The sequence below is a fragment of the Aromatoleum toluolicum genome (genome assembly GCF_012911005.2).
In the GTDB taxonomy this organism is placed as follows: domain Bacteria; phylum Pseudomonadota; class Gammaproteobacteria; order Burkholderiales; family Rhodocyclaceae; genus Aromatoleum; species Aromatoleum toluolicum.
Genome location: NZ_WTVS01000015.1, coordinates 1 through 96,573, shown reverse-complemented (window position 1 = coordinate 96,573; position 96,573 = coordinate 1). Strand labels below are relative to the sequence as shown.

Below are 96,573 nucleotides of genomic sequence, written 5' to 3'. Positions count from 1 at the left end.
CCCGTGCACCGAGCGGCAATCTGCCGAAGGTCGACTGGAGCGCGGAACGGACGCGGATTACGCGTTCCTTGAGCGGCGCCAGCGATCTCTCGGTGATCACGCGCAGCGACGGCAGCCTGCAGCTGTTGATTCCGGGCGCCGAGGCCTTCGCCCGCGACGGCGTCGAACCTCGCCCCAGCCTCAAGGCGACGCTCGACCGCATCTCGACGGCGTTGAACGAGGCCTCAGGAACCGAGATCCTGGTCATCGGCCACACCGACGCCGCCGGTAGCGAACTGCACAACATGCAGCTGTCGATCCGCCGCGCCGAGGCGGTGGTCGAATACCTGCGCGTGAGCGGCATCGCCCTGACACGCCTGCAGGCCGACGGCCGCGGCGAGACCGAGCCGTTCGCCGACAACGGCACCGAAGCCGGACGCGCCAAGAACCGCCGCGTGGAAATGATCGTCCGCCCCTTTGCCAGATAGCCCCCCGGTCGCGCCCTGACCGAGCAATATGGCGGGGCGCGTTTGTTACACTTCCGTTTTCGATTCCTGACTCCGCACATGTCCCGCAAGATCCTCGTCACGAACGCCCTGCCCTACGCCAACGGCGACATCCACCTCGGCCATCTGGTCGGATACATCCAGGGCGACATCTGGGTGCGCTATCAGCGCATGCGGGGAAGCACCGTGCATTACGTGTGCGCGGACGACACGCACGGCACGCCGATCATGTTGCGCGCGGAGAAGGAGGGGATCACCCCCGAAATGCTGATCGGGCGCGTGCATGGCGAACACCTGCGCGATTTCACCGAGTTCGGGGTTGCGTTCGACAACTACCACAGCACGCACAGCCCGGAGAACCGCGCGTACGCCGAGGACGTGTACAAGCGGCTCACGGCAGCAAAGCTGATCGAGACGCGCTCGATCGAACAGTTCTACGACCCGGTGAAGGAGATGTTCCTGCCGGACCGCTTCATCAAGGGCGAATGCCCGAAGTGCGGCGCGGCCGACCAGTATGGGGACAACTGCGAGGTGTGCGGCGCGGCGTATGCGCCGACCGAACTGAAGAATCCGTACTCGGCCGTGTCCGGCGCGAAGCCGGTGCTCAAGACTTCGGAACACTACTTCTTCCGCCTGTCGGATCCGCGCGCGGTCGCCTTCCTGCGCGAATGGACGCGCGGGACCAACGCCGCCGGCACCCGCCGCCTGCAGGCGGAGGCCGCGAACAAGATGAAGGAATGGCTCGGCGAGGAGGGTCAGGAGGGCGAGAACACCCTGTCCGACTGGGACATCTCGCGTGACGCCCCCTACTTCGGCTTCGAGATCCCGGGGGCGCCGGGCAAGTATTTCTACGTCTGGCTGGACGCGCCGATCGGCTACCTGGCGAGCTTCCGGAACCTCGCGGACAAGCGCGGCGACATCGTCGTCGATGACTTCGTCGACGCCGCGCGTGCGGACGCAGCGGGCACCGAGATGGTGCACTTCATCGGCAAGGACATCCTCTACTTCCACGCGCTGTTCTGGCCGGCGATGTTGCAGTTCGCGGGCCTGCGCACGCCCTCGCAACTGTGCGTGAACGGTTTCCTGACCGTCGACGGCGCGAAGATGAGCAAGAGCCGCGGCACCTTCATCACCGCGCACTCCTACGTGACCCAGGGCCTGAACCCGGAATGGCTGCGCTATTACTTCGCGACGAAGTCGAACGGGACGATGGAAGACGTCGACCTGAACCTCGACGACCTGATCGCGAAGGTCAATTCGGACCTCGTCGGCAAGTACGTGAACATCGCCAGCCGCTGCGCGGGTTTCATCACGAAACGCTTCGAGGGCAAGCTCGCGGCGACCGACGCTGCAGCGACGGCTGCGTTCAAGGAGGCCTACGCGGCCGGCACGATTGCACAGGCCTACGAGGAACGTGACTACGGCCGCGCGTTGCGCGAGATCATGCATCTCGCGGACCTCGCGAACCAGTACGTGAATGACCGGAAGCCGTGGGAACTTGCGAAGCAGGAAGGCCGCGAAGGTGAGTTGCATGTCGTGTGCAGCACAGCGCTGACGCTGTTCCGCGACCTCACCCTGTACCTGAAGCCGGTATTGCCGGCATTGGCAGCCAAGGTCGAGATCTTCCTGGCGATCGCCCCGCTAGGGTGGCAGGGCGAATGGCAGCCCCTGCCGGCGGGACACGTTGTTAACGTGTACGCCCACCTGATGACCCGCGTCGAACGCAAGCAGATCGATGCCCTGCTCGAAGCCAATCGCGACTCGCTCGCCCCGGCAGCACCCGCTGCGGCCCCCGATACGAAGGCGGCATCGTCTCAGCAGCGCCACGCGGAGAAGCAGCAGCACGCGGCCCAGACCGCTGAAACGGCCTCGCCACATATTTCGATCGACGACTTCACGAAAGTCGACCTGCGCATCGCGAAGATCGTCGCCGCCGAGCATGTCGAAGGTGCCGACAAGCTGATCCGCCTGCAACTCGACATCGGCGAGGACAAGCCGCGCCAGGTGTTCGCCGGCATCAAGTCGGCCTACGATCCGGCATCGCTGGTCGGTCGGATGACGGTGATGGTCGCCAACCTCGCGCCGCGCAAGATGAAGTTCGGCATGAGCGAGGGCATGGTGCTCGCCGCGTCCGATCCGGATGGCAAGACCGGCGGGCTTTACATCCTTTCGCCGGATGCCGGCGCCACTGCGGGGATGCGCGTCAAGTAAGCGACAGGGCCGCAGCCCGATGCCCCTCACTCCCTCGAAACGCTGGATCGTGTGGCAACGCACGGCACCCGGATGCTGGTACTGCACCAGCATCACGGGTCAGCAACGGCATACAGAGGAATCGAGGAGGTATCGTGATCAGTTTTCGCCCCAAACTGTTTGACACCCTGCCCGGCTACGGGCGGGGTCATTTCGGCCAGGATCTTTCCGCCGGCATCACCGTCGGTGTGCTCGCCCTCCCGCTGGCGATGGCCTTCGCAATCGCCAGCGGGATGAGTCCCACGGCCGGCATCTGGACCGCCATCGTGGCCGGCTTCCTGATTTCGGCGCTCGGCGGCTCGAAAGTCCAGATCGGCGGTCCGACCGGGGCCTTCATCCCGATCATCTACGCCATCGTCGTCGATTACGGCGTACAGAACCTGCTCATCGCCACGATGATGTCGGGCGTCATGCTGTTCGCCATGGGCGCGTTCCGCCTCGGCAATATGATCCGCTTCATCCCGGTGTCGGTCGTGATCGGCTTCACCAACGGCATCGCGGTCGTCATCTTCATCTCGCAGATCAAGGACTTCCTCGGGCTGTCGATCGAGAAGATGCCCGGCGAATTCTTCGGCAAGATGGAGGCGCTGCTCGGCGCCGCCCACACCATCCAGCTGCCGACGCTCGCCGTGTCCGTGGTCTCGCTCACGGTGCTGTTGACCTGGAACCGCGCGGCGACTCGTGTGGCGTGGATGCGGCGGCTGCCGGGGCCGCTCGCGGTTCTGCTGATCGCCACCGCGATCAATGCAATCATCCAGCTTCCCGTCGATACCATCGGCAGCCGCTTCGGCGGCATCCCGCAGCAGGTGCCCGATTTCGGCCTGCCGGCGCTGTCACTGGGCACGCTCGGAAAGCTCATCGCACCGGCCCTGACGATCGCCCTGCTCGGTGCGATCGAGTCGCTGTTGTCGGCCCGCGTCGCGGACAACCAGATCGACGACCGGCACGACCCGAACCAGGAACTGATGGCGCAGGGCATCGCAAACGTAGCCGCCCCGCTCGTCGGCGGTTTTGCCGCTACCGGTGCGATCGCGCGTACGGCGACGAATATCCGGTCCGGCGGACACACTCCGGTCGCCGGCATTATCCACGCGCTCGTGCTGCTCGCCGTGGTGCTGGCGCTCGCCCCGCTCGCGAGCCATATTCCGCTGGCGACGCTTTCCGCGATCGTGGTTGTCGTGTCGGTGAACATGGGCGAATGGCACGCGTTCGCATGGAAAGACCTCACGCGCTACTCGCGGCAGTACCGCGTCATCCTGCTCGGCACCTTTTTCGTGACGGTCGTATTCGACCTCACGCTGGCAGTGGAGCTCGGGATGGTGCTGGCGAGCCTGTTCTTCATCTACCGCATGTCGGACCTCACGCGTGTCGAGCGCATCGCGCTGGAGGACTATTACGGCGTCGAGGCCCTTTCGCGACCCGACGGCACCCCCCGCATCCTCGCCTACCGGGTGTTCGGCAGCCTGTTCTTCGGCGCGGCGAACAAGCTCGAGAATCTGATGCTGCTGCAGGACGGACATCCTGACGCGTTGATCCTCGACATGGAGAAGGTCATCAACATCGACACCACCGGCCTGGACATGCTGCAGGCGTTGCACCGTGCGCTGGACAAGCGCGGCACGCAACTGATCCTGTGCGACCTGAACGCGCAGCCGGCCTCGATCGTCCAACGATCGGGGTTCGGCGAAACAATCGGAAGCGAAAATCTCGCCGGCAACATCACCGACGCGCTGCTGCGCGCGCAGCGCTGCGGGAGCCGGAACGCGGAGGTGTCCTATGCATGAAACCGATTATGTCGTGCGTCACCTGATGATTCAGGGGCTCGTTCAGGGCGTTGCCTTCCGCGCAAGCGCCCGCGCGGAGGCCGAACGTCTGGGCCTGTGCGGCTGGGTGAGGAATCGCGCAGACGGCCGCGTCGAGGCGGTGGTGGCGGGCTCTGCCGTTGCGGTCGAGCACTTTGTACGATGGGCTCACCGCGGCCCGTCCCAGGCCCGGGTGGAAAGCATCGCCGTGGGTCCGGCGGAGCGACCGGAGCAGACCGGATTCCTGATGCTGCCGACCCTGTAAGGGGCCGTTAAAAAAAGGAAAGCCCACCCGATCTTGCGACCGGATGGGCTCCGCACTCAGTCAGGTGCGCTTAACGCCACTTGTAACGCATCGTCACACCCACGAAGGTCGTTTCCTGCGTCTCGTCCTGCGACAGTGTCGTACCGTCGCTGGGTGCCGCCGACGTATAGATGAAGTTCGCCCATTGCCAGTCGTTCGTGCTCCACTGGTCATGCACCGCGTCGAAGCGCAGCGACAGATCCTTACGCATTTCGTACTCGGCAAACAGCTTGAGCGTCGTAACCGTGAACTTCACGTCGTCGATGGCCATTGCCGGCGTGATGCTGGCGCCCTGCAGCCCATACTTGTTCAGGTTGTGCGAGTAGGAGACGTCCCCACCGAGCTTCCAGCGGGTTCCGACCTTGCCTTGCACTCCGACACCAAACGCCTCGGTCTGGACCTGCAGATTGGCTAGCCAATCGGCGTTGCCGGCGCCACGAGTCTGATTGACCTGACGCGAGTATTCGCGCGATGCCCAGCCGTGCACATCCCAATCCGTGGCGAAGACCCAAGTTCCGTCAACCGACCAGAAACTTCCCCGCCCCTTGTCGATCCCGTAACCACCGTCCTTGTAGTCATCCTCGAACGCGTCGGCCGTAAGCTGGAACGACAAGACCTCAGCCGGCATCCAGTCGAGACGCAGCCGAACCTTCTCGCGATCACGATCCGCAAGGTGATATGGCACGGCGTAGTACGAGGTTGCCGTGGAGGTTTCCTGAAGAATCTGCGATCCCGAACGTTCGCTCTGGATCACGCTGACGGATCCGTTCACGGTAGCGGACAGGGAGCGCGATACTTCGACGCGATAGCCGAGTTCCTCGGTGCGCTTGCGGGCCGAGGCGAGGCGCACGTCATAGACATCGCGCGTCTTCTCATCGTAGTCGATACCGCCGGTCAGCTTGAAACCGGCCGGCAACATGTACCGAGCCTCGAGCTTGCCGGTGTTGACCTCGTAATCGCGCGTTTCGTTGAACCCGTTGAAGGTTCTCGAGGCAGCCGGGTCGAAATAGCGCCGTTGCGTCGTTCGGTCGTCGCGTTTTTCGTAACGCCAGTCCGCGACGAGCGAGAGCTTCTGCAGCGGACGTGCGCTGAGGCCAAACTGGACCAGCGTGGTCTCGAGTTTTCCATCGAGGCTATTCACGCGCGGCTGCCGCACCGAACGTTCGACGAACGAATCGTCCTGATACGCGAACGACTTCGCGATCTTGAAGTTCGCACGCGTGGTCGGCGTGAAGGTGTAACCACCGTCCAGATAGAACTGGTGCGCGTAGTTGTCTGGCGCCAGGGCGAGCCGGTCGAAACGCGCGGTGCCGAGGTTCGTGATCTGCGTACCTGCTGGATTCGTCGCCAGGCGCAGGGCCGAGTCGCCGTTCTCGAAGAAGGAACCGTAGTAGCCGGCCGAAAGCTGAAGGCGTGGGTCGGCGTAACCAAGCACGAGATCAATCTGGCGCATCGTATGGTCGATCGGCTCGGCCAGGAAGATATGCTTCTGGTTCACCGGGTAACCGCCATACAGGCGATCGCCGTGCTTCGTATCCTGCTTGAGCTTCAGTCGCACATCCCAGCCGGTGCCCAACGCATACTGGCCACCGAAGCTGATCGCCTCGCGGTCGGTGTGCAGGCGCTTCTCGCGCATCGGAACGCCATTCACCCTCTGGAAATCGTGACCGATTCCCTGCAGGCCGGTCCTGACCTCGTACTGCGAATAGCGCGGCGTCTGGTCGTAGTCGAGGAAATACCTCCACGCTCCCTGCACGGAATGCTCGAAGCGCAGGCTGCGATTGTCGAGGCCAAGATTGCGTCCGTCGAAGCGCAGCCAGCGCCCGGTCGCATCATCGCGGTTGATCAAGTGGACGTCGGCGATGGCGTAGGCGCCGGTATCGCGCAGACCGGAGTATTGACCAAAACGGGCAGCATCCTCGGTCAGATAGCCGAGCCCGACGCTTACCGAGCTTTCCGGCCGAATCAGGCGCTGGACGACGTCGTTCTCCGCATGTGCGGAGCCAAAGGCCGCCGTGAGCGATGCGGCGATGACGCTCAGGCTGATGGCACGAACTTTATTGATGTTTCGCATGTTCATTCCCTCCCCATCAGCGCTGCAAGGCACGGCCATTGCTGGTGTCGTCGAGCGGATTGTTCGAGCCGTGGATGTTGGTGTGGCAATTCAGGCAACCACGACCCAGCGTGTAGCGGTTATCCGCTGCGACCCGGCCGGTATTCGCGATCTTGCCCTGGTGGCTCACGCCGCTCGGCTCATGACACTGCTGACACAGGAATGGCGCACGCTGCTTGAGCAGGTTGTCATTCACGCTGCCATGCGGCGTGTGGCAGATCGTGCAGTCTTCCGTCACCGGCTGGTGGCTGCGCACGAAGGGACCGCGCTTTTCCATGTGGCACGTGTAGCAGGTGGCGACGACGCTGTCGCGCTGCATCAGCTTCGGACCGGCCGAACCGTGCGGGTTGTGACAATCGACGCACACGACCTTGCGCTCGGGGATCGGATGGTGGTTCGGGCGCATCACCTGCGCGCGCTGCTCCTTGTGGCAACTGAAGCAGACATCGGGCTGGGTCTGGCGATCGCGGACCGGATCCTCCTGCGAGTGGATCTTGTGGCAGGACGTGCACTCCATGTTCGCAGCTGCATGCGCACCGGTCTGCCAATGCGTGCGCTGGCCGCCCTGGTGGCAGTTCAGACAGACCTGATTGCGCTCCTCGATCGGCGTCGAGGACTTCGGCCCGAAATTGACGGTGGGTTTCGGGCGCTCCGTCACGTCGGACGGCTTGCTCACGTGCGTCGGGCTCTCGCCGTGGCACGCGGTACAGGTTCCGGCACTCTTGTCCGCCATGGTGCCGTGGCGGGTCTGTCCGATCGACAGGACCGGCTTGGCCTCCCCTTCGTCGTGACAGCGCGTACACACCGCGTCGCCAACCTGGACAATGTCCTTTGCGGCATATGCATGACCGATCAATGCTGCACCGGCCAGCAACGCCAGCATCCACTTGCGGATGCCTCCTGCTTGCTTGCTCATCAACTTCTCCCCTTTGGTACTGCATGCACCGAGGCGACGACACCCTGTCCTCGCCCCAGCATCAAACGGCGCAAAGCGAACCGCGGCCGCGGGTACCGCTTTCCGGGCCTGCCAGTGAGCAGCGCCGGAAAAAGTCCCGCCTCCTGTTGTAATCAGCCGGGAGCCGCTTCGCGCCGGATTCGTTTCAAAGCGAAAGGATCCATTCGACGACGTTCTTGACCGCCGCCGGATCCTCGGTCTTCAGCGTCTCGTGGTCTTCTTCCTTGCCCTCGACCTTGACCTTGCTCGGCACCGTGACGTGCTTGGTGAGCTTCTCCATCGCCTCGGGCTTGCCCTTGTACTTGCCGGCAGTTTCCTTGAACGAGGGGCCGTCCTTCTTCTTATCGACGGCGTGACAGGTCAGGCACTTGCTCTTGCGAACCAGCGCATCGGCGGCGGCGGCATCGAGCGCGGCAGCCGGCAGGCTCGCTGCACTCGCCGCGAGGGCCATGGCGACAACAAAAAGACGCTTCATTTCAACTCCTTGGCGAGGCTCCGGATTTGGCTCGCCTCATTTGTAGCAGAATGTTTCTTATACCTTTCGGACTATGTACCGGCAACCACCCGTGTGGCGCGGAAACTACAAGCGAGACGGGCTAAATGCGGAACCGGCGGATCTCGTCGCGCAACTGCGCCGACAACGCTTCCAGGCTGACCGTCGCGCACGCGACGCCATCGAGCGAAGAGCTCGTCTGCTGTGCGAGCCCGGCAATCATCTCGACGCTGCTGGCCGCCAGCGTGCTCGCCTTCATCTGTTCGTCGGTCGCCGTGGCGATGCTGTTCATTCCGTCGGCGACACCGCCGGCCGACTCCATGTTGCTGCGCAACGCCTCGGACACCCGCAACATCGATTCGCGGATCAGCACCAGCGCGTTCGCACCCTGCGTGATCGCTTCACGTACGCCGACCGAACCGCTGTTGAGCTTGTGCGTAACGTCGTCGATATCGCTTGCCGAGCGGGTCGACTTCTCCGCCAGTTTGCGCACTTCGTCAGCGACGACTGCAAAACCTCGGCCGTGTTCGCCGGCGCGGGCGGCTTCGATGGCGGCGTTGAGCGCCAGCAGGTTGGTCTGGTCGGCAATCTCCTTCACTTGCGCGGTCAGGCTCGAGATCGCACCGGTGTTATGGATGAAATCGCCGACGGTCTGGGTCATCTTGCTCACTGCGCTTTCGACATCGGACAGCCTGCCCGTGAGTTCGAGCACGTCGGCATTGCCGGCCTCGGCGCGCGACAGGCTGTCGCGCGCGACCTTGAGCACCTCACCGCTCGCCTGGGCAACCGACATGATGCTCGCTGCCATCTGCTCGACGGCGGACGCCGCCGAAGCGGATTTTTCGGACTGTTCGCCGGCCCCGGCGCGGATCTGGATCGTCCCGCGCTGGAGATCCGAGGCGGCGCTCGACACTTGATCGGCCGATGAGGAAATGTTGCGGATGACGCCCTGCAGTTTCTCCATCATCTTGTTGAAATAAGCCGCAGCCTTGCCCACTTCGTCAGCGGCACGCACCGGCAGACGCTGCGTGAGATCGCCCTCGCCTTCCGAAATGTCGCGCAGCCGGCTGGAGAGCTCGGCCAGCGGACGCGCGACCACCGCCTGCAGGAACACGAAGATGAGGACCATCATCAGGCCCAGTGCCGCGAGCGAACCACCGATCAGCTTGGAACGTGCCGCCGAGACCGCCGCATCCATGCGGTTGAGCGACACCTCCATCGTCACTGCTCCCAGCACGGTTCCTTCGGGGTACTCGTCATGACACTCGGTGCAGTCCTTGCCGAGATAGTCGGTGCGGTTGATAGCCGGGAATACCGCCTTCAGGATCTTCCCTTTCTCCGGGTCGGTGCGCAGCTCGAAGAAGGGCTTCGCGCTGTCGATCGCCGCCTTTTCGTCGGGCCCGACGTTCATTTCGTCTTCGTCGCCGTCGCCGAACTGATGGATGACCGGCTCCGCCCGAACGACCCGCATGTCCGTAAGTCCTGACGATTTCTTCACCTGGTCGAGATAGATCGCACGCTTCTTGATCGTCTTGGTGCTCTTCATGAACACCAGCGTCGCCATCGTCATCTGATTGATGGTTTCGGCGAAGTCGTGGGACTGGCTGATCGCCATGCTCTCCTGCTCCGCCGACACCCATACAACCAAGGTCGTACCGACGGCGATCAGGAGGATTCCGATCGCCATCATCAGGCGGACCCAGATCGGCGAGTTCTTCAGTCGTTGCATCATGGCTGCGTTGTCCTGGTTCTGCTTCCTGCACGTGCACGGGGTCATCCGCGGACGCGCGTCTCACTTATACGTAGGTATTACGGTAAAGCAGAAACAAAGTTTAACAATGATCGAAATCAGGGAAAAAACGCCGCCAATTCCTCGAAAGCTGCCGATAGAAAACTTCTATCGCTCGACCCTGCAAAAGGCAATTGGAACTTTCCAAATCGTGGCAACATAATCCTTGGTCATTCACCCACTCAGGAGACGACTAACATGGCAGTCCTCGTCGGCAAGAAGGCCCCGGATTTCACCGCCAGCGCGGTGCTCGGCAACAACGAAATCACGAACATCACGTTCTCGCAGGTCACGAAGGGCAAGTATGCCGTCGTGTTTTTCTACCCCCTGGACTTCACCTTCGTGTGCCCGTCGGAGCTGATCGCCTTCGATCACCGTCTGGACGAGTTCAAGAAGCGCGGCGTCGAGGTGCTGGGCGTGTCGATCGACAGCCAGTTCACCCACCTCGCGTGGAAGAACACCCCGGTCAACAACGGCGGCATCGGTCAGGTGCAATACACGCTCGTCGCCGACGTGAAGCACGAGATCTGCCGCGCCTATGACGTCGAAGCCGAAGGCGGCGTTGCCTTCCGCGGCTCCTTCCTGATCGACAAGAACGGCGTCGTGCGCCACCAGGTCGTGAACGACCTGCCGCTGGGTCGCAACATCGACGAGATGATCCGCATGGTCGATGCGCTGCAGTTCACCGAAGAGCACGGCGAAGTCTGCCCGGCCGGCTGGAACAAGGGCAAGGCCGGCATGAAGGCCAGCACCTCCGGTGTCGCCGAGTACCTGGCCGAGCACGCCAAGGAACTCTGACCGGTCTCTGCCGGATCAGCCGAAAGGCCGCGCCCTCACGGGCCGCGGCCTTTTTTCATCCTGCCTCAGTTCGGATACAGGATCTCGACCGATTCGGGTGGCAGCCACTCGCGCAGGCTGTCGAGCAGCGCGTCGTCGAGACGCACGCGCCACGCCGCACCGAGCGGGAGCTCCGCCTCGGCCTGGGCATTGCGATAGCGCAACGATATCGGACAGACCCCGTCGCGGAACGGCGCGAGCAACGTTTCGAGTTTGTCCGCCGCTGCGGCGGCCCCGCCCGCGCTCTTCACTTCGCCATTCACGCTGATCTGTAGCGCCCGGGCAAAGCGCGAACGCGCTTCGCCGAGCGACAGCAGCTTGTCTGCGACGATACGCAGCCCGCCCGTGAAGTCGTCGTTGCTGACCTTGCCTTCGACCACCAGCACTTCGTCGGTGACGATCTTGGTGCGATTCGCGTCGAAGACTTCGGAGAAGACCGACACCTCGCGCACCTGAGAGCCGTCGTCGAGCACGACAAAGGCCATCTTGCCGCGGTTCGTCATCTTCGTGCGCACGTCCATCACCACCCCCGCCAGCATCGCGAGATCGCGCGACGGCTCGAGCTGCGACAGCGGGCGCCGGATGAAGCGTCGCACCTCCTCGCGGAAGCTGTTGAAGGGATGACCCGAAAGGAAGAAGCCGATCGCGGTCTTCTCTTCCTTCAGCCGCTCGCGTTCCGTCCATGCGCGCACATTCGCGTATTGCGGTGCCGCGCCTGCCGCTTCCGGCACAAGATCGAACAGGCCGCCCTGCATCGCGTTCGCCGCAGCCTGCTCGGCGGCCTCCATCGCCAATCCGACGGTGGCGAGCAGGCGGGCGCGGTCTGCGGTGCCGCCGGGCGCGACGGTATCGAATGCGCCCGAACGGATCAGCGCCTCGATCACGCGCCGGTTGACCATGCGCCGATCTACACGCGCGCAGAAATCGAACAGATCCTTGTACGGTCCATCTTTCTTGCGCGCGTCGAGGATGGAGCGCACGGCCGGCTCGCCGACACCCTTCACCGCACCGAGACCATAGCGGATCGTCTTGCGGTCGGTCGGAACGAAACGGTAGTCCGACTGGTTCACATCGGGAGGCAGGATCGTCAGGCCGTTGGCGAGCGAGTCCTCGAAGAAGATCTTGATCGTGTCCGTGTTGTCGAGGTCCGCCGACATCGTCGCAGCCATGAAGGCCGCGCAGTGATGCGCCTTGAGCCACGCCGTGTGGTAGGTGACGACCGCGTAGGCAGCGGTGTGCGACTTGTTGAAGCCGTACTCCGCAAACTTCGTCATCAGGTCGAAAAGCTGCTCGGCAAGGGCCGGATCGTAGCCCTTCTGCTTGGCGCCGGCCGCGATGGTCTCGCGGTGCTTGGCCATCTCGTCGGCCTTCTTCTTGCCCATCGCGCGGCGCAGCATGTCGGCACCACCGAGCGTGTAGCCGCCGATGATCTGCGAGATCTGCATCACCTGTTCCTGATACACGATCACGCCGTAGGTCGGCTCGAGGCAGGGCTTGAGGTCGGGATGGAAGTAGTCGATCTCCTGCTGCCCCTTCTTGCGCAGGATGAAGTCGTCCACCATGCCCGAGCCGAGCGGGCCCGGACGGTAGAGCGCAAGCACCGCGATGATGTCCTCGAAGCGGTCGGGCGCGAGCTTCTTGAGGAGCTTCTTCATCCCGTCGGATTCGACCTGGAAGATCGCGGTGGTGTTCGCGTCTTTCAGGATCTGGTAGGCGGCGGGGTCGGTGAAGGGCAGCGCGGCCAGGTCGGGCTTGGTGCCTGTGAGGCGCTCGACGTACTCGACCGCGAGTTCGATGATGGTGAGGTTGCGCAGGCCGAGGAAGTCGAATTTCACGAGGCCGACGGCCTCCACGTCGTCCTTGTCGAATTGTGACACCGGCGTCGCATCGTCGCCGTCGGCGATGTAGAGCGGGCAGAAGTCGGTGAGCTTGCCCGGCGCGATCAGCACGCCGCCGGCATGCATGCCGACGTTTCGGCTCAAGCCTTCAAGCGGCTCGGCGAGGCTCCACAACTCCTGCACCGACTCGCCGTCGTTGCCGTCCTTCATCATCTCGCCGATCTGCGACTCCATCTCGTAGGCCTTCGCCAGCGAGACGGGCTTCGCGCCTTCGATCGGGATCAATTTCGAGAGTCGGTCGCACAGGCCGTATGGCAGGTCCAGCACGCGGCCGACGTCGCGCACGACGGCCTTCGAAGCCATCGTGCCGAAGGTTGCGATCTGGCTGACCGCATCCTTGCCGTAGCGCTCGCGCACGTATTCAATGACGCGGTAGCGGTTGTCCTGGCAGAAGTCGATGTCGAAGTCGGGCATCGACACCCGCTCGGGGTTCAGGAAGCGCTCGAACAGCAGCGCGTAGGCGAGCGGGTCGAGGTCGGTGACGCGCAGGCTGTACGCGACCAGCGAACCCGCGCCCGAGCCCCGCCCCGGGCCGACCGGCACGCCGTTCTGCTTGCCCCAGTTGATGAAGTCCGCAACGATCAGGAAGTAGCCGGGAAAACCCATCTGGATGATGGTGTCGGTCTCGAACTTGAGCCGCGCCTCGTAGGTCGGACGCTGGCGCTCGCGCTCGGCCTCGTCCGGATACAGCTCCTGCAGGCGCACTTCGAGGCCGGCCTTGGCCTCGGCGACGAGGAAGTCGTCAAGCGTCATCCCCTCGGGCGTCGGGAACTGCGGCAGGAAGTTCTTGCCCAGCTGCACCGTCAGCGAGCAGCGGCGCGCGATCTCGACGGAGTTCTCGAGTGCCTCCGGGATGTCGGCGAACAACTCGCACATCTCGTCCTGGCTCTTGAGGTACTGCTCCTCGGTGTAATCGCGCGGGCGACGCTTGTCGGCCAGCACATAACCTTGCGCGATGCATACGCGCGCCTCGTGGGCCTTGAAATCCTCGCGCTTGAGGAATTGCACGGGGTGGGTCGCCACCACCGGCAACCCCAGCCTGCCGGCCAGTTGCACGGCCTGACGCACGTACCCCTCCGCGCCAGCATGCCCTGCGCGCTGCAGCTCGATGTAGAAGGCATCCGGAAATAATGCGGCCCATTCGGCGGCGACCCGATCGGCAATTTCGACATTGCCGTTCGCCAGTGCCTGTCCCACTTCCCCCTCGCGTGCACCGGACAGGCACAGCAGGTCGGAAGCGGCGCCGTCGGCGAACCAGTCGCGGCGAATTTCGGCACGCCCGCGGTACTTGTTGTCGAGGAAGGCGCGGGTCAGCAGCTCGCACATCTGCCCGTAGCCCTTGCGGTTCTTGCAGATCAGCAGCGCGCGGAAGGGCTTGTCGCGATCGGTGTCGTTGGTGATCCAGGCATCTACGCCGATGATGGGCTTCATGCCCTTCCCGCGTGCGCCCTTGTAGAACTTGACCATGCCAAACAGGTTGGCGAGATCGGAAATCCCCAGTGCCGGCATGCTGTCGGCGGCCGCGCGGGCGATCGCCTGGTCGATCTGGACGATGCCGTCGGAGATCGAATACTCGGTATGCAGGCGGAGGTGGATGAAGCGGGGTTCGTGAGAGGCAGTCATCGGCGAATTTTACCCGATCGCCCACCTCCCCCAAGCGCCAATTCGGCCGCCGCTGCCGTCGGTCCGACAGGCAGCCGCACGCATTCAGCGCCCGCCTGCCGCCTCGCGCGCCTTCATCAGGGAGAGCTTGCGCGACTGGTCCGCTTCGAGGATCTCAGCCCGCTGCTCGGGCGTAAGCGGCGCGCCCAAATCGAGCTCCAGGGCCGAGATCAGGCGCGATGCAGCGGACGTGATGCGCCGCTCGTCAGGCATCGCCCGACGCACGCGGGCCGGCGTCGTACCCGTGATGCGCGCGACCTCGGCAACGAAGTGATCTTCGATGCGGCGACTTGCCGCCGACAGCGATGCCGTGCGCGCAGGATCCATCGCGGAGGTCGGCCCGGACTGTGCCATGACCGAGGGCGCGAGCGGCAGTGCCAGCAGGATCGAGATCGCGACGCATGCCCGCCGCAGTGAACCGGATTTGTGCGTCATGGGTCTCCCACCGCTCAGGGCAACAGGATCGTCGAACCGGTGGTGCGACGCGCCTCGAGGTCGCGGTGCGCCTGGGCGGCATCCTTCAGGGCGTAACGCTGATTGATCTCGATCCTCACCGCGCCCGAGTCGACCACGTCGAAGAGCTCGTTTGCCATCGCCACGAGATCCTCGCGCTTCGCGGTGTACGCCGCGATGCCGGGACGTGTGACGTAGAGCGAGCCCAGCGTGTTGAGCAGATTGAGATCGAACGGCGGCACCGGCCCGGACGCCGCACCGAACAGCACCATCATGCCCAGCGGGCGCAGGCAGCGCAGCGAGTCCATGAAGGTGTCCTTGCCGATCGAGTCATACACGACGGGCACGCCCGCGCCACCGGTGATCTCGCGCACGCGTTCGGTGAAGTTCTCACGCGTGTATACGATCGGATGGTCGCACCCGTGGGCGCGCGCCAGCTCGGCCTTTGCGTCGGATCCGACCGTGCCGATCACGGTCGCACCCAGCGCCTTCGCCCACTGGCACGCGATCAGGCCGACACCGCCCGCTGCGGCATGAATCAGCACCGTATCGCCCGGCTGGACCCGGTAGGTGCGGCGCAGCAGGTATTGCGCCGTGAGTCCCTGCAGCATCATCGCCGCGCCCTGCTCGAACGAAATCGCTGCGGGCAGCTTCACCACGCGATGCGCGGGCAGCTTGCGCGACTCGGCATACGCTCCGAGCGGGCCGCCCGCGTAGGCCACCCGATCCCCCGGCACGACCTCGGTGACGCCCTCGCCCACCGCCTCGACCACGCCCGCGCCTTCCAGCCCCAGGCCGGAGGGCAGCGGCACCGGATACAGGCCGCTGCGATGATAGGTATCGATATAGTTCAGACCGATGGCGTGATGACGGACGGTCACCTCGCCCGCGGCGGGCGCGCCGACATCGACAGCTTCCCACCGGAGCACTTCGGGACCACCGGTCTGATGGAAGCGAATCGCGTGAGTCATGTCAAAGTCCCTTCTTCCCGAAATGTTACGTGGATTGTAAACCCTGTTAACGCCTGAACAGCCAGATAAGCAGACTCAGGACGACCGAGACGAGCAGACCCGTCGTGATCGGGAAGAAGAAATCGAAACCGTCGCGCTGGATGTGGATGTCGCCCGGCAGACGACCGAACGGAATCCTGGCGAGCCAGGGCCAGAACAGCCCGGCGGCGGGAACGAAAAGGCCGAGGATGATCAGCAGTCTTTGCATGATCGAGTCCCCGGCCTCCCCGGAAAGTATGCGCGGTCGGGATCCGAATCCCGACTGCGCAGTTCTTGACGTCTACACCGCTGCGCCCGACTGCACGCGCTGCTCGTAGGCGTCGACCACCGACACGGCGGTAATGTTCACCAGACGACGTACTGTCGCCGAAGGCGTCAGGATGTGCACCGGCAGGCGCGCGCCCAGCAGCATCGGGCCGATCGAAACGCCGTCGCTGTTGGCCATCTTCATCATGTTGAAGGAGATGTTGGCAGCGTCGATGTTCGGCATCACGACCAGGTTGGCCTCGCCGACCAGCGTCGATTCGGCGTTGGCCTTGGCGCGGATCTCCGGCGACAGCGCCGAATCACCATGCATCTCGCCGTCGCACTCGAGGCCGGGGGCCGCTTCGCGCAGGATCGCCGCCGCTTGGCGCATCTTGCGTGCAGAGGCGGAGTTCGAACTGCCGAAGTTGGAGTGCGACACCAGCGCGACGCGCGGCTCGATGCCGAAGCGGCGCAGCTCCTCGGCGGCCATGCGCGCGATCTCGGCAACCTCCTCTGCATTCGGATTCTCGTTCACGTATGGGTCGGTGATCGCCAGCGTGCGCTTGGGCAGCAGCAGCAGGCTCATCGCCGCGAAGAGCTTCGCACCCGGCTTGAGGCCGATCACGTCCTCGACCTGCTTGAAGTGGTAGTCGTAGGAGCCGAAGGTGCCGCACACCAGCGCGTCCGCGTCGCCACGGCGCAGGACCATGCAGCCGATGAGCGTCGTGTCGCGGCGCATCTTGGCCTTCGCCAGCTCCGGCGTGACGCCATTGCGACACATCATGCGGTGGTATTCCTGCCACAGCTCCTTGTAGCGCGGGTCCGATTCCGGATTGATGATGTCGAAGTCACGGCCCGGAACGAGGTTGAGGCCGATCTTCTGGATGCGCATCTCGATGACGCTCGGGCGGCCGATGAGGATCGGACGGGCGAGGTTTTCCTCGATGACGACGCGCGCAGCGTGCAGGACACGCTCGTCCTCGCCCTCAGAGTACAGCACGCGCTTGAACTCGGCCGGCACGCGCTTCGCTGCGGCGAACACGGGTTTCATGACGATGCCGGACTGATACACGAAGTCCGACAGGCTCGCGGCGTAGGCGGCCAGGTCGTCGATCGGCTTGGTCGCGACACCCGAGTCCATCGCGGCCTTCGCAACGGCCGGCGCGATCTTGACGATCAGGCGCGGGTCGAAGGGCTTCGGGATGATGTACTCGGGGCCGAAGCGCAGGTCGGCGCCGCCATAGGCGGAGGCCACGATGTCGCTCTGCTCGGCTTGGGCAAGTTCCGCGATCGCACGCACGCAGGCGAGCTTCATCTCCTCGTTGATCGTCGTCGCGCCGACGTCGAGCGCACCGCGGAAGATGAACGGGAAGCACAGGACGTTGTTCACCTGGTTCGGGTAATCCGAACGGCCGGTGGCGATGATGCAGTCCGGACGCGCCTTCTTCGCATCTTCCGGCAGGATTTCGGGGTTCGGGTTCGCCAGCGCGAAAATCAGCGGCTTGTCGGCCATCGAAGCGACCATTTCCGGCTTCAGCACACCAGCCGTGGACAGCCCGAGGAACACGTCCGCACCGACCATGACATCGGCGAGCGTGCGCGCATCGGTCTGTTGAGCGTAGCGGGCCTTGTTGGCCTCCATGTTCTCTTCACGCCCGACGTAGATCACGCCCTTCGAGTCGCAGACGTAGACGTTCTCGCGCTTGAGACCGAGCGCAACCATCAGGTCCAGGCACGCAATCGCGGCGGCGCCGGCGCCGGAACACACGAGCTTGACCTTCGCGATGTCCTTGCCGATGACCTTCAGGCCGTTAATGAGGCCGGCCGTGGAGATGATCGCGGTACCGTGCTGGTCATCGTGGAAGACCGGAATCTTCATGCGCTCACGCAGCTTCTTCTCGATATAGAAGCACTCGGGCGCCTTGATGTCTTCGAGGTTGATGCCGCCGAGCGTGGGCTCGAGTGCGGCGATGATCTCGATCAGCTTGTCGGGGTCGTTCTCGGCCAGTTCGATGTCGAACACGTCGATGCCGGCGAATTTCTTGAACAGGCAGCCCTTGCCTTCCATGACCGGCTTCGAGGCGAGCGGACCGATGTTGCCCAGACCGAGCACCGCCGTACCGTTGGTGACGACCGCCACGAGGTTGCCGCGCGAGGTGTATTCGCGCGCGTTCGCCGGGTCCTCGACGATCGCGTCGCACGCCGCAGCGACGCCGGGCGAATAGGCCAGCGCCAGATCGCGCTGATTCGTAAGGCTCTTGGTCGGAACGACCGAAATCTTGCCGCGCGTCGGCGCACGATGATATTCGAGTGCCGCTGCGATGAAATCCTGATCCATTGTTCTCCCTCTCCGGGTCGGTGAGATGTGTTATTCCTGTGGTGTTCTTCCTGCGCGGCGATAAACCTACGCCCGTTCGGGCGTCTCGCCAATTGCGATCATCCGCAACTGCCCGGCATCTTCCGTCCGGGGCTCCCGGAGCCGGGAGCAATCGCACAGATCGGACAGCGGAGCTCTCGCGCGGGTGCGGCATCGACGCCGCACCGGCACCACGCTCGGCGAGGCGCAAGTGTAGCGCAGGTCCATGGGCTTGGGCAGTGGCCCTGTACGGGTAAACCCGATGATCGCCGAAACGCGGACAATTGGCCTGCAACGCCCCCGGAAACCGTATCCCGACCGACATTTTTTGGCACAATCTCACCCGACTCGATAAGGGAATCCAAGATGCGACGCGTGGTGTTCAATCAGAAGGGCGGTGTCGGCAAGTCGACCATTACCTGCAACCTCGCAGCGATCAGTGCCCATCAGGGCAAACGCACGCTGGTGGTGGACCTCGACCCGCAGGGGAACTCGACCCAGTACGTGCTCGGCATTTCCGGGGAAAACCTCGAGACCACGCTCGCTGACTTCTTCGACCAGACGCTCAATTTCAAGCTCAACCCGAAGAAGATCGAGGAGTTCATCGTCGCGAGCCCCTTCCCCAACCTCGACGTGATGCCATCGCACCCGGGCCTCGAAGACCTCCAGAGCAAGCTCGAGTCGCGCTACAAGATCTACAAGCTGCGCGACGCGCTCGCCGAGCTTGCCGATGACTACGACGTCATCTACATCGACACCCCGCCCGCGCTGAACTTCTACACCCGTTCGGCGCTGATTGCCGCGGACAGCTGCCTGATCCCCTTCGACTGCGACGAGTTCTCGCGGCGCGCGCTGTACGCCCTCCTCGAGAATGTCCAGGAGATCCGTGCCGATCACAACCGCGACCTGTCGGTCGAAGGTATCGTCGTGAACCAGTTCCAGGCCCGCGCCGGTCTGCCGCAGAAGGTCGTGCAGGAGCTGATCGACGAGGGCTTGCCGGTGCTGGCCCCCTATCTCTCGGCATCGGTGAAGATCAAGGAATCGCACGAACAGTCGCGCCCGATGATCCATCTCGACCCGAAGCACAAGCTCGCGCTGGAATACGTCGCCCTTCACGACCGGCTCGCGCGCGCCTACGGGGCCTGAGTCCGGCACGATCCGCGCCCCGCGTCGAGGCGGGGGGCGCGCACATCACGTCATGCGGGACTGAGCTTCGCCACCGCCAGCATCAGCCACTTGATGCCGGCCGAGCCGAAATTGATCTGCACCCGCGCATCGGCGCCACTGCCCTCGGCCGCGACGATCACCCCCTGGCCGAACTTCGCATGGCTCACCAGCTGGCCGACCCGCAGGCCGCCAAGATCCTGGCTTCGCGGAGACGCCTGCACCGACTTGGACACGAATCCCGAGCGCGCGGGCTCGACGCGCATCCCCGCACCGCTGCGCGCGCCCATGCTGCGCGGGCTGGGCGGCGAAAGCCATTTCACCAGACCTTCCGGAATTTCCTCGAGGAAGCGCGAGCGCAGGTTGTAGCGCGTCTGGCCGTGCAGCATGCGGCTCTGCGCAAAACTCAGATACAGCCGCTCGCGCGCCCGCGTCACCGCGACATACATCAGACGCCGCTCCTCCTCCAGGCCCTCGTTCTCGAGCACGCTGTTCTCGTGGGGAAATAGACCTTCTTCAAGCCCCGAGAGGAAGACCACGTCGAACTCCAGCCCCTTCGACGAATGCACCGTCATCAGCTGCACCGCGTCGCTGCCGGCGTCGGCCTGATGGTCACCCGCCTCGAGCGACGCGTGGGCGAGAAAATCGGCCAGCAGCGCATGCGGCTGCGCGAGCGCCTCGGCATCCGCGCCTGACTCGCCGAGAAAGTTCGCCGCCGCGTTGATGAGTTCGTCGAGGTTCTCCAGCCGCTCCTGCCCTTCCTTCTCGCTGCGATAGAAGTCACGCAGGCCGCTCGCGTCGAGCACGTGGTCCACGAGCTCGGGAAGCGGCAGGCGGGACGTGTCGCGGCGCAGGTCCTCGACGAGGCGCACGAACTGCGCCAGCACCGTCCCCGGCTTGCCCGAAAGGTGCGGAACCGTCGAGTACAGGCTCGCGTTCCAGGTGCGCGCCGCATCCTGCAGCGCTTCGAGGGAACGCGCACCGATGCCGCGCGTCGGAAAATTCACGACGCGGCTGAATGCCGTGTCGTCGTCCGGATTGGCGATCAGGCGCAGGTAGGCCAGCGCGTGCTTGATCTCCTGACGCTCGAAGAAGCGCAGCCCGCCATAGACGCGATAGGGAATTCCCGCCGAAAACAACTGATGCTCGAGCACGCGCGATTGCGCATTCGAACGATAGAGCAACGCGACGTCCGACCGGCTCATGCCGTCGCGCACCAGCGACTGGATCTCCTCGACGATCCAGCGCGCCTCGTCCATGTCCGCATAAGCCTCGAACACGCGAATCGGTTCGCCCGCACCGCGCTCGGTCCACAGGTTCTTGCCCAGCCGGGCGGTGTTGTGGCGGATGATCGCGTTCGCCGCGTCGAGGATGTTGCCGTGCGAGCGGTAGTTCTGTTCCAGCCGGATCACGTTGGCGACCCGGAATTCGCGCTCGAAGTCGCGCATGTTGCCGACTTCCGCGCCGCGAAAGCGGTAGATCGACTGGTCGTCGTCGCCCACGCAGAACAGGCAGGCCCCGCCTTCACGCCCGTCATCGGCGAGCAGCTTCAGCCAGCGGTACTGCAGGCGGTTCGTGTCCTGGAACTCGTCCACCAGGATGTGACGGAATCGACGCTGATAGTGACGTCGGATCGGTTCGTTGCGCTCCAGCAACTCATAGGTGCGCAGCAGCAACTCCGCAAAATCCACAACAGACTCGCGCTGGCATTGCGCCTCATACTCCGCGAAAAGCTCCACCCGGCGTCGGGTGTAGTCGTCCCAGGCTTCGACGGCATGCGGACGCAGACCGGCTTCTTTCTGGGCATTGATGAAATGTTGCAGTTCGCGCGGTGGAAACTTCTCGTCATCGACGTTGAGCGCCTTCAGCAGGCGCTTGATCGCGGCGAGCTGATCGCCGGAATCAAGGATCTGGAACAGCTGCGGCAAACCGGCGTCACGGTGGTGCGCGCGCAGCAGGCGGTTGCACAGCCCGTGAAAGGTGCCGATCCACATTCCGCGTGCGGAATGGCCGAAGGACAACGGCAGCAGCGCCGACAGGCGGGCCAGCAGCTCCTTCGCCGCCTTGTTCGTGAAGGTCACCGCGAGGACGCCCTGCGGATCGACCTGGCCGGTTTGCACCAGCCACGCGATGCGGGTTGTGAGGACGCGGGTCTTGCCCGAGCCGGCACCCGCAAGAATCAGCGCATGCTGAGGCGGGAGGGTGACGGCCTGGAGTTGTTCGGGATTGAGATTGGCGAGCAGATCGGACATGCGGGCTTCCTGGTCAGGCCGCGATTCTACCCGGGAGCGGCATCTTGTTTCGTCCCGGATCGTCGCCCGCGGACCGACCGGGACGCAGCCTGAAGTCAATCCAGTTGAACACGCAAACCGTTGCGGCAATGCAACATACAGTTGAAACCATATAGCGATCGGCGTACTTTTGAATGGTGCAGAGCAGCAATTCATTGAGAAATATCAAGGAATCGCCGCTCCGAACCGAAGAAAATTGCAACCAATTTCGATGCTGCATCGCACTAACCGCGCCCTACACGGCCGGCTCAAGAGGCCGATCCGCGCGACGCAAGAACCGGCCAACGATGGCCACCAGGAGAACCCGACCATGAAAACCCCGAAACTACTGCCCTGGTATGCCCGCAAGGCCGGCGTGACCATCGAGCGGGCCACAGTGCTCTGGCACCAGGCCGTGCGCGAGGCGACCGCGGCAACCGGGTGGGTGGGCAATTCGGAATACTGGGGCGAAGCGATGAGCGCCTTCCAGCGCCTGCTCGAAGGCGAGCGCGCCACCTTCTGCGCGCCGCGCGTGACGCCGATCGTGCGCAGCCAGAACCGCCTCTGGCGCCTGCCGCTGACAGCGATGGAAGACATGGTCTCCGTCTTCTCCGCCAACTGGCAGCGTCAGTCCGCCGCGCCGCGCAAGGCCGCCTGACCGCCCGAACCTCCGCGGCCGACGCCGCGACACCGTCTTCCTCCCTCTCCTCTGCAAAGGAGATTAAGCATCCGGCTCCCTCCGGATGCTTTTTTTTGCCCGCGCGCAGCCCATCTCGACGTGGCAGTCAGAGACGCCGCACGAGGCTCGTCGGCTTCGCGGTATACTCGCGCGTTTTCCACGTCTCCACTGCCGCCCGCAAATGCAGGACAAATACACCCCCGCCACGGTCGAATCCGCCGCCCAGCAGCACTGGGAATCCGCCCAAGCCTTCCGCGTGAACGAAGACGCAGGCAAGCCCAAGTACTACTGCCTGAGCATGTTCCCCTATCCGTCGGGCAAGCTGCACATGGGCCACGTGCGTAACTACACGATTGGCGACGTGCTCGCACGCTACCACCGCATGCGCGGCTGCAACGTCCTGCAGCCGATGGGCTGGGACGCCTTCGGCATGCCGGCCGAGAACGCCGCGATCCAAAACAACGTGCCGCCGGCGAAGTGGACCTACGCGAACATCGACTACATGAAGGCGCAGCTCAAGCGCCTCGGTTTCGCGATCGACTGGTCGCGCGAACTCGCCACCTGCAAGCCCGATTACTATCGCTGGGAACAGTGGCTGTTCACGCGCCTGTACAAGAAAGGCCTGATCTACAAGAAGCTCGGCACCGTGAACTGGGATCCGGTCGACGAAACCGTGCTCGCCAACGAGCAGGTCATCGACGGCAAGGGCTGGCGCAGCGGCGCGGTCGTCGAGAAGCGCGAAATCCCGATGTACTACATGAAGATCACCGCCTACGCGGACGAACTTCTCGACGCGCTCGACGCCCTGCCCGGCTGGCCCGAGCAGGTCAAGCTGATGCAGAAGAACTGGATCGGCCGCTCGGAAGGCGTCGAAGTGCATTTCCCCTACGACCTGTCGACGATCGGCAAGTCCGGCGTGCTGAAGGTGTTCACGACCCGTGCCGACACGCTGATGGGCGCGACCTACGTCGCCGTCGCGGCCGAGCATCCGCTCGCGCTGCAGGCGGCGGCGAACAACCCGGAACTCGCCGCATTCATCGACGAGTGCCGCCACGGCGGCGTCGCCGAGGCCGACCTCGCGACGATGGAGAAGAAGGGCATGCCCACCGGCCTGCGCGTCGTCCATCCGATCTCGGGCGAGTTCATGGACGTGTGGGTCGCGAACTACGTGCTGATGGGCTATGGCGAAGGCGCGGTCATGGCCGTCCCTGCGCACGACGAGCGTGACTTCGCGTTCGCGACGAAATACCGCCTGCCGATCCGGATGGTCGTGAGCTCGACGCGCGACGCGTATGCCGACACCATCGCGCCGTGGCAGGACGCCTACTCCGAACACGGTCGTCTCTTGAACTCCGGCAACTACGACGGCCTGCACTTCCAGGATGCCGTCGACGCCATCGCCGCCGATCTTGCGGAAAAGGGCCTCGGCGCCAAGCGCACGCAGTATCGCCTGCGCGACTGGGGCATCTCGCGCCAGCGCTACTGGGGATGCCCGATCCCGATGATCAACTGCGACGACTGTGGCAATGTGCCGGTGCCGGACGAGCAACTGCCGGTGGTGCTGCCTGAAAATGTCGAAGTGACCGGCCGCGGCTCGCCGCTCGCGAAGATGCCTGAGTTCTACCAGTGCAGCTGCCCGCAGTGCGGCAAGCCTGCGCGCCGCGAAACCGACACGATGGACACCTTCGTCGAGTCGTCGTGGTACTTCCTGCGCTATGCCTCGTCCGACAACGACACGGCGATGGTCGACGCACGCGTGAACTACTGGGCACCGGTAGACCAGTACATCGGCGGCATCGAGCACGCGATCCTGCACCTGCTCTATTCGCGCTTCTTCACCCGCGCGATGCGCGACGAAGGACTCGTAAATGTCTCGGAGCCATTTACGAACCTGCTCACCCAGGGCATGGTCGTCGCCGAGACCTACTACCGCGACGCCGACGGCGGCAAGAAGCAGTGGATCAACCCCGCCGACGTCCAGATCGAACGCGATGACAAGGGCCGCATCACCGCGGCGAAGCTCGTCGCCGACGGCCAGCCGGTCGTCATCGGCGGCACCGAGAAGATGTCGAAGTCGAAGAACAACGGCGTCGATCCGCAAGCCTTGGTCGACCAGTACGGCGCCGACACCGCGCGTCTGTTCATTATCTTCGCCGCACCGCCGGACCAGCAGCTCGAATGGTCCGATTCGGGCGTCGAGGGCGCCTACCGCTTCCTGCGGCGCGTATGGACCTTCGGCCACAGCTTCGCCAACGAATTCCGCGCTCAGCTCCCGGCCACGCGCACGCTGGCAACGGTCCAGCTGCCCGACCCCCTCGCATCCGTGCGCCGCGAGATTCACACCTGCCTCAAGCAGGCGAACTACGACTTCGGCAAGCACCAGTTCAACACCGTCGTCTCGGCGGCGATGAAGACCCTCAACGCACTCGAGAAGGCGCCGCGCGACCACGCTGCCGCCCACGCCGAGGTCGTCGAGGAAGGTCTGTCGATCCTGCTGCGCCTGCTCGCCCCGATCACGCCGCATGTCACCCACGCGCTGTGGCTGGACTGCGGCTTCGCCGGAGACATCCTCGACGCGAGCTGGCCGCAGCCGTCCGACGCCGCGCTGAAGCAGGACGAGCTCGACCTCGTGCTGCAGGTCAATGGCAAGCTGCGCGGCAACATCAAGGTCGCAGCGGACGCGAGCTCGGCACAGATCGAGGCGATCGCCCTGGCCTCCGAGGCGGCGCAGAAGTTCATGGAAGGCAAGCCGCCGCGCAAGGTCGTGGTCGTGCCGGGCCGTCTCGTCAACATCGTGGTCTGAGGACGCCAGCGGATGACTCCTTCCCGCTCCCGCCGCAGCCTGCTGCTGGCACTCGGCGCCCTCGCCGTGGCGCCGCTGGCCGGCTGCGGATTCCAGTTGCGCGGACCGCGTCCGCTCGCGTTCTCGACCATCCACGTCGGCGTCAGCGGGCAGGGCGAGTTCGGCGCGGCGCTGCGCCGGCGCATCCGCACCAGCGGCACGACGGAGATCGTCGACGACCCGGCCAAGGCCGAGGTGAATCTCGAGATCCTGCGCAATCAGCCCGAGCGCGAAATCCTGACCCTGACGGGCGCAGGCAAGGTGCGCGAATACGAGCTGCGCCATGTCCTCACCTTCCGCCTGATCGACCGCGCGGGCAACGAACGCATCCGGCCGACGACAATTTCGGCCAAGCGCGAATACACCTACGACGATTCGCAGGTGCTCGCGAAGGAACAGGAAGAAGCCCTGCTCTACCGTGACATGCAGGGCGACCTCGTCGACCAGCTCATGCGCCGACTCGCCGCCGTCAAACCGTGATCCTGCGTCCGGACCAGCTACCCGCCCTCCTCGACAAGCCGCTCGCCCCGCTATACCTGCTGCACGGCAACGAACCGCTGCTCGTGCTCGAAGCGGCCGACCTGATCCGCGCGGCGGCACGCCGCCAGGGCTTCGAGGAAAGGGAGACGCTGGTCGTCGGCCAAGGATTCCGCTGGGACAGCCTGAATGCGGCGGCCGGCAATTTCTCGCTGTTCGGCGGGTCCAAGCTCATCGACCTGCGCATCCCCAACGGTAAGCCTGGCCGCGAGGGCGGCGAGGCTCTGCAGCGGCATGCGCGCAACCCCGGCAGCGGCGTAGTTACCCTGATCACCCTGCCCGAACTCGACTGGGCTGCGCGCAAGGCCACATGGTTTACCGCCCTGTGCGATGCTGGCATCGCGGTCGAGCTCAACGCCCCCGAACGCGAGCGATTGCCCGAATGGATCGCCGGCCGCCTCGCGCGCCAGAACCAGTCGGCACCGTCCGAGGCGCTCGCCTTCATCGCCGAGCACGTCGAAGGCAACCTCCTCGCAGCGCACCAGGAAATCCTCAAGCTCGGGCTGCTCCACGGCGAAGGACGCCTGACACTGGAAGACGTGCAGGATGCGGTCCTCAACGTCGCCCGCTACGACATCGACAAGCTGCGCCAGGCAATCCTGGAAGGCGACCCCGTGCGCTGCACGCGCCTGCTCGAAGGCCTGCAGGGGGAGGGATCGGCCCCGCCTCTCGTGCTGTGGGCCCTCGCGAACGAAATCCGCACGCTCGCGAACCTCAGCTCCGGCGTCGCGTCGGGCCAGCAGTTACCGGCCCTGCTCAAGGCCGAGCGCGTCTTCGACGAACGGCGCCGCCAGGCGATCCAGCGCGCCCTGCCGCGCCTCAAGCCCGCAACGCTGCGCGCCGCGCTGCTGCACGCCGCACGCATCGACCGCATCATCAAGGGCCTCGCCCCGGGCGACGTGTGGGACGAGTTCCTCCAGCTCGCGCTCCGGCTCGTCCGCCGCTAGCTGTTTCAGGCATGCCGTTTCCGGCACTGGCCGCGCGGCACCGTTCGGTGCTTTAATGCTCTTTTGCACGGCAACACCGGAATTTCCATGAATATTCAGGATTACATGCAGACGCTGGGCCGCCAGGCCCGCGCCGCCTCGCGCCAGCTCGCCAGCGCGTCGACCGCCGACAAGAACGCGGCGCTGTGCGCTATGGCCGCCGCGATCCGCGACCGCCGCGAGGAGCTCCTCGCCGCCAATGCGCGCGACCTCGAAGAGGCTCGCGCGGCCGGACTCGAGCCGGCGATGATCGACCGCCTCACCCTCAACGCAAAGGGCATCGAGGCGATGGCCCAGGGCCTGGAACAGGTCGCGGCGCTGGCCGACCCGGTTGGCGAGATCACCGACGTCAAGCGTCGCCCCTCCGGCATCCAGGTCGGCAAGATGCGCGTTCCCCTCGGCGTCATCGGCATCATCTACGAGGCGCGCCCCAACGTCACCGCCGATGCGGCGGCCCTGTGCCTGAAGTCCGGCAACGCCGCGATCCTGCGCGGCGGCAAGGAAGCCCTGCACTGCAACCAGGCGATCGCCGCCTGCGTCCGCGCAGGCCTCGCCGCCGCCGGCCTGCCGGAAACGGCCGTCCAGGTCGTGGACACCACCGACCGGGCCGCCGTGGGCCACCTCATCACGATGCCCGAATTCGTCGACGTCATCGTTCCGCGCGGCGGCAAAGGGCTGATCGAGAGGATCTCGCGCGAAGCGCGCGTACCGGTGATCAAGCATCTCGACGGCAACTGTCACGTCTATGTCGAAACCGAGGCCGATCCGGCCAAGGTCGTGCCCATCGTCGAAAACGCCAAGACGCAGCGCTACGGCACCTGCAATACGGCCGAGTCGCTGCTCATCGACCGCACCGTGGCAGCCCGCTTCCTGCCGGAGATTGCCCGCATGCTCGCCGCCAAGGAAGTCGAAATGCGCGGCTGCAGCGAATCGCTCGCCATCGTGCGCGACGCTGCCATCCCCGGCGCCCGCCTCGTCGCTGCCACCGAGCAGGACTGGAGCGAGGAATACCTGGCGCCGATCATCGCGATCAAGGTGGTTTCGGACATCGATGAGGCGATTGCGCACATCAATACCTTCAGCTCCGGGCACACCGAGGCGATCATCACCGAGAACTACACCCGCGCGATGCGTTTCCTGCGCGAAGTCGATTCGTCCTCGGTGATGGTCAACGCCTCGACGCGCTTTGCCGACGGCTTCGAATACGGGCTGGGCGCAGAAATCGGCATCTCCACCGACAAGATCCACGCACGGGGCCCGGTCGGCCTCGAAGGCCTCACGAGCCAGAAGTGGATCGTGTTCGGCAACGGAGAAACGCGCCGCTGAGAACGGCTCGACGCAAGCCGCCCGCGCCCCGCATGCACCGGAACGCCCGTCCCCGTACGGGCGTTTTCATGCGGCGAGAGAAGATGAACCGGAAGACCGAGGAGACGCTGTGATGAACCACCGCCCCCTGCTTGCCGCCCTCGCCTTCACGGCCGCGACGGCGCATGTTTCCTTCGCCGCGGCTGCGACAAATGTCGCCGGCGTTCCCTTCGATGATGCCGCCAACGTCGCCGGCCAGACACTCGTTCTGAACGGCGCGGGCGTACGCACACGCCTGCTGTTCAAGGTCTATGCGATGGGCCTGTATGTACCGCAACGCGCCAACGATGCGGGCACGCTGCAGAGCCAGTCCGGCAGCAAGCGCATCCGCATCGTCACGCTGCGCGACCTGAGCGCCGAGCAGTTCGTCGAAGCGCTCGTCGAGGGGCTAAAGAAGAATCACACCGCCGAGGCACTCGCCGCACTCAAACCCGCGATGGGTGCGTTCCGCAAGGCCATGCTCGAGGTCAAGGACGCGCCCACGAATACCGAAGTCCTGATCGAATCGTGGAATGGCATCACGCGCCTGACCGTGGCGGGGAAGCGGCGTGGCGAAGACATCGCCGACGAGCGTTTCTTCCCCGCGCTGCTGCGCATCTGGATCGGCGACGTTCCCGCTGACACCGAGCTAAAGCAGAACCTGCTCGGCAAACCGTCGTAATACGGCCGGCCGTTCGTCACGACATTCACCGGCAAGTTCGCGCTGCACATCGATCCAATGACTTCCGACCGCAACGCCTCCGCGGGAACCACCTTCTCGGCCGTCCTGACGCTGCCCTTCGGCGGACTGGGAGTGCGCTCCGACCAAAGTTGCATCCGCGAACTGGTCTTCCTCCCGCCAGGGACACTCGCCCGCGCACCCGACAGCCCGCTTGCCGAACGGGCTGCGATGCAGCTCCTCGCCTGGCTCGACGACCCCGACCAGCCCTTCGACCTACCGCTCGCGGAGCGCGGCACGCCCTTCCAGCGGCGCGTATGGTCGGCCATTGCCGCCATCCCGCGCGGAAGCCACCGCACCTACGGTGAAATTGCCGCGGGAATGAACAGCGCCGCGCGCGCGGTCGGCCAAGCCTGCGGAGCCAACCCCTTTCCCATCGTCGTCCCCTGTCATCGCGTGGTGGCCGCGGGAGGGGGCCTCGGCGGCTTTGCCAATTCCACCGGCGGCTACCTGCTCGACACCAAGCGCTGGCTGCTGCAGTTCGAGGCCGGCCGGTGAGCATCGAGCACCACCTCGACACCGGCACCCGGGCCGAACTCGACAGCTTCAACGACGCGATGTGGCTCGAACACGGACTGTCGCGCAACACCCTCGCCGGCTATCGCAGCGACCTCGCCCTCTTCGCATTCTGGCTCCAGGAGCGCGGCGCACGCCTCCCTGATGCCGGACCGCCGGACCTATCTGGCTACCTGACAGAATTCAGCCGCCGGTCCAAACCTGCCAGTCAGCGGCGCCTGCTCGCCGCCTGGCGCCGCTACTACCGGCACCTGCTCATGCAGGGACGCATTGCTGCCGACCCCACCACGCTGCTCGATCCGCCAATGCGCACCGAGCGCTTCCCCAAGACCCTTACCGAAAGCCAGGTCGACTTGCTGCTCGCGGCCCCCGATGTCGACAACCACTACGGCCTGCGCGATCGCAGCATGCTGGAAGTGCTCTATGCCACCGGATTGCGGGTTTCGGAACTCGTCGGACTCAAGATATTCTCTACGAGCCTTTCCGACGGCGTCGTCCGGGTAATGGGCAAAGGCGGTAAGGAACGCCTGGTTCCGCTCGGCGAAGAAGCGATCGACTGGCTTGGTCGCTATCTCCGGGACGCCCGCCCCGCCCTGCTCGCGGGAAAAAGCAGCGACGATGTCTTCGTCAGCCGGCGCGGCAGCGGCATGACGCGTCAGATGTTCTGGCGCATCATTAAACAGTATGCGACGACCTCCGGCATTCCCGCCGAAAGCATCTCCCCTCACACATTGCGCCACGCCTTTGCGACCCACCTGCTCAACCACGGCGCCGACTTGCGCGTCGTGCAGATGCTCCTGGGCCACGCCGATATATCGACCACCCAGGTCTACACGCATGTCGCGCGCGAACGCCTGAAAGCACTGCATGCGCGACATCACCCGCGCGGATGAACCATTTTCCAGTATTCCCTTTCAACGTCGATACGAAATCCGGAGCACCATCATGAGCAAACAGGATGCGCACGCCCCCGAAACGCCGGCCACGCGTTTCCTCAAGCAGCACTCCGTCGCCTTCTCCACACATCTTTATGATTACGAGGCACACGGCGGAACGAAAGTATCCTCGCGCGAACTCAATGTTCCCGAACATGCAGTAGTCAAAACATTGGTCATGGAAGATGAAAATGCCGCTCCGCTGATCGTGCTGATGCATGGCGACCGCAAGGTATCGACCAAGGAGCTCGCGCGCCAGACGGGCAGAAAGCGCGTCGAACCGTGCGCCCCGGAAACCGCAAACCGGCACTCCGGCTATCTCGTCGGCGGCACCTCGCCCTTCGGCTTGCGCAAACGCATGCCCATATACATGGAAAGGACGATTCTGGACCTCCCCCTCGTCTACATCAATGGAGGCCGGCGCGGCTTTCTGGTCGGAGTCAGCCCCCACGAGATAATGCGCGTATTGCAGCCGGAGCTGGTCAGCACATCCATTTGAACGCGGTTACCCGACGCCAATTACCATTTCAATCCATTTCCTGATTCTAATTCCCCGGAATAGCTGGCAGAATATGCGCAGCCAATCATCCGAACGCTCCGTAACCCGCAACGCGGACGAGGACGGTTGTCCAGATCAGAAATCAGATCAATAACAATTGAAACCGGAGAAAACATGGAACTGGCCAAGATGTCGCTGACCGAATTGCGCCGCCTGCAATCCAAGGTCGAAACGGAGATCCGTCGACGCAGCGATTCCGCCCGTCGCGACCTCCTCAAGAAAATGCAGAAGATGGCTGCCGAAGAAGGTCTCTCGCTGAGCGACCTGCTGCCCAACGCTGCCGCGGAAGAAAAGAGCGCACCCGCCAAGCGCAAGGCAAAAGCCGCCGTCAAGAAGACCGCCCCTGTCGCCGTGAAATACCGTAACCCGGCAAATCCGGGAATCGGCTGGAGCGGCCGCGGCCGCAAGCCGCAGTGGGTGATCGACTGGCTTGCCCAGAACAAGCCGCTCGCCGAACTCGAGGCAGTCGCGGCAAAATAAGCCGTTTCGGGGCACTCGATGCCCCGGTCAAGGCGTCCTCTTTCAGCTCGTGGCCGGGGGAAGGGAAATCCCCTCCCGGCCGCGCTGGATATACACTCCGACTCGCCGCACCCCTTTCATGACTCCCAGCTTGGCGATGCGGATCTTCACCCAGGGGGCGCCGAATTCGTCGAGCAGAAGTTTCACGACGAATTCTCCGAGGGTTTCTATCAGGTTGAAGTGGCGCTCGCCGAGCTCCTTGCGGATTCGCTCGATCACTTCCGCATAGTCGATCGTATCGGCGATGTCGTCCTGCTCCGCCGCCGAATCCGGGACCCCGAAGGTGAGGTTGAGCTCCAGCGTCTGCGGCGCGGCCTTTTCGCGCGAATAGATACCGACCCAGGCCTGAACCCTCAATTCCTCGATGAAAATGAAATCCATGTCGCTTCCCGATTAGAATCGCGGCAATTCTAGGTGAAAAAATGACCCTGCTGCCTTTGCTGCTGGCCGCCTACCTGCTCGGCTCCATTCCCTTCGCCATCGTTTCCAGCCGCATCTTCGGCCTCGCCGACCCGCGCAAGTACGGCTCCGGCAACCCAGGCGCGACCAACGTCCTGCGCAGCGGCAACAAGGCCGCCGCGCTGGTGACCCTCTTGGGCGATTGCGCCAAGGGATGGCTCGCCGTCTGGGGCGCAGCGCGGCTCGGCTTCGACGCCACCGACACCGCCCTGGCCGGACTCGCGGCATTCCTCGGACATGTATTCAGCGTGTTCCTGCGCTTCAACGGCGGCAAGGGCGTGGCAACGGCGCTCGGCGTGCTGTTCGGCATCAACGGATGGGTCGCATTGTCCGCGCTGGCGACCTGGCTCGCGATCGCATTCACGACGCGCTACTCGTCTGCCGCCGCACTGTGCGCCGCACTGGCCACCCCCCTCGCCGGCTATGTCCTGCTCGGTCCGACACCGGTAGTCGGCATTCTCGCACTCGTCGCCGCAATCCTGATCTGGCGGCACAGCTCCAACATCCGCAAACTGCTCAACGGCACCGAGGGCCGCATTGGCGGCCGCAAGGCCTGAAATCCGCTTGATCCGCGTCAGACCGCCCCTGGCGCGCGCAGCGCCGCCAGGGGCCAGCGCGGATGAACCCTGACCGCGCAAGCCGCACCGGGCACCTCGCCGGCCGCCAGCCGGCGCGCGCCGGCAAATGCGATCATCGCTCCGTTGTCCGTACACAATTCCGGTTCCGGGTAGTACACCCGCCAACCCTTGCGCCGCGTCGCCGCATCGAGGCGCAGGCGCAATTGCCGGTTCGCGCCTACCCCTCCGGCCACCACCAGTCGCGACAGACCGACCAACTCCAGCGCCTTGAGCGCCTTTACGCACAGCACCTCGACCACCGCATCCTGAAAGTCGGCCGCCAGATCCGCGGCATCCTCCGGCTTCCACTCCGGGCCGGAAACGACGTTCAGCACCGCGGTTTTCAGGCCGCTGAAGCTGAAATCGAGATCCCCCGACTTCAGCATCGGTCGCGGAAGACGGAACCGTCCAGGGCGTCCGCGTTCCGCTAGCGCGGCCAGCTGCGGGCCACCGGGGTATCCGAGACCGATCAGCTTGGCCGTCTTGTCGAACGCTTCGCCCGCCGCATCGTCGAGCGACTCGCCCAGCAGCACGTACTGCCCTACGCCCGTCACCTGCATGAGCTGGGTATGTCCGCCCGAAACCAGCAGCGCCACGAATGGAAACTCCGGCGGATCTGCGGACAGCAGCGGCGACAGCAGATGCCCCTCGAGGTGGTGCACCGGCAGCACCGGTACGCCCATCGACATCCCGAGCGCCTCTGCATAGCTCGCCCCGACCAGCAGCGCTCCTGCAAGCCCCGGCCCGGCCGTGTACGCGATCGCGTCGATCTGCGCGAGACCGCAGCCGGACTCGACCAGCGCCTGCCGCACAAGGACCGGAAGTCGGCGGATATGGTCACGCGAGGCGAGTTCCGGAACGACGCCGCCATATGTCGCATGCAGATCGATCTGCGAATGCACGCAATGCCCGAGCAGTCCTGCCTCGACGTCGTACACCGCCACGCCCGTTTCATCGCAGGAGCTTTCGATTCCCAGGACTCTCATGATTTGCAGCCAGCAGCCTCGCCGATCGGACAGATCGCCATTCTAACGGGCCGGCAATAGGAAAGCTAAGTTTGTACTTGGCTTGTCCGAATCGAACGGATATAATCCGCGCTTTCCGCCTACCAGACACACAAGGAAGTTCGCAATGCCGGGTATCCGCGTCAAGGAGAACGAGCCGTTTGAAGTCGCAATTCGCCGCTTCAAGCGCACCATCGAAAAAACCGGTTTGCTGACTGAGCTGCGCGCCCGCGAGTTCTACGAAAAGCCCACCGCGGAGCGTAAGCGCAAGTCGGCCGCCGCCGTCAAGCGCAATCACAAGCGCCTGCGCAGCCAGACCCTGCCGCCGAAGCTGTACTGATCCGCCTCAGGATCCGCAGCCGGTCATCCACGCCGGGCGCAAGTCATTCGACTTGCGCCCGGCGTGGTTTTTGTATTGCCATTCGGAGCATTGCCCATGTCTCTCATGCAACGCATCCAGGACGACATGAAGGCCGCCCTGCGCGCCAAGGATAGCGCGCGCCTCTCCGCCGTGCGCCTGCTCATCGCCGCAATCAAGCAGCGCGAGATCGACAACCGGATCGAACTCGACGACGCCGGCATCCAGGGGACGGTCGAGAAGCTGGTCAAACAGCGTCGCGACTCCGCGAGCCAGTACGACGCCGCAAACCGCCCCGACCTCGCCGCCAACGAGCGTTTCGAGATCGAAGTGCTGTCGGCCTATTTGCCCGCCCAGTTGTCGGACACCGAACTCGACGCCGAGATCGCCGCAGCGATCGCCGATGCCGGAGCCACGGGCATTGCCGACCTGGGTCGCGTGATGCCGCAACTCAAGACTCGGCTTGCCGGACGTGCCGACATGGCAGAAGTCTCGCGCAGGGTGCGCGCCCGACTCTCGGCCTGAGCACCTACCGCCCGCCCGAACGCGGGCGGCGGCAACCATGATCCCGCAGTCGTTCATCCAGGACCTGCTCGCGCGCGTCGACATCATCGACGTCATCGAGCGCCACCTCACCCTCAAGAAGAGTGGCGCGAACTACTTCGCCTGCTGCCCCTTCCACGGGGAAAAGTCCGCGTCGTTCTCCGTGAGCCCGAGCAAGCAGTTCTATCACTGCTTCGGCTGCGGCGCGCACGGCAGCGCCGTCGGCTTCCTGATGGAATACAGCGGCCTCTCGTTCGTGGAGGCGGTCAAGGAACTCGCATCCTACGCAGGACTGCAGGTTCCGCAGGAAAACCGCCCCGGCTTCCGCCCCGAAGCAGCGTCAGCTCATGACGGGCTGATCGAAGCGATGACCGCCGCCGCCCGCTTCTATCGCGAACAACTCAAGACCGCGCCTGCCGCGATCGACTACCTCAAACGGCGCGGCGTGTCTGGCGAGATTGCCGCGCGCTTCGGCATCGGCTTCGCACCCGACGACTGGCAAGCCCTGCGGGATACTTTTCCGAACTACGATGCCAAAGCCCTCCTCGACGCCGGTCTGGTGATCGAGAACGATGCCGGACGACGCTACGACCGCTTCCGCAACCGCATCATGTTCCCGATCCAGGACCGCCGCGGGCGCATCATCGCGTTCGGCGGAAGAGTCCTCGACACCGGCGAACCGAAGTACCTCAACTCCCCCGAAACCCCGCTGTTCGAGAAGGGACGCGAACTGTACGGCCTTCCGCAGGCCCAGAAAGCGATCCGCGACGCCGGCTACTCGATTGTCGTCGAGGGCTACATGGACGTCGTGGCGCTGGCGCAATTCGGCGTTGCCAATGCCGTCGCCACCCTCGGCACGGCGACCACCCCGCATCACATCAACACCTTGCTGCGCCAGTCGCAGCGCATCGTCTTCTGCTTCGACGGCGACAACGCGGGGCGCAAGGCGGCGCGACGCGCGCTGGAGTCCGCACTCGAGGCGCTGCGCGACGACGTCACCCTGGCCTTCCTGTTCCTGCCCGAACAGCATGACCCGGACTCGTTCGTGCGCGCGCACGGAGCCGCAGCGTTCAACCTGGCGGCAAACGACGCGACCCCGCTGACGACCTTCCTGCTCAACGAATTGCGTGCCGAATGCCCGCTCGACACCGCCGAAGGGCGCGCGAGGCTCGTGCATGACGCAAAGCCCCTGGTCACCCGCATCGCGGCGCCGATGCTGCGTCTGCAGATCATCAAAGCAATCGCAGACGCCTCCGGATTCAGCCAGAACGAAGTGGAAACGGCCTTCGGCCTCAAGGCACAAAACACCTCGCGCCAGTCGCGCGAGGATGGATTCGACAACTGGCGTGACCGCAGGCCTCCCGGCGCCCCCACTCAGCCCCCGAACCGCCAGCGCCGACGCCCTCCCTCGGAAGCGAACACCCTCCTGCGCCTCGTCCTGCAACATCCGGCGTGGGCCGCACGGTTGCCGGTTGACCTCATCCCCGTCCATACCGCCGAGGGCCAAGCCTTGGTCGCGATCATCGACCTGTCGAGCACCGGCGACCTGGCGATGAACGCGGGACTGGGCGCGCTGGTCGAACAGTTCCGCGACACCCCTCACGCCGACACACTGGCGCGCGTGGCTGCGGAATTGGTCGACGCGGAATTTGACGAGGACGTCGTCGAGATCCTCTTCGAAGACACCCTGAACAAGCTCCACGCCAATGCAATCACCCGCGAGATCGTTGCCCTGACCGCGCAGGAGCGCGAATCGGGACTTTCGCCGATGGACAGGCATCGCCTCGCGGAACTGCTGCTCGAAAAAATGAACCTTGTCAACGTCCGCAAAACGCCGGACGTTTAGTATAATTGCAGGTTACCCAATTCATCTTTCGCCCGATTCAAGGAGTGCCATGGCCCGCGAAAAAACCAAGGATTCGCGCAAGGATAGCCCCAAAGGACGTGCCTCCAAGGCCAAGGACAAGGCCGTTCTGATCGCCGAAGGGCCGGAACTCGGGCCCATCGACGCCGAAATCCGCAGGACCCGCCTCAAGACCCTGATCACGCTCGGCAAGGAGCGCGGCTACCTCACCTACGCCGAGATCAGCGACCACCTTCCCGACGACGTTGCCGACGCCGAGCAGATCGAAGGCATCATCGCGACCTTCAACAATATGGGCATCCGGGTCTTCGATGCGGCCCCGGCTGCTGAAGATCTGCTGATGTCCGACGCCGTGCCGAGCACGGTGGACGAGGACGTCGCGGAAGAGGAAGCCGAACAGGCGCTGTCATCGGTCGACTCGGAATTCGGGCGCACCACCGACCCCGTGCGCATGTACATGCGCGAAATGGGCACCGTCGAACTGCTCACCCGTGAAGGCGAAATCGAGATCGCCAAGCGTATCGAAGACGGTCTGCGCCACATGGTCCAGGCGATCTCCGCGTGCCCGACCACCATCGTCGAGATGCTGGGGCTCACCGACAAGGTCGCGCAGGACGAGATGCGCATCGACGAACTCGTCGACGGCCTGATCGATCCGAACGCTGCTTCCGCGGAAGAGGAAGCGGCCATGTCCGAAGCCGAAGAGGGCGACGAAGACGCCGAGGACGAGGAGAGCGCCGCCGACGACGACGACGACGACGAAAGCTCCGAAGAAAAGGAAGCCGCCGCCAACGCCGCGACGCTCCTGCAGCTGAAGAACGAAGCTCTCGCACGCTTCGCGATCATCCGCGAACTGAACGAGCGCAAGATGGCCGCCCTCGCCGAACGTGGCTCGCAGGACGCGGATTACCTTTCGCTGCAGCAGCAGATTTCGGACGAGCTCCTCAACATCCGCTTCACCGCCAAGTCGATCGAACGCCTGTGCGATTCCGTGCGCCACATGGTCGAGCAGGTGCGCGGCCATGAACGCCAGATCCTGCAACTGTGCGTGGACCGTGCCGGCATGCCGCGCCAGCACTTCATCAAGGTCTTCCCCGGCAAGGAAGTCGACCTCGACTGGCTCAAGGACGAGATCGGCGTCGGCAAGAACTACGCCGAGGGCCTGATGCGCGTGCATCCCGCAGTGCTCGAGGAGCAGCAGAAGCTCATCGACCTGCAGACCCGCATCGGTATCCCGCTCAAGGAACTCAAGGACATCAACCGCCAGATGTCGACCGGCGAGGCCAAGATGCGCCGCGCCAAGCGTGAGATGACCGAGGCGAACCTGCGTCTCGTCATTTCCATCGCGAAGAAGTACACGAACCGCGGCCTGCAGTTCCTCGACCTGATCCAGGAAGGCAACATCGGCCTGATGAAGGCGGTGGACAAGTTCGAATACCGCCGCGGCTACAAGTTCTCGACCTACGCGACGTGGTGGATCCGCCAGGCCATCACCCGCTCGATCGCGGACCAGGCACGCACCATCCGCATCCCGGTTCACATGATCGAGACGATCAACAAGATGAACCGCATCAGCCGGCAGATCCTTCAGGAAACCGGTCAAGAGCCGGATCCCGCGACGCTGGCCGAGAAAATGGAGATGCCCGAGGAGAAGATCCGCAAGATCATGAAGATCTCCAAGGAGCCGATCTCGATGGAAACGCCGATCGGCGACGACGACGACTCCCATCTGGGCGACTTCATCGAGGACCAGGCGACGCTGGCCCCGGCCGACGCGGCGATGTACTCCAGCCTGCGCGACGCCACCAGCGAAGTGCTCGATTCGCTCACGGCACGCGAAGCGAAGGTGCTGCGCATGCGCTTCGGCATCGAAATGAATACCGACCACACCCTCGAGGAAGTCGGCAAGCAGTTCGATGTCACCCGCGAGCGCATCCGCCAGATCGAAGCCAAGGCCCTGCGCAAGCTGCGTCACCCGAGCCGCTCGGAGCGCCTGCGCAGCTTCCTCGACAGCGACGCCTGATGTCTCGGCGCCCGCTCCGGCGGGCGCCCGCCTTCCGAACCTGCGGTTCAGTCGGCCAGCGCGGGTAAGCACCCGAATTAGCTGTCAGTTCAAGGGCCTCTAGCTCATGCCTGGTTAGAGCAGCGGACTCATAATCCGTTGGTGCTGGGTTCGACTCCCAGGGGGCCCACCAAAAAGAAGGGGTTACACCATATCGGTGTAACCCCTTTGTCTTTGCCGATGGCGCGCAGCCATCGCGCCGTTCGACCTTAATCTGGGTTGTTGGCTAGCGGACCGCGTAGCGGAACGCCCCGCGCTTGTCGGCACTCACTTTGATCACGTTGATCGCGGCCCCTTCGGCCATGCGGACGAGCGCGGTCTCCGCGATGTCCGGCAGCAGACTGCCGTTGAGGATGTGGTCGACGTTGCGCGCGCCCGAATCGGTCTCGGTACAGCGCTGCACCACCGCGCCGACGATCCTCTCGTCCCACTCGAAGCTCGCCTGGTGGTTGGCCGCCACCCGCTCGCCGATCCGTCGCAACTTCAGGCGGATGATCTCGGCGAGCATCTCGTCGGAAATGGGGTAATAGGGAATCACCTTCATGCGCCCCAGAAAGGCCGGCTTGAAATTCTGGTACAGCACCGGACGCAGGAAATCGCCGAGTTCGTTCGCCGAGGGCATGTCCTTCTTCGCCTTGTTCAGGCAGGCATGCATGATCTGACTCGAGCCGACGTTGCTGGTGAGGATGATGAGGGTATTGCGGAAGTCGACCTCCCTGCCCTCCGCGTCGTCGAGCACGCCCTTGTCGAACACCTGGAAGAACAGTTCCAGAACGTCCGGATGCGCCTTCTCGACCTCGTCCAGCAACACCACGCAATAGGGGTTCCGGCGCACAGCCTCGGTCAGCACGCCGCCTTCGCCGTAGCCCACATAGCCCGGGGGCGAGCCCTTCAGGCCGGACACCGAGTGCGCCTCCTGATACTCGCTCATGTTCAGCGTCACGAGCTTGCGCTCCCCGCCATACAGGATGTCCGCGAGCGCGCAGGCGGTCTCGGTCTTTCCGACCCCCGAGGGACCGACGAACAGGAACACTCCCTTGGGCTTATCGGGATCCTCCAGGTTCGCGCGCGCGGTGCGAACGCGCTGCGCGATCGCCTCCAGGGCATGGGACTGGCCGATCACGCGCTCCTCCAGCAGAGGCTTGAGCTGAAGCACCGTCGCGATCTCGTCCTTCACCATCCGGCCAAGCGGAATGCCGGTCCACGCCGAGATGATTCCCGCCACGACGTTTCCGTCGACCTGCAGCGGCACCATCGGATCTTCACCCTGCAGGGCGTGCAGTTCGTCGGACAGGGATTGCAGCGACCGCTCCGGGACATCCGCCCCGGATTCGCCACGATGACGGCCGCGCAAGGCGCCGATCTGTCCGACCAGCGCCTTCTCGCGCTCATGACGAGCTCGCAGGCCCAGCCGTTCCGTATCCACAGCCGCAAGCTGCTGCCCGATTTCGGTCAGACGCTTGCCGTGCCCGGCGCCGTCCTGCACCTCGCGCTCCAGCGAGGCGGCCTCCGCTCGCAGACGCGCGAGCAGTTTCTCGGCATCGTCGATACGGGCCGGCACGGTACTGTGCGACAGGGCCACCCGCGCGCAGGCGGTGTCGAGCACGCTGATCGCCTTATCCGGAAGCTGCCGACCTGTGACGTAACGGTGCGACAGGCGCACGGCCTCGGTCACCGCTTCGTCGAGCACGCGCACACCGAAGTGACGTTCCATCAGGGGCACGATACCCCGCAGCATCGCCGACGCGACGTCTTCGGACGGCTCCTCGACTTTCACGACCTGAAAGCGGCGCGCCAGCGCCGCATCCTTTTCGAAGTACTTCTTGAACTCCGCCCAGGTCGTCGCCGCTACGGTTCGCAACTCGCCGCGCGCAAGGGCCGGCTTGAGGAGGTTCGCCGCATCGTTCTGCCCCGCCTGCCCGCCGGCTCCGATAATGGTGTGGGCCTCGTCGATGAAAAGCACGATCGGCATCGGGCTCGACCGCACTTCGTCGATGACGCTGCGCAGCCGGTTTTCGAACTCGCCCTTCACACTCGCACCGGCCTGCAGCAGCCCCATGTCGAGCGCATGCAGTTCGACGCCCTGCAGCGCCTCCGGGACTTCGCCGTCGGCCATGCGCTGCGCCAGCCCCTCGACGACGGCGGTCTTGCCGACACCGGCCTCGCCAGTCAGGATGGGATTGTTCTGGCGGCGTCGCATGAGGATGTCGATGACCTGCCGGATCTCGGGATCGCGTCCGATCACCGGATCGAGCCTGCCTTCGCGCGCGCTTCGGGTGAGATTGGTCGTGTAGCGTTCCAGCGCGGGGTTCGTGCCCTGCCCGTCAACGGCCGTTGGTTCGCTGCCGTCCGCCGCACCCATGTCTGACCCCGCACCCCGCCCGCCGAACTCGCGCGACTCCGCCGACTCTGCGGTGACGTCGTCGAAATTGTGCTTCAGGTCATCCGCGCGCACGCGACCGAACAGCGCCGAAGCGCGCAGGGCGAGCTGCGACAGCCCGGGTTCCGTCAACATCCCGAGCAACAGATGTCCCGAGCGGATGCGCGGCATGCGCGCATCGAGCGATGCGATCAGCCAAGCCTGCTCCAACAGGATCTGCAGCCGCGGGGAAAACACCGGGGTCCGGTCGTTGCCGCTGCGAAACTGTCCGACCTCGCGCTCCAGATCGCGCTGGACGGCCGGGATCCCGATTCCGCTGCGCGCCAGGACGGCCGCAAAGTCGCTCGCCGGCTGTTCGCACAGGGCAAGGAACACGTGTTCGAGATCCACTTCGTAATGGCCGCGTGCCATGCAGAGGCTGGCGGCACGTTCAACGGCACCACGACAAATCGTGTTGAGCTTGCAGATCAGAGTTTTGAGAGATGTGCTCATGGCAGTGCGGGGACGAGGTAAGGAATCGTTGCTCAATGGAGGGCGCCGGGCGAGTACACGGCATCGTCCCGGTCGCACGCGGACAGGCGCGAGGCGAGGAAGACGTCGCGTCCGAGGCGCGGCGGCGAGTCGGCCCCGAGCACCGCGGGCCTGACATCGACGGCACGCAGACTGGGCCGGATTTCGTATTCGAACTGGTGCCCGGTCGCCAGCAACAACAGTTTCGCAAGAGCGGCCGCCGAGTCGCCCCCGGGAAGGAATGTGTGGTAATCGGCAGCAGCGAGCGGCCCGACGTGGATCCGCACCTTCAGATTGCGCTGCCAGACCCGTTCGCCCGACAGCGCGGTGCGCCCCAGCAGGGCGTTGCGGCCGCCGAGCGTTGTGCGCTGTTCGACGGGCAAGGCATACCACGCGCCGACGAATTGCTCGACGCGCACAGGTACGCGGAAATGTCCGGCGAGGACGCGTTCGAGCGCCTTCGCCGACAGCGGCCGCTGCGAGAGGAGCGTCGCCACGCGGGCAATCGCCTCGTCCTCGATGCACCCCGAGCCGTCCCGCATCCGCTCCCGCAGGGCGTCGAATCCCAGTCCCGCCACCGACAGCACCAGCGGCAGGAAGCGATTGCGGCGATCGCTTTCGTACTGCAGCGGCAGGCGGTACTTCTTCCACGCGAGGTAGAACTGGGCGACCGCCCGGTTGGCAAAGATGTCGAGCAAGGCACGCGCGGCTCGATCGCGGTGAATGCGCTCTCGTTCCGAGATGCGCTCGGTGTAGTGGGCGGGCAAGGCGCCATGCACGCCGAGGAGCCCGATCGCGTACGGAGTGATCTCGACCCTGCTCAAGCCGCGCGCTCCGTCATCGCCCCCGTCCTCATGCCGCCACGCCTCCAGCGCTTCAATCTCGGCAGGAGCGAAGCCCTGGTGCAGCGTGTTGCGGAAACGGATGCGAGCCGACAGGACATCGGCGCCATGCCGGCGCGCGGGTTCCTCGTCGCGGAACAGGCCGTCAAGGAGACGCACGGCCTGAAAGAACTCAAACCGGTACGGCTCCTCGACGAGCTGTTCGATCAGGCCAGGATCGAATCGCCCGAGCGCGGCTCGCATCGAACGAGCTCCTCCCCTGTCCTGACCGAAACGAGCACGAGTTGCACGAAACTGTTCAACTGCACGTACAGACCGAGGAAACGGTCGATGACCCGCGCAAAGGCGTCGAGACCGGCGCCGACGAAACTGTCTTCGTCGACCGTCAGGCGCACCTCGACACCCCGAACGAAACTTGCGAAGGGACGCCCTGCCATCCAGGATGTTTTCGCTCGCTGCTCGATGCCGCGGATTCCGTCGATCTGGCGTCGCGACACGGCCGTCCGCCGCACATCATAAAGACCGAGCATTTCCTTGAAGGCGGCGAGACCGTTCCCGGTAAGGGAAAGGTGATTGAGCGACAGGTGCGAGATCAGGCGCCACAGACCGTCACGTTCATGGCTGAAGCGGCACGACATCGTCGGCACGCGCAACAGCCGGATCGCACGTGCCGCGCCGCCTTCGGCGTGGAGGTCGCCCCCCTCGAGGCCGATCGCGAGGCGCGCGGGAAGGTCGCGGTTCGTGCACGTCAGCGACACGCTCAGGATGTCGTTGCCGGACTTGAGCGGATCGAAGCCGGTATCGACGATCGTGAGCGCTGTCTCGTAACCGGGGCTGCGCTCCGCCACGTGTGCATCGCGTTGTGCATGCCAGTAATGACCGTCCCGCTCAGGCGTTTCCCCGTGGCGCAGGGAAAAGAACGGGCGATATTCTGTCTGCGCCTCGCCATCCGGCTGGCGGCTCACGCGGCGCACCGCGTCGATCGAATAGACCTCGTAAGCGTGCGCCTGGCGTCCGTCGGCGACCACCGGATACGTGGATGTGCGCCCCGTGAGGCGGATCGGGTCGCCGGGCCGCTGGAACAGATTGACGACGGGCACGCAGCCGAGCTTGAGCGAATCGCCGCTCAGTCCACCGAGCAACCGCGCGATCTCGCCGTCCGGTCGCACGTCCTTGAACGCGAAATGAACGCGGATCTGCCCCTCCCGACGCGCGGATGCCGGCAGTCGGGCAAGCAGCACGTCGAAGAAGTTGTACTTCTCCGGAAAGGCGAAGTACTCGGTCAGGTGACGGTAGGCATCGTGGGCGCTGTCGGGAAAATCGACCAGCGCTTCATCGGCCGCCAGACCGACCTCCCCGATCAGCGCACTTTCGACGGGATGCCAGGCACCACCCCCGGTTTCCACCCACGTCTGCAACACGCGCAGGAACAGCGCGTCGCGCAGTGCGGCTGCGACGGACGGTTCCGCATCGATGTACAGGCGCACCCGCTCGACGCCACCCAGCCCTCCGGCACCCTGAACGGCGAGCCGCATCGAGAGCATGCCCGAAACGCCGAGCGGCGCGCGCACCGCCGCGGGAATACTCGCTACCGCCTGAAAACGGAATTCCTCGATGCGCAGCGGCAACAGCTCGACCCGCCATGCGGTGCGGAAGCGACAGGAGACGCCATTCACCGGCCGCGACCGCAACTCCGCTCCCCGCTCGAACACGACCGGACGCGAGAGTTGCGATTCCCCGCCCTCGCTGTCGAAATGCGCAATCGAACATGCCGGGAACGGACGGAGATAATGCGGATACAGGACCTGCAGCAGACCCTCGGTGAATAGCGGATACGAGTCTTCGAGCTTCTTCGATATGCGGGCCGACAGTAGCGCGAAGGATTCGATCATGCGCTCGACGTGCGGGTCGTCGCATCCCTCGCCGTTCAGCAGCAGCCGCGCGGCAATCTTCGGATAGCGTTCGGCGAATTCGCGGGAATGACCGCGCAGAAATGCAAGCTCGCGCTCGTAATAGGGAAGGAGGTCTTCCATTTCAATTCTGACCGCTTCGCGGAGCCTGCCGATTGACCGAATAGAGCAGGGTTGTCGGCTGCAGCAACGCGTCGAAATTCACCGGCTCGCGGGCGGGACGAACAACCAGCAGGGCCTTGATCGAAAAATACAGCGCATTGACCGAGCGTCGATCCAGCTCGAGGCGGACTTCGACATTGCGCAGCCGCGGCTCGTGACGGGCAATTGCCGTCTCGATCGAGCGGCAGATCGCCGCGCGATCGTGCGGATTGTTCAGGCTCATCGCCGCAAAATCCCTCAGCCCGTAAGTGAGTGGCGATTGCGCCGCTTCCGGGTGGTACAGCGCCAGCGACTCATCCACCGTTGTGCGTGCATTGAGAAGGGCCTCAAGATCACGGGCAACCGTGTCCTTCAGCTGTTCGAGCGAAAGAACGGGTCGGGCCGGGCCGGCCGGGCTGTCGTCGAACAGCTTGTCGAAGAAGGTCGGCTCGAACCCTTTCATGATGACGACGCAGCCCGGGCAGCATCTGTGCCGCCCGTAAGCACCGGACGTATCAGCTCAGGCTCGGCGCGTTCTTCGCAAGGTTCCAGGCGCCCTGGATGTTCACCTTGCCCGACTTGCTGCCGTCGATATTGAGCTCGTCATAGGTCCACTTCACCGCCGAATACTTCAGCGCGAAGGTTTCGCTCGGAATGCCTTCGCTCGACACGGACGGCGACACCGAAGAAATCAGTACGTTCTTGAGCTCGATCTTCAGGTATTGGTGCCGGTTCTGCGTGCCGCTCGGATTGCCGGTGGTGTTCTTGCCGCCAAACGCACGATAGAAATACACGATCGCGTCGTTGATGATGAGTCCCGAGGAGCAGGCCTGATAGAGCTTGGGACTGGCGCCGTCGATATCCTTCACGAAGATCATCTCGCCGTGTTCGCAGCGCTCGGCCGAGTGCCCGCCGGCACTCGAGGCCGTCGCCGATTTCGGCTGGCGGATGTTGTGCGCCCACGAATACACCTCGACCTGGTCCTTGTGCTTGGTGTCGCGCGAATCGCCCTTGAGGTCGCTGCCCTTGAATTCGATGTAGATATCCTTCATTGCCTTCAGATCCTTGAATTAGTCGAACAATCAGGCCTTGCCGGACTGCGGCAGCTCGGCAACCAGCCGCAGCGAAACCGAAAGCTCGTCGAGCTGAAAATGGGGACGGATGAATGAAACGGCGCGGTAGACGCCGGGGCGTCCGGGAACTTCGTCCACCTCGATGGAGGCTTCACGCAGGGGAAACTGCGCCTTGGTTTCCTGCGATGCCGTGTCGTCAGCGGTGACGTACTGGTCGATCCACCGCTGCAGGTACATCTCGACATTGGCGGCACTGGCAAAGCTGCCGATCTTGTCGCGCATCATCGCCTTCATGTAATGCGCGATGCGGCACACGGCGAAGATGTATTGCAGCTGTGCCGAGAGCGACGCGTTGGCATTGGCCGCATCCGTGTCGTAACGCCGTGCCTTCTGCGTCGACTGCGCACCGAAGAACGCCGCGTAGTCGGTGTTCTTGCAGTGGACGAGCGGGATGAAACCGAGGTCGCTGAGCTCCTTTTCGCGCCGGTCGGTGATTGCGACTTCGGTCGGGCACTTCAGTGCCACCTCGCCTTCACCGGTGCGGAAGGTGTGCGCCGGCAGGTCCTCGACCAGCCCTCCTCCCTCCACGCCACGGATTGCCGCGCACCACCCGTGGTTCTCGAAAGCGGTGGTGAGGCGCGCCCCGAAAGCGAAGGCCGCGTTGCACCACAGGTACTTCGAGTGATCCGCACCGTCGACGTCCTCGATGAAATTGAACCCCTCGGTGGTGGTTCCGTCGATCGGGTTGTACGGCAGGCGCCCGAGGAAACGCGGCAGCGTGAGACCGACGTAACGCGCATCCTCCGAGTCGCGATAGGACTTCCACTTCGCGTACTCGACGGTGTCGAACACCTTGGACAGGTCCCGCGGCCTGCTCAGCTCGACGTAGGATTCGAGGCCAAAGAGTTCGGGCGAGGCAGCGGTGATGAACGGTGCATGCGCCGCCGCAGCAACGTGTGACATCTGTTCGAGCAGGTAGAGATCTTCCGGCTGGCGCGTCATGTCGTACTGGCCGAGCAGGACGCCGAAGGGCGAGCCGCCGAAGGTGCCGAACTCCTCCTCGTACACCTTGCGGAAGAGTGCACTCTGATCGAACTCGATCGCGGTCTTGAAGTCCTTGACGAGATCGCGCTTGGTCGCGTTCATCATCTTGATCTTCAGCTGGGGACCCGTCGATGTCTGGTGGCAAAGATAATGCAACCCGGTCCAGGCACTCTCCAGCGCCTGGAACTGCGCTGCATGCATCACCTCGCTGAGCTGCGCCGAGATGAGCCGGTCGAGATCGGCCAGGCGTGCATCGAGCGAGGCGGAGAGGTTCTCGGACAAGACGACCTCGCCGTCGAGGACCTGTCTGGCCAATTCGCCGATGATGTCCCGCGCATGGCTGCGTTCCGATTCCGAGCGGGCGACTCGGCTCTCCTCGATGATGCGATCCAGCAGGGGAGTTTCGGCCGCGCCGCCGAGCGGATCGACGGATGCTTGCGCCATCGTGCTCATTGCTCGTCCCTCGCGTCGCCGGTGGGGACACTGGCACCGATGGAGCGCAACTTCTCGGTGTTGCCGAGGACGTCGCTCAGAAGGTCGTCGAGTTTCTCGTTGCCCGCCAGCTTGTTGCGAAGTTCCGCGAGCCGGGCGCGCGCTTCCAGCAATTTGCGCAGCGGCTCGACCTGACGTGCGACCGACTCGGGGCGAAAGTCCTCGAACCTGCGGAACGTGAGATCGACAGCCAGTTCGCCGCCCTCGTCGGACAGCCGGTTCGTGACCCGGAATGCCGCTCGCGGCGCGAGGGCGTCCATCACGTCGTCGAAATTATCGACGTCGATCGCAACGAACTTCCGGTCGCGCAGCTTTGCCTCGCCAGCTTCGCTTTGGCCCGCGAAATCGCCGAGCACGCCTGCCACAAACGGCAACTCCTTCTGTTCGACGGCGTCACCCTTTTCCACGTCATAGGTAAGCTGCACACGCGGCGGCCTGACCTTCTGCAGACGCTTCTGAATACTTTCCTTCCTGGACACAATAGCCTCCTGGCAAGTCACCGGCGCGCCCTGCGCCGCCCCCGTCGGTGTCGCTTACTTGAGCGCGCCGAACGGACCCGAACCGCTCGCGGCAGTCGCTGCGGGCGGCTGCCCTGCGCTCGCGGCAGGCATGGTCTTCTTCACGCGAGCTTTCGGCTTGACCTTCGGCTTCAGATTCTTCTGGCGCTCTTCCTCCAGTCGGCGCGTCTCAAGCTCTTCCGGCGAGGGCGGAGGAATGAGTACCGACTCGCCCAGGGACTCGCGCATCACTTTGGCCAGCGCAACGGCATCGCCGCGCGCCGACCCCGTCATTTCCGTGTCGTTGCGCAGATCCGCCAGGGATTCCGTGGCCACGCGCAGTCCGCTCACCGCTCGCACGCTCTTGGCGACGCGGTCTGTGGGGTCGCGTTGCAGCACCTCTCCTGACGCCACGATCGCTTCGCCGTATTTGCCGCCGTCGAACTGGATCCGCGCGATGCGCACCCACGGCTCCTTCGACTCGGGACCAAGTTCCGCTGCCTTCGACAGCAGGCCTACAGCCTCATCCCGCTTGCTCTCGGCAAGCAGCTGATCGACCTGCACGGTTGTGGTCTTCAGGTACTGCGAATAATCGTCCTGAGACATCTTCTGCGGCGTCGATGCACACCCCGTAACGAGCAGAGCCATCGCCAGAGCAGCCACTTTTCCCGGATTTCCGATCGTCATTACAAACCCCGAAACATTGTTTTGTCATAACGGCATTGCGCCGCAAAGCTCGGCATAGTACATTTGCATCGATACAAAACGCAATCTCTTGGCATTCTTTTTTATGCTATGTGCGTCAATGAAAAATTCCTGTGCAGGATCGACGAGGCGCCTGCCCGCCCCCCTGCTTGCCGCGCTGACTGCCATCCTGACTCCGCTGGCGGCCGGCTGCTCGACCGTGTCGGCACTGCAGATCGCCGGAACCGTGGCGGGCGTGGCGCTGGAAGCGACCGGGCTGAAGAAGGCCGACCAAAGGCCCGCCACCGAGGCCGTGCATCCGGTCGCAATGACCCTTTCGACAGGCCCCGCGACCAATGCCACGCGGAACGGCGAAGCGCTCGCCCTCGTCGTGCGCATCTATCAGCTGCGCAGCAACACGGCCTTTGCCCGTCTCACCGACGCACAGGCCAGCACGCCCGAATCCGAACGCGGTGCGCTGCAGGATGATCTGGTGTCAGTGCGCGAGCTGACCCTGTTGCCCGGCAGGACCTACCGCTTCGAGGAACAGGTGCCCGACCAGGTGAAGGTGATAGGCGTCGCGGCACAGTTTCATCGCCCTGCCGCACACCGCTGGAAACTCGCCTTCGATCGCGAGGCATCGCAGAAGACCGGCATCGCGGTCGCATTCCACGCCTGCGCGATGACTACCGGGACGGGCGAACTCGCCCAACCCGCAACAACAGCCTCCGTCCGCTCGCTGTCGGGCGTCCGCTGTACCTGACCTAGGAAGCACCGAACACCGTGACACCCCACAAGATCCTTTGGGGCGAAGGACTCTTCCTTCGCCCGCAACATTTCCAGCAGCAGGATGCGCGTCATGAGACCGGCATCCGCAGGGCCATGCTGACGGCCGAACCCTTCGCCTGGGGCGTACGCGCGCTGGAGCTCGATCGCGATGCGCTCGCGAGCGGGTCATTGCGCATTGACCGTCTCGACGTGGTGCTGCCCGATGGCGAAATCTATCTCGCGCCGGGGGAGGACCGTCTCCCGCCACCTCTCGCGCTCGATCAGCTCGACTGGGATGCCGGCCACGTCGATCTGTACCTGGCGCTCCACCACCTGCGCGACTTCGGCAACAACTACGACTCAGGCGACGGCAACGCCACCGGTTGCCGTTACGTGCTCGACACCTGCCAGGTATCGGACCTGTACACGGACGCGGTCCAGGCCGAAGTCGGCGTGTTGCGCAAGCAGGCACGCCTGATCGCCGGCACACAGGCGCCGGATCAGTACCTGACGCTTCCCCTCGTACGCATCCGCAGGACCACGACCAACGGCTACGAGATCGACCCGGGCTTCATCGCGCCGAGCCTGCGCGTGGACGGTGCTCCGGCCCTGCACCTGATGCTGCGGCGCCTGCTCGATTCGCTGCAGGCGAAGGTCGACGCCCTATATGGCTTCCACCGCGAACCGTCGAAGAATGTGATCGAATTCCGCTCCGGCGACATCGCATCCTTCTGGCTGCTGCATACGGCAAGCAGCGCCTTTGCGGCCCTCGCTCACATCCACAGGAATCCTTCGCTCCACCCCGAGCGCCTGTATCAGGAACTGCTGCGCCTGGCGGGCGGGTTGATGACGTTCTCGAAGACGCACACGCTCGCCGACCTGCCCGCCTACGAGCACGGACGACCTTCGTCGTGCTTCGCGAAGATCGACGGGATACTGCGCAATCTGCTCGAAACCGTGATCTCGACGCGCTATTTCGCGATCAGCCTGGACGAGCAGAAACCGTCGTTCCATCTGGGCCGCGTCGATTCGGACAAGATCACGCAAGACACCCGGTTCTTCCTCGCGGTGTCGGCAACGCTGCCGCTGTCGGAGATCATCGAGTCGGTGCCCGCGCGCTTCAAGACCGGCGCGCCCGACGACGTCGACAAGCTCGTGCTCTCGGCGATGGGCGGCGTCTCGCTCACGCACTGCGCCCAGGTACCGCCCGCCATCCCGGTGCGCCCGGGAGCCTGCTACTTCAGCCTGGATCCGCACGGCCCCCTCTACGAACGCATGCTCAAGGCGCGCAGCATCACGATCTACGCGCCGGCCGGCTACCCCGAACTCAAGCTCGAGCTCATCGCCGTCCTTTCATGAACGCCAATCCGTCGATCTTCGCCGAAACTGCCCCTGCCCGCGCGACGCACACATCTTCCGCCGCCGGGAGCACCCTTGCGGACCTGCTTTACGAGGGGTTCTACATGGTGTTCCTGCTGAAGAACAACAAGACGCCGCGCGACGCGCGTGAGTTTTCCGAGAGCGTCACGGGCTTCCTCACCGATTTCGAACGACAGGCAAAGAAACAGGATTTCGCGCCCGAGGACATCTTCGACGCCAAATATGCCTTCTGCGCAACCGTCGACGAGGCGATCCTGTCCTCGCGCCTCTCGATCCGCGACGACTGGGAGCGGCGTCCGCTGCAGCTGAGTCTGTTCGGCGACCAGCTCGCCGGGGAATACTTCTTCGACAAGCTCGGTGCGGCCCGCGACGCCGGCGCGCGGCGAATACAGGCACTGGAAGTGTTTCACATGTGCCTGCTCCTCGGCTTTCGCGGCAAGTACCTGCTCGAAGGCCCCGAGAAGCTGGCTTACCTGACGGCCCGCCTCGGGGAGGAGATCGCCCACATCAAGGGCCGCAAGGCGAGTTTCGCCCCCCACGGCGCCCGCCCGGACAGCATTGCGCACGAACTGCGGCGCAGCCTGCCCGCATGGGTCACCGTGGCGGTGGTGGCACTCAGCGCGCTGGTCGCGTACACGGGAATCCGCACCCACCTTGCGCACGAAACGCAGGCAACCCTCGCCGAGTACCGCGACATCATCAAGGTTGCCGCGAAGCGACCCCACATCACCATCACCCTGCCCTGAACGCGATGCAAGGCACCGCTTTCGAGGCATTGCTGTCCCAGCATTCGCGGCTGATCGAGATCCGCTCGGCGGTACCGGCGCCACTGCTCGTCGAAAGCATGTCGGGATACGAAGCCGTCAATGCGTTGTTCCGCTTCGATGTCGACTGCATCGCAACGGATGCCTACCTCCCCCTGTCCGAACTGCTCGGCACGCAATTCGCCCTGCGCTTGCGGCTCGCGGACGGCAGCCTGCGTACCTGGCACGGGTACTGTACCCACTCGGCGCCACTCGGGAGTGACGGCGGGCTCGCGCGCTACCGCCTCACGCTCGAACCCTGGCTCGCGCTGTTCGCCCAGGGACGGCGCAGCCGCGTGTATCAGGATCTCGACCTGCGCGGCCTGTGCGACACCTTGTTCGCGGTCTATCGGATGCACGCGAACTGGCGTTTCGATGTCACCCGGACGTTGCGCCGGCGCAGTCTCTGCATCCAGCACCGCGAGAGCGATCTCGACTTTCTCCTGCGACTGCTCGCGGAAGAAGGCATCTCATTCCGCTTCGAGCACGAACAGACTCAGCAAGACGACACCGCCGCCGAACGCGCACGACACTGCCTCGTTCTCTTCGACCACCATGCCGGACCTGCGCCGCGGCCTCAGGACCGCATCCGCTTCCATCGCGCGGACGCAACCGAAATCGACGACACCATCCAGACGCTGGCGGACGAGCATCGGGTCGGCACCAACGCCGTCAACCGCAGCTCCTGGGATTACCGCACACTGGTTGCAACGGCCGCGCAGGCCCGCAGCGGCATCGACGGCGAGCACCTGCCCCCTCTCGAGGAGCATGACGGCAGCGGAGCGTACCGCTACGAGTCGGAAGCTGCAGCCGTCGAGCACGCCGATCTCGCCCTTGCCGGGCATGAGGCGCGCTATCGGCGTCTCAGAGGTGATGGCAGCGTGCGCGACCTGGCCGCCGGCACGCATTTCAAACTGGAAGGCCACGCCCAATTCATCGGCGAGAACGCAAACTTCGCCGTCCTCAGCGTCGAGCACCGGGCCGCGAACAACCTCGGCAGCGGCGCTGCGGCACTCCTGCCGGTCCGAGGCATCGAGCGCGGAAGCTACCGCAACGAATTCGTCCTGCAGCCCTCCGCAGCTCCAATGCTGCCGATGCCGCGCAGGAAACCGGCCGCACAGCCAGAGACCGCCCTCGTGGTTGGCGAGGCCGGCGCCGCGCTGACTACGGATCGCGATCATCGCATCAGGATCCAGTTCCACTGGCAGCGTGGCGAACACCCCAACCCGGGCGGCCTTGCGACGGCGGACCTGGCGAACGGCGACGAAAACGCGCCCGGCGACGAGCGCAGCGGCACCTGGGTGCGCGTCGCCGAATGGCTGTCGGGCCCCGACTGGGGCAGCCACTTCCTGCCGCGAACCGGCACCGAAGTGCTGATCGACTTCATCGATGGCGACATCGATCGCCCGCTCGTCGTCGGACAACTCTACGGCGGCACCGACCTGCCTCCTTTCAGCGCAGGCGAAGCGAGCAGCGCCAACCACCCCGGTGTCATCTCGGGCTGGAACAGCGACACGCACTCAAGCGACGGACAGGGCTTCAACCAATGGCTCGCCGACGATACGCCGGGACAGCTTCGTACACGGCTCGCCAGCAGTCACGCGGCATCCCAGTTGTCACTCGGCCATCTCGTCGAACAGGCGCCACGCAGTGCCACACGCGGCCCGTGGCGCGGCGCCGGCCTGGAGCTGCGCACCGACGGCTGGCTGGCCCTGCGCGCCGGCGAGGGCTTGCTGATCTCGTCCACGGCACGCCCGCAGGGCGCTTCGACCCAGATGGACGTTGCCGAGGCAGTCGGCCAGTTGCGGGGGGCCGAACACACCGCGCGGGCCCTGTCCGACGCCGCGGCGGCGCAGTCGGCCCGCCCGCTTACCGCCAACAGGAACCAGAGCGCCTTTATCGACGCCCTCGACGCGACACGCGAGGGACACTTCACCGGCAGTGCCGGTGGCCAGGATGTCAGGAAGGCCCGACCCGGGAGCCGCGATCCGGACGCCCCTGCGGAACGTTTCCCGCGGCCGTTCATCGTCACCGAAGGACCGGACGACATCGGCCTGTCCACCCCTGCCAGCGCCCTGCACTTCGCTGGCGGAAACCTGCATGCGACGACACAGAAGGACTTTCACGCCGCGGCCGCCCGCAGCTTCAGCGCCACGGTCGGCGCTGGCGCGAGCTGGTTCAGTCATTCCGGCGGAATCAGGAGCATCGCCGCGGCCGGCAGGCAGACGATCCAGGCACACACCGACGCGATGGAGATCCTCGCGGACCAGTCGGTAAGCATCACCAGCTCGAACGACGAGATCCATGTCCTCGCCAAGGACCGCATCGTGCTGCAAGCCGGGCAGTCATCGGTGACGCTGCAGGGCGGGGATATTACCTTCGCCTGCCCGGGGACGTTTTCGGTGAAGGGGGCGGGGCACGCGTTCGAGGGACCGGCGCGGGGGCATGCCAGCCTAGCCCCACTCCCTTCCAGTCAGACCGAAATGCGCGAGTGGATCGAGATCAGCCACTTCGACGCCGAGGGCGAGGCGTTCGTCGGCCAGGGTTACACGATCCACTTCGAGGGCAATCAGGTCATCGACGGAAAACTCGACGGCAATGGATTTGCCCGTCATGAGGGCGTCCCGCGAAACGCTCTGCGCGTCGAATACGAACAACGCACGCCGCTCGCGGAGAAGCCTTGGAGCACACTCCACGATCTGGTCGCGGCGGCTCGAAGCAGGATGGGTTGAGACGGCATGTGGGAAGAACTTGAAAACGCGCTTGCATGGTATGCCGCCGCCGCTGAAAGTGTGGGAGGGCGAAACCGCATCGCAAGTGCTCAGGGACCGCGCGAATAATCCCGTGAAGGCGGATGACAAGGGAAACTATTTCTGGACGGCGGGGGGCGGCCGGCAGATTGTGCTCGACCCTGCCGACCTTGACACGGCCCATCTCGGTAGACGTCAGCCCACCAATTGGGGCTATAGCAATTTCGGCGAACATGTAAATTTGGTCGGTATACCGACGCTCACGAACAACTGGGACAAGTAAAAATGCCCTCTCCCCTGATCCCGCAGGAAATCTACCTGATTGAACGCTACACCAGCGCGGAGTACTTCAAGAAGCTACGCGACGCCTTCGCCGACACGGTGCAAGCGGCCGAGGAAGGCCTGGCCGAATTCGTGCGCACGCTGCCGCCGGACTACCGCCAGCACCCGCGCTGGCAACAGCCTGACATCACCTGGGGTGGCGTGGTGCTACCCAATTTCCGCGACACGCTCCAAGGATTGGAGGAGGCCTATCGTGACCTGCAGCGCGGCGACTCGTCTGCGATTGCCACTGCAGGCGGCGTCAATTCCGCCTTCGCCGGCCAGCGGCGAGACTTTACCTATGACTGGATGCCCGAACACTGCGCATTTCGATTTTGTGAATCCGGAAGAATCGCTTGTCGTTACGCCGGCAACATCGCTTTTAGCGCATTCAAAGGCTGGATCAAGGGTAGCCTCTCCTCCCGCTACAACTCAGACAGTCGCGGCCCGCTGGATGCCCCGCCGTCCTGGCCGATCTACCGGCTCAATCCTGCAGTCCGCGTCGCCACCGACGAAGAGGTCAAGGGCACCGGCGTCTATCTGCCAGACGCCGACGACAGTTGCGCCCAGTTCTTCTGCGCTGGCCACCATGCAACGTCAGCCTCGGTCGGTTACGATCCCGAGACAGGCCAGAACATCGACGAGGTCGACACCGTATGGACACTGGTCGAGCGTGTGGCGGACAGCGGCGACGGCGTGCCCGGTAACGAGGCGTCGAGCGGCGCGGGCGAGCGCCGCCGCCCCAACGTCCCCGCCGGTCAGCCCTGCCCCGAAGCCGGCTGGTGGTTTTCGCCCGCTCAAGTGAACAGCCGGCGGTATTTCAAAGGAGGGGAACTCATGCCGGCGCTCGGGGGCGATTACGGCAACACCTACTGGCAGTGGTCGCCGGATCAGGCGGCGCCGCGACTCTGATCGGTAGTGAATTTGACCCCGTCGCCCTCGGGCATGACCGTAACCCCGACCTTCAACGTGTGCTCGCCGCCGCCCTGGATGACGCCGCGAAGAGGGGATACGTCGCCGAAGTCGCGGCCCCAGGCGAGGACGATGTGGCGTTCGTCGGCGAGGCAGTCGTTGGTGGGGTCGAATTCGATCCAGCCGGCTTCGGGCACGAACACAGCGACCCAGGCGTGGGAGGCGTCGCTGCCTGTCATCCGTGCCTGCCCCGGCAAAGGGTCGGTGCGCAGGTAGCCGGAAACGTAGCGTGCGGCAAGCCCGCGCGAGCGCAGGCAGCCGATCATGAGGTGAGCGAAGTCCTGGCAGACGCCGTGCTTGTTTTCCAGCACCTCGACGACGGAGGTGCCGACTTCGGTGGCGTCCGGGTCGTAACGGAACTCGGCGTGGATACGGCGCATGAGGTCGCGAGCGGCGTCGATCACCGGGCGGCCGGCACCGAACGAGGGAGCGGCGTACTCTTCGAGTTCGCGCTTGACGCGCACGCCGGGCGACTCGAAACGCATGCGCTGGGCGTCGGCCTCGGCTTCGCCGAGCAGGGCGGCGTGGTAATCCAAGGCATCGCGCACCCGCTCCCAAGCGGGGCCGTCGCTCGCCGTGGCGAGCCAGGGGCGGTCGCCGACGGCGACGATCAGTTCGCTCTCGACACGCAGGTGGTCGTGCGGAGCGGCGAATTCGACGCGGTCGACCGGGTTGCCGAACGGGTCTGCACTGCGCATGTGCGTCGTCGGTTCGGGTTCGATGCGCAAGGACTGCCGTTCGAGCGCCTGCCAAGGCAGCGGCTGCGGGACGAGGTGCAGCAGGTGACGGGCGGTCTGCACCGGCTGCTCGTACTGGTATTCGGTGGCGTGCAGGACGTGGTAGCGCATACTCAGGCCGAGAGCACCCGCGCGGCGGGCAGGACGTGGGTGAAGAAGCGTTCGGCGATGCGGTTGGACAGCGTCGCCGAGGCGTCGTGCACGACGCGCAGCAGGCGCGCGAGATCGTTGCAGCCGGCGCAGTTGGCGCAGCGCTGCAGCATGGCGCCGCCGCCCGGGCGACCAGTTTCGAGGTCGTGCAGCGAAAAGGCGTTCAGCGCGGCCACCGCGTCGCGGAACGCGCGGATGCCGTTGCCGCCCGCCGGGGATGCGGCGAATTCGCGCTGCAGCGAGTCGAGGTAGCGCAGCAGCATGTCGGTCTGGAACGCCACCGAATGGGGGTTGTCGGCGTCGAACACAACGAGGTCCAGTGTCGGCAGGATGTCGGGCGTGCGCAGGTAGCGCTGGCGATAGGCTTCGGCGCAGTCGGCCAGCTCCAGCAAGGCATCGACGCCGGCCGGCTGGCCGCCGCAGGCCTCGAGGAAATGCGCGACGATGCGGCTGCGGCATTGCAGGCGCTCGATGCGGCGACCGAGGATCAGGAAGCGCCAGCCGCTGTCGCGCATCATCTCGTCCATCGCGAAACCCGACAGCGAGATGCACGCGAGCAGCACGCGGTCGAGCGTCGAGGGCAGCGTCGCGATGTCTGTCGGGGCGCTGGCCTCGGGGCGCTGCCGGCGCAGGATGTCGTGCAGGCGGTTGAGGGAGTGCCAGTGGTCGAGGGACAGACGGTCGCGCACCTGGGTGGCGGCCCACACAGCGCGGCGCAGGTTGGTGGCGAGGCTGGCGGGGCCGTTGTCGTCGAGCGCGCCGTCGACGAGGCGGCGCGCTACGGAACTGTCTTCCGCGGGCGGGAGCAGGCCGAAGAGCTCACAGTAGCCGACGGCGGTGGCGAGGACGCCCGGCTCGCCGAGGAAATCGTCCCCTGCCCCGCCGAGCGCCGCTTCCCCGGGCTCCGCGGCGCCCGGGGCCGCCTCGCCCTCCTCGTTCAAGCGGTCGCAGGCGAAGCGCAGCAGGCGGGCACTGTTTTCGACACGCTCGGCGTAACGGCCGAGCCAGAAGAGGTTTTCGGCGGTGCGGCTGGCGATCTCGGGGCCGGCACGCACGATGTCGCCGGCCCCGAGTTCGCCCTTGAGCAGGCTGAACTGGCTCACCGGCACCTCGGACAGGACCCAGGTGTCCTTCGACGAGCCACCACGCTGCATGGACAGGATGTCGACATCGCTGCTGCCCGAGACGCGCGTGAGGCCGCCGGGCATTACGCGCCAGCCTTCGGGCGTGGCGACCGCATAGACGCGCACGCCGATCGCGCGCGCGACGAGGCGGCGGTCGAGGGGCGAGCTGCCGGAATCGGGCATCACCGGCGCCTGCGACAGCTCCACCAGTTCCTGGCCGACGTAGGCATGCGGGCGATGGCGCAGGCGTTCGGCCCAGTGCGCGCGCCCGCGGGCGTCCAGATCGCGCCCGAACACCGGCTGCAGGCGTTGCGAGGGATAGGCGGGCTTGATGACGAGTTCGGCGAGATGCTCGACGACGTAGTCGAGCGCAGGGGCCTCGCCGCACCACCAGCTGGCGACGGCGGGCATCGCGAGCGGTTCGTCGAGGAGGTGTTCGGCGAGCTTGGGCAGGAAGGCGAGCAGGCCCGCGGATTCCAGGACGCCGCTGCCCAAGGCATTGGCCAAGAGCACGCGGCCGGCACGCGCCGCCTCGACGAGGCCGGGCACGCCGAGCGTGGATTCGCCGCGTAGTTCGAGCGGGTCGGCGTAGTCGTCGTCGAGCCGGCGCAGGATCACGTGGACGCGCTTGAGTCCGGCGAGCGTCTTCAGATAGACGGAGTCGCCGCGCACCGTGAGGTCCTGGCCTTCGACGAGCGGGAAGCCGAGGTAGCGCGCGAGGTAGGACTGCTCGAAATAGGTCTCGTTGTAGGGCCCGGGGGTGAGCAGGACGACGAAGGGCGTTTCGCCGCGATCGACGGGAGCCCAGCGCGCGAGGCTGTCCTGCAGGTGGCGGAAGAAGTCGGCGAGGTGATGCACGCGCAGGTCGCGGAACAGCTCCGGGAACAGGCGCGAGACGATGAGGCGGTTTTCGAGCGCATAGCCGGCGCCCGAGGGGACCTGCGTACGGTCGGCGATCACCCACCAGCGCCCGTCGGGCGAGCGCGCGAGGTCGGCGGCGTACACGTGCAGGAAGTGGCCCGAGGGCGGGCGCGTGCCCTGGCACGGCCACAGGAAACCGTTGTGGCCGTAGACCAGCGCGGCAGGCAGCGCGCCGCTGCGGATCAGGTTCTGCGGACCGTAGAGGTCGGCCAGCACCTGATCCAGCAGGTCCGCGCGCTGCGCGACGGCGGCGTCGATCTGCGCCCATTCGTCGGCGGGCAGGATGAAGGGCAGCGGATCGAGGGTCCACGGCCGGTCGGTACCCTGCGCATCGGCATAGACGTTGTAGGTGGTGCCGTTCTCGCGGATGCGCTCCGTGACGAAGGCCTGGCGCGCGCGCATCTGCTCGGGCGTCGAGGCGTCGAGCGCCTCGAACAGCGGCTGCCAGTGCGGCCGCAAACGCTCCGCGTCCGCCAGCATTTCATCGTAGCGGCCGGACTGGCGGGCGTAGAGCGAGAGCAGCTGGTGGTGCGGCATCGTCGGTGTCAGGGCGTGGCCTTGGGGACTCCACGCAAGTCTAGCGTGAAGGGGAACTCCGCGTTGCGTCGCACCGGTTCGATATCCACGGTACGGCTGCCCGGCGTGTGGCCCATGCGGAAGAAACGGGCGAGGCGCCGCGATTCGGCTTCGAAGGCATTGACCGGGAAGCTGTCGTAATTGCGCCCCCCGGGGTGGGCGACGTGGTATTGCGCGCCACCGACCGATCGCTTCATCCACGTGTCGATCAGGTCGAACACCAGCGGCGCATCGACACCGATCGTTGGATGCAGGCACGACGCCGGCTGCCACGCGCGATAGCGCACGCCGGCGACCGCCTCGCCGACGGTGCCGGTGGTCTGCAGCGGCAGCGCCGCGCCGTTCACCGCCAGCACGTAGCGGTCCGGCGGCAATCCACTTACCTTCACCTGCAGGCGTTCCAGCGACGAGTCGACGTAGCGCACCGTGCTGCCCGCGCCGCCCTCCTCGCCCATTACGTGCCAGGGTTCGAGCGCGTGGCGCAGCTGGACTTCGATGCCGCGCACGGAAAAATCACCGACCTTGGGGAAGCGGAATTCGAAATGCGGCGCGAACCAGTCGGCCTGGATCGGCAGACCGAACTCGTTGAGCTCGGCGATCACGTCGCCGAAGTCCTGTTCGACGAAGTGCGGCAGCATGAAGCGGTCGTGCAGTTCGGTGCCCCAGCGGACCAGCCGCTGCGGTACGTAAGGCTGCTGCCAGAAGCGCGCGACCAGGCCGCGCAGCAGCAGTTGCTGGGTGAGCGACATGCGCGCGTGCGGCGGCATCTCGAAGGCGCGCAGTTCGAGCAAACCGAGGCGGCCGGTGGGGCCGTCGGGCGAGTACAGCTTGTCGATGCAGAATTCGGCGCGGTGCGTGTTGCCGCTGACGTCGATGAGGAGGTTGCGCAGCAGGCGGTCGACCAGCCACGGCGGGCACTGGCCAGGGCCATGGCTGCCGATCTGGCGCTCCATTTCGCGGAAGGCGAGCTCGATTTCATACACGGAATCGTTGCGGGCCTCGTCGATGCGCGGCGCCTGCGAGGTCGGGCCGATGAAGAGGCCGGAGAACAGGTAGGACAGCGACGGGTGGTTGTGCCAATAGGCGATCAGGCTGCGCAGCAGGTCGGGCCGGCGCAGGAAGGGCGAATCGACCGGGGTCGCCCCGCCGAGCACGAAGTGGTTGCCGCCGCCGGTGCCGCTGTGACGACCGTCGAGCATGAACTTCTCGGTCAACAGGCGCGACTCGCGCGCGGCCTCGTACAGGTGTGTGGTGCGGTCGACGAGTTCGTCCCAGCTGTGCGCGGGATGAATGTTGACCTCGATGACGCCGGGGTCGGGGGTGATGCGGAAATGTTCGAGGCGCGGGTCGGATGGCGGCTCGTAGCCTTCGAGGATCACCGGCTGGCCGAGCGCTGCGGCGGTGGACTCGACCGCGGCGACGATCGCGAGGTAGTCGTCGAGCGCAACGGTCGGCGGCATGAAGATGTAGAGCGTGCCTTCGCGGGCCTGTGCGCACATCGCGGTACGCGTGATCGCGGCGGCCGACTCGCCCCGCTGTGGCGCGCTCGCTGCCAGCGCGGCGTCGCTCGCGAAGCGGTCTGCAGCGGTCGCCCCCCCCTCGGGCTCCCCGCGCAACTGGCGGCGCAGTTCGGCGTGCTGCGGCAGCGGCGGAAACGCCTGGCAGGGGTCGGGCTGGTGCACGTAGGGATAGTCGCCCTTGCTGACCCACGGCTGCGCGTCGAGCGGCAGCCGGTAGCCGAGCGGCGAGTCGCCCGGGATCAGGTAGCAGCGATCCCCGCGCAGGAACCACGACCCGGACGTCCAGCGCCCGGCGGCATCACGGGCGACCGGCAGCACGGCCCCTACGGCGTTCGGCAGGCCGTGCGAGAACACGCGCAGCAGCCGTTCGCGCTCGAGCGAGTCGTCGAGCCGCGCGTCGAAGGGATCGACGTTGACGGGCAGGCGGCGTTCGCGCCACAGGTAGTAGAAGACATCCTCGAACGCATCGAAGACGTGCTTGGAGTCGAGCCCGAGCCGCTCGGCGACGCCGCACAGGAAGCGGTTCGCGACACGCTCGTCGGCACTGCCGGGATGGCCCTCGTCGGCATACAGCGCCGCGTCGCGCCACATCGGCTCGCCGTCGCGCCGCCAGAACGCGTTGAGCGACCAGCGCGGAAGCTGCTCGCCGGGGTACCACTTGCCCTGGCCGAAGTGCATCAGGCCCTGCGCGCCGTATTTCTCGCGCAGCCTGTGGTAGAGGTCGCTGGCGAGCAGGCGCTTGGTCGGGCCCAACGCGGTCGTGTTCCATTCGTCGCCGTCGGGGTCGTCGATCGACACGAAAGTCGGCTCGCCCCCCATCGTCAGGCGCACATCGTGGGCGTCGAGTTGCTTGTCGATCGCATGGCCCAGCGCCTCGATCGCGGCCCACTGCTCTTCCGTATAGGGCTTGGTGACGCGCGGCGCCTCCCAGATGCGCTCGACCTTCATCGCATGCGAAAAGTCGCACGCACAGTCCTCGACCAGTCCGCTGATCGGCGCGGCCGAAGACGGTTCCGGACTGCACGCGAGCGGGATGTGGCCTTCGCCCGCGAAGAGCCCCGAGGTCGGGTCGAGTCCGATCCAGCCGGCGCCCGGCAGATAGACCTCGCACCATGCGTGCAGGTCGGTGAAGTCGGCCTCCGGGCCGCTGGGGCCGTCGAGCGACTTGACGTCGGCGGTGAGCTGGATGAGGTAGCCGGAGACGAAGCGCGCCGCCAGCCCGAGGTGCCGCAGGAGCTGCACCAGCAGCCAGGCCGAGTCGCGGCACGACCCGCTGCGGTTTTCGAGCGTTTCCTCCGGGGTCTGCACGCCCGGCTCGAGCCGGATCAGGTAGCCGATGTCCTGCTGCAGCCTGGCGTTGAGATCGACGAGGAAGTCGATCGTGCGCCGCTTCTCGCGCGAGATCCCAGCGAGGTAGGCAGCGAAGTGCTCGCCCAGCCCCTGGCCGACGCTCATCCTGTGCAGATACGGGGCCAGTTCGATGCGCTGTTCGGCGTTATAGGCGAGCGGGTAATTCTCCGCGTCGGGTTCGAGGAAGAAGTCGAAGGGATTGTGGACCGCCATCTCGGCGACAAGGTCGACCTCGACGCGGAATTCCTGCGTCTTGTCGGGAAAGACGAGGCGCGCGAGGTAGTTGCTCTGCGGATCCTGCTGCCAGTTGATGAAGTGCGCGGCAGGCAGCACCTTCAACGAATACGACAGGATGCGCGTGCGGCTGTGCGGACAGGGTCGCAGGCGCACGACCTGCGGCCCGAGGCTGACCGGACGGTCGTACTTGTAGTGGGTGACGTGATTGAGCGCGACGTGGATCGACAAGATTCTTCTCCGCAATCAGTGGGGGCGCCGGGGCCACAGGCCCGTGGCGACGCTGGGGATGTTTTTCACTGCTTGTTCGGTGCGGCGCGACGACGTCAGATCCAGTCGGGACTCGGCAGCTCGGCGAAGGCCTCGCGCAGCCGCTCGCCCCACTGGCTGCGAACCTGCGCGTAGTAGGCGTTGTCCTGATTGATCGAGATGTGCGACTTGATCGCCAGCGCGTCGCGCTCGATGACGCACAGGTCAAGTGGCAGGCCGACCGAGAGGTTCGAGCGGATCGTCGAATCCATCGACACCAGCGCGCACTTGGCGGCATCGGACAGCGACGACCCGTAGCGCACGATGCGGTCGATGATCGGCTTGCCGTACTTCGATTCGCCGATCTGGATGTAGGGCGTGTCCTCGGTCGTCTCGATGAAATTGCCCGCCGAATAGATATTGAACAGGCGCGGCGCCTCGCCGAAGATCTGGCCGCCGACGATGAGCGAGGCGTTGAATTCCACACCGAATTCGTTCATCGCCTCCGCGTCGCGGCGGTGCACCTCGCGCACGACTTCGCCGACATGGCGTGCGACCTCGAACATGTTGGGTGCATTGAAGAGGTTCGGCGCGTCGGGGATGGTCAGCCGTTCATTCAGGATATTGACCACCGATTGGCTGACCGACAGATTGCCGGCGGTGAGCATCACGATGACGCGCTCGCCCTGCCGCTGCCAGATGCGCATCTTGCGGAAGGTATTGATATGATCGACGCCCGCATTGGTGCGCGAGTCCGACAGGAATACGAGCCCCGTTTCGAGGCGCATGGCGACGCAGTAGGTCATGGCGATTGCTCGGAAGGTCCCGCGGTTATCGGGCGACGGCCGCGGCGGTTCGCACGGGTCATGTGTTCTCCGCCTCACGCGCCGACAAGAAAGTCCTCGCTGATTCGCGCACCCAGGTCACCAATCGAATTGATGAAGTCTTCGAGCCAGGCATGCAGACCGCGCGCAAAGATGTCGTCCATGCGCCCGTAACGCAGCGTCGCGAACAGTTGCCCGGCACGCCGCACAGTCTCGTCGGAGCGGCTGTTGCGCACCTTCTCGAGGATCCTGACGATCCCCTCCATGCACGAATGCAGCGCACGCGGCAGGTCTTCGCGCAGGATCAGCAGCTCGGCGACGCGCTCGGGCGTGATCACGTCGCGATAGACCTTGCGATACACCTCGAAGGCCGACACCGAGCGTAGCAGCGCGCCCCAGTGGTAGAAATCGTTGGCATCGACGAGGTCGTCCCCCTGACTCTGCTGCGCGCCCGCGAGGCTGTGGTACTTCACGTCGAGGATGCGTGCGGTATTGTCGGCGCGCTCGAGCAGGGCCCCCAGGCGGATGAACTGGAAGGCCTCGTCGCGCAGCATCGTGCCGAACATTGCCCCGCGCAGCAGCGAGGCGCGCTGCTTCACCCAATCGAAAAAGGCCGCGACTCCGCCCGCGTAGATCTCGTCGAAGCTCTGGTCGCGCAGCTGCAACCAGGTCTCGTTGATCGTCTCCCACATCTCCGCGGTCAGCGTGCCGCGCACCGCGTGGGCATTTTCGCGCGCCGCACGCAGGCAACTGTAAATCGATGACGGATGCGTCTCGTCGCGCACCATGAAGTGCAGCACCTGCGATGCGGTGACCTCGTCGTGGCGCTTCGAGTACGCCAATTCGAGACTGTTCAGCGCGATGATCGCATTCCAGCTGTTGCGCTCGGTCTCCGGGTCGTGCGGGACCAGCGACATCTGGTAGGTCACGTCCAGCAGGCGCGCAAGGTTCTCGGCGCGTTCGGAATAACGCGCCATCCAGTAGAGATGATCGGCGGTGCGGCTCAGCATGATTCGGGCTCCGATGCGGCGGCGGTGATCTTCATGCGCGGGCGGACGGGTTCAGCGGTGCGGCTCGGCATGGCCGTTCTCCAGCACCCAGGTATCCTTCGTCCCCCCGCCTTGCGAGGAATTGACCACCAGCGAGCCCTCGCGCAGCGCGACCCGCGTCAGCCCCCCCGGCACCAGCGAAACCTCCTTGCCAGACAGCACGAAGGGCCGCAGATCGATGTGCCGCGGCGCGATGCCGCTTTCCACGTAGGTCGGGCAGGTCGACAGCGCCAGCGTCGGCTGCGCGATGTACTTGTCCGGATGGGCGACCAGCACCGCACGGAATTGCTCGATCTCGGCCTTGGACGCGCCCGGCCCGACCAGCATCCCGTAGCCGCCCGCGCCATGCACCTCCTTGACAACCAGTTCGGGCAGATGGTCAAGCACGTAGCGCAGGTCATCCTTGTCACGGCAACGCCAGGTCGGCACGTTGTTGAGAATCGGCTCCTCGCCCAGATAGAAGCGCACCATCTCACCCACGTAGGGGTAGATCGACTTGTCGTCGGCCACCCCCGTGCCGATCGCATTGCACAGCGTCACGCGCCCCGCGCGGTAGGCCTTCAGCAAGCCCGGCACGCCCAGCATCGAATCGGCACGGAAGACCTGCGGATCGAGGAAATCGTCGTCGATGCGGCGGTAGATCACGTCGACGCGCTTCGGTCCACGCGTCGTGCGCATATAGACCGCGTCGTGATCGATGAAGAGGTCGCGTCCCTCGACCAGCTCGACGCCCATCTGCTGCGCCAGGAAGGAGTGCTCGAAATAGGCCGAATTGAATGCGCCCGGCGTCATCACGACCACGGTCGGGTCATCGACCCCGGCCGGCGCCACCGCACGCAGCGTTTCCAGCAACAGGTCGGGGTAATGCTCGACCGGCGCGATCTTCTGGTGCGCGAACAGTTCGGGGAACAGGCGCATCATCATCTTGCGATTCTCGAGCATGTAGGACACGCCCGAAGGTACGCGCAGGTTGTCCTCCAGCACGTAGAACTCCCCAGCCCCCGCGCGCACGACGTCCACACCCGCGATGTGCGCATAGATGCCGTTGGGCACCTTGAAGCCCCTCATCTCCGGACGGAACTGCGCGTTGTCGAGCACCTCCTCGGCCGGAATCCTCCCGGCGCGCAGGATGTCCTGGCCGTTGTAGATGTCGTCGAGGAACATGTTCAGCGCCTTCACGCGCTGCTTGAGTCCCGCGCGCAGCGTCTTCCACTCCGCGTTCGGGATGATGCGCGGGATGGTGTCGAAGGGAATCAACCGCTCGGTGCCGGCTTCTTCGCCGTATACCGCGAAGGTGATGCCCAGTCGGCGAAACGCGAGATCCGCCTCGGCCCGCTTGCGCACCATCACGTCCGGCGACAACCCGCGCGCCCAGGTTTCGAACGGACCATAGTGCGGGCGCGTCTTCGCGTCCGCGTCGTGCATTTCGTCGAAAAACAGCGTCGTCATGATGATTCGATCCGGAAGCGATTCATCGGACATCAGCGAAGACCATGCCAGGGTGAAATTCCCCACAAGAAACGCACCATTCCATGCGGATCTCGCGAATTCCGCACGAAATCGCACCGCATCGGTGCGACGGCCGCCCAATCAATGTGCATCGGCGTGCAATGCACCACTATGCGGCCCGCCGCAGCCCGGACCGCTCCCCCACGGGTGGGTAGACTTTATCGTAGAAAAGAAATGCCCGCCCTGCGCCCCACATTTGAGCGACGGCACGCCGGCCGGCCCGAAATCGCTTCAACCGTCGCCCGCGCCGGCATGTTCTGCGGGGTCGTAGGGCACGACATTCTCCTGTTCCGCAGGATCGTTGCGCGCGACGATCGCCCGCGCAGGATCGGTGTCGCTGAGATTGAAGGCCTGGTGCGGGACGTCGGGCGGGATGAACAGGAATTCCCCTGCGCTGCTCACGACCCGTTCGCGCAACCCGGGCCCGAAGCGCGTCTCGACGCGACCTTCGAGCACATAGATCGCGGTCTCATAACCGCGATGCCGATGCGGCGCCGCAACCCCGCCCGGCGGAATGACCACCAAGTGCATGGACAGCCCCCGGCTGCCGACCGTCTCGCCAGAAATCCCGACGAAATACGGCAGGCGCTGCCGCGTGAGGATTTCGCGGTCGGGCCGCAGGGCGACCACCGTGGGTGAAGGATCGGAGGCTGGTGTCGGCATGCTGCATCTCCACCTCAAACGGCACGGCGACGACACGACCGCACCCGACTCAGCCTAGACCGCCGATCCGCCGCTGTCGAGACGGCTCATCCTGCCCGCCGAACCTCCGTCGGCCGCACGGACTCAGGGCCGGGCTCACTCGCCGGCGAGCTCCGGATATTCCTGCCGCAGCGTGTCGCCGTCGCGTTGCCACACGCGGCACCCGCCGACGAAGGCCAACGCGCGCGAATCCGGCCAGCGCCGCGGGTCCGGGTCGATGGCGACCTGGCGCGCCACGCGGTCGGGCCACGAGGCCTGCGTGTAAGTGTTGCCGACCTGCGTGATGAGGTCGGTGAGATGCGCGCAGCCGTGTTCGCTGCCGATGCGCTCGCGAATCTGCCGCCCGAAGCCCGGCCCGATCTGCAGCCCGATCAGGCGGCGGTAGGCATCCACCGCTTCGCCACACCCGGTCCACGGCGTCGCCTGCATCGCGGCCCGTACGTCGAGAATCGTGAAATTGTCGTCGATCAGGAAATCGATGCCCATGTGATGCATGAATTCACCGGCGCGCACCGGCGCGCGCGAACGGAACCGGACGTCCTCGCCCTTCTCGTCGACCACCGTCGCCTCGATTTCCCACAGGCCATCCTTGCGCCGGAAGGCGCGGCACGTGATCTGGCGCGTATGCGTGAGCTCGCGCTCGCTGTCTCCAAACATCTGGTTCCCCTTCCGAATCGGTGATCATCGTCGCCCGGTGATGACGAACGACCCAATGGTAACGTCTGTCGGGTCGGGGGAACCTCAGACGCTGGGCAGACCCGTCGCTCGACCGACCGCTCCGCGCGAAACGCGGCCCGATGACTCAGGCGCACCATCAGATACTGGCAACCAAGGGACCTGCGATGGGGGCAAATACTCTCTGCCAGGGCGTCCGTTCCATGCGGTGCACCAGCATTTGTGCGCGACTGGCGTCGCCGCGCACAGACACCGGTCACGTTTGGAAAAGCATCATCAGAAGAATCGATACGTGTAATCGAGATACACGCGATGGTCGGTATTGTCCTGCAGGACGCCATCCAATCGACCGGTCTTGTCGGAATTGTATTCGAGGTACCGATAACGGAGACTCAAACCCTTAAGCAGCGGGATCTGGTAGCGCAGATCAACTTCCAGTTCGCTCTCGTCGGCCTCGCCACGCCAGGACACGTGACTGTTCGTGGCCCCGGTACCCTGCTTGTACTTCACGGTTGTCTTGAGTCCCTTGATGTAGTCCTTCCAGTCGTATCCAGCGCGAACCATCCAGACGGTCTCGTTGTTGTTCGTCATGTCGGCGAGCACGCCCCCTGTAGGGAAGGGATGTGTCCCGTGGTCACCAGTAAAATTGTCCTCGATCCACGCGCCGTCGAATTTTGCGACTGCCGCGCCAAGGGATACATTACCGAATGTCCAGTCGGCATCGAGATACATGCCCTTGCCGTCATTGTCGCTACGCGTGACGCCGGCGATGGAGCCGGGCACGTCCTCATCATCGAGTTCCGCGCCTTCCGCTCCAGTAACGAACAGCTTGCCGGCATCTCGTGAGGTATGAACGCCAGCGGTGATCTTGACCTTATTCGCCTTGGCCAAGTCGAACGTGTAAGAACCAACTAACCCCAATTTGGACAAGAAATCCTTCGAATTGAGGTACTCCAGCTGAACATTCACTGGACCCTGCGTGTAATTCAGACCCAACACCCCGACAAAATCGATATCGCCTTCATCGGAACGATCGGTCGCGAATTTTTCGAAACCGTCATCGGCGCGGCGCGACCACTCGTCATAGTATGCCCCATAGATCGCCAGTCCCTTTACAGGCCTGAATTCGCCGCTTGCTCCCGAGTAGGTATTTGGCACGGCGCGGCTGGTTGAACTGCCCAGCAGCAGGCTGTCATGCAGTTGGCGACCGACCTTCATGTCCCCAAAATCGCCGAATTTGAGCTTAACGAAGGCTTGCGCGATCTTGCCGAACGACTCGTGAAAGCTCCCGTCGTTGTCGGCCTTCAGAACGTCGGAACGCACGTCTCCGCTTGCATCGAGCTTCGTCACGCTGTAGCCGGACAGACCGATCCCGATCATGTCGGAAAATAGCGGCGATTCGTAGTTGAGCTGCAGGCCGAGTGCCGACTGCGAGCGGTCATTGGCCGAGTTCTCGAACTCGCGGTCGAAATAGATTCCGCGTGCCTTCAACTCGAGCTTGTGCCCCTGCCCGATGTCCGCCGCCGACACGCAGGGCACGAAGGCGGCGGCGATCAGGCCAGCCAGCACGCCTGTAGTTAGTTTCCTCTCCATCAATTTCTCCTTGGTTGATTCGCTGTCGCACCAGACGCGAAATGCAGATTGACGTCGCGACGAGACCCCTCTTCTTGGGGGTGAATCTCTGTGGTCGCCGAACGCAGGCCAAGTATGGGAGCCCTGTTTAATTGCGTGAAATGCAAAACTAAGTTCGATAGTTGCTGCTTACGCATAACTACGAGCAAGCTCCTCCGCCTCCGTATATGCGCCGCTGAGCTAGCTGATCCTTTACGCGGCGCGCCCGGGATCGCTTAGCGGCACGTGAACGGCCCCCCTGAACAAGGGACGAGCGGTGCGAATCAGACCTGCGGAAATGATGTCGGGGATCGCACCACCCAAGTCCGCGGAGAGTTGCAGACGTATTTCAAGCGTCCCGGCGGGCTGTTCAATGCAAACCAGCAAAGGATCCTCGGCCTTTGGGCGGGCCAACTTATGCACTACGGTGCCCGGAATGATGGTCGCGGCTGCAAGGCACAGGGCTCCCGTCACGGCATACGCGGAATGGCAGTTCCAAGGAGTGAAGTAGCGGGATGCGATTACCCCCCGACCCTGCGGCGACGCTACCAAGGCGATCTTGGGCAGGACCTTGCCGCGCACGTCGCCCAACCCCGCCTGCAGTGCGATCTGGAGTCGAACCGACTCCAGGCGACTCTTCAACTTGCTGTCGGCATCGAGTTCGGCCTTCGTCTCATGACCGGTCTTTCCCATCGCTTGCGCAGGTACGAAGACGAGCGGAGTTGAAAAATCGATGCAGGACACCTCGATCCCATCGATGACATCGACGAGCCTTCCAGTGGGCAGGAGCCTGCCCGTTTTAGCGCCAGCCGCGTCGCGGAAGTTGAGCTGAATTGGCGCTCCACTGCCTGGGACGCCGTCGATCCGCGCGAGGCCGTCATAGGTCACCGACCCGCCGGGCGTCTGGATAACCGCCTCGACGACCTTGCCGGTATTCACGTTGAAGATATTCAGGGTCGTGACGGGGTCTGTCGCAGCAACCAGTCCGTTCTCTATTGCGAACGGCCCGACGCCAGCAAGCATGTTGCCGCAGTTGGGTGTCGTATCGACGGTCTCCGTCTCCACCGACACTTGGGCGAAAAGGTACTCGATGTCGATTCCGGGGCGGCTTGACGGGCTGACGATCACCACCTTGCTTGTCAGCGTGTCGCCGCCACCGATGCCGTCAATCTGCCGCGCATGGGGCGAACCCATTGCCGCAAGCAGTACCCGGTTACGCTCGGCCGGATCGGAAGGAAGATCCGTGGCATGGAAATATGGCCCCTTCGACGTACCTCCGCGCATGAGCGTGCAGGGAATACTCAACAGCATGGCGATGCTCCTCCGTCTCAACGATGAGGTCATTGTGAGGTTGGGAGGATGATCCGTGAAATGCAATAATCGCTTTTAATATTGCTGTTTACGCATTACTAAAACAGATCAGCCGGTGGCTCCGGACCCTGACTGTAAGCTTTCGGCAAACCGCCGTACGTGAGCGAACGCTTCTCCGAAGTAGGCCTCATATGTTTCCTGTTCGACGAAGCCGAGATGCGGCGTGCAAAGGATGGCCGGGTGATTAAGGTAGGGCGCGGCGCCGTCTGGTTCCTCTTCGAAGACGTCAAGCGCCGCCATGCCCGGGCGCCCCCGTGCAAGCGCTGCGAGCAGTGCCCCCGGAGCCAGAAGCTCGGCACGGCTCGTGTTTACGAGCAAGGCATCAGGCCGCATCGTCACCAAATCCTCGACGCCGATCAGGTGTCTCGTTTCCGCGCTGAACCTGAGATGCAGGGTCAGCACGTCGAGCTGAGCGAGGAATTGACGGCGCTCAGCGATGAACTCGTAGCCCGCATTAACCGCCGCCTCGCGCGACTGATCTCGGCCATGCACGACCACGCGCATCCCGAAAGCGTGGCCGATTGCGGCAACGCGGCTGCCTATCTTGCCGAGGGACCAAACGCCCAGCGTTCGGCCATGCAAGGTCCTTCCGAGTCCTTCGTCCGTAAGGTGCGATCGGGTCCGCTGCCAGATTCCGAGGGAAAGACGCTCGGCGTAAGGCACCAAGCGGCGCGACGCTCCGAGGATCAGGGCCCATGTAAGTTCGGTGGGTGCGATGGGATTTCCTGTGCCATCCTGCACTTCGATGCCCCTCTTCCGGCAGGCATCGAGATCGATGCAACCGGAAAGGCGCCCCGTCTGGACGACCAGTTTCAGCCGCGGCAGAGCCTCGACGATGCGCGCCGTGATCTGCGTTCGTTCGCGGATCAGCACCAAGCAATCGGTATCCCGCAGGACCTCGATCAGGGCGTCTTCGTCCGCAATCCGTTCCGTAAGCGTGTGCAGGGTCACCGAAACGCCAGCGAGTTCCTTCGTCGCCTTAAGGCGCGGGACTACGTCTTGGTAATCGTCGAGCACGGTCGCCCTCATGGTGGTTCTCCTGTAAATGGTGCGACGACCAATTGCGGAGCCTGCGCGAGAAACGCGTCACCGTCGGCATCCCGGCCCAGCCCCTCCAGACTCATTCGCTGCCGACACCCACCGGGTTCGGCATCCGCTTCTCGATCGCCCACTTCAGCAGCGCGGCGGTGCGATAGATGCCATGGGCGAACTTGCCATAGGGCATCGTCAGGAACAGTGCCATCACCGCGCCAAGATGCACAGCAAGGAGCAGTGCCATCGCCGAGGTATCGCGTCCCGCAAGAAGTGCCAAGCCTGTCGCACTGGTCAACAGCAGCAGCGCGATGAAACCGCGGTCCATCGGTTTCTGCGCGGCGTCCCCGTGCTGCGCATTGCGCCGCACATTCAGCCACAGCAATCCCGTTGGGCCGATGAGCAAGCCGATACCGCCCAGGGTGCCGAGCAAAACCGGCAGGCTCGTCAATGCGTACGGCGCCTCCCACCCGAATGCGTAGTGGTAAATCGTCGCCACACCCGTCGCCGCAAAGCACAGCATGAAACCGTAGAACGTCAGGTGGTGGAAGCGTCGCCGCGCAAGTGTGTTTGCATCGTCCTCGTTCGGGCAACCCTGACCATGCCCACCGTCGAGATACTTGAGCTTGAGCACGTCCTGCGCCGTCTCTGCGATCGCCACTGCACTGGGCTCGCCTGCTGAAATCCCGCGCCAGAACTTCGCCACGCCCAGACCCAGCGCGACCGCAACAAACAGGAACACCGGTCCAAACATCGACACCAGCAGGTTGTGCGGGAAGATCGCGTAGAAATCACCGGCAAGTGGTGCATGGAACAAGGTGCCATTTTTCGCCAGCGCCATCGCGAGAAAGAGCGCGAGTCCGACGGCGAGTGCCAGCGCAACCGTCAGGCCGTTATTGCGGTACAGCGTACCGAGTGCGCTCGGCCATGCGAAATCCGAGTAAGTCTGCCCGCGGACCTTGGCCATCGCCTGCGGGATGTTCACCGCGAACTCGTGCGGCGGTGCGTACTGGCACGCGTGCAGACAGGCACCGCAGTTGTGACAGAGATTCGCGAGGTAATGGACGTCGGCCTGATTGAATTCGAGTCGGCGCGTCATCGCCGGGAAAACCGCGCAGAAACCTTCGCAGTAACGGCAGGCGTTGCAGATCTTCATCACGCGTTCGACTTCGATTTCGGCTGAGCTGGGCACGACGATGCCCTCGGCGAGATCGCTCGCTTCGCGGAGCAGGGTTTCAAGCTGCTGCATGTTCGACTCCTTCATTCTTGGCCGCCGCGGCCGCCGAAGTGCCCGCGATACGCCCGAATACCGTGCCGATCGTCATGCCGACGCCCGCGGTGTAACCCTGCCCGAGTACGTTGCCGGCCATCATTTCGCCTGCGACAAAAAGATTGCCGCTCGGCTCGTCCGCGAAATACGCCGCCGCCCGCTCATCGACCTTGAGACCGAGGTAGGTAAAGGTGATACCGGGCTTGAGCGCGTAGCCATAGTAGGGAGGGGTATCGAGCGGCAACGCCCAGTGCGTCTTCGCTGGCGTCACGCCGTCCGTATGGCAGTCATCAAGCACCGTGTGATCGAAGGTGCCGACGCGGCATGCGGCGTTGTACTCGCGCACCGTGCGCACGAAGGCGAGCGCGTCGAGACCGAGCTGGTGTGCGAGCCCTTCGAGCGTGTCGGCTTTCGCGCCGGGGAACACCGGCGGCATGAAACGCCCGATCGCCTTCGCGTCGATCACCGAGTACCCGACCTGACCGGCTTGCTGGGCGACGAGGCGGCCCCAGATCGCGTAGCGCTTGGGCCAGAAGTCCTCGCCCTCGTCGTAGAAACGCTGCGCATGCTTGTTCACGACGATGCCGAGGGACACGCAATCGATCCGCGTGCAGATCCCGCCGTCGTACAGCGGAGCACGCGCATCGACCGCGACGCAATGCGATTGCGACGGGTCGCCGATGGTGTCCGCTCCCGCCTCCATCATCGCCTTCAGCAGCACGCCGCGATTGAAGCGCGTGCCGCGGATCGCGAAGTTGTCGGCCGGCCACTCGCCGTCGGCGTTCTGGCCCCAGGCTTCGCGCAGCCATTCCCGGTTGGATTCGAAGCCCCCGGACGCGAGCACGCAGGAACGCGCCGCGATGCGTTCCTGTCCGATCCAGGCGGCACGGAACTCGCCGTCGACCACTTCCAATCGATCCACCGGCGCCTCGTAGCGGATGCGCACCCCGAGCGCTTCGGCACTGCGGTAATAGGCATTGACCAGCGCCTTGCCCCCGCCCATGAAGAAGGCGTTGGTGCGCGACAGGTGCAGCGTGCCGGACAGCGAGGGCTGAAAATGCACGCCGTGCTTGCGCATCCAGTCGCGACAGCGCGAGGACTCGCGGATCGCGAGGCGCGCAAGCCGCTCGTTGGTCCGGCCGCCGGTGACCTTCTTCAGGTCCTGCCAGAATTCTTCCTCGGGGTAGGCATCGGTGAGCACATCCTGCGGCGCGTCGTGCATACAGCGCAGATTCCGCGTATGGCTGGAATTGCCGCCACGCCACTCCCGTGGGGCAGCTTCCAGCAGCAGCACCGAAGCGCCTGCCTCGCGTGCCGTCAGCGCTGCGCACAAGGCCGCATTGCCGCCGCCGATGACGAGCACGTCGGGCGTGCCCAAGCTTGTTTGTTTCATGTCCTGAACTCCTATTGGCGCAGTTTTTTCTTCGCGCTTGGCCACCGGGACCGGGTCTCGCCACGCGTCGACGCTTCCACTATCGCGTCCGGCGCACCTGGCGCCCTAAGCCGGTCCGATATCGCCTCATCTCGATTCGAGATGGCTGCTCGTGACCCCGCGCCAACGCCCTTCCTCGATGAGCTGCCGCACCACCCTCGTCACCGTGCTGCGGGTCGCCAGCGCGGCAGGCGACAATTCGTCGTCCGAAAGACTGCACAGCAGATTGCGGCGCGACGTTCCTTCGTCGGCGATTTCGCTCCAGCACAGGCGCGACTCGGTCTGGCGTGCGAGGGCAGACCACGGCTGGAGCGTCGCCGCCATGCCGCGCGCAACCATGTCCATCAGCACATAAAGGGAATCGACCTCGGCGATGACCGAAGGCCGGACATCGAGCGCCGCAAACGCGGTGTCGATGACCCGCCGCAAACCATGGCGCGGAGTCGGCACGACAAGCGGCACGTTGACGATCTCGGCCAGCCGCGTCGGCAGGACCGCGGGCCGGGCGTCGCTGCCGCAGATGAAGAACAGCCGCTCCTCCAGCAGCGGCTGGACGCTGCAACGGCGGGCATGCCCGTTATCGAACAGCACTGCAAGATCGAGCTCGCGCCCGTTCAGCATCTGCCCGAGATGCCCGGACATACCCTCGACGAGATGGATGCGGATATCCGGATACTGCTCGCGCATCGCCTCGATCAGCGGGAAGCCGAGCACCCCGGACGTCGACGGCGCAAGCCCGATGCTGACGACGCCCGACAACCGCGATTGCTGGGCGGCCGATGCGGCCTCGTCGGCGTGGCGCAAGGCGAGTTGCGCATGCGACAGGAACGCGATGCCGGCATCGGTCGGCACCACACCTGTCGCCGTGCGTTGCAGCAGGCGCGTGGCAAGTTCACCTTCGAGACGCTGGATCTGCAAACTGACCGCCGACTGTGCGATCCCGAGGTCGAGGGCCGCCTGACTGATGCTGCCGAGTTCGATCGTGCGCACCAGGTAGCGCAGCTGTCTCAATTCCATGTCGTGCCCCTCCCGTTCGGGTCGCTCGGCCGCCCCGACGAGAAAGTCGTCGGGGACTGGCTCAGTTGGTGCTCAACACTGCGACATCGGCGAGCTCGTCGGATTCATCACCCCGGCGACTCGACAGCTCCTTCACCGGCGTCGCAGGCGCCGCGATCGGCGCTCGCGGCAGATCGGGCGTTCTCAATTGCGCGGCGCTCATTGCCCTGCTCCCGCCGCACGCTGCAGCACCTTGTCCACCATCACACCGGCCTGGCCGAGGTAGTTCGCCGGATCGCACAGGCGCGCGAGCGCCGCACGGTCGAGATGGACGTTGATTTCGGGATGCTCGGCGAGAATGTCGAGCAGCGGCCGATTCGTGCGGATCGCTTCGCGGCACAGGTCATAGACCAGATCGTGCGCGTACTCGCGCCCGATGTAGGGACCGAGTCCCATCATCACTGCCTCGGACATCACGAGTCCGTTCGTGAGGTCGATGTTGGCGCGCATCTTCACCGCATCGACCTCAAGGCCCTCGAGCACGAAGCGCGTCTGCTTGAGCGCCCCGGCGAGCAGGCAGAAGGCTTCTGGCAGCGCGATCCACTCGATCTCCCACGGGCCGGTGGAGCGCTCGTGATCGGCGATCATCGCGTCCATCAGGGCCGCCGCGTGCTGGCGCACGACCGACACCGCAGCGTGGATGTAGCAGCTCGAGATCGGATTGCGCTTCTGCGGCATCGTGCTGCTGGAGCCGCGGCCCGGGTGGAAGGGTTCGTACACCTCGGCGACCTCGTGCTGCATCATCAGCTTGACGTCCATCGCGATCTTGCCGAGCGATCCGCCGACGAGGCCGAGAAATGCCCCCACTTCGGCGATCGTGTCGCGCACCGTGTGCCAGGCGATATCCGGCTGCGCGAGCCCCAGTTCTTCCATGAGACCGGCCTGCGTCTCCATCGCGCCCGTTTCGATCGATGCGAGCGTGCCGCAGGCGCCGCCGAACTCACCCATCAGCACGCGCGGCTTGAGTTGTGCGAGCCGCTCGCGATGGCGTTCGATACCGGCGAGGATCGCCGCGGTCTTGAAGCCGAAGGTGACCGGAATCGCCTGCTGCAGGTTGCTGCGGCCGATCACCGGCGTGTCGCGATAGCGGCGCGACAGCTCCGCCAGTGCCTCCGAAATCGCCTTCAGTTCGCCGTCGATGATCTCCAGGCCTTCGCGCATCTGCAGCACGGTCGCCGTATCGGTGATGTCCTGCGTCGTCGCGCCCCAGTGGCAGTACTCGCCGAGCTTGTCGCGGCACAGCGCGTTGAGCTGCGAGACGACGCCGAGCACGGGATAGCCGATGCGCTCGGTCTGCTCCCGCAGCTTGTCCATGTCGATCTTGTCGATGTCGCAGTTCTTGACGATCTCGTCGGCGGCTTCCTGCGGGATGATGCCCAGCCGGCCCTGCACGACGGCGAGCGCGCGCTCGATGTCGAGATACTTTTCGGTGCGATTCCGATCGGACCACACCTGACGCATCGCGTCGGTGCTGAATATGTTGCCGAAGATGCTTGAGTCGATGATGCTCGCGCCCATGGCGGATTCTCCTGGAGTTGTGAAAGCGGTAATTCGTTTGAATGTCTGCTAGTTCGCGGTTAACCGCCGTGGGTGCAGCGCGCGAGGATGGCCTGTGCCTTGAGCACCACCGGGCGGTCGATCATCTTGCCGTCGAGCTGCACCGCACCGTCGGACGAAGCTGCGGCAGCGAGCACGCGCTCGGCCCAGTCCTTCTCGGCGGCCGACGGACGGCAGGCGGCGTGGATTACCGCGACCTGTTTGGGATGGATGCACAACTTGGCGCCGAAGCCGAACGCGCGCGCGAAGGCGAAGTCGGCTGCGATGCGGGCCTCGTCGTCGATGCCCGGCGTGACCCCGGCGACCGGCGCGGCGAGCTCCGCGCAGCGCGACGCGATCGCGATGCGGGCGGACGGGTAGATCAGGCCGGTCTCGTCGCCCGACAGGTCGAGGTCGGCGGCGTAATCGAGCGTGCCGAAGACCAGTCGCTGCACCCCCTCGGCGGCGGCGATCTCATCCACGTTGCGCACCCCGCGCGCGGTTTCGATCAGCGGCAGCACCCGCGGCGGCGAGGCCATCGCACCGATGACGCGCGCAATCTGTGCCGGCCATTCGGTCTTCGGCAGCATCACCTGGGTGACACCAAGTTCCTTCAGCAACGCGAGGTCGTCACCAAACCAGGTGGACTGGGTGTCGTTGATGCGTACCACGACCCGTTCCGCGTGTTCGGCATGTGACGGAAACCAGTCGGCGATCGCATCGCGCGCACGCGCCTTGTCGGCGGGCGCAACCGCATCCTCGAGATCGAGGACGATCGCCCCGGCGCCGGCCGCGAAGGCCTTGTCGAAACGTTCGGGCCGGTTGCCCGGCACGAAGAGATAGGTGATCGGCAGCTGCATGAAGGTCCTCCCCGTGCGTCGTTCAGATCACGCCGGCGCTGCGCAGCGCGGCGATGCGATCGGACGTGTAACCGAGCCCGGCAAGGATGGCGTCGCTGTGCTCGCCCAGCGCCGGCACCGGATCCATGCGCGGCTCGCCCTCCTCCCACGAGCCTGGCGGCAACAATGCGGGGACGGTCCCGACCGAAGTACCGACTTCGCGCCAGCGCTTGCGCGCTTGGAGCTGCGGGTGCGCCCACACCGCATGCATGTCATTGACGTGCGCATTGGCGATCTGGGCGTCCTCGAGGCGCGCGATCACCTGCTCGGCCGTGAGGCCCGAAAATGCCTCGACGATGATCCGGCGCAGTGCGTCACGGGCGGCGCTGCGCTTCGAATTGCTGGAGAAGCGCTCCTCGCTGGCCAGCCCCGGCTGCAGCAGCACCTTGCTGCAGAACGCCGCCCATTCGCGCTCGTTCTGCAGGCCGAGCATGACGACCTTGCCGTCGCCCGCCGGGAAGGGACCGTAGGGGTAGATCGTGGCGTGGCTCGCCCCGGTGCGGCGCGGTGGCGCGGCGCCGTCGAAGGCGTAGTACAGCGGATAGGTCGTCCACTCGACCAGACTCTCGAGCATCGAGATGTCCAGATGCTGGCCGCGGCCGGTCTTCTGGCGCTGCAGCAGCGCCGCCAGGATGTTGCTGTACGCATACATGCCGGCAGAGATGTCGGCGATCGACGGTCCCGCCTTCGACGGCTCCTCCTCGGTGCCGGTCACCGACAGGAAGCCGGATTCACTCTGGATCAGCAGATCGTAGGCCTTCTTGTCGCGATAGGGACCGTCGCTGCCGTAGCCGGAGATGTCGCAGACGATGATGTCCGGCTTCAAGGCCGAGAGCTCCGCGTACGACAGACCCAGCCGTGCGGCCGCGCCCGGTGCGAGGTTCTGCACGACGATGTCGGCCTCCTCGACGATCAGGCGCTTGAGGATTGTCTGCGCCTCCGGATCCTTGACGTCCAGCGTCAGGCTTTCCTTCGAGCGGTTGGTCCACACGAAGTGCGACGCCAGGCCGCGCACCCGCTCGTCGTAGCCGCGCGCAAAATCGCCGACGCCGGGGCGTTCGACCTTGATGACGCGCGCGCCCAGATCCGCGAGCTGGCGCGTCGCGAACGGTGCGGCGATCGCGTGTTCGAGGGTGATGACGGTAATGCCTTCCAGGGGTCTCATTGCATGCTCCTCACTTGATCACCGCGGTGGCTTCCATCGTCAGCCAGCCTTCGTGGTCCTTCGCCCACAGGCGGATCGTCTTGCCGTCCGCCTGCGGCTCGCCGCAGACGAAGAAATGGTTGATGTCGAACACCGGCCGCACCGCGCGGAACTCGTAGCGCACCACCTCGGCCTCCGGAATCTGGTGGCGCAGCAGGTCGAGCAGCAGCGTGGCAATCATCGGCCCGTGCACGATCAGGCCGGGATAGCCCTCGACCTCGGTCACGTACTTGCGGTCGTAGTGGATGCGGTGGCCGTTGAAGGTCAGCGCCGAATAGCGGAACAGCAGCACATCGTCCGGCACCCACTTCTTTTCCCACGGCGACGTCGCCGGCGCGGCCTTGGGCGGCGGGGCGACGTCGTCGGGCTTCGCCGCCTCGCGATAGACGATGTCGTGGAACTCCGTCAGCGCGACGTCCGTCTCGCCGGCGCGGCGGATCTCGTGGCGCACCTTGACGAACACCAGCGGGCCGGTGCGTCCGGTCTTCTCGCTGACGTCGTGGATGGTCGAGGTCCGCGTCATCGCGTCGCCGATGCGCAGCGGCTTGTGGAACTCGAACTGGCTGCCGGCCCACATGCGACGCGGCAGTGGCACGGGCGGCAGGAAACCGCCGCGCTTGGCGTGGCCGTCGGGGCCGATTTCGGACTGGCGATGCAGCGGCAGGAAGTACAGCCAGTGCCACAGCGCGGGCAGCGGGGTGCCGACCGCCGGACGTTCGGCGGGACGGTCGAAGGTCGCCGACAACGCGGCGTACGGGGTAGCCGTCGCGAAGTCAGAAACCTCCTCCGCGCGACCGATCCAGTCTTTGAGATTCATGCTTTGTTCTCCGTGGGGTACGATGAGACCTGACTGCGGCCCGGCAGCCCGATCGGGGCGCCGGGCGGCTTGTCACATCATTCCGAGCGTTCTGGGCAGCCAGGTGGAAAGCCCTGGCCAGTAGGTGACGACGACGAGGAATCCGAGCATCGACAACAACCACGGCCAGACGGCGACGGTCAGCTCGGTGATACCCATCTTGGTGATGCCGGAAGCCACGTAGAGGTTGAGCCCCACCGGCGGGTGGCACATGCCGACTTCCATGTTCACCACCATGATGATGCCGAAGTGCACCGGGTCGATCCCGAGCTTGACCGCCACCGGGAACAGGATCGGTGCAAAGATCAGCACGATCGACGACGGCTCCATGAAGTTGCCGGCCAGCAGCAGGATCACGTTAACCGCGAGCAGGAAGGCCACCATGCCCAGGCCGTGGCCCAGCATCCATTCCGAGAGCGCCTGCGGGATGTTCTCGCTCGTCATGATGAAGGAGAACAGCACGGCGTTCGTGATGATGTACAGCAGCATCGCCGACATGTTGGCCGAATTGAGCAGCACCTTCGGCACGTCCTTCAGCGACATGTCCTTGTACACAAAGACGGCAACAATGAATGCATAGACCGCGCTCATCGCCGCGGCTTCGGTCGGGGTGAAGATGCCCGTGTAGATGCCGCCCATGATCAGTACGATCAGGAACAGACCCCAAACCGACTCCCGGAATGAACGGATGCGCTCGCCGAACGTGGCCTTGGGCTGGCGCGGATAATTGTTCTTCTTGGCGCGCCACCACGTTACCCCGCCTAGCACACCCGCCAGGGCAATCCCGGGGATCACGCCCGCCATGAACAGCGCGCCGACTGACGTATTGGTCGCGACCGAATACATGACCATGCAGATCGAGGGCGGAATCAGGATGCCGAGCGCGCCCGACGTGGTGATGACGCCCGCGCCGAACTTGTTCGGGAAGCCCGCCTTGACCATTGCCGGCAGCAGGATCGCACCGATCGCGACGACGGTCGCCGGGGATGAACCCGACACTGCTGCGAAGAGTGCGCACGCCAACACTCCCGCTAGGCCGAGCCCTCCGTGCCAGTGACCGACCATTGCCGACGCGAAGTTGATCATGCGGCGCGCAACGCCCCCGTGCGTCAGGAAGTTGCCGGCCACGATGAAGAACGGGATGGCCATGATCTCGAACTTCTCGATACCGGTGAACAGCTTCAGCGCGACCGACTCCAGCGGCACCTGCGTCATCGTGAACAGGAAGGACAGAACGGTCAGGCCGAGCGAGATCGAGATCGGCATGCCGGTCAGCATGAGGGCCAGCAAGAGCCCGAAAATTACTGCAGCATTCATTTCGTCTTACCTCCGCCCTCGCCGCGCACGCTCTTCTGCGCCTCGCCGGCATCCTTCAAATCGTGCGGATGCAGGTTGTCTTCGAGCGCAAAACCGTCGAATTCCACACCGGGTCCCGCGTCCTCCAGGCCCTCGACATGTCCGTGGTCGTGATGCGGCAACTCACCCGTGCGCCAGAAGCTGTAAGCCACCTGCAGGAAGCGGAAGCACATCAGGCTCGAGCCCAGCGGAATGGCGCTATAGACCATCCAGGTCGGCCACTCGAGATCGGGCGTGGTCGGTCCTTCCACCACGTCGTCGAGCGACAGGCCGGCGAGCTCAAAGAAGGCGTAATGGGCACCGTTTTCCCACACGAACCCGCCACCGAGGGTGGCGACGATGCCGGTAAACAGGGCCCCGGCAAACAGACCGAAAAGGACGAACTTTCCGCGCAGCTGCGGCTGCAGCCTGTTGATCAGCACGTCCACGCCGACATGGATGCCGGTGCGCACGCCATAGGCCGCGCCGAACTTTGCCATCCACACGAACAGGATGATGGTCAGTTCCTGCGCCCAGCTCATGTTGATCGAAAGCAGCCAATCCTGGAGCCCAGGAATGGAAAAGCCCGAGGCATAGCGATGCATCACGGCGGCGAAGGTCACGAGCGTCGCCGTGCCGATCAACAACGTGATGAGCCATTCCTCGAGGTAGTCTAGGAATTTCATCGGAATCTCCCGAAGGTAGTGGGCGGGCAGGCGTAAGCCGCAGGCACAGCCTGCAAGGCCCTGCCCGCCCGAGATCTGTGCTGCGCCCTTACTTGCTCGCGACTGCTGCGGTTTCCTTGCGCACCGCGTCGATGACGTCCTTGCCGATACGGCTTGCCATCTCATCCTGCACAGGCGCCATCGCCTTGATCCAGGCGGCCCTTTCCTCCGGCGTCGGCGTGTGCACCTCCGTCTTGCCGGTCGCACGGATGCCCGCGAGGGCCTTTGCGTCGTCCTCGGCGGCAACTTTGGCGTTGTACGCTGTGGCGTCCTTCATCGCCCCCTCGAGCTCTTGCCGGATATCCACGGGGAGCTTCTCCCAGAAGGACTTGTTCACGACCACGACGTAGCCGCTGTAGGTGTGATACGTCAGCGTCACGTGTTTCTGCACCTCGTGCTGCTTCTGGGTGTAGAGGTTCGACAGGTTGCCGTCCGCGCCATCGACGACGCCGGTCTGCAGCGCCTGATAGACCTCGGAAAACGCCATCGTCTGAGGGATGGCGCCGATCGATTTCATGATCGCCTGATTGACCTTCGACGAATTGATCCGGATCTTCTGTCCCTTGCTCTGGTCCGGCGTGCGGATCGGCTTATTGGAACTCAGGACCCGGAATCCCGCGTCCCAGTACGACAGACCAACGAACCCGCGGGACTCCAGCTTCTTCAGCAACGATGTGCCGACGGGTCCCTGCGTCACCCGGTGCAGGGCCGCCTCGTTCGGGAAGATGTAGGGCAGGTCAAACACCTCGAACTCCTTGATGCCCGCCGGACCGAACTTGCCCGCGACCGGGGCGAGCATGTGGACCGAGCCCATCTGCAGCGCCTCGAGTTCCTCCTTGTCCTTGTAGAGCGTGCTGTTGGCATAGACCTCGATTTTTACCCTGCCCTTCGTACGCTCTTCGGCGGCCTTCTTGAAGAATTCGGCCGCCTGACCCTTCGGCGTGTCGGCTGCCGCGACATGCGAGAACTTGATGACAATCGGGGACTGAGCGCTGGCCAGGCCCGAAAAAGCAATGCCGACAGCCGCGGTGATGGCGAAGAGGGTTTTCATGTTTCGTCTCCTTGGTGTGTTGAATCTGTTTCGGTTCCAGTCCTACGGACTGTCTGGCCAGAACGTTTTGCTATATGCGATGCGCGTTCACGACGGCGAGCGCACGAACACCTCGCCGCTCAACAGGGGTCTCGCCGAAGTCACGAGGGATGCCGCGCTGATGACCGGTACTGCGTCGTGGGGATGGGCCGCAAGGTGAAGTTCGCAGGCCATCTGCCCGCTCGGGTGTTCGATGACGATGCGATTGGGCGAGTGCTCGTCAAGCTCGGCCAGCTCTTCGGCCACCGTGTCGGGCGTGTGGCAGGCAGCAGCCAGCGCTAGTGCGCCGGTGGCGGCGTGCACCGGATGGCAGCTAGACGGCACGAAATAGCGCGATGCGATGCTGCCACCTTGGCGTGGCGCCGCGATCATCGCGATCTTCGGCACCCCCCGATCAGGCGACACGACAAGCCCCATGAGCTTCGCCGCGGCAACGCGAATCTCCTCGAGCCGCTCAAGGAAGGCCGCGTCGCCATCGAGTTCCTGCTTGCTTTCGTGGCCACTCTTGCCAAGCGAAGCGGCTTTGACGAAGACGATCGGAATCGCGAAATCGATGCAGGTGACGGGCAAGCCCGCGATCAGATCCTGCGCGTTACCCGTCGGCAGCAGCCGCCCGGTTTTCGTCCCGGCCGGATCGAGGAAATTGAGTGTGATCGGTGCGCTCGTGCCCGGAACACCATCGAGGTGAAAGCTCCCGCTGTAGGTGACTTTCCCGCCCGGCGTCTGAACAAGCGCCTCGACATGCTTGCCGCTGTTGATGTTGAGGATGCGTACCTTCGTGACCGGACTCGACGCCCTGACGAGCCCGCGCTCGATCGCAAAGGGCCCCACCGCCGCCAGCATGTTGCCGCTGTTGGGCAGCACATCGACCAGATCGCGGGCCACGGAAACCTGCGCGAAGAGATACTCCACATCGGCGTCCGGCCTGCGCGACGGAGCCACAATCACGACCTTGCTGCTCAGGTCATTGCCGCCGCCCATGCCGTCGATCTGCCTCAGGTCGGGTGAGCCCATCGCCGCAAGCAACAGGCAATCGCGAGCCGAACGGTCTTCGGGCAGGTTCTCCGCCAGGAAGAACAATCCCTTCGAAGATCCGCCACGCATCAGCACGCAGGGAATGTGATCCACTTGCCTGTCTCCTTATTGCACGTTCTGCTGTTATGTGAGGCAATATTAGACATGCGTGCCTAGTTGAAGAAATGCAATAAATTCTGTTTTTATTGCGACTTCCGCATAGCCGAAGCCAACTACCCCCACCGTAAGTGCGCGGAGAGCAGATGAAGATCGATTTCGACGGCATACAGGCGTTCGTGGTAATCGCCGAACTGGGCGGATTCAGCAAGGCCGCCGAGCACCTCCATGTCACGCAAACAGCGCTCACTCGCCGGGTGCAGAAGCTCGAGGCTTACCTAGGATTGCGGCTCCTCGACCGCACCACGCGCTATGTCGAACTGACGGCCGTCGGGCGCGAATTCCTGCCCCAAGCCAAAGCCATCGTGGGGGAGATGACGCTGGCGGTGGGCCGACTGAAGGACATGTCGAAAAATGCCCGCGGGAGTTTCACCCTCGCGTGCGTGCCGACGATGGCCTCACACGTCCTGCCAGCGGCGATCCGGCGCTACATGCAATCCCATCCCGGCAATCGGGTGCGCTTGATCGACACGACCGCTTTCGAGGTTCGCGACGCCGTACTCCACGGCCAAGCCGAAATCGGCATCGGAATTCCAACGGAGCGCCATCCGGAGATTCTCGAAACTCTCCTCTTGGAAGAGCCCCTAATGTTTTTCTGCCGCGAGGAACACCCCCTCAGCAAGCGAGAATCCGTTACCTGGTCCGACATGCGCGAAACCGAACTGGTCGTCGTCAGTAGCATGACCGCAACGCGGGTGTTCATGGACTACCAACTGGCGAAGCGCGGAATAAGCCTCAGTGGCGCCTACGAAGTTCAACACCACGCCACGGCCATCAGTCTCGTCGCAGCGGGCGTCGGCACCGCCATTCTTCCTGCATCAACGCTCGAAGAGGGTGCGCGACCGGGCGTGTGCCGCATTCCATTGGTCAGCCCGGTGGTAAAAAGAAAGATAACTCTGCTTCGCCGCAAGAACAGCACCCTATCGCCTGCGGCAAACGCATTCTTCGAGCTGCTTAAGAACGGAGCCCAGTGAGCGTGGGTTTGCGACCTTCACTCGGCCCCCCTGTCGTCTGACCGGAGTGTCCGATGGGCGCCTCGCGGTAGTGAGCGAGGGGCAGCAGTACCCTGACGGCCGAACGACCGCTGGGGAGCCAAAGCTTTACAGTGGGGGATCATCACTGGGCCACAACACGCCACAGTTCTTGCGCTCGATGAACTTTGTCCGCTGCAACCAAGACTCGGGCATACCGCTGCAGCGAGAGGGGAATGTACCCTTGGCGTAACCCCAAAACGCAACAAGGGCCTGCATCGCTGCAGGCCCTTGTTTTGGTTTGGTGCCGTTGAAGTGAATCGAACACTCGACCTACTGATTACGAATCAGTTGCTCTACCAACTGAGCTACAACGGCGAAGAGCCGGGAATATACCGCAGGGTTTCGGATCGTACAAGTACCCGCCACGATCGAACAGCACAGGGTAAATACAGGGTCGACGACAGGGGTATAACAAAAGATATACTGCGCTCGTAACTTTCTGTTACTTGTCATCTGGATCGAATGCAATGGCGAAGACTCCGCAAATCGGCACCTGCCTGCTGTTTCCCGCAATCCTCGCGGTTGTACTAAGCTCCGCTGCCGCGGCGAGCCTGCACTTCATTCCGGCGCTCGCTCCATACGCCGCGGTCATCGTCCTGGTGCTTGGTCTCACATACGGCGCGATTTTCGTTGCCGCCCGGGCGCTCGCGCTGCGCCGGCTCGGAGGCGATCTGCCGGACGTCGTAGGCCTGCTTACCGGGATATCGGGCGGCCGGCTCGCGGCAAGCACGAATAACGGCGCAAGCGCCGACAGCGTCTCAGGTCACGCGGCGTCCGCCCAACGCACCCTGCGGGGCGTGGTCGACGACGTTGCGCGTGACGCACAGGAGCTCGCCGCCGACGTGCGGCGCATGTCCGGACAGACGACGGAAATGTCGCTCACGCTGCAAATGCAGGCCAGCACCAACCACGAGGTCGCGACGGCGATCCACGAGATCGACCGCAACATCACCCTCGTATCCCGACTCGCGGCCGACACCGAAGCCGACTCGCGCGACGTCGCCGAGTTGTCGCTCAGCGGCGAACAGTTCGTCGGCCGTGCCTCCGAGAAAATGTCCCGGATCGTGCAATCGGTGACGACCTCGGCCACGCAGATCGAATCCCTGGTCGCGAGCGTGCGCGAGATCGGAGGCATCGCCAACATCATCGCCGAGATCGCGGACCAGACCAATCTGCTCGCACTCAATGCCGCCATCGAGGCCGCACGCGCGGGCGAACAGGGCCGCGGCTTCGCCGTGGTCGCCGACGAGGTGCGCAAGCTTGCCGAGCGCACGGCGACCGCGACCGCCGAGATCACGCGCATGATCGGGACGATCCAGTCCGACACGAGCGCCGCGGTAACCCAGATGGCGGAGATCTCGCCCGAGCTGCAGAGCGGTGTCGCGGAGGCGCAGCACGCAGCGGACATGCTCCGCCGGATCAAGGATCAATCGCACGACGCACTGAAGAAGATTACCGAACTCGCCGCTGCAACCGCGAAGGAGAGCGCCGAGGCGAAAGAGATCGTCCAGGGCGTGGCGAACATGATTGCGGCGGCGGAGAAGACCGAAGCGATCATCCGCGAGACCGCAGGTACCGCCGCCAAGCTCGAGACGCATTCGACCAGCCTGCTGCAACGGCTGGCTTTCTTCACGCACCTCGGCGGCACGCTCGAACCCGCGAAGAACACCAGTCGCGCGGCGATCGCACCGGTCATCACATGGAACGGCGCTCTGGCAACCGGCCACGCGGACATCGACGCGCAGCACCGCAAGCTGATCGAGCTCGCCAACGCCGTGAACGCCGCGATGCAGCGCGGCGAGGAGCGCAGCGCGATCGGTGCGGTCCTCGACGACCTGGTCCGCTACACGGCGTTCCACTTCGGCTTCGAGGAAGACATGATGAAGAAGGCGAATTACCCCGACTTCTTCCGTCACCAGCAGCAGCACAAGCAGCTCGTCGCCGACGTGCTTGCACACAAGACCCGGTTCGACGCCGGGCAGGCGTTGTCGTCCGAACTGCTCAGTTTCCTGCGCGACTGGCTGGTGAACCACATCATGAAGACCGACAAGGCGCTTGCACGCGAACTCAGGCAGGCAGCCTGACGGCCGCTCAGGTCGCGCCCCCGGCGATCGACGGTTTGGCGATCGACGGCGGCGAGGACACCCAGTAGTCCGGGCGGCCGTAATGGTTCTTCAGGTGGTCGATGAACAGACGCACCCGTAGCGCAAGGCGTTTGCGCTGCGGAAACACCGCATAGATCCCCATCGTCGGCGCGGCGAACTCGTCGAGCACCGTCACCAGGCGCCCCGCCCGCAGATCGGCGTCGACTTCCCAGCGCGAACGCCACGCCAGCCCGTCGCCAGCCAGCGCGCACTGGTGCAGCACCGCACCATCGTTGCATTCGAGCCGCCCGCTCACCTTCACCGCGATCGTCTCGCCCTTCTCGCCGCAGAACAGCCAGCCGCGCTGCTGGCCGAGCGAGAGGCAATTGTGCCCGGCCAGATCCTGCGGCGCCGCCGGCGATCCGTGACGCGCCAGATAGGCCGGGCTGGCGACCACCACGCGCCGGTTCTCCGCGAGCCGGATCGACACGAGGCTGGAGTCCGGCAGCTCACCGATGCGGATCGCGCAGTCGATGCTTTCATTCACCAGATCCACGACGCGGTCGGTGAGGTCGAGCGTGCAGGACACGTCCGCGTTCATCTCCAGAAACTCGCGCAGCAGCGGTGCGACGTGCAGTCGCCCGAAGCCGGCCGGCGCCGACACGCGGACATGGCCGCTCGCCTTCACGCCCCCTAGGCTCACCGACGCCTCCGCATTGGCGAGGTCGTTGAGGATGCGCTGGCAATCCTCGAGGAAGGCCGCGCCCTCGAAAGTCAGCGAGATGCTGCGCGTCGTGCGCGTCACGAGCTTGACGCCCAGGCGCTGCTCCAGCGCGTCGAGGCGGCGACCGATCACCGCGGGGGTAACACCCTCCGCCCGCGCCGCCGCCGAGAGGCTGCCCTTGATCGCGACACTGACGAAGGTTTCAACCTGTTTGAACGCATCCATTTTTTACTTTTAGTAAAAGATCAATTGACCTGACAGGGTATTCAGTCTTATACAAGAGTTCAATACACTTCATCCTCAACGAAGGGCGGAGGAGACGCTGCCCGAACGACAGACGCCACCGTGGCCGGCAGCGATGCCGGCCACGCAAGGCGCGACCGACAACACCAGGACCCCCGCATGAAGCCCTCCGAGCGCATCCGCGCAGTCGCCTTCGACGCCTACGGCACGCTGTTCGACGTGTATTCCGTGGGCGCGCTCGCGGAACAGCTGTTCCCGGGCAAGGGCGAAGCGCTGACCGCGCTGTGGCGCCTGAAGCAGATCGAATACTCCTTCCTGCGCACCCTGTCCGGACGCTACAAGCCCTTCCTCGAGATCACCGAGGACGGCCTCGTGTATTCGGCGAAGAAGCTCGGCCTGACGATGAACGACTCGCAGCGCCGCCAGCTGATGAACCAGTATGCCTGCCTGTCGCCTTTTCCGGAGAACCTCGGCGCACTGAAGGCTTTGCGCGCGTTGGGCCTGCCGATGGCGGTGCTGTCGAACGGCACGCCGCAGATGCTCGACGTGGCGATCAAGAGCGCCGGCATGAGCGGGCTGTTCGACCATGTGCTGTCGGTCGACGCCGTGCGCCAGTACAAGACCGCCGACGCCGCCTACCAGCTCGGCCCCGACGCCTTCGGCGTGCCGGCGAAGGAAATCCTCTTCGTGTCGTCGAATGGCTGGGATGCCGCCGGCGCGACCTGGTTCGGCTACACGACCTTCTGGATCAACCGCGCCCAGCTGCCGATGGAGGAACTCGGCGTGACGCCCACTGCGGTCGGCCAGCGCCTGACCGACATCGTCGAATTCGTGCAGGCGCGTTGCGCGCCGGCTGCCCGCTGATGTCCGCGAGCGAGATTCTCATCATCGGACTGGCCGCCGCGATGGCGGGCGCAATGAATTCGGTGGCCGGCGGCGGCACCTTCTTCTCCTTCCCCGCCCTGCTCGCCGTCGGCGTGCCGCCGGTGGTCGCGAACGCCAGCAATGCGGTCGCGCTGTGGCCCGCCAGTCTGTCGAGCGCCTGGGCCTACCGCAAGGAACTCGCGCGCTTTCGCAAGGGCCTCGCCGCGCTGTCGTTCGTCGCGCTGGTGGGCGGCATCGCCGGCGGGCTGCTGCTGCTATCCACCCGGGACGACACCTTCTCGAAGCTGATCCCGTGGCTGTTGCTCGTCGCGACCGTGATGTTCGCCGGCAGCGGGCAGATTTCCGCGCTGCTCGCGCGGCTCCGCCAGCGCAGCGACGAGAGCCCCTCGCACGGCACCGTCGGTGGCCTGCTGTTCCAGCTCGGCGTGTCGATTTACGGTGGCTTTTTCGGCGCCGGCATGGGCATCGTGATGATCGCCGCACTCGCGATCCAGGGGCACCGCGACATCCACGACATCAACGCACTGAAGAACTGGCTGTCGGCCATCATCTACAGCGTCGCGGTGGTCACCTTCGTCGTCGCCGGCGCCGTGAGCTGGCCGCACACGCTGGTCATGATCATCACCGCCGCCATAGGCGGTTACTGGGGGGCAGTCGGTGCCCGCAAGGTGCCGGCCGTGTGGTTGAGGCGTTTCATCATCGGGGTGGGCAGCGTCCTCACCGTCTACTATTTCTACAAAACCTATCTCATCTGAAGAGCGAGGAACCATGAGCACGAGAATCCAATGCCATCAGCTGCAGGTCGACGCCGAACTGCACCGCTTCATCGAAACCGAAGCCCTGCCCGGCACCGGCATTGACGCCGGCGCGTTCTGGAAGGGCTTCAGCGAGCTCGCCAACGAACTCGCACCGAAGAACCGCGCCCTGCTCGCCGAACGCGACCGCCTGCAGACCGAGCTCGACAACTGGCACCGCGCCCACCCCGGCCCGATCGAGGACATGCCGGCCTTCCGCGCCTTCCTCGAGAAGATCGGCTACCTGCAGCCGGTGCCCGCGCCGTTCAAGGTCACAACCGCCAACGTCGATATCGAGATCCGCGAGCAATGCGGCCCGCAGCTCGTCGTGCCGATCATGAACGCCCGCTACGCGCTGAACGCCGCGAACGCGCGCTGGGGCAGCCTGTACGACGCCCTCTATGGCACCGACGCGATCCCCTCGGACGGCGGCGCGGAAGCCGGCTCGTCCTACAACCCGGTGCGCGGCGCGCGCGTCATCGCCTTCGCGCGTGACGTGCTGAACCAGGCCGCCCCGCTCGCCCAGGGCGACCACACCAAGGCCGCCGGCTACGCCGTGGAAAGCGGCAAGCTGGTCGTCACGCTGCAGGACGGCACCAAGACCGGCCTCGCCGACGCGTCGAAGTTCGCCGGCTTCCAGGGCGACGCCGCCGCGCCGAAGGCCGTGCTGGTGAAGAACAACGGCCTGCACCTCGAGATCCAGTTCGACCGCAACCACCCGATCGGCAAAACCGACGCCGCCGGCATCAAGGACGTGCTCGTCGAAGCCGCGATCTCGACCATCATGGACTGCGAGGACTCGGTCGCCGCGGTCGACGCCGAGGACAAGGTCCTCGCCTACCGCAACTGGCTGGGCCTCATCACCGGCACCCTCGTCGAGGCTTTCGACAAGGGCGGCAAGACGGTCGAGCGCCGGATGAACGCGGACCGCGAATACACCGCGCCCAACGGCGGCACGCTGCGCCTGCATGGCCGCTCGCTGCTCTTCATCCGCAACGTCGGCCACCTGATGACCAACCCGGCCATCCTGCTTGCCGACGGCGCGGAAATCCCCGAAGGCATCATGGACGGCGTCGTCACGGCGCTGATCTCGCTGCGCGACCTGAAGCTGAAGAGCAACTCGCGCACTGGCAGCATGTACATCGTGAAGCCGAAGATGCACGGCCCGGCCGAAGTCGCCTTCACCAACGAGCTGTTCGGGCGCGTCGAACAGATGCTGGGCCTGCCCGCCAACACCATGAAGGTCGGCATCATGGACGAGGAGCGCCGCACCTCGGTGAACCTCGCTGCCTGCATCAACTCCGCCGAGTCGCGCGTCGCCTTCATCAACACCGGCTTCCTCGACCGCACCGGCGACGAAATGCACACCGCGATGGAAGCGGGCCCGATGATCCGCAAGGGCGACATGAAGAGCTCCGCATGGATCCAGGCCTACGAGCGACAGAACGTGCTGGTCGGCCTCGACTGCGGCCTGCGCGGCAAGGCGCAGATCGGCAAGGGCATGTGGGCGATGCCGGACCTGATGGCCGAGATGCTGAAGCAGAAGATCGGCCATCCGAAGGCCGGCGCCACGACCGCATGGGTGCCGTCGCCGACCGGCGCGACGCTGCACGCGTTGCACTACCACCAGGTCGACGTCCAGGCCGTGCAGCAGGAGATGGAGAAGATCAGCCTCGCCGCCGAGCGCGACACGCTGCTCAACAACCTGCTGACCGTGCCGGTTGCAGCCACCGCGAACTGGAGCGCCACCGAGATCCAGCAGGAACTCGACAACAACGCCCAGGGCATCCTCGGCTACGTCGTGCGCTGGGTCGACCAGGGCGTGGGCTGCTCCAAGGTGCCGGACATCAACAACATCGGCCTGATGGAAGACCGCGCGACGCTGCGCATCTCCAGCCAGCACATCGCCAACTGGCTGCGCCACGGCGTCACCAACGAAGCGCAGGTCATGGAAACGCTCAAGCGCATGGCGGCCATCGTCGACCAGCAGAACGCCGGCGACCCGCTGTACCAGCCGATGGCTGCGGATTTCGACAAGTCCGTCGCCTTCCAGGCCGCCAAGGATCTGATCTTCAAGGGCTGCGCACAACCCAGCGGCTACACCGAGCCGCTGCTGCACAAGTGGCGCCAGGTGAAGAAGGCGCAGGGCTGATTCGCCTCCTGGGCCGGGCCTCGCGTCCGGCCGGCAAGCTCACGGACGGCACCGCGCATGCGGTGCCGTCTTTTTTCTTGTGCCGCCCGGTGTCAGCTTTCGGCCGGCAGCATCAGCCCTTCCGCACGCAGCGCGACGTCGGCGGGAAATGGCTGCGAACGGCGCGTCTCCGGGTTCAGGCACACAGCGGTGAATTCGCACATCGCCGCCAGCTCGCCGCTCTCGCTGCTCAGCAGCTCGTGGCGAAAACGGATGACCTTCTCGCGCATCTCCACCACGCCCGTACGCACGAAGACGGTATCGCCCGGATACAGCTCCTTCATGTAGCTGATGTTCTGCTGCACCGCGGCCAGCTTCAATTCCCCGCTGCGCAGCCGCGACGGACTCAGCCCGAGCATCCCGTAAAACTGCCAGCAGGCCGCATCGAAGAACTCCACGTAGGCGCGCACATTGATGTGCCCCATGTGATCCCGCTGCCATTCGTTCACCGTGCCGCGTGCCGTCTCCACCATCGCCATGCCTGCCTCCTCGTTCTTTCAAATTATTTGAGATCGAACGATAGATCGTGGCACGGTGCAGGGGCAATACCCGCATCCCGCCCCCCACCGCTCGGGTATCATTCGCCGCTCCGCACAATCCACCTCATTTGCATGGACATCATCACCGACATCATCCTGCGCGCCGGGCGCTCCGCGGTCGAACTTGCCCTGTTCGTGCTCCTGCCGGTGATGGTCGTCATGTTGTCGCTGATGCGCCTGCTCGAGGCCAAGGGCGTCCTCGACCGCCTCGTGCACGTGCTCGCCCCCGCGCTGCGTCCGGCCGGACTGACGGGACTGGGCATCTTCGCCGCGCTGCAGATCAATTTCGTCAGCTTCGCCGCGCCGATCGCAACGCTGACGATGATGGAGAGCCGCGGCGCCTCCGACCGCCACCTCGCCGCGACGCTGGCGATGGTGATGGCGATGGCGCAGGCCAACGCCGCCTTTCCGATGATCGCCATGGGGCTCGACTTCGGCCTGACCCTCGCGCTGTCCGTCGCCGGTGGCCTCGTCGCCGCCGCCGCCACCTACCACGGCTTCGCCCGCGGACTGTCGGCCGTTGAAGGGCAGCTCGACGAGACCCTGCACCATCGCGTCGCCGAAGACGCGAAGGGCGTGCTCGACGTCATCAACCGCGCAGGAGCGGAAGCCTTCAAGATCGCGGTGGGCGCGATCCCCATGCTCGTGCTCGCCCTCGTCGCGGTGATGGCCCTGCGCTCGAGCGGCGCCGTGGATCTGCTCACGCGCCTCCTCACCCCGGCAATGACCGCGGTGTCGATCGACCCTGCGCTGATCCTGCCGACCCTGACCAAGTACATCGGCGGCGGCACGGCCATGATGGGCGTGATGGACGAAATGCTGCGGGATGGGACCGCCAGCGTCGGGATGCTCAACCGCAGCGCGGGATTCCTCATCCACCCGCTGGATGTTCCCGGCGTTGCGGTGCTCATCTCCGCCGGCAGGCGCGTCGCCGGAGTGTGGAAACCGGCCGCGCTCGGCGCCGCGGTGGGGATCCTCGCGCGCACCGTCGGTCACGCGCTGCTGGCCTGACCGCGGCTTGCGCGCCGCTCAGAATTCCAGCGCGATACTAGCCCAGACGCGGGGATCGATGTACTGCGCGGGCACCTGCCCGGTCCCGTCGGCGTCACGCTCCTTGAACTCCGCCCGACGACCGTCCACCCCCTGCCCCGTCAATGCGACTTCACCGCGCGTCGGGCCGATCCGGAACGGATACGCCACCCGCACGTCCGTCCGGTGGAATGCCTTGACTGCCGTGTTGGGCGTCCACTGGAAGCGCCCGTAGCGGTAATGCGCGACGGAGAACTCCGCTCCGGCCGGAAGTTGCTGCACCCAGCGCAGCGTCGTCGCGCGCCGCGGCGCCGAATTCTCCATGTGGCGCTCCGCCTTCGCCGCATCCCTCCGCCCGAGCGCCGCAAACTCCGCGTTCGCCTTGGAGTCGATGACGATGAACGACTGGTTGAGCGTGAACTCCGTGCCCCCCAGGGGCGACCAGCGCAGCTGATACTCGGCCCCGCGAATGTCGAGGTCCTGCGCATTCATGTAATCGATGTAGCTGCCGCATTCCGGCGGACGCCGACGCAAACGGCTCAATCCGCGCACCTCGCAATCGGGCGGGGAAAGCGTCAAGGATGCGGGCATGATGCGATCCTTGACCTTCTCCTCGAACAGGCGGACGTCCACAAACACGCCCTGTTCGCGGAAATCGCCGAGATAGCCGATTTCCGTGACGTCGATGACCTCCTTGTCGAGACGCCCGCTCGCGTCGCGCTGTATTTCCAGCGGGATCACGCCGAAGGGAAGCCGGAACGGGGTCGTGTCGAGCGCGCCATAGTGCTCGCGCGACTTGGCCTCGGTCAGCGATGGAATGCGGTGTGCGCGCGAAAGCCCGACGCGGAGGGTCTGCCGCTGCGACAGGTGATGGTTCACCGCAAGCCGCGGCGCCAGCGACGTGTTCGACAGCGAATCGTTTTCCCAGGTCATGCCGAGGTTGGTCGTCCACGCATCCGACGGCCGCCATTCGAAGTTGCCGAACAGCCGGTGCACGGCTTGTCGCACGGCGTCACCGTCGCGGCCGTAGAACTGCCGCCCCTCGACCGCATCGTAGCGCGCGCCCGCCCCCCAGACGAGACGCGTGTTCGCGCTCGGGATCAGGGTGTGCTGGAAGTCGAGTTCGTCGCGGACCGTATCGATGCGTTGATCGATCTCGAGCCGGAAGGGGGTCGGCAATCCGACCGAACCGAGGAGGTTGTCGAGATCGGGGTCGGACACGGTGTAGTCGTCGCGATAACGCTCGGCCGTATGCGTGAAGCGCAAGGAAATCGCGCCGCCGTCGCTGATGGCATGCTGCCACGCCAGCGATCCGAAGGTCTTCGCCGCTTCGATCCCGCGCGCCGGATTCAAGGTCTCGCCCGCCACGCCCATGCGCAGACGCAAGTCGACGGCCCCCGCCTCCACCTGCAACTCGTCGGCCGCACTCAAGGGCATGTCGGCGCGCAGGTTGATGCGCCGATGCTCGCGCCTGTCGTCGAAGTGCTTGATGTTGTTGTCGCTCACGCTCTCCGCGGAGAGCCGGACCGATCCGTCTCCGATCCGCATTCCGACCCGCGCATACCGGTCCGCAATCCCGTCGTTACCCTGACCCGCACGCACACGGACACCCTGGGTCTCGACCGCGGAGCGCGTGACGACATTCACGACGCCGAGAAACGCATTCGAACCATAGGCTGCCGAATTCGAACCGCGGATCACCTCGATGCGTTCGATCTCGTCGAGTGACACGTCGATCAGGTTCCACGCGACGCCGCCGAAGAACAGCGGGCTGTACTGCGAGCGGCCGTCGATGAGGATCTGCAGCCCGCGCGGATTCTCGTCGGTCATGCCGTGGTAGACGGCATTCGGCGCGCCGTTGAACGAGTGCGCGACAAGAAAACCCGGCACCAGGCGCAGGAGGTCCGCGAGATCGCGCGCACCCGAGGTACGTATCGCGTCAGCATCGATCACGGTCACCGAGCCCGGCGCGTCGCGCAAGGGCTGCGCCAGACGCGACACCGACAGCACGACCGGCAGTTCGTCGAAGAAGGGGTCCTCGACCACGCGGGCAAGCGGTCCGATTTCATCTGCCCCCACGGCCGGCCCGGCAAGCGCAGCCATCAGGACCACTGAAGCGTTCCTTACCCCCATCTCCACCCCATTCGATTCCCGCACTGCAATCCTGCGTCGCGTTCGTCTGCCGCAGTGCGCAATAATGGTGACGCCCATTGGCGACCAGCCCGAAGTCCCCGCCACACGGCGCGTTCCGTCAGCCGCGCTGCGCGAAACACCCTATTCGTCATTGAACCAGAAAATTCACACGCGGCAACGCAACATTTCGGCTGAGCGGCGTCGAGTCTCCCCAAAATGGGACCAGTTGGCCTGCGATCGCCCGCGACGTCACGCCCGCGGTCCGCCTCGTCGAACGAAACGCTCGCCCTTACGCCGGGATCGCCCCAGACACTAGAATGAGGGCCACTTCGCGCGACAGGAACCACGCAATACGATGATCGGCGCACTCACCCTCCTGCTTGTCTTCCAGCTCATCGGCGAAGCGCTCGCCCGCGGGCTCGACCTCCCCATTCCCGGCCCGGTCATCGGCATGGGACTCATGTTTGCCGCCCTGGTCCTGCGCAAGGGACCGAGCGCGGAACTGCGCGGCACCGCGACGGGCATCCTGCAGCATCTCTCGCTGCTGTTCATTCCCGCCGGCACCGGCGTCATGCTCCACTTCCAGCGCCTTGCCGACGAATGGCTGCCGCTGACGGTAGCGCTGATCGCGAGCACCCTGCTGTCGATCGCGGTCTCGGCGCTGCTCCTCCACGCGCTTTCCCGGCACACGCCGCACGGCGAGGACCGGTCATGAAGCCCGCGCTCGGCGAGATCTGGGTCTACCTCTCGACCACGCCGCTGCTCGGCCTGACCCTCACGCTGCTCGCCTACCAGGGCGCGTTGTGGCTCTACCGCCGGGCGAACCACCACCCGTTGCTCAATCCGGTGATGGTCGCGGTGACCGTCCTCGTGCTCGTCCTGTCGCTCACCGGCACGCCCTACCAGACCTACTTCGACGGCGCGCAGTTCGTGCACTTCCTGCTCGGCCCGGCGACGGTCGCCCTGGCGATCCCGCTCTATGCACAGTGGGAACGCTTGAAGGGGATGCTGCTCCCGCTCCTCGTCACGCTCGTTGCCGGTTCGCTGACGGCCGCCTTGTCGGCCGTCAGCATCGCCGCGCTGCTCGGCGCGAGCCGCGAGTCGGTGATGTCGCTGGCGCCCAAGAGCGTGACGATGCCGATCGCGATGGGCGTCGCCGAGCGCCTCGGCGGCCTCCCCTCGCTGACCGCGGTGCTGGTGATGAGCACCGGCATCCTCGGCGCCGTCGGCGCCCGCTACGTCTATCGCCTGCTGCGCATCGATGACCACGCCGTACGCGGCTTCGCGATCGGCATCGCGTCGCACGGCATCGGCACCGCGCGCGCATTCCAGGTCAGCGAACAGGCCGGCGCCTTCGCCGCGCTGGCGATGGGGCTCAACGGCCTGCTCACCGCCGTAATGCTGCCTTGGATCCTGCCCTGGCTCGAGTCGCTGCTGTACTAAGCGCCGCCCCCCACTGAGCGCCGCCCCCC

The 96,573-nt window shown here is 64.9% G+C and carries 81 protein-coding genes and 2 tRNA genes; 36 read left to right on the top strand and 47 right to left on the bottom strand.

Going from position 1 to position 96,573, the window contains the following annotated elements:
* The 4 genes from GPA27_RS09295 to GPA27_RS09280 form a co-directional block, all read left to right on the top strand.
* Positions 1–467: OmpA family protein (locus tag GPA27_RS09295; protein ID WP_373322745.1), on the top strand; the 467-nt coding region annotated here is incomplete at its 5' end.
* A gap of 78 nt (positions 468–545) precedes the next feature.
* On the top strand, positions 546–2,696 hold the full coding sequence (metG, locus tag GPA27_RS09290) for a methionine--tRNA ligase (RefSeq protein WP_169139786.1): 2,151 nt from the start codon (positions 546–548) through the stop codon (positions 2,694–2,696).
* A 131-nt stretch (positions 2,697–2,827) separates the two neighbouring features.
* Complete coding sequence (locus GPA27_RS09285; protein ID WP_169139794.1) at positions 2,828–4,519, top strand: SulP family inorganic anion transporter; 1,692 nt, start codon at positions 2,828–2,830, stop codon at positions 4,517–4,519.
* Positions 4,512–4,802: an acylphosphatase gene (locus tag GPA27_RS09280; RefSeq protein WP_169139778.1), complete on the top strand. Its 291-nt coding sequence runs from the start codon at positions 4,512–4,514 to the stop codon at positions 4,800–4,802. The genes GPA27_RS09285 and GPA27_RS09280 overlap by 8 nt, the downstream gene beginning before the upstream one ends.
* Before the next feature lie 70 nt (positions 4,803–4,872).
* Here the strand turns inward: GPA27_RS09280 and GPA27_RS09275 are convergent, their stop codons facing one another.
* From GPA27_RS09275 to GPA27_RS09260, 4 genes are all read right to left on the bottom strand, one after another.
* Entirely contained in the window at positions 4,873–6,915 is a 2,043-nt protein-coding gene (locus GPA27_RS09275) for an MtrB/PioB family decaheme-associated outer membrane protein (RefSeq protein WP_169139776.1), read from the bottom strand.
* A 16-nt stretch (positions 6,916–6,931) separates the two neighbouring features.
* Positions 6,932–7,870, bottom strand: coding sequence for a DmsE family decaheme c-type cytochrome (locus GPA27_RS09270; protein ID WP_246261008.1), 939 nt, complete (start codon positions 7,868–7,870; stop codon positions 6,932–6,934).
* A 184-nt stretch (positions 7,871–8,054) separates the two neighbouring features.
* Complete coding sequence (locus GPA27_RS09265; RefSeq protein ID WP_169139774.1) at positions 8,055–8,384, bottom strand: c-type cytochrome; 330 nt, start codon at positions 8,382–8,384, stop codon at positions 8,055–8,057.
* Positions 8,385–8,505: 121 nt separating this feature from the next.
* Positions 8,506–10,134, bottom strand: coding sequence for a methyl-accepting chemotaxis protein (locus GPA27_RS09260; protein ID WP_169139772.1), 1,629 nt, complete (start codon positions 10,132–10,134; stop codon positions 8,506–8,508).
* Positions 10,135–10,389: 255 nt separating this feature from the next.
* Between GPA27_RS09260 and GPA27_RS09255 the strand changes: the two genes are divergently transcribed.
* Positions 10,390–10,989: a peroxiredoxin gene (locus GPA27_RS09255; RefSeq protein WP_076602710.1), complete on the top strand. Its 600-nt coding sequence runs from the start codon at positions 10,390–10,392 to the stop codon at positions 10,987–10,989.
* Between the two features lie 65 nt (positions 10,990–11,054).
* Here GPA27_RS09255 and dnaE read toward each other — a convergent pair whose 3' ends face one another.
* From dnaE to GPA27_RS09230, 5 genes are all read right to left on the bottom strand, one after another.
* Positions 11,055–14,549, bottom strand: a complete 3,495-nt coding sequence (gene dnaE / locus GPA27_RS09250) for a DNA polymerase III subunit alpha (RefSeq protein WP_169139770.1) — start codon at positions 14,547–14,549, stop codon at positions 11,055–11,057.
* Between the two features lie 84 nt (positions 14,550–14,633).
* Positions 14,634–15,023, bottom strand: coding sequence for a hypothetical protein (locus tag GPA27_RS09245; RefSeq protein ID WP_211164904.1), 390 nt, complete (start codon positions 15,021–15,023; stop codon positions 14,634–14,636).
* Between the two features lie 14 nt (positions 15,024–15,037).
* Positions 15,038–16,012, bottom strand: coding sequence for a quinone oxidoreductase family protein (locus tag GPA27_RS09240; RefSeq protein WP_169139768.1), 975 nt, complete (start codon positions 16,010–16,012; stop codon positions 15,038–15,040).
* A gap of 46 nt (positions 16,013–16,058) precedes the next feature.
* Complete coding sequence (locus GPA27_RS09235) at positions 16,059–16,259, bottom strand: DUF2905 domain-containing protein (protein WP_169139766.1); 201 nt, start codon at positions 16,257–16,259, stop codon at positions 16,059–16,061.
* A 72-nt stretch (positions 16,260–16,331) separates the two neighbouring features.
* The gene (locus tag GPA27_RS09230) at positions 16,332–18,635 is read right to left on the bottom strand and encodes an NADP-dependent malic enzyme (RefSeq protein ID WP_169139764.1); all 2,304 of its coding nucleotides are present in this window, start codon (positions 18,633–18,635) and stop codon (positions 16,332–16,334) included.
* A 384-nt stretch (positions 18,636–19,019) separates the two neighbouring features.
* On the opposite strand from GPA27_RS09230, the gene GPA27_RS09225 reads away from it, so the two are divergent.
* The gene (locus GPA27_RS09225) at positions 19,020–19,799 is read left to right on the top strand and encodes a ParA family protein (RefSeq protein WP_169139762.1); all 780 of its coding nucleotides are present in this window, start codon (positions 19,020–19,022) and stop codon (positions 19,797–19,799) included.
* Between the two features lie 50 nt (positions 19,800–19,849).
* Here GPA27_RS09225 and GPA27_RS09220 read toward each other — a convergent pair whose 3' ends face one another.
* Positions 19,850–22,069 carry a UvrD-helicase domain-containing protein gene (locus tag GPA27_RS09220; RefSeq protein ID WP_169139760.1) on the bottom strand — a complete coding sequence of 740 codons (2,220 nt, stop codon included), beginning with the start codon at positions 22,067–22,069 and terminating at the stop codon, positions 19,850–19,852.
* A 349-nt stretch (positions 22,070–22,418) separates the two neighbouring features.
* Between GPA27_RS09220 and GPA27_RS09215 the strand changes: the two genes are divergently transcribed.
* From GPA27_RS09215 to GPA27_RS09170, 10 genes are all read left to right on the top strand, one after another.
* Entirely contained in the window at positions 22,419–22,745 is a 327-nt protein-coding gene (locus tag GPA27_RS09215) for a hypothetical protein (RefSeq protein ID WP_169139758.1), read from the top strand.
* 202 nt (positions 22,746–22,947) lie between these two features.
* A complete protein-coding gene (leuS, locus tag GPA27_RS09210; protein ID WP_169139756.1) occupies positions 22,948–25,569 on the top strand; it encodes a leucine--tRNA ligase in 2,622 nt (873 codons plus the stop codon).
* Between the two features lie 12 nt (positions 25,570–25,581).
* Positions 25,582–26,088 carry an LPS-assembly lipoprotein LptE gene (locus tag GPA27_RS09205; RefSeq protein WP_169139754.1) on the top strand — a complete coding sequence of 169 codons (507 nt, stop codon included), beginning with the start codon at positions 25,582–25,584 and terminating at the stop codon, positions 26,086–26,088.
* Positions 26,085–27,092: a DNA polymerase III subunit delta gene (gene holA / locus GPA27_RS09200; protein WP_169139752.1), complete on the top strand. Its 1,008-nt coding sequence runs from the start codon at positions 26,085–26,087 to the stop codon at positions 27,090–27,092. The genes GPA27_RS09205 and holA overlap by 4 nt, the downstream gene beginning before the upstream one ends.
* 87 nt (positions 27,093–27,179) lie before the next feature.
* On the top strand, positions 27,180–28,457 hold the full coding sequence (locus tag GPA27_RS09195; protein WP_169139750.1) for a glutamate-5-semialdehyde dehydrogenase: 1,278 nt from the start codon (positions 27,180–27,182) through the stop codon (positions 28,455–28,457).
* 112 nt (positions 28,458–28,569) lie between these two features.
* The gene (locus GPA27_RS09190; RefSeq protein ID WP_169139748.1) at positions 28,570–29,157 is read left to right on the top strand and encodes a chalcone isomerase family protein; all 588 of its coding nucleotides are present in this window, start codon (positions 28,570–28,572) and stop codon (positions 29,155–29,157) included.
* Between the two features lie 57 nt (positions 29,158–29,214).
* Complete coding sequence (locus tag GPA27_RS09185; RefSeq protein ID WP_169139746.1) at positions 29,215–29,712, top strand: methylated-DNA--[protein]-cysteine S-methyltransferase; 498 nt, start codon at positions 29,215–29,217, stop codon at positions 29,710–29,712.
* Complete coding sequence (gene xerD / locus GPA27_RS09180; protein WP_169139744.1) at positions 29,709–30,623, top strand: site-specific tyrosine recombinase XerD; 915 nt, start codon at positions 29,709–29,711, stop codon at positions 30,621–30,623. Before GPA27_RS09185 ends, xerD begins: the two co-directional genes overlap by 4 nt.
* Before the next feature lie 52 nt (positions 30,624–30,675).
* The gene (gene ybaK, locus GPA27_RS09175) at positions 30,676–31,164 is read left to right on the top strand and encodes a Cys-tRNA(Pro) deacylase (RefSeq protein WP_169139788.1); all 489 of its coding nucleotides are present in this window, start codon (positions 30,676–30,678) and stop codon (positions 31,162–31,164) included.
* Positions 31,165–31,338: 174 nt separating this feature from the next.
* Complete coding sequence (locus GPA27_RS09170; RefSeq protein WP_169139742.1) at positions 31,339–31,704, top strand: H-NS histone family protein; 366 nt, start codon at positions 31,339–31,341, stop codon at positions 31,702–31,704.
* Positions 31,705–31,746: 42 nt separating this feature from the next.
* On the opposite strand, the gene GPA27_RS09165 is transcribed toward GPA27_RS09170, so the two are convergent.
* Complete coding sequence (locus GPA27_RS09165) at positions 31,747–32,124, bottom strand: dihydroneopterin aldolase (protein ID WP_169139740.1); 378 nt, start codon at positions 32,122–32,124, stop codon at positions 31,747–31,749.
* A gap of 41 nt (positions 32,125–32,165) precedes the next feature.
* Between GPA27_RS09165 and plsY the strand changes: the two genes are divergently transcribed.
* Positions 32,166–32,759: a glycerol-3-phosphate 1-O-acyltransferase PlsY gene (gene plsY, locus GPA27_RS09160; protein ID WP_169139738.1), complete on the top strand. Its 594-nt coding sequence runs from the start codon at positions 32,166–32,168 to the stop codon at positions 32,757–32,759.
* A gap of 17 nt (positions 32,760–32,776) precedes the next feature.
* Here the strand turns inward: plsY and tsaD are convergent, their stop codons facing one another.
* Entirely contained in the window at positions 32,777–33,805 is a 1,029-nt protein-coding gene (gene tsaD, locus GPA27_RS09155; protein ID WP_169139736.1) for a tRNA (adenosine(37)-N6)-threonylcarbamoyltransferase complex transferase subunit TsaD, read from the bottom strand.
* Positions 33,806–33,950: 145 nt separating this feature from the next.
* Between tsaD and rpsU the strand changes: the two genes are divergently transcribed.
* The 5 genes from rpsU to GPA27_RS09130 all read left to right on the top strand — a co-directional run bounded on the left by rpsU (position 33,951) and on the right by GPA27_RS09130 (position 38,783).
* The gene (rpsU, locus tag GPA27_RS09150) at positions 33,951–34,163 is read left to right on the top strand and encodes a 30S ribosomal protein S21 (protein WP_011238288.1); all 213 of its coding nucleotides are present in this window, start codon (positions 33,951–33,953) and stop codon (positions 34,161–34,163) included.
* Positions 34,164–34,259: 96 nt separating this feature from the next.
* A complete protein-coding gene (locus GPA27_RS09145) occupies positions 34,260–34,706 on the top strand; it encodes a GatB/YqeY domain-containing protein (protein WP_169139734.1) in 447 nt (148 codons plus the stop codon).
* 37 nt (positions 34,707–34,743) lie between these two features.
* Positions 34,744–36,570, top strand: a complete 1,827-nt coding sequence (gene dnaG / locus GPA27_RS09140) for a DNA primase (protein ID WP_169139732.1) — start codon at positions 34,744–34,746, stop codon at positions 36,568–36,570.
* A 49-nt stretch (positions 36,571–36,619) separates the two neighbouring features.
* Positions 36,620–38,611, top strand: coding sequence for an RNA polymerase sigma factor RpoD (gene rpoD / locus GPA27_RS09135; protein ID WP_169139730.1), 1,992 nt, complete (start codon positions 36,620–36,622; stop codon positions 38,609–38,611).
* Positions 38,612–38,704: 93 nt separating this feature from the next.
* Positions 38,705–38,783 (top strand) — tRNA-Ile (locus GPA27_RS09130).
* A 93-nt stretch (positions 38,784–38,876) separates the two neighbouring features.
* On the opposite strand, the gene tssH is transcribed toward GPA27_RS09130, so the two are convergent.
* The 8 genes from tssH to GPA27_RS09090 are packed head-to-tail and all read right to left on the bottom strand — an operon-like array spanning position 38,877 to position 48,226.
* Complete coding sequence (gene tssH / locus GPA27_RS09125) at positions 38,877–41,522, bottom strand: type VI secretion system ATPase TssH (RefSeq protein ID WP_169139728.1); 2,646 nt, start codon at positions 41,520–41,522, stop codon at positions 38,877–38,879.
* A 32-nt stretch (positions 41,523–41,554) separates the two neighbouring features.
* On the bottom strand, positions 41,555–42,625 hold the full coding sequence (gene tssG / locus GPA27_RS09120; RefSeq protein WP_169139726.1) for a type VI secretion system baseplate subunit TssG: 1,071 nt from the start codon (positions 42,623–42,625) through the stop codon (positions 41,555–41,557).
* The gene (tssF, locus tag GPA27_RS09115) at positions 42,589–44,415 is read right to left on the bottom strand and encodes a type VI secretion system baseplate subunit TssF (RefSeq protein WP_169139724.1); all 1,827 of its coding nucleotides are present in this window, start codon (positions 44,413–44,415) and stop codon (positions 42,589–42,591) included. Before tssF ends, tssG begins: the two co-directional genes overlap by 37 nt.
* A gap of 1 nt (position 44,416) precedes the next feature.
* The gene (tssE, locus tag GPA27_RS09110; protein WP_169139722.1) at positions 44,417–44,896 is read right to left on the bottom strand and encodes a type VI secretion system baseplate subunit TssE; all 480 of its coding nucleotides are present in this window, start codon (positions 44,894–44,896) and stop codon (positions 44,417–44,419) included.
* A 52-nt stretch (positions 44,897–44,948) separates the two neighbouring features.
* Positions 44,949–45,485, bottom strand: coding sequence for an Hcp family type VI secretion system effector (locus GPA27_RS09105; protein ID WP_169139720.1), 537 nt, complete (start codon positions 45,483–45,485; stop codon positions 44,949–44,951).
* A gap of 30 nt (positions 45,486–45,515) precedes the next feature.
* Positions 45,516–46,994, bottom strand: a complete 1,479-nt coding sequence (gene tssC / locus GPA27_RS09100; protein ID WP_169139718.1) for a type VI secretion system contractile sheath large subunit — start codon at positions 46,992–46,994, stop codon at positions 45,516–45,518.
* A 5-nt stretch (positions 46,995–46,999) separates the two neighbouring features.
* Complete coding sequence (gene tssB / locus GPA27_RS09095) at positions 47,000–47,521, bottom strand: type VI secretion system contractile sheath small subunit (protein WP_169139710.1); 522 nt, start codon at positions 47,519–47,521, stop codon at positions 47,000–47,002.
* A 54-nt stretch (positions 47,522–47,575) separates the two neighbouring features.
* On the bottom strand, positions 47,576–48,226 hold the full coding sequence (locus GPA27_RS09090; protein WP_169139699.1) for a tetratricopeptide repeat protein: 651 nt from the start codon (positions 48,224–48,226) through the stop codon (positions 47,576–47,578).
* 118 nt (positions 48,227–48,344) lie between these two features.
* Between GPA27_RS09090 and tssJ the strand changes: the two genes are divergently transcribed.
* Genes tssJ through GPA27_RS09060 form a run of 6 tightly spaced genes read left to right on the top strand, consistent with a single transcriptional unit; the run spans position 48,345 to position 55,157 of the window.
* Complete coding sequence (gene tssJ, locus GPA27_RS09085; RefSeq protein ID WP_169139697.1) at positions 48,345–48,986, top strand: type VI secretion system lipoprotein TssJ; 642 nt, start codon at positions 48,345–48,347, stop codon at positions 48,984–48,986.
* A gap of 20 nt (positions 48,987–49,006) precedes the next feature.
* Positions 49,007–50,350 (top strand): type VI secretion system baseplate subunit TssK, encoded by a 1,344-nt coding sequence (gene tssK / locus GPA27_RS09080; protein ID WP_169139695.1) that lies wholly within the window; start codon positions 49,007–49,009, stop codon positions 50,348–50,350.
* Entirely contained in the window at positions 50,347–51,117 is a 771-nt protein-coding gene (gene icmH, locus GPA27_RS09075) for a type IVB secretion system protein IcmH/DotU (RefSeq protein ID WP_169139687.1), read from the top strand. The genes tssK and icmH overlap by 4 nt, the downstream gene beginning before the upstream one ends.
* 5 nt (positions 51,118–51,122) lie before the next feature.
* Positions 51,123–53,906: a type VI secretion system Vgr family protein gene (locus tag GPA27_RS09070; protein WP_246261007.1), complete on the top strand. Its 2,784-nt coding sequence runs from the start codon at positions 51,123–51,125 to the stop codon at positions 53,904–53,906.
* A gap of 19 nt (positions 53,907–53,925) precedes the next feature.
* A complete protein-coding gene (locus tag GPA27_RS09065) occupies positions 53,926–54,207 on the top strand; it encodes a hypothetical protein (protein ID WP_169139685.1) in 282 nt (93 codons plus the stop codon).
* Between the two features lie 2 nt (positions 54,208–54,209).
* Positions 54,210–55,157, top strand: a complete 948-nt coding sequence (locus tag GPA27_RS09060) for a hypothetical protein (protein ID WP_169139683.1) — start codon at positions 54,210–54,212, stop codon at positions 55,155–55,157.
* On the opposite strand, the gene GPA27_RS09055 is transcribed toward GPA27_RS09060, so the two are convergent.
* The 23 genes from GPA27_RS09055 to GPA27_RS08945 form a co-directional block, all read right to left on the bottom strand.
* A complete protein-coding gene (locus GPA27_RS09055; protein ID WP_169139681.1) occupies positions 55,136–56,065 on the bottom strand; it encodes a transglutaminase family protein in 930 nt (309 codons plus the stop codon). The genes GPA27_RS09060 and GPA27_RS09055 overlap by 22 nt on opposite strands.
* 2 nt (positions 56,066–56,067) lie before the next feature.
* Positions 56,068–58,686, bottom strand: coding sequence for a circularly permuted type 2 ATP-grasp protein (locus GPA27_RS09050; RefSeq protein ID WP_169139679.1), 2,619 nt, complete (start codon positions 58,684–58,686; stop codon positions 56,068–56,070).
* 8 nt (positions 58,687–58,694) lie between these two features.
* Positions 58,695–62,060: a transglutaminase family protein gene (locus tag GPA27_RS09045; protein ID WP_169139677.1), complete on the bottom strand. Its 3,366-nt coding sequence runs from the start codon at positions 62,058–62,060 to the stop codon at positions 58,695–58,697.
* A 95-nt stretch (positions 62,061–62,155) separates the two neighbouring features.
* Complete coding sequence (locus GPA27_RS09040) at positions 62,156–62,884, bottom strand: proteasome-type protease (RefSeq protein WP_169139675.1); 729 nt, start codon at positions 62,882–62,884, stop codon at positions 62,156–62,158.
* 74 nt (positions 62,885–62,958) lie between these two features.
* A complete protein-coding gene (locus tag GPA27_RS09035) occupies positions 62,959–63,912 on the bottom strand; it encodes an alpha-E domain-containing protein (protein ID WP_169139673.1) in 954 nt (317 codons plus the stop codon).
* A 51-nt stretch (positions 63,913–63,963) separates the two neighbouring features.
* Positions 63,964–65,400 (bottom strand): circularly permuted type 2 ATP-grasp protein, encoded by a 1,437-nt coding sequence (locus GPA27_RS09030; protein WP_169139671.1) that lies wholly within the window; start codon positions 65,398–65,400, stop codon positions 63,964–63,966.
* Between the two features lie 291 nt (positions 65,401–65,691).
* Positions 65,692–66,123, bottom strand: a complete 432-nt coding sequence (locus tag GPA27_RS09025) for a cupin domain-containing protein (RefSeq protein WP_169139669.1) — start codon at positions 66,121–66,123, stop codon at positions 65,692–65,694.
* Between the two features lie 135 nt (positions 66,124–66,258).
* Positions 66,259–66,819 carry a DUF2889 domain-containing protein gene (locus tag GPA27_RS09020; RefSeq protein ID WP_169139667.1) on the bottom strand — a complete coding sequence of 187 codons (561 nt, stop codon included), beginning with the start codon at positions 66,817–66,819 and terminating at the stop codon, positions 66,259–66,261.
* Between the two features lie 294 nt (positions 66,820–67,113).
* Complete coding sequence (locus tag GPA27_RS09015; protein ID WP_169139665.1) at positions 67,114–68,430, bottom strand: OprD family outer membrane porin; 1,317 nt, start codon at positions 68,428–68,430, stop codon at positions 67,114–67,116.
* Between the two features lie 231 nt (positions 68,431–68,661).
* A complete protein-coding gene (locus GPA27_RS09010; protein ID WP_169139663.1) occupies positions 68,662–69,759 on the bottom strand; it encodes a 4-oxalomesaconate tautomerase in 1,098 nt (365 codons plus the stop codon).
* Positions 69,760–69,867: 108 nt separating this feature from the next.
* A complete protein-coding gene (locus tag GPA27_RS09005) occupies positions 69,868–70,848 on the bottom strand; it encodes a D-2-hydroxyacid dehydrogenase family protein (protein ID WP_169139661.1) in 981 nt (326 codons plus the stop codon).
* A gap of 91 nt (positions 70,849–70,939) precedes the next feature.
* On the bottom strand, positions 70,940–72,100 hold the full coding sequence (gene tcuB / locus GPA27_RS09000) for a tricarballylate utilization 4Fe-4S protein TcuB (protein WP_169139659.1): 1,161 nt from the start codon (positions 72,098–72,100) through the stop codon (positions 70,940–70,942).
* On the bottom strand, positions 72,087–73,514 hold the full coding sequence (gene tcuA, locus GPA27_RS08995) for an FAD-dependent tricarballylate dehydrogenase TcuA (RefSeq protein WP_169139657.1): 1,428 nt from the start codon (positions 73,512–73,514) through the stop codon (positions 72,087–72,089). Before tcuA ends, tcuB begins: the two co-directional genes overlap by 14 nt.
* 126 nt (positions 73,515–73,640) lie before the next feature.
* On the bottom strand, positions 73,641–74,570 hold the full coding sequence (locus GPA27_RS08990) for a LysR family transcriptional regulator (protein ID WP_169139655.1): 930 nt from the start codon (positions 74,568–74,570) through the stop codon (positions 73,641–73,643).
* A gap of 61 nt (positions 74,571–74,631) precedes the next feature.
* The gene (locus tag GPA27_RS08985; protein WP_169139653.1) at positions 74,632–74,772 is read right to left on the bottom strand and encodes a hypothetical protein; all 141 of its coding nucleotides are present in this window, start codon (positions 74,770–74,772) and stop codon (positions 74,632–74,634) included.
* Positions 74,769–76,127 carry a class-II fumarase/aspartase family protein gene (locus tag GPA27_RS08980; protein ID WP_169139651.1) on the bottom strand — a complete coding sequence of 453 codons (1,359 nt, stop codon included), beginning with the start codon at positions 76,125–76,127 and terminating at the stop codon, positions 74,769–74,771. The genes GPA27_RS08985 and GPA27_RS08980 overlap by 4 nt, the downstream gene beginning before the upstream one ends.
* A 59-nt stretch (positions 76,128–76,186) precedes the next feature.
* Positions 76,187–77,005 (bottom strand): HpcH/HpaI aldolase/citrate lyase family protein, encoded by an 819-nt coding sequence (locus GPA27_RS08975; protein WP_169139649.1) that lies wholly within the window; start codon positions 77,003–77,005, stop codon positions 76,187–76,189.
* Between the two features lie 22 nt (positions 77,006–77,027).
* Positions 77,028–78,209, bottom strand: a complete 1,182-nt coding sequence (locus GPA27_RS08970) for a CaiB/BaiF CoA transferase family protein (RefSeq protein WP_169139647.1) — start codon at positions 78,207–78,209, stop codon at positions 77,028–77,030.
* A gap of 10 nt (positions 78,210–78,219) precedes the next feature.
* Positions 78,220–79,065, bottom strand: coding sequence for an HTD2 family dehydratase (locus GPA27_RS08965; protein WP_169139645.1), 846 nt, complete (start codon positions 79,063–79,065; stop codon positions 78,220–78,222).
* A 72-nt stretch (positions 79,066–79,137) separates the two neighbouring features.
* Entirely contained in the window at positions 79,138–80,421 is a 1,284-nt protein-coding gene (locus GPA27_RS08960) for a TRAP transporter large permease (RefSeq protein WP_169139643.1), read from the bottom strand.
* Positions 80,418–81,125: a TRAP transporter small permease gene (locus tag GPA27_RS08955; protein ID WP_169139641.1), complete on the bottom strand. Its 708-nt coding sequence runs from the start codon at positions 81,123–81,125 to the stop codon at positions 80,418–80,420. Before GPA27_RS08955 ends, GPA27_RS08960 begins: the two co-directional genes overlap by 4 nt.
* Before the next feature lie 88 nt (positions 81,126–81,213).
* The gene (locus GPA27_RS08950) at positions 81,214–82,215 is read right to left on the bottom strand and encodes a DctP family TRAP transporter solute-binding subunit (RefSeq protein ID WP_169139639.1); all 1,002 of its coding nucleotides are present in this window, start codon (positions 82,213–82,215) and stop codon (positions 81,214–81,216) included.
* Between the two features lie 87 nt (positions 82,216–82,302).
* Positions 82,303–83,364, bottom strand: coding sequence for a 4-oxalomesaconate tautomerase (locus tag GPA27_RS08945; protein WP_256222866.1), 1,062 nt, complete (start codon positions 83,362–83,364; stop codon positions 82,303–82,305).
* A gap of 167 nt (positions 83,365–83,531) precedes the next feature.
* On the opposite strand from GPA27_RS08945, the gene GPA27_RS08940 reads away from it, so the two are divergent.
* Positions 83,532–84,419 carry a LysR family transcriptional regulator gene (locus GPA27_RS08940; RefSeq protein ID WP_169139635.1) on the top strand — a complete coding sequence of 296 codons (888 nt, stop codon included), beginning with the start codon at positions 83,532–83,534 and terminating at the stop codon, positions 84,417–84,419.
* A gap of 299 nt (positions 84,420–84,718) precedes the next feature.
* On the opposite strand, the gene GPA27_RS08935 is transcribed toward GPA27_RS08940, so the two are convergent.
* Positions 84,719–84,794 (bottom strand) — tRNA-Thr (locus GPA27_RS08935).
* A gap of 152 nt (positions 84,795–84,946) precedes the next feature.
* Between GPA27_RS08935 and GPA27_RS08930 the strand changes: the two genes are divergently transcribed.
* Entirely contained in the window at positions 84,947–86,563 is a 1,617-nt protein-coding gene (locus GPA27_RS08930) for a bacteriohemerythrin (RefSeq protein WP_169139633.1), read from the top strand.
* Positions 86,564–86,570: 7 nt separating this feature from the next.
* On the opposite strand, the gene GPA27_RS08925 is transcribed toward GPA27_RS08930, so the two are convergent.
* Positions 86,571–87,512, bottom strand: coding sequence for a LysR family transcriptional regulator (locus GPA27_RS08925; protein ID WP_169139631.1), 942 nt, complete (start codon positions 87,510–87,512; stop codon positions 86,571–86,573).
* A gap of 177 nt (positions 87,513–87,689) precedes the next feature.
* On the opposite strand from GPA27_RS08925, the gene GPA27_RS08920 reads away from it, so the two are divergent.
* From GPA27_RS08920 to GPA27_RS08910, 3 genes are read left to right on the top strand one after another with little or no spacing between them, the layout of a single operon-like run.
* Positions 87,690–88,394 (top strand): haloacid dehalogenase type II, encoded by a 705-nt coding sequence (locus tag GPA27_RS08920; RefSeq protein WP_169139629.1) that lies wholly within the window; start codon positions 87,690–87,692, stop codon positions 88,392–88,394.
* Positions 88,394–89,170, top strand: coding sequence for a sulfite exporter TauE/SafE family protein (locus GPA27_RS08915; protein WP_169139627.1), 777 nt, complete (start codon positions 88,394–88,396; stop codon positions 89,168–89,170). The genes GPA27_RS08920 and GPA27_RS08915 overlap by 1 nt, the downstream gene beginning before the upstream one ends.
* A gap of 13 nt (positions 89,171–89,183) precedes the next feature.
* Positions 89,184–91,361: a malate synthase G gene (locus GPA27_RS08910; RefSeq protein ID WP_169139625.1), complete on the top strand. Its 2,178-nt coding sequence runs from the start codon at positions 89,184–89,186 to the stop codon at positions 91,359–91,361.
* 92 nt (positions 91,362–91,453) lie between these two features.
* On the opposite strand, the gene GPA27_RS08905 is transcribed toward GPA27_RS08910, so the two are convergent.
* Positions 91,454–91,879 (bottom strand): acyl-CoA thioesterase, encoded by a 426-nt coding sequence (locus GPA27_RS08905; protein WP_169139623.1) that lies wholly within the window; start codon positions 91,877–91,879, stop codon positions 91,454–91,456.
* Between the two features lie 132 nt (positions 91,880–92,011).
* Here GPA27_RS08905 and GPA27_RS08900 point away from each other — a divergent pair, with 132 nt between their 5' ends.
* Positions 92,012–92,950 (top strand): nucleoside recognition domain-containing protein, encoded by a 939-nt coding sequence (locus GPA27_RS08900; RefSeq protein ID WP_169139621.1) that lies wholly within the window; start codon positions 92,012–92,014, stop codon positions 92,948–92,950.
* 18 nt (positions 92,951–92,968) lie between these two features.
* Here the strand turns inward: GPA27_RS08900 and GPA27_RS08895 are convergent, their stop codons facing one another.
* Complete coding sequence (locus GPA27_RS08895) at positions 92,969–95,071, bottom strand: TonB-dependent receptor plug domain-containing protein (RefSeq protein WP_246261009.1); 2,103 nt, start codon at positions 95,069–95,071, stop codon at positions 92,969–92,971.
* A 385-nt stretch (positions 95,072–95,456) separates the two neighbouring features.
* On the opposite strand from GPA27_RS08895, the gene GPA27_RS08890 reads away from it, so the two are divergent.
* Together GPA27_RS08890 and GPA27_RS08885 are read left to right on the top strand one after the other, a co-directional pair.
* Positions 95,457–95,816 (top strand): CidA/LrgA family protein, encoded by a 360-nt coding sequence (locus tag GPA27_RS08890; RefSeq protein ID WP_169139617.1) that lies wholly within the window; start codon positions 95,457–95,459, stop codon positions 95,814–95,816.
* Positions 95,813–96,544: an LrgB family protein gene (locus GPA27_RS08885; RefSeq protein WP_169139616.1), complete on the top strand. Its 732-nt coding sequence runs from the start codon at positions 95,813–95,815 to the stop codon at positions 96,542–96,544. The genes GPA27_RS08890 and GPA27_RS08885 overlap by 4 nt, the downstream gene beginning before the upstream one ends.
* The last annotated feature ends 29 nt before the right edge of the window (positions 96,545–96,573 follow it).

Excerpts from the sequence above, each read along its gene's own strand:
- metG (WP_169139786.1), top strand. The coding sequence starts at position 546 with ATGTCCCGCAAGATCCTCGTCACGAACGCCCTGCCCTACGCCAACGGC.
- GPA27_RS09280 (WP_169139778.1), top strand. The coding sequence starts at position 4,512 with ATGCATGAAACCGATTATGTCGTGCGTCACCTGATGATTCAGGGGCTC.
- GPA27_RS09275 (WP_169139776.1), bottom strand. The coding sequence starts at position 6,915 with ATGCGAAACATCAATAAAGTTCGTGCCATCAGCCTGAGCGTCATCGCC.
- GPA27_RS09270 (WP_246261008.1), bottom strand. The coding sequence starts at position 7,870 with ATGAGCAAGCAAGCAGGAGGCATCCGCAAGTGGATGCTGGCGTTGCTG.
- GPA27_RS09265 (WP_169139774.1), bottom strand. The coding sequence starts at position 8,384 with ATGAAGCGTCTTTTTGTTGTCGCCATGGCCCTCGCGGCGAGTGCAGCG.
- GPA27_RS09260 (WP_169139772.1), bottom strand. The coding sequence starts at position 10,134 with ATGATGCAACGACTGAAGAACTCGCCGATCTGGGTCCGCCTGATGATG.
- GPA27_RS09255 (WP_076602710.1), top strand. The coding sequence starts at position 10,390 with ATGGCAGTCCTCGTCGGCAAGAAGGCCCCGGATTTCACCGCCAGCGCG.
- dnaE (WP_169139770.1), bottom strand. The coding sequence starts at position 14,549 with ATGACTGCCTCTCACGAACCCCGCTTCATCCACCTCCGCCTGCATACC.
- GPA27_RS09245 (WP_211164904.1), bottom strand. The coding sequence starts at position 15,023 with ATGACGCACAAATCCGGTTCACTGCGGCGGGCATGCGTCGCGATCTCG.
- GPA27_RS09240 (WP_169139768.1), bottom strand. The coding sequence starts at position 16,012 with ATGACTCACGCGATTCGCTTCCATCAGACCGGTGGTCCCGAAGTGCTC.
- GPA27_RS09235 (WP_169139766.1), bottom strand. The coding sequence starts at position 16,259 with ATGCAAAGACTGCTGATCATCCTCGGCCTTTTCGTTCCCGCCGCCGGG.
- GPA27_RS09230 (WP_169139764.1), bottom strand. The coding sequence starts at position 18,635 with ATGGATCAGGATTTCATCGCAGCGGCACTCGAATATCATCGTGCGCCG.
- GPA27_RS09225 (WP_169139762.1), top strand. The coding sequence starts at position 19,020 with ATGCGACGCGTGGTGTTCAATCAGAAGGGCGGTGTCGGCAAGTCGACC.
- GPA27_RS09220 (WP_169139760.1), bottom strand. The coding sequence starts at position 22,069 with ATGTCCGATCTGCTCGCCAATCTCAATCCCGAACAACTCCAGGCCGTC.
- GPA27_RS09215 (WP_169139758.1), top strand. The coding sequence starts at position 22,419 with ATGAAAACCCCGAAACTACTGCCCTGGTATGCCCGCAAGGCCGGCGTG.
- leuS (WP_169139756.1), top strand. The coding sequence starts at position 22,948 with ATGCAGGACAAATACACCCCCGCCACGGTCGAATCCGCCGCCCAGCAG.
- GPA27_RS09205 (WP_169139754.1), top strand. The coding sequence starts at position 25,582 with ATGACTCCTTCCCGCTCCCGCCGCAGCCTGCTGCTGGCACTCGGCGCC.
- GPA27_RS09195 (WP_169139750.1), top strand. The coding sequence starts at position 27,180 with ATGAATATTCAGGATTACATGCAGACGCTGGGCCGCCAGGCCCGCGCC.
- GPA27_RS09190 (WP_169139748.1), top strand. The coding sequence starts at position 28,570 with ATGAACCACCGCCCCCTGCTTGCCGCCCTCGCCTTCACGGCCGCGACG.
- GPA27_RS09185 (WP_169139746.1), top strand. The coding sequence starts at position 29,215 with ATGACTTCCGACCGCAACGCCTCCGCGGGAACCACCTTCTCGGCCGTC.
- ybaK (WP_169139788.1), top strand. The coding sequence starts at position 30,676 with ATGAGCAAACAGGATGCGCACGCCCCCGAAACGCCGGCCACGCGTTTC.
- GPA27_RS09170 (WP_169139742.1), top strand. The coding sequence starts at position 31,339 with ATGGAACTGGCCAAGATGTCGCTGACCGAATTGCGCCGCCTGCAATCC.
- GPA27_RS09165 (WP_169139740.1), bottom strand. The coding sequence starts at position 32,124 with ATGGATTTCATTTTCATCGAGGAATTGAGGGTTCAGGCCTGGGTCGGT.
- plsY (WP_169139738.1), top strand. The coding sequence starts at position 32,166 with ATGACCCTGCTGCCTTTGCTGCTGGCCGCCTACCTGCTCGGCTCCATT.
- tsaD (WP_169139736.1), bottom strand. The coding sequence starts at position 33,805 with ATGAGAGTCCTGGGAATCGAAAGCTCCTGCGATGAAACGGGCGTGGCG.
- rpsU (WP_011238288.1), top strand. The coding sequence starts at position 33,951 with ATGCCGGGTATCCGCGTCAAGGAGAACGAGCCGTTTGAAGTCGCAATT.
- GPA27_RS09145 (WP_169139734.1), top strand. The coding sequence starts at position 34,260 with ATGTCTCTCATGCAACGCATCCAGGACGACATGAAGGCCGCCCTGCGC.
- dnaG (WP_169139732.1), top strand. The coding sequence starts at position 34,744 with ATGATCCCGCAGTCGTTCATCCAGGACCTGCTCGCGCGCGTCGACATC.
- rpoD (WP_169139730.1), top strand. The coding sequence starts at position 36,620 with ATGGCCCGCGAAAAAACCAAGGATTCGCGCAAGGATAGCCCCAAAGGA.
- tssH (WP_169139728.1), bottom strand. The coding sequence starts at position 41,522 with ATGAGCACATCTCTCAAAACTCTGATCTGCAAGCTCAACACGATTTGT.
- tssG (WP_169139726.1), bottom strand. The coding sequence starts at position 42,625 with ATGCGAGCCGCGCTCGGGCGATTCGATCCTGGCCTGATCGAACAGCTC.
- tssF (WP_169139724.1), bottom strand. The coding sequence starts at position 44,415 with ATGGAAGACCTCCTTCCCTATTACGAGCGCGAGCTTGCATTTCTGCGC.
- tssE (WP_169139722.1), bottom strand. The coding sequence starts at position 44,896 with ATGAAAGGGTTCGAGCCGACCTTCTTCGACAAGCTGTTCGACGACAGC.
- GPA27_RS09105 (WP_169139720.1), bottom strand. The coding sequence starts at position 45,485 with ATGAAGGATATCTACATCGAATTCAAGGGCAGCGACCTCAAGGGCGAT.
- tssC (WP_169139718.1), bottom strand. The coding sequence starts at position 46,994 with ATGGCGCAAGCATCCGTCGATCCGCTCGGCGGCGCGGCCGAAACTCCC.
- GPA27_RS09090 (WP_169139699.1), bottom strand. The coding sequence starts at position 48,226 with ATGACGATCGGAAATCCGGGAAAAGTGGCTGCTCTGGCGATGGCTCTG.
- tssJ (WP_169139697.1), top strand. The coding sequence starts at position 48,345 with ATGAAAAATTCCTGTGCAGGATCGACGAGGCGCCTGCCCGCCCCCCTG.
- icmH (WP_169139687.1), top strand. The coding sequence starts at position 50,347 with ATGAACGCCAATCCGTCGATCTTCGCCGAAACTGCCCCTGCCCGCGCG.
- GPA27_RS09070 (WP_246261007.1), top strand. The coding sequence starts at position 51,123 with ATGCAAGGCACCGCTTTCGAGGCATTGCTGTCCCAGCATTCGCGGCTG.
- GPA27_RS09060 (WP_169139683.1), top strand. The coding sequence starts at position 54,210 with ATGCCCTCTCCCCTGATCCCGCAGGAAATCTACCTGATTGAACGCTAC.
- GPA27_RS09055 (WP_169139681.1), bottom strand. The coding sequence starts at position 56,065 with ATGCGCTACCACGTCCTGCACGCCACCGAATACCAGTACGAGCAGCCG.
- GPA27_RS09050 (WP_169139679.1), bottom strand. The coding sequence starts at position 58,686 with ATGCCGCACCACCAGCTGCTCTCGCTCTACGCCCGCCAGTCCGGCCGC.
- GPA27_RS09040 (WP_169139675.1), bottom strand. The coding sequence starts at position 62,884 with ATGACCTACTGCGTCGCCATGCGCCTCGAAACGGGGCTCGTATTCCTG.
- GPA27_RS09035 (WP_169139673.1), bottom strand. The coding sequence starts at position 63,912 with ATGCTGAGCCGCACCGCCGATCATCTCTACTGGATGGCGCGTTATTCC.
- GPA27_RS09030 (WP_169139671.1), bottom strand. The coding sequence starts at position 65,400 with ATGACGACGCTGTTTTTCGACGAAATGCACGACGCGGACGCGAAGACG.
- GPA27_RS09025 (WP_169139669.1), bottom strand. The coding sequence starts at position 66,123 with ATGCCGACACCAGCCTCCGATCCTTCACCCACGGTGGTCGCCCTGCGG.
- GPA27_RS09020 (WP_169139667.1), bottom strand. The coding sequence starts at position 66,819 with ATGTTTGGAGACAGCGAGCGCGAGCTCACGCATACGCGCCAGATCACG.
- GPA27_RS09015 (WP_169139665.1), bottom strand. The coding sequence starts at position 68,430 with ATGGAGAGGAAACTAACTACAGGCGTGCTGGCTGGCCTGATCGCCGCC.
- GPA27_RS09010 (WP_169139663.1), bottom strand. The coding sequence starts at position 69,759 with ATGCTGTTGAGTATTCCCTGCACGCTCATGCGCGGAGGTACGTCGAAG.
- GPA27_RS09005 (WP_169139661.1), bottom strand. The coding sequence starts at position 70,848 with ATGAGGGCGACCGTGCTCGACGATTACCAAGACGTAGTCCCGCGCCTT.
- tcuB (WP_169139659.1), bottom strand. The coding sequence starts at position 72,100 with ATGCAGCAGCTTGAAACCCTGCTCCGCGAAGCGAGCGATCTCGCCGAG.
- tcuA (WP_169139657.1), bottom strand. The coding sequence starts at position 73,514 with ATGAAACAAACAAGCTTGGGCACGCCCGACGTGCTCGTCATCGGCGGC.
- GPA27_RS08990 (WP_169139655.1), bottom strand. The coding sequence starts at position 74,570 with ATGGAATTGAGACAGCTGCGCTACCTGGTGCGCACGATCGAACTCGGC.
- GPA27_RS08985 (WP_169139653.1), bottom strand. The coding sequence starts at position 74,772 with ATGAGCGCCGCGCAATTGAGAACGCCCGATCTGCCGCGAGCGCCGATC.
- GPA27_RS08980 (WP_169139651.1), bottom strand. The coding sequence starts at position 76,127 with ATGGGCGCGAGCATCATCGACTCAAGCATCTTCGGCAACATATTCAGC.
- GPA27_RS08975 (WP_169139649.1), bottom strand. The coding sequence starts at position 77,005 with ATGCAGCTGCCGATCACCTATCTCTTCGTGCCGGGCAACCGGCCCGAA.
- GPA27_RS08970 (WP_169139647.1), bottom strand. The coding sequence starts at position 78,209 with ATGAGACCCCTGGAAGGCATTACCGTCATCACCCTCGAACACGCGATC.
- GPA27_RS08965 (WP_169139645.1), bottom strand. The coding sequence starts at position 79,065 with ATGAATCTCAAAGACTGGATCGGTCGCGCGGAGGAGGTTTCTGACTTC.
- GPA27_RS08960 (WP_169139643.1), bottom strand. The coding sequence starts at position 80,421 with ATGAATGCTGCAGTAATTTTCGGGCTCTTGCTGGCCCTCATGCTGACC.
- GPA27_RS08955 (WP_169139641.1), bottom strand. The coding sequence starts at position 81,125 with ATGAAATTCCTAGACTACCTCGAGGAATGGCTCATCACGTTGTTGATC.
- GPA27_RS08950 (WP_169139639.1), bottom strand. The coding sequence starts at position 82,215 with ATGAAAACCCTCTTCGCCATCACCGCGGCTGTCGGCATTGCTTTTTCG.
- GPA27_RS08940 (WP_169139635.1), top strand. The coding sequence starts at position 83,532 with ATGAAGATCGATTTCGACGGCATACAGGCGTTCGTGGTAATCGCCGAA.
- GPA27_RS08930 (WP_169139633.1), top strand. The coding sequence starts at position 84,947 with ATGGCGAAGACTCCGCAAATCGGCACCTGCCTGCTGTTTCCCGCAATC.
- GPA27_RS08925 (WP_169139631.1), bottom strand. The coding sequence starts at position 87,512 with ATGGATGCGTTCAAACAGGTTGAAACCTTCGTCAGTGTCGCGATCAAG.
- GPA27_RS08920 (WP_169139629.1), top strand. The coding sequence starts at position 87,690 with ATGAAGCCCTCCGAGCGCATCCGCGCAGTCGCCTTCGACGCCTACGGC.
- GPA27_RS08915 (WP_169139627.1), top strand. The coding sequence starts at position 88,394 with ATGTCCGCGAGCGAGATTCTCATCATCGGACTGGCCGCCGCGATGGCG.
- GPA27_RS08910 (WP_169139625.1), top strand. The coding sequence starts at position 89,184 with ATGAGCACGAGAATCCAATGCCATCAGCTGCAGGTCGACGCCGAACTG.
- GPA27_RS08905 (WP_169139623.1), bottom strand. The coding sequence starts at position 91,879 with ATGGCGATGGTGGAGACGGCACGCGGCACGGTGAACGAATGGCAGCGG.
- GPA27_RS08900 (WP_169139621.1), top strand. The coding sequence starts at position 92,012 with ATGGACATCATCACCGACATCATCCTGCGCGCCGGGCGCTCCGCGGTC.
- GPA27_RS08895 (WP_246261009.1), bottom strand. The coding sequence starts at position 95,071 with ATGGCTGCGCTTGCCGGGCCGGCCGTGGGGGCAGATGAAATCGGACCG.
- GPA27_RS08890 (WP_169139617.1), top strand. The coding sequence starts at position 95,457 with ATGATCGGCGCACTCACCCTCCTGCTTGTCTTCCAGCTCATCGGCGAA.
- GPA27_RS08885 (WP_169139616.1), top strand. The coding sequence starts at position 95,813 with ATGAAGCCCGCGCTCGGCGAGATCTGGGTCTACCTCTCGACCACGCCG.